At 67.4% G+C, this 115,343-nt stretch carries 91 protein-coding genes (2 of these 91 cut by a window edge); 31 read left to right on the top strand and 60 right to left on the bottom strand.

Features of this window, described 5'->3' with window-relative positions:
- The 4 genes from VER16_RS05435 to VER16_RS05450 form a co-directional block, all read right to left on the bottom strand.
- A protein-coding gene (locus VER16_RS05435; protein WP_324806058.1) for a hypothetical protein crosses the window boundary here: on the bottom strand, nt 1-890 show its 5' portion. The gene continues 64 nt to the left of window position 1, outside the view; only the first 890 of its 954 coding nucleotides appear in the window; its start codon is at nt 888-890; the stop codon falls past the left edge of the window.
- 293 nt (nt 891-1,183) lie between these two features.
- Nucleotides 1,184-2,008 carry a serine protease gene (locus tag VER16_RS05440; protein ID WP_324806060.1) on the bottom strand — a complete coding sequence of 275 codons (825 nt, stop codon included), beginning with the start codon at nt 2,006-2,008 and terminating at the stop codon, nt 1,184-1,186.
- Between the two features lie 220 nt (nt 2,009-2,228).
- Entirely contained in the window at nt 2,229-2,954 is a 726-nt protein-coding gene (gene pyrF / locus VER16_RS05445; protein WP_053511292.1) for an orotidine-5'-phosphate decarboxylase, read from the bottom strand.
- The gene (locus VER16_RS05450) at nt 2,951-3,868 is read right to left on the bottom strand and encodes a 5'-nucleotidase, lipoprotein e(P4) family (RefSeq protein WP_324806062.1); all 918 of its coding nucleotides are present in this window, start codon (nt 3,866-3,868) and stop codon (nt 2,951-2,953) included. The genes pyrF and VER16_RS05450 overlap by 4 nt, the downstream gene beginning before the upstream one ends.
- A gap of 102 nt (nt 3,869-3,970) precedes the next feature.
- On the opposite strand from VER16_RS05450, the gene VER16_RS05455 reads away from it, so the two are divergent.
- Entirely contained in the window at nt 3,971-4,624 is a 654-nt protein-coding gene (locus VER16_RS05455; RefSeq protein WP_324806064.1) for a YceH family protein, read from the top strand.
- 46 nt (nt 4,625-4,670) lie between these two features.
- On the opposite strand, the gene VER16_RS05460 is transcribed toward VER16_RS05455, so the two are convergent.
- The 3 genes from VER16_RS05460 to VER16_RS05470 form a co-directional block, all read right to left on the bottom strand.
- Nucleotides 4,671-5,678 (bottom strand): DUF4272 domain-containing protein, encoded by a 1,008-nt coding sequence (locus VER16_RS05460; protein ID WP_324806066.1) that lies wholly within the window; start codon nt 5,676-5,678, stop codon nt 4,671-4,673.
- A gap of 46 nt (nt 5,679-5,724) precedes the next feature.
- The gene (locus VER16_RS05465) at nt 5,725-6,261 is read right to left on the bottom strand and encodes a GNAT family N-acetyltransferase (RefSeq protein ID WP_324806068.1); all 537 of its coding nucleotides are present in this window, start codon (nt 6,259-6,261) and stop codon (nt 5,725-5,727) included.
- A gap of 261 nt (nt 6,262-6,522) precedes the next feature.
- The gene (locus VER16_RS05470; protein WP_324806070.1) at nt 6,523-8,499 is read right to left on the bottom strand and encodes a UvrD-helicase domain-containing protein; all 1,977 of its coding nucleotides are present in this window, start codon (nt 8,497-8,499) and stop codon (nt 6,523-6,525) included.
- A 101-nt stretch (nt 8,500-8,600) separates the two neighbouring features.
- Here VER16_RS05470 and VER16_RS05475 point away from each other — a divergent pair, with 101 nt between their 5' ends.
- Nucleotides 8,601-9,221, top strand: a complete 621-nt coding sequence (locus VER16_RS05475) for a thymidine kinase (protein WP_116864814.1) — start codon at nt 8,601-8,603, stop codon at nt 9,219-9,221.
- Nucleotides 9,222-9,924: 703 nt separating this feature from the next.
- Here the strand turns inward: VER16_RS05475 and VER16_RS05480 are convergent.
- The 7 genes from VER16_RS05480 to VER16_RS05510 form a co-directional block, all read right to left on the bottom strand.
- On the bottom strand, nt 9,925-11,529 hold the full coding sequence (locus VER16_RS05480) for a glucan biosynthesis protein D (RefSeq protein ID WP_324806073.1): 1,605 nt from the start codon (nt 11,527-11,529) through the stop codon (nt 9,925-9,927).
- Nucleotides 11,530-11,577: 48 nt separating this feature from the next.
- Nucleotides 11,578-14,043 carry a serine/threonine-protein kinase gene (locus VER16_RS05485; RefSeq protein WP_324806075.1) on the bottom strand — a complete coding sequence of 822 codons (2,466 nt, stop codon included), beginning with the start codon at nt 14,041-14,043 and terminating at the stop codon, nt 11,578-11,580.
- Nucleotides 14,044-14,059: 16 nt separating this feature from the next.
- Nucleotides 14,060-14,626 (bottom strand): ECF-type sigma factor, encoded by a 567-nt coding sequence (locus tag VER16_RS05490; protein WP_108767212.1) that lies wholly within the window; start codon nt 14,624-14,626, stop codon nt 14,060-14,062.
- A gap of 68 nt (nt 14,627-14,694) precedes the next feature.
- Complete coding sequence (gene mutM / locus VER16_RS05495; protein ID WP_324806077.1) at nt 14,695-15,507, bottom strand: bifunctional DNA-formamidopyrimidine glycosylase/DNA-(apurinic or apyrimidinic site) lyase; 813 nt, start codon at nt 15,505-15,507, stop codon at nt 14,695-14,697.
- A 40-nt stretch (nt 15,508-15,547) separates the two neighbouring features.
- Complete coding sequence (locus VER16_RS05500; RefSeq protein WP_324806078.1) at nt 15,548-16,186, bottom strand: hypothetical protein; 639 nt, start codon at nt 16,184-16,186, stop codon at nt 15,548-15,550.
- Nucleotides 16,187-16,200: 14 nt separating this feature from the next.
- Complete coding sequence (locus VER16_RS05505) at nt 16,201-16,530, bottom strand: EF-hand domain-containing protein (protein ID WP_324806080.1); 330 nt, start codon at nt 16,528-16,530, stop codon at nt 16,201-16,203.
- Nucleotides 16,527-17,729 (bottom strand): DesA family fatty acid desaturase, encoded by a 1,203-nt coding sequence (locus tag VER16_RS05510; protein ID WP_324806285.1) that lies wholly within the window; start codon nt 17,727-17,729, stop codon nt 16,527-16,529. Before VER16_RS05510 ends, VER16_RS05505 begins: the two co-directional genes overlap by 4 nt.
- A 192-nt stretch (nt 17,730-17,921) precedes the next feature.
- Here VER16_RS05510 and VER16_RS05515 point away from each other — a divergent pair, with 192 nt between their 5' ends.
- Nucleotides 17,922-18,704, top strand: coding sequence for an ABC transporter ATP-binding protein (locus tag VER16_RS05515; RefSeq protein WP_324806287.1), 783 nt, complete (start codon nt 17,922-17,924; stop codon nt 18,702-18,704).
- Nucleotides 18,705-18,779: 75 nt separating this feature from the next.
- Here VER16_RS05515 and VER16_RS05520 read toward each other — a convergent pair whose 3' ends face one another.
- On the bottom strand, nt 18,780-19,982 hold the full coding sequence (locus tag VER16_RS05520; RefSeq protein ID WP_324806082.1) for a DUF4785 domain-containing protein: 1,203 nt from the start codon (nt 19,980-19,982) through the stop codon (nt 18,780-18,782).
- Nucleotides 19,983-19,993: 11 nt separating this feature from the next.
- Nucleotides 19,994-20,872 (bottom strand): hypothetical protein, encoded by an 879-nt coding sequence (locus tag VER16_RS05525; protein WP_324806083.1) that lies wholly within the window; start codon nt 20,870-20,872, stop codon nt 19,994-19,996.
- 243 nt (nt 20,873-21,115) lie between these two features.
- Here VER16_RS05525 and VER16_RS05530 point away from each other — a divergent pair, with 243 nt between their 5' ends.
- Nucleotides 21,116-21,955, top strand: coding sequence for a phosphatase PAP2 family protein (locus tag VER16_RS05530; protein ID WP_324806085.1), 840 nt, complete (start codon nt 21,116-21,118; stop codon nt 21,953-21,955).
- 124 nt (nt 21,956-22,079) lie between these two features.
- Here the strand turns inward: VER16_RS05530 and VER16_RS05535 are convergent, their stop codons facing one another.
- A complete protein-coding gene (locus tag VER16_RS05535) occupies nt 22,080-24,347 on the bottom strand; it encodes a TonB-dependent receptor (RefSeq protein WP_324806087.1) in 2,268 nt (755 codons plus the stop codon).
- A 160-nt stretch (nt 24,348-24,507) separates the two neighbouring features.
- Between VER16_RS05535 and VER16_RS05540 the strand changes: the two genes are divergently transcribed.
- Nucleotides 24,508-25,554, top strand: coding sequence for a TIGR00266 family protein (locus VER16_RS05540; protein WP_324806089.1), 1,047 nt, complete (start codon nt 24,508-24,510; stop codon nt 25,552-25,554).
- Between the two features lie 147 nt (nt 25,555-25,701).
- Nucleotides 25,702-26,694, top strand: a complete 993-nt coding sequence (locus VER16_RS05545) for a patatin-like phospholipase family protein (RefSeq protein ID WP_324806091.1) — start codon at nt 25,702-25,704, stop codon at nt 26,692-26,694.
- 13 nt (nt 26,695-26,707) lie between these two features.
- On the opposite strand, the gene VER16_RS05550 is transcribed toward VER16_RS05545, so the two are convergent.
- Both VER16_RS05550 and VER16_RS05555 read right to left on the bottom strand, forming a co-directional pair.
- A complete protein-coding gene (locus tag VER16_RS05550) occupies nt 26,708-28,705 on the bottom strand; it encodes a hypothetical protein (RefSeq protein ID WP_324806093.1) in 1,998 nt (665 codons plus the stop codon).
- Nucleotides 28,706-28,791: 86 nt separating this feature from the next.
- Nucleotides 28,792-29,274 (bottom strand): Lrp/AsnC family transcriptional regulator, encoded by a 483-nt coding sequence (locus VER16_RS05555; RefSeq protein ID WP_004153377.1) that lies wholly within the window; start codon nt 29,272-29,274, stop codon nt 28,792-28,794.
- A gap of 125 nt (nt 29,275-29,399) precedes the next feature.
- Between VER16_RS05555 and phhA the strand changes: the two genes are divergently transcribed.
- The gene (gene phhA, locus VER16_RS05560) at nt 29,400-30,293 is read left to right on the top strand and encodes a phenylalanine 4-monooxygenase (RefSeq protein WP_324806096.1); all 894 of its coding nucleotides are present in this window, start codon (nt 29,400-29,402) and stop codon (nt 30,291-30,293) included.
- An 87-nt stretch (nt 30,294-30,380) separates the two neighbouring features.
- Here the strand turns inward: phhA and VER16_RS05565 are convergent, their stop codons facing one another.
- Nucleotides 30,381-31,583, bottom strand: a complete 1,203-nt coding sequence (locus tag VER16_RS05565; protein ID WP_324806097.1) for a Fic family protein — start codon at nt 31,581-31,583, stop codon at nt 30,381-30,383.
- 135 nt (nt 31,584-31,718) lie between these two features.
- On the opposite strand from VER16_RS05565, the gene VER16_RS05570 reads away from it, so the two are divergent.
- A complete protein-coding gene (locus VER16_RS05570) occupies nt 31,719-32,387 on the top strand; it encodes a DMP19 family protein (protein ID WP_324806099.1) in 669 nt (222 codons plus the stop codon).
- Nucleotides 32,388-32,423: 36 nt separating this feature from the next.
- On the opposite strand, the gene VER16_RS05575 is transcribed toward VER16_RS05570, so the two are convergent.
- From VER16_RS05575 to VER16_RS05620, 10 genes are all read right to left on the bottom strand, one after another.
- A complete protein-coding gene (locus VER16_RS05575) occupies nt 32,424-33,521 on the bottom strand; it encodes a GDSL-type esterase/lipase family protein (RefSeq protein ID WP_324806101.1) in 1,098 nt (365 codons plus the stop codon).
- Between the two features lie 93 nt (nt 33,522-33,614).
- On the bottom strand, nt 33,615-34,370 hold the full coding sequence (gene kduD / locus VER16_RS05580; RefSeq protein WP_324806103.1) for a 2-dehydro-3-deoxy-D-gluconate 5-dehydrogenase KduD: 756 nt from the start codon (nt 34,368-34,370) through the stop codon (nt 33,615-33,617).
- A gap of 81 nt (nt 34,371-34,451) precedes the next feature.
- Nucleotides 34,452-35,300, bottom strand: coding sequence for a 5-dehydro-4-deoxy-D-glucuronate isomerase (gene kduI / locus VER16_RS05585; protein ID WP_324806105.1), 849 nt, complete (start codon nt 35,298-35,300; stop codon nt 34,452-34,454).
- Between the two features lie 254 nt (nt 35,301-35,554).
- Nucleotides 35,555-36,613 (bottom strand): LacI family DNA-binding transcriptional regulator, encoded by a 1,059-nt coding sequence (locus tag VER16_RS05590; RefSeq protein ID WP_108767196.1) that lies wholly within the window; start codon nt 36,611-36,613, stop codon nt 35,555-35,557.
- A 38-nt stretch (nt 36,614-36,651) separates the two neighbouring features.
- Nucleotides 36,652-38,250 (bottom strand): family 43 glycosylhydrolase, encoded by a 1,599-nt coding sequence (locus VER16_RS05595; RefSeq protein WP_324806107.1) that lies wholly within the window; start codon nt 38,248-38,250, stop codon nt 36,652-36,654.
- 34 nt (nt 38,251-38,284) lie between these two features.
- Nucleotides 38,285-39,433 (bottom strand): pectate lyase, encoded by a 1,149-nt coding sequence (pelA, locus tag VER16_RS05600; RefSeq protein ID WP_324806109.1) that lies wholly within the window; start codon nt 39,431-39,433, stop codon nt 38,285-38,287.
- Nucleotides 39,430-40,713 carry a TRAP transporter large permease gene (locus VER16_RS05605; protein ID WP_324806111.1) on the bottom strand — a complete coding sequence of 428 codons (1,284 nt, stop codon included), beginning with the start codon at nt 40,711-40,713 and terminating at the stop codon, nt 39,430-39,432. Before VER16_RS05605 ends, pelA begins: the two co-directional genes overlap by 4 nt.
- 3 nt (nt 40,714-40,716) lie before the next feature.
- A complete protein-coding gene (locus VER16_RS05610) occupies nt 40,717-41,247 on the bottom strand; it encodes a TRAP transporter small permease (RefSeq protein WP_324806113.1) in 531 nt (176 codons plus the stop codon).
- 10 nt (nt 41,248-41,257) lie between these two features.
- Nucleotides 41,258-42,259, bottom strand: coding sequence for a TRAP transporter substrate-binding protein (locus VER16_RS05615; protein WP_324806115.1), 1,002 nt, complete (start codon nt 42,257-42,259; stop codon nt 41,258-41,260).
- Nucleotides 42,260-42,299: 40 nt separating this feature from the next.
- Complete coding sequence (locus VER16_RS05620; RefSeq protein WP_324806116.1) at nt 42,300-43,127, bottom strand: 2-keto-4-pentenoate hydratase; 828 nt, start codon at nt 43,125-43,127, stop codon at nt 42,300-42,302.
- A gap of 156 nt (nt 43,128-43,283) precedes the next feature.
- On the opposite strand from VER16_RS05620, the gene VER16_RS05625 reads away from it, so the two are divergent.
- The 4 genes from VER16_RS05625 (at nt 43,284) to VER16_RS05640 (ending at nt 47,509) form a co-directional block, all read left to right on the top strand.
- Nucleotides 43,284-44,321, top strand: a complete 1,038-nt coding sequence (locus VER16_RS05625) for an alpha/beta hydrolase (RefSeq protein WP_414716024.1) — start codon at nt 43,284-43,286, stop codon at nt 44,319-44,321.
- Entirely contained in the window at nt 44,318-45,943 is a 1,626-nt protein-coding gene (locus VER16_RS05630) for a carboxylesterase/lipase family protein (RefSeq protein WP_324806119.1), read from the top strand. The genes VER16_RS05625 and VER16_RS05630 overlap by 4 nt, the downstream gene beginning before the upstream one ends.
- 1 nt (nt 45,944) lies before the next feature.
- A complete protein-coding gene (locus VER16_RS05635) occupies nt 45,945-46,802 on the top strand; it encodes a rhamnogalacturonan acetylesterase (protein WP_324806120.1) in 858 nt (285 codons plus the stop codon).
- A gap of 119 nt (nt 46,803-46,921) precedes the next feature.
- Complete coding sequence (locus VER16_RS05640) at nt 46,922-47,509, top strand: cysteine dioxygenase family protein (RefSeq protein ID WP_324806123.1); 588 nt, start codon at nt 46,922-46,924, stop codon at nt 47,507-47,509.
- A 79-nt stretch (nt 47,510-47,588) separates the two neighbouring features.
- Here the strand turns inward: VER16_RS05640 and VER16_RS05645 are convergent, their stop codons facing one another.
- The 3 genes from VER16_RS05645 to VER16_RS05655 all read right to left on the bottom strand — a co-directional run bounded on the left by VER16_RS05645 (nt 47,589) and on the right by VER16_RS05655 (nt 57,653).
- Nucleotides 47,589-51,407 (bottom strand): LamG-like jellyroll fold domain-containing protein, encoded by a 3,819-nt coding sequence (locus VER16_RS05645; protein WP_324806124.1) that lies wholly within the window; start codon nt 51,405-51,407, stop codon nt 47,589-47,591.
- Nucleotides 51,408-51,482: 75 nt separating this feature from the next.
- Entirely contained in the window at nt 51,483-54,665 is a 3,183-nt protein-coding gene (locus tag VER16_RS05650) for a TonB-dependent receptor (RefSeq protein ID WP_324806126.1), read from the bottom strand.
- Between the two features lie 225 nt (nt 54,666-54,890).
- Nucleotides 54,891-57,653, bottom strand: coding sequence for a TonB-dependent receptor (locus VER16_RS05655; protein ID WP_324806128.1), 2,763 nt, complete (start codon nt 57,651-57,653; stop codon nt 54,891-54,893).
- Nucleotides 57,654-57,938: 285 nt separating this feature from the next.
- Between VER16_RS05655 and VER16_RS05660 the strand changes: the two genes are divergently transcribed.
- Together VER16_RS05660 and eda are read left to right on the top strand one after the other, a co-directional pair.
- Complete coding sequence (locus VER16_RS05660) at nt 57,939-58,958, top strand: sugar kinase (protein WP_324806129.1); 1,020 nt, start codon at nt 57,939-57,941, stop codon at nt 58,956-58,958.
- Nucleotides 58,945-59,583, top strand: a complete 639-nt coding sequence (gene eda / locus VER16_RS05665) for a bifunctional 4-hydroxy-2-oxoglutarate aldolase/2-dehydro-3-deoxy-phosphogluconate aldolase (RefSeq protein ID WP_324806131.1) — start codon at nt 58,945-58,947, stop codon at nt 59,581-59,583. The genes VER16_RS05660 and eda overlap by 14 nt, the downstream gene beginning before the upstream one ends.
- A 213-nt stretch (nt 59,584-59,796) precedes the next feature.
- Here the strand turns inward: eda and VER16_RS05670 are convergent, their stop codons facing one another.
- Nucleotides 59,797-61,683 carry a sigma-54-dependent Fis family transcriptional regulator gene (locus VER16_RS05670; RefSeq protein ID WP_324806133.1) on the bottom strand — a complete coding sequence of 629 codons (1,887 nt, stop codon included), beginning with the start codon at nt 61,681-61,683 and terminating at the stop codon, nt 59,797-59,799.
- A gap of 238 nt (nt 61,684-61,921) precedes the next feature.
- Here VER16_RS05670 and adh point away from each other — a divergent pair, with 238 nt between their 5' ends.
- From adh to VER16_RS05690, 4 genes are all read left to right on the top strand, one after another.
- Nucleotides 61,922-63,451 carry an aldehyde dehydrogenase gene (adh, locus tag VER16_RS05675; protein WP_324806134.1) on the top strand — a complete coding sequence of 510 codons (1,530 nt, stop codon included), beginning with the start codon at nt 61,922-61,924 and terminating at the stop codon, nt 63,449-63,451.
- Between the two features lie 75 nt (nt 63,452-63,526).
- A complete protein-coding gene (gene adhP, locus VER16_RS05680) occupies nt 63,527-64,555 on the top strand; it encodes an alcohol dehydrogenase AdhP (RefSeq protein ID WP_116863663.1) in 1,029 nt (342 codons plus the stop codon).
- A gap of 114 nt (nt 64,556-64,669) precedes the next feature.
- The gene (locus VER16_RS05685; protein ID WP_324806138.1) at nt 64,670-65,047 is read left to right on the top strand and encodes a DUF779 domain-containing protein; all 378 of its coding nucleotides are present in this window, start codon (nt 64,670-64,672) and stop codon (nt 65,045-65,047) included.
- A 121-nt stretch (nt 65,048-65,168) separates the two neighbouring features.
- Nucleotides 65,169-65,552 carry a hypothetical protein gene (locus VER16_RS05690; RefSeq protein WP_324806140.1) on the top strand — a complete coding sequence of 128 codons (384 nt, stop codon included), beginning with the start codon at nt 65,169-65,171 and terminating at the stop codon, nt 65,550-65,552.
- On the opposite strand, the gene VER16_RS05695 is transcribed toward VER16_RS05690, so the two are convergent.
- Complete coding sequence (locus VER16_RS05695; protein WP_324806142.1) at nt 65,549-66,325, bottom strand: hypothetical protein; 777 nt, start codon at nt 66,323-66,325, stop codon at nt 65,549-65,551. The two genes, VER16_RS05690 and VER16_RS05695, sit on opposite strands and share 4 nt — an antisense overlap.
- Before the next feature lie 220 nt (nt 66,326-66,545).
- On the opposite strand from VER16_RS05695, the gene VER16_RS05700 reads away from it, so the two are divergent.
- Nucleotides 66,546-69,347, top strand: coding sequence for a TonB-dependent receptor (locus VER16_RS05700; RefSeq protein ID WP_324806144.1), 2,802 nt, complete (start codon nt 66,546-66,548; stop codon nt 69,345-69,347).
- Between the two features lie 42 nt (nt 69,348-69,389).
- Here VER16_RS05700 and ligD read toward each other — a convergent pair whose 3' ends face one another.
- The 3 genes from ligD to VER16_RS05715 all read right to left on the bottom strand — a co-directional run bounded on the left by ligD (nt 69,390) and on the right by VER16_RS05715 (nt 73,283).
- Nucleotides 69,390-71,852, bottom strand: a complete 2,463-nt coding sequence (gene ligD, locus VER16_RS05705; protein WP_324806145.1) for a DNA ligase D — start codon at nt 71,850-71,852, stop codon at nt 69,390-69,392.
- Nucleotides 71,853-71,855: 3 nt separating this feature from the next.
- Nucleotides 71,856-72,785, bottom strand: coding sequence for a Ku protein (locus tag VER16_RS05710; protein ID WP_324806147.1), 930 nt, complete (start codon nt 72,783-72,785; stop codon nt 71,856-71,858).
- A 99-nt stretch (nt 72,786-72,884) separates the two neighbouring features.
- Nucleotides 72,885-73,283, bottom strand: a complete 399-nt coding sequence (locus VER16_RS05715; RefSeq protein WP_324806149.1) for a hypothetical protein — start codon at nt 73,281-73,283, stop codon at nt 72,885-72,887.
- Nucleotides 73,284-73,430: 147 nt separating this feature from the next.
- Here VER16_RS05715 and VER16_RS05720 point away from each other — a divergent pair, with 147 nt between their 5' ends.
- The gene (locus tag VER16_RS05720) at nt 73,431-73,754 is read left to right on the top strand and encodes a hypothetical protein (RefSeq protein ID WP_324806151.1); all 324 of its coding nucleotides are present in this window, start codon (nt 73,431-73,433) and stop codon (nt 73,752-73,754) included.
- A gap of 92 nt (nt 73,755-73,846) precedes the next feature.
- Here the strand turns inward: VER16_RS05720 and VER16_RS05725 are convergent, their stop codons facing one another.
- The 4 genes from VER16_RS05725 to VER16_RS05740 form a co-directional block, all read right to left on the bottom strand.
- Complete coding sequence (locus tag VER16_RS05725; protein ID WP_324806152.1) at nt 73,847-75,235, bottom strand: ATP-binding protein; 1,389 nt, start codon at nt 75,233-75,235, stop codon at nt 73,847-73,849.
- On the bottom strand, nt 75,228-75,965 hold the full coding sequence (locus VER16_RS05730; protein WP_324806154.1) for a response regulator transcription factor: 738 nt from the start codon (nt 75,963-75,965) through the stop codon (nt 75,228-75,230). Before VER16_RS05730 ends, VER16_RS05725 begins: the two co-directional genes overlap by 8 nt.
- 61 nt (nt 75,966-76,026) lie before the next feature.
- Complete coding sequence (locus VER16_RS05735; protein WP_324806156.1) at nt 76,027-78,327, bottom strand: TonB-dependent siderophore receptor; 2,301 nt, start codon at nt 78,325-78,327, stop codon at nt 76,027-76,029.
- Nucleotides 78,328-78,451: 124 nt separating this feature from the next.
- Nucleotides 78,452-80,572, bottom strand: a complete 2,121-nt coding sequence (locus tag VER16_RS05740) for a TonB-dependent receptor family protein (protein ID WP_324806158.1) — start codon at nt 80,570-80,572, stop codon at nt 78,452-78,454.
- Nucleotides 80,573-80,740: 168 nt separating this feature from the next.
- On the opposite strand from VER16_RS05740, the gene VER16_RS05745 reads away from it, so the two are divergent.
- From VER16_RS05745 to VER16_RS05755, 3 genes are all read left to right on the top strand, one after another.
- Complete coding sequence (locus VER16_RS05745; RefSeq protein WP_313466114.1) at nt 80,741-81,943, top strand: amino acid aminotransferase; 1,203 nt, start codon at nt 80,741-80,743, stop codon at nt 81,941-81,943.
- Between the two features lie 340 nt (nt 81,944-82,283).
- A complete protein-coding gene (locus VER16_RS05750) occupies nt 82,284-83,300 on the top strand; it encodes a class 1 fructose-bisphosphatase (RefSeq protein WP_324806162.1) in 1,017 nt (338 codons plus the stop codon).
- A 108-nt stretch (nt 83,301-83,408) separates the two neighbouring features.
- Nucleotides 83,409-84,113 carry a 2OG-Fe(II) oxygenase gene (locus VER16_RS05755; RefSeq protein ID WP_324806164.1) on the top strand — a complete coding sequence of 235 codons (705 nt, stop codon included), beginning with the start codon at nt 83,409-83,411 and terminating at the stop codon, nt 84,111-84,113.
- Between the two features lie 95 nt (nt 84,114-84,208).
- On the opposite strand, the gene VER16_RS05760 is transcribed toward VER16_RS05755, so the two are convergent.
- From VER16_RS05760 to dnaA, 15 genes are all read right to left on the bottom strand, one after another.
- Complete coding sequence (locus VER16_RS05760) at nt 84,209-85,321, bottom strand: PA0069 family radical SAM protein (protein WP_324806167.1); 1,113 nt, start codon at nt 85,319-85,321, stop codon at nt 84,209-84,211.
- Between the two features lie 247 nt (nt 85,322-85,568).
- Complete coding sequence (locus VER16_RS05765; RefSeq protein ID WP_324806170.1) at nt 85,569-86,312, bottom strand: pyridoxine 5'-phosphate synthase; 744 nt, start codon at nt 86,310-86,312, stop codon at nt 85,569-85,571.
- Nucleotides 86,313-86,321: 9 nt separating this feature from the next.
- Nucleotides 86,322-86,582 (bottom strand): hypothetical protein, encoded by a 261-nt coding sequence (locus VER16_RS05770; RefSeq protein ID WP_324806172.1) that lies wholly within the window; start codon nt 86,580-86,582, stop codon nt 86,322-86,324.
- Between the two features lie 41 nt (nt 86,583-86,623).
- Nucleotides 86,624-88,084, bottom strand: coding sequence for a cardiolipin synthase (gene cls, locus VER16_RS05775; protein ID WP_324806174.1), 1,461 nt, complete (start codon nt 88,082-88,084; stop codon nt 86,624-86,626).
- A gap of 145 nt (nt 88,085-88,229) precedes the next feature.
- Entirely contained in the window at nt 88,230-88,643 is a 414-nt protein-coding gene (locus VER16_RS05780) for a biopolymer transporter ExbD (protein WP_312706456.1), read from the bottom strand.
- 3 nt (nt 88,644-88,646) lie between these two features.
- Nucleotides 88,647-89,072 (bottom strand): ExbD/TolR family protein, encoded by a 426-nt coding sequence (locus VER16_RS05785; RefSeq protein ID WP_079224462.1) that lies wholly within the window; start codon nt 89,070-89,072, stop codon nt 88,647-88,649.
- Nucleotides 89,073-89,133: 61 nt separating this feature from the next.
- Nucleotides 89,134-89,895 carry a TonB-system energizer ExbB gene (gene exbB / locus VER16_RS05790; protein WP_108767146.1) on the bottom strand — a complete coding sequence of 254 codons (762 nt, stop codon included), beginning with the start codon at nt 89,893-89,895 and terminating at the stop codon, nt 89,134-89,136.
- 92 nt (nt 89,896-89,987) lie between these two features.
- On the bottom strand, nt 89,988-90,656 hold the full coding sequence (locus VER16_RS05795) for an energy transducer TonB (protein WP_414716026.1): 669 nt from the start codon (nt 90,654-90,656) through the stop codon (nt 89,988-89,990).
- Between the two features lie 143 nt (nt 90,657-90,799).
- Complete coding sequence (locus VER16_RS05800) at nt 90,800-91,984, bottom strand: tetratricopeptide repeat protein (RefSeq protein WP_324806179.1); 1,185 nt, start codon at nt 91,982-91,984, stop codon at nt 90,800-90,802.
- 131 nt (nt 91,985-92,115) lie between these two features.
- Nucleotides 92,116-92,922 (bottom strand): M48 family metallopeptidase, encoded by an 807-nt coding sequence (locus tag VER16_RS05805; protein WP_324806181.1) that lies wholly within the window; start codon nt 92,920-92,922, stop codon nt 92,116-92,118.
- 69 nt (nt 92,923-92,991) lie between these two features.
- Complete coding sequence (locus VER16_RS05810; RefSeq protein ID WP_324806183.1) at nt 92,992-93,837, bottom strand: CPBP family intramembrane glutamic endopeptidase; 846 nt, start codon at nt 93,835-93,837, stop codon at nt 92,992-92,994.
- A 65-nt stretch (nt 93,838-93,902) separates the two neighbouring features.
- Nucleotides 93,903-96,362, bottom strand: a complete 2,460-nt coding sequence (gene gyrB / locus VER16_RS05815; RefSeq protein WP_324806186.1) for a DNA topoisomerase (ATP-hydrolyzing) subunit B — start codon at nt 96,360-96,362, stop codon at nt 93,903-93,905.
- A 111-nt stretch (nt 96,363-96,473) separates the two neighbouring features.
- Entirely contained in the window at nt 96,474-97,568 is a 1,095-nt protein-coding gene (gene recF / locus VER16_RS05820; RefSeq protein ID WP_324806189.1) for a DNA replication/repair protein RecF, read from the bottom strand.
- 875 nt (nt 97,569-98,443) lie between these two features.
- On the bottom strand, nt 98,444-99,544 hold the full coding sequence (gene dnaN, locus VER16_RS05825) for a DNA polymerase III subunit beta (RefSeq protein ID WP_005411731.1): 1,101 nt from the start codon (nt 99,542-99,544) through the stop codon (nt 98,444-98,446).
- A gap of 274 nt (nt 99,545-99,818) precedes the next feature.
- The gene (gene dnaA, locus VER16_RS05830; protein WP_324806191.1) at nt 99,819-101,150 is read right to left on the bottom strand and encodes a chromosomal replication initiator protein DnaA; all 1,332 of its coding nucleotides are present in this window, start codon (nt 101,148-101,150) and stop codon (nt 99,819-99,821) included.
- A gap of 254 nt (nt 101,151-101,404) precedes the next feature.
- On the opposite strand from dnaA, the gene rpmH reads away from it, so the two are divergent.
- The 6 genes from rpmH to VER16_RS05860 all read left to right on the top strand — a co-directional run bounded on the left by rpmH (nt 101,405) and on the right by VER16_RS05860 (nt 109,164).
- Nucleotides 101,405-101,545 (top strand): 50S ribosomal protein L34, encoded by a 141-nt coding sequence (gene rpmH, locus VER16_RS05835; RefSeq protein ID WP_005411729.1) that lies wholly within the window; start codon nt 101,405-101,407, stop codon nt 101,543-101,545.
- A 5-nt stretch (nt 101,546-101,550) separates the two neighbouring features.
- Complete coding sequence (rnpA, locus tag VER16_RS05840) at nt 101,551-102,045, top strand: ribonuclease P protein component (protein ID WP_324806193.1); 495 nt, start codon at nt 101,551-101,553, stop codon at nt 102,043-102,045.
- Nucleotides 102,045-103,763 (top strand): membrane protein insertase YidC, encoded by a 1,719-nt coding sequence (yidC, locus tag VER16_RS05845; protein ID WP_324806195.1) that lies wholly within the window; start codon nt 102,045-102,047, stop codon nt 103,761-103,763. Before rnpA ends, yidC begins: the two co-directional genes overlap by 1 nt.
- A 94-nt stretch (nt 103,764-103,857) precedes the next feature.
- Nucleotides 103,858-106,533 (top strand): polysaccharide deacetylase family protein, encoded by a 2,676-nt coding sequence (locus VER16_RS05850; RefSeq protein ID WP_324806197.1) that lies wholly within the window; start codon nt 103,858-103,860, stop codon nt 106,531-106,533.
- A gap of 3 nt (nt 106,534-106,536) precedes the next feature.
- Nucleotides 106,537-107,886 (top strand): tRNA uridine-5-carboxymethylaminomethyl(34) synthesis GTPase MnmE, encoded by a 1,350-nt coding sequence (mnmE, locus tag VER16_RS05855; RefSeq protein WP_324806199.1) that lies wholly within the window; start codon nt 106,537-106,539, stop codon nt 107,884-107,886.
- Between the two features lie 168 nt (nt 107,887-108,054).
- A complete protein-coding gene (locus tag VER16_RS05860) occupies nt 108,055-109,164 on the top strand; it encodes a glycerophosphodiester phosphodiesterase (RefSeq protein ID WP_324806201.1) in 1,110 nt (369 codons plus the stop codon).
- 96 nt (nt 109,165-109,260) lie between these two features.
- On the opposite strand, the gene VER16_RS05865 is transcribed toward VER16_RS05860, so the two are convergent.
- Together VER16_RS05865 and VER16_RS05870 are read right to left on the bottom strand one after the other, a co-directional pair.
- Nucleotides 109,261-110,031: a rhomboid family intramembrane serine protease gene (locus VER16_RS05865; RefSeq protein WP_324806202.1), complete on the bottom strand. Its 771-nt coding sequence runs from the start codon at nt 110,029-110,031 to the stop codon at nt 109,261-109,263.
- Between the two features lie 107 nt (nt 110,032-110,138).
- Nucleotides 110,139-111,101 (bottom strand): TerC family protein, encoded by a 963-nt coding sequence (locus VER16_RS05870; protein ID WP_324806205.1) that lies wholly within the window; start codon nt 111,099-111,101, stop codon nt 110,139-110,141.
- Between the two features lie 375 nt (nt 111,102-111,476).
- On the opposite strand from VER16_RS05870, the gene VER16_RS05875 reads away from it, so the two are divergent.
- Nucleotides 111,477-112,646, top strand: coding sequence for a class I SAM-dependent rRNA methyltransferase (locus tag VER16_RS05875; RefSeq protein ID WP_324806207.1), 1,170 nt, complete (start codon nt 111,477-111,479; stop codon nt 112,644-112,646).
- Nucleotides 112,647-112,747: 101 nt separating this feature from the next.
- Nucleotides 112,748-113,989, top strand: coding sequence for a dipeptidase (locus VER16_RS05880; protein WP_324806209.1), 1,242 nt, complete (start codon nt 112,748-112,750; stop codon nt 113,987-113,989).
- A gap of 48 nt (nt 113,990-114,037) precedes the next feature.
- Here VER16_RS05880 and VER16_RS05885 read toward each other — a convergent pair whose 3' ends face one another.
- Nucleotides 114,038-115,343: the 3' portion of an amino acid permease gene (locus VER16_RS05885; RefSeq protein ID WP_164073020.1), read on the bottom strand. Its footprint extends 122 nt past the window's final position; only the last 1,306 of its 1,428 coding nucleotides appear in the window; its start codon lies off the right edge, out of view; its stop codon occupies nt 114,038-114,040.

Genomic DNA, 115,343 nt, shown 5'->3' on the forward strand with positions numbered 1-115,343 from the left:
GCGGCAGCCGCGCGGGCCGCGTCGGCCTTCCGCAGCAGGGCATCGGTGTCGGCCAGGGTGCGGGTGAGGTACCAGTGGCCTTCGCGCCGGCTCAACGGCAGCTGCAGCTGCAGGGTGCGCCCGGCCAGGTCGTACTCCATGCGGACCAGGGCGTTGTCGCCTTCCACCGAGAGCAGTTCCCCGCGCAGGCTGCGCAGGGCATCGTCCACCCCCAACCCATAGCTGGCCAGCACCGCCTTGAGCGTGTGCAGGAACGGCGCCAGCTGCTGCAGGCTGCCTTCCATGCCGGCCGCACGCAGGCCGTCCTCGTTGTCGAAGCCGACCTTGGCGGCGGCCTCGACCAGCGCGGCAATGCTGCTGCGGGCGCGGGCCCGGTCGCTGATCGGCGCACCCTGCGCCCAGCCGGCCAGGGTTTCCACCAGGGCGATGTAATGCGTCTGCTGGCTGGAGGTATAGCCCTTCTGGTGGCGGAGGTACTGCACGCCGAAGTTGCCCATCGACTGCGCCGCCTGGCGCACCGCGCTGGCCTGGCCGGCCAGTTGGCGGTCGAAGCTGCGCTGCAGCTGGGTGGCGGCCTGCGGCTCACGCAGCGCGGCCAGCATCGGCAGCATCTGGTCGCCCAGCGGCAGTTCGCCCAGCGGCCACTGGCTGTGACCGTCGGTCCAGGCCTGCTGCAGCCGTTGGTACTGGCTCGGCGGCACCGACAGGCGCGCGTAGCCGACCAGGTCATCCTCGACCAGGCGCTGGGCCATGGCCTGCACCGCCGCCACCGGTTCGGCTGCGGGCTTGGCCGGGTCGCTGCCGGATTGGCGGCACGCGGCCATTGCCAGCAGCACCATGGCTGCCAGCCCCCAACCACGCGCAGACCTTCCTCGCACTGCCACGCTCATGCCATCGGACTCCCCGTACCGGCCCGCATCTTGCGGCCTGCAAGGTGACAGCGGCAACCCTTGCCGCCAGTAAAGGGGGCAGATCCCGTGTGCCTGCGGCAGAAGGGATCTGACCCCGTGCACAAAAAAAGAGCCCGGATCACGGGGATCGCAGGCTCTTCAAACCGGCGCGAGTCCGGTGGACAGTGGTGGCACATCTCCGGCCCAAAGGCCGGTTGGCGGCGATGCTACGCGCCTGCCGAAGTTAAGGCAATACGTCATGTAACATGAGTTAAATATTTGATTTTATTGAATCAATCCCTCTGCCAGACCGCTTCAATGAAATCTACGGCATGTTTTTCGGCGATTCGGGCATAAACGCCGGGGTAGCCGGCCAGCGCACAGCCCTCGCCCCAGCTGACCACGCCGAACTGGGTCCAGCCCTCGCGCAGGCGCAGCAGCAGCGGTCCACCGGAATCGCCCTGGCAACTGTCCATGCCTTCACGCCCGGCGCAGATGACCTTGCCGCGCGACAACTCGCCGCCATAGGCCTGCTGGCACTCGGCAAACGGGACGAATGGCACCTGCACCGTCTGCAGCCGGGTGGGGTAGCGGCGGTCTTCGCTGATGTCGGTATCGCCCCAGCCGATGACGGTGAAGTCACGGCCCGGCTTGAGGTAGCTGGCATCCGGCCGCAGCCGCAGGTTGACCGGCTGCGCATCGGCCAGCGGCGCGCTCAGCTGGATCAGCGCCACGTCGTGTTCCAGCGAATTGCCGCTGTTGTAGGCCGGGTGCACGTGGATGGCCTTGATGTTGGAAGCGCGCGCCGAAGGTTCGCTGGACAACGTAGTGACGCCGCCGAGCACGGCCAGGGCCGCCGGGCGGTCGCCCTGCACGCAGTGCGAGGCGGTCAGTACCCAGGACGGCGAAATGAGCGTGGCCCCACACCAGTGGCGGCCGTGGTCACTGTCCCCCAGCGACAGGCGCTGAATGCTGACCATGAACGGGTACTGCCCGGGCTGGGCGGCCTCACCGCCGATGATGCGCGGTGTTTCGCGGGGCTCGTGGGCGGCGAACGCGGGCGCGGCGCTGAAGGCCAGCAACAGGCCGGCAAGAACTGCAGAGGTGCTGCGATACATATCCGTGTAGTCCTCTCTCGATGGTTGAACCGGCAGAACCGCGAGAGCGGCGCCGGTGCATCGATTGGGAGGGAGGAGTGTTCGGATCCAGTGCGACCGCGCGCACGGTTCTTCGCAGTGGGGGCGACTACGACAGCGCCTCACCCACAAATGCGAACGCCATCCCACACGGGGCGGGATGGCGTTCGGCATTGCGGTGTGACCGGCAGCGCCGGCAGGCTCAGCGTGCAGCCAGAGCCGACGCGATTTCCTGCTGGATCGCCCGCGCGGCGGCCTGCGGGTCGGTGGCCAGGCGGATCGGGCGGCCGACCACGATGGCATCGGCGCCATCGGCGAAGGCCTGGGCCACGCCGACGGTACGCTTCTGGTCATCGCCGACCGGGCCACCCGGACGGATGCCCGGGCAGACGATCGAGAACCCGGCGCCGGTGGCGGCGCGGATCGGGCCCGCTTCCTGGCCGGAGGCGATCACGCCATCAATGCCGGCGGCCTGGGCGGCCAGCGCGCGCTCGACCACCACGTCCACCGGCTCGCGGTCGATGCCCATCTGTGCAAGGTCCGGGCGCCCCATCGAGGTCAGCACGGTGACCGCCAGCAGGCGCATGTCGCTGCTGTTGGCGGCCGCGCAGGCCTCCATCATCGCCGGGTGCCAGCCATGGATGGTGGCGTAGCTGACCGGCCACTGCGACAGGCGCTTGATCACCGCCGCGGCGGTGGCCGGGATGTCGAAGAACTTCAGGTCGACGAACACCCGCTTGTCGCGGCGGGCCAGCTCGTCCAGCACCTGGAAATACTCGCCGGAGGCGAGCAGTTCCATGCCGATCTTGTAGAACGCCACGCTGTCGCCCAGGCGATCGACCCACTCCAGCGCCTGCACGCGGTCAGGCACGTCCAGGGCGAAGATCAGCCGTTCGTCATCGCGCAGCGGCAGCGGTGCGCGGCTCACGGTGCGTAATCCAGCGCAGCGCGCTTGGCGTCGTGGCGGGCCTGGCGCGACTGGGTGTAGTCGTTGTTGAACTGGGCCGGCTCGAAACCGCCGTAGGTCGGGTTCGGCAGCATCCACCAGCGCTCGCCGAACCAGTCGTGGTACTGCTGCAGCAGCGCGTCGCGGCCTTCGTTGGTGTTGGCGGTCACTTCCACGAAGTCACCCATCTGGTCGCCGAACTGCATCAGCACGCGGTACTGCTGGCCGGCCAGGCGGCGGCGGCAGTTTTTCTCGCTGCCGTTCTGCTCGCAGTCCTTGACCACGGTGCCCAGGCCGAGGAACACGCTGTCGTCGGCCACCGGCAGGCCCTGCTCGCGCAGGTTGGCCAGGGTCGCGTCCTTCAGGTGCACGGCGCGGTTGGAGATGTACAGCAGGGTCACGCCCTTGGCGTTGGCGGCCTTGGCGAAATCAACCACGCCGGGGATGGCCTTGGCCTTCTTCTCGGCCACCCACTGGTCCCAGGTCAGCTCGTCGTATTCCTTGCCGTCGCGCACCAGGCGCGCCTGGTAGGGCGAGTTGTCGAGCACGGTTTCATCCACGTCCAGCACCACGGCCGGCTTCAGGCCCTTGGCCGCGTTGCCGCGTTCTTCCGGCACCAGCGCATCCCAGTGGGCTTCCTTCAGCGCGGCGTCCAGATGGTCGGCGGCAGCGCGGTAGGTCTGTTCGGTGATCGCCTTGTACTCCTGCGCGCGCTGCATCCACAGCACGGCATTGAGGTTGTCGTTGGCGGTCACATCGGCGGCGCCGTCGGCCTTGGCGGCAGCGGCCGGGGCTTCGGGAGCCTGGGCCGCAGGCGCGTCCACGCGCTTGCAGGCAGACAGGCCGATCGCCGCAGTGGCGAGCAGGGTCAGGGAGAGGGAAACGGGACGACGCATCAGGATTCACCGGCAATCAGATATACCCGCCCATTTTACCGGCAAAGATGACCGTGGCGCGGCTATGCTGCGGGGTTGACACTCTGCCTTTCGGAGGCCGCCATGACCGATCCCGTCCCGACCCCCGAGGTCCCCCTGCTCGACGCCGTCCAGGCCCGCCTGCTGGGCTGCCTGGTGGAAAAGGAGGCGACCACCCCGGACACCTACCCGCTGACGGTCAACGCTGCGCAGTCGGCGGCCAACCAGAAGACCGCCCGCGAGCCGGTGATGAACGTCGACGCCGGCAGCGTGCAGCACGCGCTGCGCCAGCTGGAGACGCTGGGCCTGGCGCGCCAGCACTTCTCCTCGCGTGCCGACCGCTATGAGCACCGCCTGCAGGCCGCGCTGGACCTGACCCGGCAGCAGACCGTGCTGCTGGCGCTGTTGCTGCTGCGCGGCCCGCAGACCCTGGGCGAGCTGGTCTCGCGCAGCGAGCGCCTGTACCGGTTTGCGGATGTCGACGAAGCCCGCCACGCCATCGAGCGCCTGCAGCAGCGCGCCCTGCTGCTGGTGCTGCCGCGCGCCAGCGGCCAGCGCGAGGACCGCTACATGCACCTGCTGTGCGGTGAGGTGGACGGTGCGGCGCTGGCCGCGAAGTACGCCAGCAGCGGCGGTGGCGGCAGCGAAGCGGCCGACCCCGGCCTGGCCGAGCGCGTGGCCCAGCTGGAAGCCGCGGTGGCCGAGCTGCAGGCGCAGCTGGCGGAACTGCGCGGCTGAGGCTTCCGGTAGTGCCGGCCGCTGGCCGGCACGATGCAATGTGAACTCAGGTCGGCGTATCGACGTCGTCCCAGTCGGCCTGCTCAAAGCAGAACAACCAGTTCAGCGCGTAATGGCGCTCGTAGATCACGCCGCCCACCAGCGCACCCGGCAGCGGCGCACCCTGGCGTTGGGCCTCACGTGCGGCCCAGTGCAGGCGGTAGTGCAGATCCAGCGCATCCAGCAGCTCGGCGGTATCGCGCAGGGTCGCGGGGACGCTGCCACTGTCAGCCGCCTGCAGCAGGGCGCCGACCACATCCGGCACTGCACAGGTCGCCTGCGGCCACGGCAGCGCCTCGCACAGCCCCAGCGCCCACAGCAGCACGGCCAGACTCTCGTAGCGCCAGCCGAACGGCAGGGCAGCTTCGGCGTCGCCGTGCTCGATGAAGGCGGCCTCGGCCGGGCTCAGGGCCTCCGGCAGCGCCGGCAGACGCCCGGCAAGTTCGGCCAGGCTCAACGGTGGTTCACCGGACTGCAGCGCCTCGGCGCGCAGCGCGCAGGCCAGCAGCGCCTGTGCCCTGGCCCAGACCTGGGCAGGCTCGCGCAGCTGCGCCTCGGCCGCACCCAGCACAGGTGGCAATGACGGCGGGACACGCAGCTCGTGGGCTTGCAGCTGCTGTTGGCTGCGCGCACGGCGCTGCCCGGCATCGGCGGGATACGGCACCTGCGCCTGCGGATCGGGCGCTTCACCCAACAGCACCCTGCCGGCCGGATCGCGGACGCTGCCATCTTCCAGGAAGCACACCGCATTGGCCTGCAGCAGCCAGGGCTGCAGCGCCTCAAGATCAGCCTCGGCCAGCTCGAACAGATAGTGCTGGCGGACACGCTGCACGTGCCGCATCAGGTGATAGCGCGCGGCGGTCATCTGCCCGTCGCCATGGCCCAGCACGTAGTTGACGAAGCCGCCCAGGTGCGGAGCCAGTGCGGGGTCATCAAGACCACGGACGGAGGCACTCCCGGCCTGTGGTGGCGGTGCCAGCACCGGGCCGAGGGTGGAATACGCGTTGATCAGCATCGAAGCATCCGTGCAGGAAAACAGACCTGCACCATACCCCACCGGCTCATGCTGGCTGTTGAACCGCCGCCGCCCCCGGCGTGGCGTACAGCCGGCTTGCGCTGTCCACGCCCGGCAGCTGGATCACGCCGCGTTCGTGCATGCCCAGCCCCAGCAGGATGCGCCCGGAAGCCACATTGTCCAGGTCGGTGATGCCGTACAGATCCTCAATGCCCAGCTCCGCACGGGCATGCGCGAACACTGCCCGCGCCGCCTCGCTGGCATAGCCCTGCCCCGCGAATTCGGACAGCACCGCATAGCCGATGTCCGGCCCCGGCAGGCCATCGCGCCGCACCAGGCCGGCGTTGCCCAGCCACGCGCCATCGGCCAGGCGCTCGATCGCGTACATGCCGAACCCGTTCAAGGCATAGCTGTGCAGTACCCGCATCGCGATGTACTCCCTCGCCTGTTCCTCGCTGCGCACGTTGCGGTCACCGATGAAACGCAGAAAGCCCGGATCGTTGAGCAGCGCCAGCATCGGCACGGCATCCCGATCCGGTTCCAGGCGGCGCAGGCGCAGGCGTTCGCTTTCGATGGGATGCACGCGCAGACCTCCAGCCGAAACCCCGATTCTGCCTCAACGCCCGGCTGTTGAATTTGTTTTTCTCTGCATTGCCGTGGCAGGAGGCGCCCGGAATCCGTCAGAGGCCGGTCGGGGTGGGTTCGCGGGGGTATCCGCGCCATGGATGGCGCGGCTAAGCCCCCAGGGACGGGTTCACGGCGTCCCCCGCGAACACGCCCCGAGCGGCCCCTCCGCGCAACCCGCGCGCGCTCCACCACGGAGGGGCGGCGCCGTTGGAGCGCCTTAGTCGAACAGCGCCTCGATCGCCGCCAACCCCGCCGTCGCGCGCTCCTTCTTCCGCGCCGCATCCGCCACCGGGTCGGCGCCATCGCGCTGGATTTCCTCGGCCGGAATCTCCTCGAAGAACCGGCTCGGCTTCAACCGCACATGCTCGCCGAACTTGCGGGTCAGCTTGCTGTAGCTCATCCACAGCTGGATCTTCGCTCGGGTGATGCCCACGTACAGCAGGCGCCGCTCTTCCTGCAGGTTGCCTTCGTCCAGGCTGACCTGGTGCGGCAGCACGCCGTCCTCGCAGCCAACGATGAAGACATAGGGGAATTCCAGGCCCTTGGAGGCGTGCATGGTCATCATGCGTACCTGGTTGCCGCCCTCGTCCTTGTCGCTGCGCGAGAGCAGCGCCAGCTGGCCGGCCAGGTCGGCGGCGGTGGCACCGCGCGGGCCACCTTCGAACCACTGCGCCAGTTCCTCGATGTTGTTGGCGCGGCGCTGGTAACTGGCTTCTTCCTTGGCCTGCTGGCGCAGTTCGCTGAGCAGGCCCGATTCCTTGGCGACCTTGCGGATCATGTCACCGGAACTGATCTGCCGCGTCTGCGCACGCAGGTCGCGCAGGATGTCGGTGAAGCGCGCCAGGCTGTTGGCCGCGCGCGGCGGCAGCTGCTGCAGGGCGCCGATCGCTTCGGCGGCCTGTGCCATCGGCATGTCCTTTTCCTGCGCCAGCTCGGCCAGCTTGGCCAGTGTGCCTGCGCCGACATCGCGCTTGGGCGATTGCACCGCACGCATGAACGCGGTGTCGTCGTCCGGATTCACCAGCAGGCGCAGCCAGGCCAGCGTGTCCTTCACTTCCTGGCGTTCCAGGAACATGGTGCCGCCAGTCAGGTGGTAGGGAATGCGCAGCAGCTGCATCGCCTTTTCCAGCGGCCGCGACTGGAAGTTGCCGCGGAACAGGATGCAGAAATCACTCCACGGAACCTTGCGCGACTGCGCCACGAAGGCGATTTCAGCGGCAACCTTTTCCGCTTCGTGTTCGCTGTTGCGGCATTCCCACACGCGGATGCGCTCGCCGTCGGCCTGGTCGCTCCACAGCTTCTTCAGGTGCTCGTGCGGATTGTTGGCGATCAGCGCGTTGGCCGCGCGCAGCACGCGGTTGGAGCAGCGGTAGTTCTGTTCCAGCTTGATGATTTCCAGCGCGGGGTAATCGCGCCCCATCTGCTGCAGGTTCTCCGGGTTGGCGCCACGCCAGGCGTAGATCGACTGGTCGTCGTCACCCACGCAGGTGAAGTTGCCTTTCTCACCCGCCAACTGCTTGAGCAGCCGGTACTGCGCGTCGTTGGTGTCCTGGCATTCGTCCACCAGCAGGTAGCCGATGCGCTCGCGCCAGGCCACGGCGATGTCCGGGTTCTCTTCCAGCACCTGCACCGGCAGGCGGATCAGGTCGTCGAAGTCCACCGCATTGAACGCGGTCAGACGCAGCTGGTAGCGCTCGTAGACGCTGGCCGCTTCCTTCTCGCGGTTGCTGCGCGCGGCGGCCATCGCCTGTTCGGGTGACAGGCCGGCATTTTTCGCGCGCGACACCAGGTTCTTCATGTCCTCGATGTCGTCGGGCTTGGCGCCGGACATCAGGTCCTTGATCTGCGCAGCGGCATCGTCGGCATCGAAGATCGAGAAGCCGCGCTTCAGGCCAACGGCGGCGTGTTCGATCTGCAGGAACTTCAGGCCCAGGGCGTGGAAGGTGCAGATGGTCACCTCGTCGGCGTCCTGCTCGCGCAGGCGCTTGGCCACGCGCTCGCGCATTTCCTTGGCCGACTTGTTGGTGAAGGTGATCGCCGCGATGCGGCGCGCGGGATAGCGCCCGCAGCCGATCAGGTGGGCGATCTTTTCCACGATCACGCGCGTCTTGCCGCTGCCCGCACCGGCGAGCACCAGCAGAGGACCTTCGATGTGCAGGACGGCGGCGGCTTGGGGGGGATTGAGACCGTGCATTGGAGAGGGATTGTAGCGGGCCCGGGGGACGGCCACAGCCGTCGGCCGGTGGGGATGCTGAACGGCTTCGGTGGGCCGGGGCAGCGGCGTACAATCGACCGATGGCCAAGCTCTATTTCTACTATTCGGCGATGAATGCCGGCAAGACCACCACCCTGCTGCAGAGCGCGCACAACTACCGCGAGCGCGGCATGCGGGTGGCGATCCTGACCCCGCGCCTGGACGACCGCGCCGGTGCCGGCGTGGTCGCTTCGCGCATCGGTCTGCGCGCAGAGGGCATGGCCTTCGACCGCGACAGCGACCTGCAGCGCTGGGTGGCCCAGGACCTGGCCGACAACGGCCCGATGGGCTGCGTGCTGGTGGACGAGGCGCAGTTCCTGACCCGGGCGCAGGTCTGGCAGCTGAGCGAGGTGGTCGACCAGCTGCGCATTCCGGTGCTGTGCTACGGCCTGCGCACCGATTTCCGCGGCGAGCTGTTCGAGGGCAGCCAGTACCTGCTGGCTTGGGCCGATGAGATGCAGGAGATCAAGACGATCTGCCACAGCGGCAAGAAGGCGACGATGACCGTGCGTGTGGATGAGCATGGCCACGCGGTGCAGGACGGCCCGCAGGTCGAGATCGGCGGCAACGAGCGCTACGTGTCGGTGAGCCGGGCGGAGTTCAAGAAGATCACCCGCGGTGAAGGCCGGATCGACCCGGCGCAGGCACCCCTGCCCTTGTAAGGGGTCTTCTGCAGGGCTTGCAGCCCTGCACCTGCTGCAAGCCGGAGCCGAAGCAACAGCAACAGCAACAGCAACAGCGGCATTCCGTGGGATGGCGGGGCACTGTGGGTTTGCGGGGACGCCGTGAACCCATCCATGGGGGCTTGGTCGCCGCATCCATGCGGCTCACACCCCGCAAACCCACAGTGCCCCGCCTTCGACAGTTGGCCGGCGGCTGTTGGTGGGTGCCGACCGTTGGTCGGCACATCTGTCAGATATCGAATGAACTCATCCACACATGGCGTGGATCTACTGGCAACGCCAGCTGTTGGTAGGTGTCGACCTTGGTCGACACGATTTTTCTGTCAGACATCGATATCCGACCCCGTGCCGACCAAGGGTCGGCACCCACCAGAGCAGGATGCCGTTCCGACAGATCGCAGGAAACTGTCGAAGTCGGGGTGGGTCCGGTTGAGGGGGTGTGAGCGCCATGGATGGCGCGACCAAGCCCCCATGGGTGAGGGCGCTTTGCTTGCGAAGCACTGCTTCGCAAGCGCCCGAACGCACAGCCGCCAGCGGCTGGGCCGGACCCCGGAGGGGGGTTTACGGCGTCCCCCTCAACCGGACCCACCCCGCCAACCCACGGAATGCCCGTTTTTGACGTTGACGTTGCCGTGGCTTGAAGCAGGTGCAGGGCTGCAGCCCTGCAATCCCTACCCACTCATCAGTAAAGCGTGCGCTCCGGCGCACCCGCCGGCGGCGGGGTGTACTGGTACAGCCAGGTCTCGGTGAGCGGCTTGCCACCACTGCGCAGGTACAGGCGAATGTCGATCTGCTCGGTACTGCCCTCCGGCGGCACCAGATCGAACATCGCGCGGTAGCCCTTGATCTCGCGCAGCGGCCGCGCCGACACGATCTCCACCCGGCCGCGGCTGGCTTCCACCACCGCCTCCACCTCGCCCTTGTCGATCAGGCTGGCCAGCTCGCCGCCTTCGAAATCCACCGCGAAGCGCCAGCTGAAGTACTCGCGCTTCTTGCCCACCACGCCACCCAGGCCGGTATGGGTGGCCACGCAGTGCGCCAGTGGCGTGCGCGCCGGCGGCTCGGCGCCCCAGAACAGGCGGTAGCCGACCAGCAGTTCCTGACCGGGCTGCGGCTTTTCCTTCGGATTCCAGAACGCCACGATGTTGTCGAAGGTCTCGTCCACGGTGGGGATCTCCACCAGCTGCACCGAGCCATCGCCCCACTCGCCCTTCGGCTCCACCCACAGGCACGGACGCTTCTCGTAGAACACGCCGTCATCCTGGTAGTGGTCGAAATTGCGGTCACGCTGCAGCAGGCCGAAGCCGCGCGGGTTGTGGTCGACGAACATGTTGAAGCGCAGGTTGCGCGGATTCACCAGCGGACGCCAGATCCATTCGCCGGCACCGGTCCACAGCGACAGGCCATCGGTGTCATGGATTTCCGGGCGCCAGTCCCAGCCCATGCGGCGGTCGTTCTCGCCCACCTGGTACATGCTGGTGCACGGGGCGATGCCCAGGCGCTCGATGGCCTTGCGCGGGTACAGCGCACTGTCGATGTCCATCAGCAGCACGTCGCCGTTGGTGATGGCAAAGCGGTAGGCCCCGGCCACGCTGGGCGAATCGAGCAGGCCGTAGACCACGATCGTGTCCGAGTCGGCCGAAGGCTGCTCCAGGTAGTACGCGATGAAATCGGGGAATTCCTCCGGCTTGCCCATGCCGGTATCGATGGCCAGCGCGCGCGCGGACTGGCCGTACTGGCCCTCCTTGCCGACGGCGCGGAAGTAGCTGGCGCCGAGGAAGGCAGCAAAGTCGCGGTCGGTGTCATTGCGGGTGTTCAGGCGGAAACCGGCGAAGCCCAGGTCCGCCGGCAGCTCGCCGTTCTTCAGGCCGCTCTTGCCGTAGTTGAATGCCGCGCCGTCGTAAGCCAGTTCCTGCGCCTTGCCATCGACCACGTCGAACATCCGCACCGGCGAATGGAAGTACAGGCCCAGGTGGAAGAACTTCGCCTGGAACCTGCCAGCCTGGTCGGCCCACAGCGCGTGGTCCTGGCGATAGCTGATCGACTGGTACTGATCCCAGTCCAGCCCCTCCAGGCGTCCGGGCAACACCCGCTTGTGGCTCTGGTAGGGCGCCTGCGCCAGCGCGCGGGCCTGGCCCTTCAGGGTGGCGAAATCGAACGGCTGCGGCTGGCCGAGCCGGCGCAGGCCGAGCTGTCCACTCTTCCCGGCCGCGCAGGCCGGCAGGGTCGGCAGGCCGAAGGCGGCCAGGGCCAAGGAGGCATTGCGGAGGAAGTCGCGTCGTTGCATGCAGGCGCGGAAGCAAAGGAAAGGTCGGCCATCATAGGCAGACAAACGTTAACGGGCAGCGGAGGGCTGTACGGCTGGTTCAGCCTGCGCCAGCGCGGCCAGCCGCGCATCCAGCTCACGCAGGGCCGGGGCCTGTGCCCCGCGCTGGGCCAACAGCAGCTGGCGTGCTTCGGCCAGCGCCGCATGTGCCGCGGCCGGCTGCCCGGCCTGCTGCAGCGCGCCTGCCTGCGCCAGCAGCGCCTGCGGCAGCAGGGCCATATGGTCGGGCTGGCGCCAGATCGCCACTGCCCGCGCGTAGTGCCTGGCCGCCAGCGCAGCATCGTCGTGATCGCTGGCCCACTGCCCCAGCGCGAACTCACCCTGGCCTACTTCGCGGTGGGCCGGACCCAGCGCCGCCAGCAGCTGTGCCTGTACCTGCTGCAGCTCCTGTCCGGCGTGCTCGCCCTGCCCGCGCTGCAGGGCCAGCATCGCGCGCGCGCGGCGCACCACCAACGCCTCGGGATGGCGCGGGCCCCAGGCATCCTGTGCCGCCTGCCAGGCCAGCTCCAGTTCGGTGGCGGCCGCCTCGGTCTGGCCCTGCCGTGCCAGCACCTCGCCCAGCTGGCGGTGCAGGCCGATCACCTGCGGGCTGCGGCCATCGGCCGGCTGGTCCAGCAGCGCCAGTGCCTGCTGGTAGCCGGCCAACGCAGCAGCCAGCTGCCCGGCACCGGCATCCAGCCCGGCCAGGTCGGCCAGCGACTCGGCGCGGCCAAAGCGCTGGCCAATGCCCTGGTGGCGCAGGGCGAGCGCTTGTTCGAACGAGGCACGCGCGGCATCGGCGTTGCCCAGCTGGGCCTGGCAGCGACCCAGCTGGCTGTGGAACTCAGCCACCGTCGCCGGCAACGCATCGGCCTCATGGGCCGCCAATGGCTGCAGCGGCTGCAGGTGCGCCAGGCAATCACGGTCGCGGCCCAGCATGCGCAGCGCGCGTCCACGCTGGGTCACCGCTTCCAGCTGCAGGGCGGGCGGCACGTCGTCCACCTGCTGCAGCAGCCGGCGCTGCTGGTCCAGGGTCTGCAGGGCCAGCTGGTAGTCGCCCAGGCCGATGCGCAGGCGGCCGATGACCCCTTCCAGCTCGGCCAGCGCCAGAGGCTGGTCGGCCAGTTCGGCCTCGCCACGCTGCTGCCCGGTGGCCAGCAGCTGCGGCACGTCGAAATGGCCGTGGCGTTCACTGGCCGCCTTGTCGAACAGGCTGACGGTGAAACCCTGCATGGCCTGCGCGCGGGCCATTTCCACCTGCGCGTGGCGTGCCTGCCACAGCGCGATGGAGGTGGTGCCGAGCAGGGCCAGCACCGCCACCGAGGCCAGCGCCACGCCCCAGCGGTGGCGGCCGATGTACTTGTTCACGCGGTAGCCCACGCCGGGCGGCCGGGCCTGGATCGGCCGGCCCTGCAGGTAGCGTTGCAGGTCGCCGGCCAATGCCTCGGCCGAGGCGTAGCGCTGTGCGGGATCCTTCTGCAGGGCCTTTTCCAGCAGCACGTCGAGGTCACCGCGCAGCTGCCGGGCCTGACGCTGCAGCGCGCGCCGCGCGGCGCCGGGCTGGTCGGCCAGCCGCAGCAGCAGTGACGATGCGCGCGGCACCTGCACGTCGAGGATCGAGCGCTCCCATTCGGCATCACTGTGCCGGCGCAGGCGGTAGGGCTTGTGCCCGGTCACCACTTCAAACAGCACCACGCCCAGCGAATAGACATCGGTGAGGGTGGTGACCGCCTCGCCGCGCACCTGTTCCGGCGCGGCGTAGTGCAGGGTGAACGCGCGCACCTCGGTGGGCGGGTGGGTGGCGTCGGCATCGTCATGGTCCAGCAGCGCTGCAATACCGAAGTCGAGCAGCTTCACCGTGCCATCGGCGCGGACCAGGATGTTGGAGGGCTTCAGGTCGCGGTGCACCACCAGATTGGCGTGGGCGTGGCTGACCACCGCGCAGACCTGCAGCATCAGCTGCAGACGGGTTTCCAGCGACGGCTGCAGGCGCCGGCAGTAGTCGCTGATCGGTTCGCCTTCCACGTAGTCCAGGGCCAGGTAGGGCTGGCCATGCTGGTCCACGCCGGCATCCAGCAACTGGGCCAGGTGCGGGTGCTGCAGCCGGGCGAGGATCTGCCGTTCGCGGCCGAAGCGCTGGCGCAGCCCGGGGTCGGCCACGCCGCTGCGCAGCAGCTTCAGCGCCACCTGGCGCTGGTACAGGCCGTCGCAGCGCTCGGCCAGCCAGACTTCGCCCATGCCGCCCTCGCCCAGCGGACGCAGCAGCTGGTAAGGCCCCACCTGGGTGCCGGCACGGCCCGGTGGCGCGGCCGTCCACAGCGGCTGGGCCATGAACTCCTGGCTGTCGGCCTCCTGCAGCAGCAGGTGTTGCAGGTCGCGGCCGAGGGTCGGGTCGTGCTCGGCCAGGCGCTGCAGGCGCAGCTGCCGCGCCTCCGGGGCCAGCTCCAGCAACTGGTCCAGCCAGGACGACAGCAGCTGCCAGCGTGCGGCATCCATGGTCGGCCTGCGCGCCTCAGTCGCCGCGCATCGCCGCCAGCAGGAACAGCCGCGCCTTCTGCCAGTCGCGGCGGATGCTGCGCTCCGAGCGCTGGCTGAGTTCGGCGATCTCCTGTTCGGACAGGCCGGCGAAGTAGCGCAGCTCGACCACCCGTGCCAGATGCGCATCGACGGCCTGCAGGCGCTCCAGGGCCACGTCCAGGGCCAGCAGGTCCTCGTCCAGGCGCACGCCGCTGCTGCTGTTCTCGGGAATCTCGGCCACCCGTTTCAGGTCGCCACCGCGCTTGCGCGCCAACCGGTTGCGCGCGTAGTCGACCACCACGCTGCGCATGGCCGAGGCGGCATAGGCGAAGAAATGCGCGCGGTCCTCGAAGCGCGCCGCGCCGCGGCTGCCGAGCAGTTTCAGGTAGGACTCGTGCACCAGCGAAGTGGCGTCCAGCGTGCGTCCCTGCTGGCCAGCCAGCTGGCGCCGGGCCATGCCGTGCAGCTCCTGGTACAGCGTGGTCAGCACGCGGTCCAGCGCCGTGCGGTCACCGCCGCGCGCGGCATCCAGCCAGACGGTGATATCCGGTCCTTCGTCCATCGCAACGTCCCCCCGCAGCGGATGCTGAGCGGACTATAGCGCTGCCGGTGTGCGCTGCATGAAGAGATTCAGCGCTGGCAGCGGCTGCACCACACGCTGGCGCGCTGGCCGATCATCGCGTGCTTGAGCGGGCGACCGCACTGCGGGCACGGCAGGCCGTCGCGGCCATAGACCAGCAGCTCCTGCTCGAAGTAGCCCGGGGCGCCATCGGGGCTGATGAAATCGCGCAGGGTGGTGCCGCCGCGGGTGATGGCGTAGCCGAGCGTGTCCTTCACTTCGCGGGCCAGGCGCCGGTAGCGTTCGCGCGACACCTTGCCGGCCTCGCGCAGCGGGCTGATGCCGGCCTTGAACAGGCTTTCGGCGGCGTAGATGTTGCCCACCCCGACCACCACCGCCTGGTCCATCAGGAAAGTCTTCACCGGTGCGCTGCGGCCACGGCTGCGTTCGAACAGGTAATCGCCGTCGAAGGCCTCGTCCAGCGGCTCCGGGCCCAGCCCCTGCAGCAGCGGGTGGACCTCGCCCGCCGGCTGCCAGAGCAGGCTGCCAAAGCGGCGCGGGTCGTTGAAGCGCAGCAGGCGGCCGTTGTCCAGGCTGATGTCCACGTGGTCGTGCGTTCGCAGCGGCGTATCCCCCGGCAGCACACGCAGGCTGCCGGACATGCCGAGGTGCAGCACGGCGCTGCCCACGGCGGTATCCAGCAGCAGGTACTTGGCCCGCCGGCGCACCGCCTCGATGCGCTGCCCCGGCAGCAGATCAGCCACTTCCGGCGGAATCGGCCAGCGCAGGTCGGCGCGGCGCAGGATCACGCCGTGGACGCGGCGGCCTTGCAGATGCGGCGCCAGGCCGCGGCGGGTGGTTTCTACTTCGGGCAGTTCAGGCATGGGCTGATTCTACGCCGGGCCATGCGAAGCCCGGCACCGGCTACGAGTCCAGGTCGTTCGCTTCGACCAGGAAGGCGCCCTCGACCAGCGCGCCGCGTCCGCCCAGCCGCCAGAACGCCAGGTAGGGGGCGAAGTCGATCGCATGCGGGGCCAGGGGCTGGGTGATGTACCACCCGAGATAGAGATCGGAGGCGATGTGGTACAGCGCCTCGTCGAGCGCGGCCACCTGTGGGCTGTCCAGCGTGCGCGCCTCATGCACCGCATCGCAGATGACATCGTGCAGGTAGTCGGCCGGGCCCGATCCGCGCAACGCCGCTTCCAGGCGCTCGGCCGGAGCGGCCACCACGGGCACCTCGCGCAGCGTGGCCTGCAGGCCGGGCTCACCGGCAGCGCCGGCCACACGCGCCAGCTCGTCCAGCCAGGCGCGCGCGGCAGCCGCCCGTGCCTGTGCATCACCGGCGTTGGCCGGTTGCAGGTACAGGTGGTCGCCCCAGTGGCCGGCGGCGAGCACGTCCAGCGCGCGCGACCGCAGTTCGTCGGCATGCGGGAAAGCGGCGAACACGGTGGCCAGTGTGTCCGCGTCGGTCACGCCCTGCAGCAGGCCGGAGAAATACCAGTCTTCCTGCTCGCTGCGCCCAGCGCAGAAATCGAGCCATTCGGCGAGGAGTTCGTCGTCCATCGGGTCATCCATGATCAGCGCGGCGGCGCAGAGAGTTCACGTGCATCCAGATAGCCATCGCCGTTGGCATCCTGCTTGTGGAAGCGCTGCACGATCACCTGGCGCTGCTGTTCGCGGGTGATCGGCCTGCCCTTGCCGCCGGGCAGTTCGTCGGCGGTCAGCACGCCGTCGCCGTTGCGGTCCATGTGGTCGAAGGCATACAGCATCCACTGCACGTACTCGGCCTCACTGACCTTGCCATCGCCGTCGCTGTCCATGCGCTGCAGGTAGGTGGCGGTGTCGGTGACCTGCGCGGAGGCGGCCAGCGGCAGCAGGCACAGCAGCGGAACCAGCAGCTGTCTCATGCGCCCACCAGGGTGTAGCCCTTCAACCGCGCGGCGTAGGCCTGCAGGGCGGCGATACCGCTTTCCTCGGCCTCGTGGCACCACGCCTGCAGGTGGCGCAGGCGCTCGGCGGCATCATGGCCGCGGGCTTCCAGCAGCGCGGCCAGGCGCGCGCGGTACTCCACCAGGGTGCGGATGCGCGGGCGCTGCGCGACCCATTCGCTGAGCTGGGCGCGGCTGTCCGGCTGCAGCCAGCGGCCATCATTGACCAGGCCCCGGCGCAGGCGGCGCGGCAGCAGGCGGCGCAGCTTGGCCCCGGCCTGGGTGGCTTCTTCGCGCAGGGCCGGCATGAACACGTTGCGCTGGTAGTCGGTCATCGCCTGGAAGCGATGCGACAGCAGCGCCTTGAGGGTTTCGGCATCGGGCACGGCGATGTTCGGGCGCACGTCCATGGCCGGCGCCACCCGCAGCACCTTGGCCAGGCGCAGCGCCTGCAGCAGGCGGATCGCGCTCCAGCCGATGTCGAACTCCCAGCGGCGCATCGCAAAGCGCGCCGAACTGGGGAAAGCATGGTGGTTGTTGTGCAGTTCCTCGCCACCGATCCAGAACGCCCACGGCGTCAGGTTGGTGGAGGTGTCGGCCGACTCGTAGTTGCGGTAGCCCCACCAGTGGCCGAGGCCATTGACCACGCCCGCCGCCCAGAACGGAATCCAGGCCATCTGGATCGCCCACAGGGCCACGCCGGGCAGGCCGAACAGCACGCTGTTGATGACCAGCAGCAGCACCGGGCCGAGGGTGGCGCGCGGCGTGTAGAGGTGGCGCTCGATGGCATCGTCCGGCGTGCCGCGGCCGTACTGTTCGATGTCCGCACGCATGCCGCGCGCTCGGCGGTACAGCTCCACGCCGTGCCAGAACACCTTGCCGATGCCGCGGGTGACCGGGCTGTGCGGGTCCTCCTCGGTTTCCACCTTGGCGTGGTGCTTGCGGTGGATGGCCACCCACTCGCGGGTGATCATCGAGGTGGTCAGCCACAGCCAGAAGCGGAACAGATGCGCGAGCACCGGATGGAAATCGACCCCGCGATGGGCCTGGCTGCGGTGCAGGTAGAGGGTGACCGAGAAGATGGTGAGCTGGGTGAACACCAGCAGCACCGCCAGCATGGCCCAGCCGCCCAGGCCGAGCACGCCACCGGTCAGCAGGGAGATCAGGGCATCGGGCATGGCGGCACTCCAGATCGACGCGGGGATGGCAGACATGATGGGCGCTTGCGTTGCAAACTGCACCCTTGCGGCGGTATTCCTGCACCGTCATGAAGTGACACTGTTCACAGTTGGGGACCTGAGTTGTCGAGTCTTGATCCGCGCGCCCGCACCCTTACCCCTGCCCCGTCCAGCGGGGACCTTCCTCCGCTCATCGAACTGGACCACGCCAGCGTCATCCGTGGCCAGGTGAAGGTCCTGCACGGGCTCAGCCTGCGCATCGCGCAGGGCCAGCACACCGCGCTGCTGGGCCCGAACGGCTGCGGCAAATCGACCTTCATCAAGCTGATCACCCGCGAGCTGTACCCGCTGGCCCAGGCCGATGGCCGGGTGGCGGTGAAGGTGCTGGGGCAGAACCGCTGGCAGGTCGACCGCCTGCGTTCGCAGCTGGGCATCGTCACCGGCGACCTCAGCAGCAACCTGTCCGACATGCCCGGCCTGACCGTGGAACAGGCGGTGCTGTCCGGTTTCTTCGCCAGCTATGTGGTGCCGGCGTTCCGCGAGGTGACGGCGGACATGCGTGCGAGGGTGGGCGAAACCCTGGCCATGACTGGCGCGCTGGCGCTGCGCGAGCGTGCCTATGCCGAGCTGTCGGCCGGCGAGACCCGCCGCGTGCTGATCGCCCGCGCCCTGGTCAACCGGCCGCAGGCGCTGCTGCTGGACGAACCGTCCACCGGCCTGGACCTGGTGGCGCGGCAGCAACTGGTGGAGACCATGCGTGTGCTGGCCCAGCAGGGCATCACCCTGGTGCTGGTCACCCACCACATCGAGGAAGTGATTCCCGAGATCGAGCGGGTGGTGCTGCTGCGCGACGGCCGCGTGCTGGCCGATGGCACCCGCGATGAACTGCTGCGCGATGAACCGCTGTCGGCGGTGTTTGGCGGTGCGATCAGCGTGGTGGAACAGAATGGGGTCTTGACCGCGTACGCGGGGTAATCGGCAGGCGAGCATGGGCTCGGCTCTACATCATGCAACGCGGCGGGCCGGTGTATCCGGCCCGCCACGTTCCAGTCAGAACCGCAGCGCCAGCGCGCGCGATTCGATCGGCGCCATCCGGCTCTGGTCCTGCAGCTGCAGGTCACGCAGCTCATACGGCGCACCGAAGCCGGCCGGCAACGCAGCCTGGTCGAACGGCAACACCAGCACGCCACGGCCGGCGCCCTCGAACCAGGCCGCCGCATGCGCCTGTGCCACCGGTTTCAACTGCCCATCGGCGCCGGTGGCGTACAGCGTGCCGCGTGCTTCGTAGCGCCCTGCGGCGGCCACCTGCAGTGGCAGGCTGACCTGGCGGCTGGCGGCATCGGGCGTGGCCTGCCCGCTGAAGCGCGCCGTCGGTTGCGCCACCGCAAAGGCCACCTTGCCATCACGCAGCACGCCGTCGGCCTGGGCGAACACCTGCAGTTCCCACAGGCCCTGCACCGTGCTGGCTTCGGCCGGAATGCGCACCTGCGCGCGCAGGCTGCCATCGGTGGTGCGCAGCAGCCGTTGCGGCCAGCTGCGGCCATCCGGTGCCACCAGCAGGGCTTCACCGCCCAGGCTGCTGTGGCGCGTGGCCAGCTTCGCGGTGCTGGCGCCATCCTCCAACAGGCGTGCCTGCAGCTGCACGCTGCCGCCGGCCAGCACCTGCGCCTGGTTGGCCTGCACCTCCAGCCGCACCGGGCTGTTGGGTTCCAGCACCTGCACCACGTAGCGGCCCTGCGCCTGCGCGCTCTGCAGCCGGTAGGCACCCACCGCGCTGCTGGCACCGGTGCGCAGCATGCTGCTGCCATCGTTCACCGCCATGCCGGCGGCCTGCAGCTGGCGTGCGTCTACACTGCGCGCCACGCCGGTGCGGCCGGCGGCATCACGTACCTGCACGGCTTCGGCAGGCAGCGCGCGCGCGCCTGCAGCGGGGCTGATCTGGATCACTGCGTCCGGTGCGGTCAGCGGCAGGTCCAGGCCGCGCTGCAGTTCGGCCGCGTCAATCTGCTGCCAGTAGCTGCGGCTGACCGCCGCGTAGGCGCCCGGCGCCTGCAGCGGCTGCGTCGGGTCCAGGGCCCAGGCGAAGGCCAGCGGCACACGCTCGCTGTCATCGGCCGGCAGCGGCGCGGCCACCAGTGACGCGGGCACTTGGTCACCGGCTGCGGCGGCACTCAGCGCCTGCGCGGCATGCACCGGCGCGACGGCGAGTGCGGCCAGTACGGCTGCGGCCAGCAGGGTGGAATGGATCTTCATGGTCATCTCCCTCACTGGGTCAGGTCGTTGCGCAGGATCGTGCCGAGGCCGAAGCACTCGCGGCGGCTCTGGTTGTGGCTCAGCGGTTCGGCGCCCTGGGTGCGCGCCTTGTCGGTGAACCACAGGCTGCCCGCCGCCTTCTGGCTGCTGCATTCCAGGAAGCCGTCCGAACAGGACGACAGCCAGTTCTGGGTGAACTCCAGGCCGACGTTGGCCGCATAGCCGCCGCAGTAGCTGTTGCTGTCCCACACCGCCGATTCGACATCGCTGCCGACCACCGCGCGGAAGGGTTTGGGCAGTGCCGGGCGGCCGGCGGTGCCGTACAGGTTCTGCGCGTTGTAGGTGGCCATGTGGCCGACCTGCTGCATGCGCACGGCATCGTTCTTGTAGCCCAGCAGCCAGCCCAGCGAGGTTTCGAAGGTGTTGCCGTTGAGCACCGCATCGGCCAGCGGCGTGCCCGCCGAGGACGGCGCCAGCGCGGTGACCTTGCGCACCGTGCGGATGATCTTCGGGTAGCGGCTGTCGTAGGTGGGGTTGGACAGGATCCAGCGCACCACGTTGCCGCCATTGGAATGGGTGATGACCACCAGCTGGGTGATGCCACGGCTGTCGATGAAGCCGGTCAGCTGTTCGGCCAGGCACCCCGCCGCTTCCGGCTTCCACATGTACTGCGTGAAATCGCAGTTGATGACCACGTAGTTGCTGCTGTTCGGCAGCCCTTGGCGCACGGTGTCGATGATCGCCGGCTGCCAGTAGTCCTGGGTGGCGTTGGTCTGTGCGCCGGTGCCGTGTACGAAGGCCACGCCGTAGACATCGGCGGCCTGTGCCGGGGTGCAGGCCAGGCCCAACAGCAGGGCCAGGACGGTACTTCCTGTTGCGGTGCTGCGCATCGCATTTCTCCCTCGTCAGCGGATCCCCCCGGCCCGGCTGTGGGCCGATGCTCGCTGCCAACGCGCGTGAAAGTCCGTGCGCTGCGCCCGTTTTCAGTAGATTGGCGACGTTGAATGCTGTTGTTGCAGGATCGTGACCGGAGCAAGCCACCATGCCGGGTCTGGCCGTATGACCCATGGACGCTGCAGCCGGCAGGAGGGGCTGCGATCATGGCCGCTGTGTTTCCTGTCTCGAGCCTGCCCATGTCCCTGCCCGCCCTCCCCGCCCGCCCCCTGCTCGGCCTGGCCATCGCCCTGTCGCTGGCCGGTTGCGCGTCCACCGCCACCGCACCCACCGTAGTGGAATCCAACGTCACCACCAAGGCCGTGGGCTACCTGGACAAGGCCGTCGTGCCGGCCAGCATCGCCCTGGTGCCGGCGCCGCCGGCAGCCGGTTCGGCCGGCTTCGCGCTGGATGAGCAGGTCAGCCGCGAAGCCCGCGCCCTGCGCGGCACGCCGCGCTTCAGCCAGGCGACCCGCGATGCCGAACTCGGCTTCCCCGCGGGTGCCAACCAGTTCTCCTGCGCCGCCGACATCGACGTGGACGCGGTGAAGACCCCCGCCCTGTACCGCCTGCTGGAACGCAGCCGCATCGATGCCAGCGCGGCCACCAAGGCGGCCAAGAACCAGTACCAGCGCCCGCGCCCGTTCATGGTCAACGGCGAGCCCACCTGTACGCCCGAGGACGAAGCCGGGCTGCGAAAGAACGGCTCCTATCCGTCAGGCCACACCTCCATCGGCTGGGCCTGGGCGCTGATCCTGTCGGAGATCGCGCCGGACCGCGCCGACGCCATCCAGGCGCGTGGCCGCAACTACGGCGAGAGCCGCCTGGTGTGCAACGTGCACTGGCAGAGCGACATCCTCGAAGGGCGTTTCATGGGCGCTGCTGCGGTGGCCCGCCTGCATGACAGCGCGGCGTTCAACAAGGATCTGCTGGCGGCACGCAAGGAGATCGCCGACGCTCGCAAGGCCGGCCTGCATTCCAGCCGCGACTGCGCGGCCGAGGAAGCGGTGCTGAAGGTGCGGCCAGAAAGCGCGCTGTAACACACGCCTCCGTAGAGCCGAGCCATGCTCGGCTCACAGCAGTCGAGCATGGCTCGACGCTACAAAAAGCAGAAGGGCCGGCATTGCGCCGGCCCTTCTTCATTGCATCACGCCATCAACCGCGTCAGAACTTCGCGGTGAACTCGACGCCGAACGTGCGCGGCTCGTTGAGGAAGCCGGTCAGGTTGTTGAAGTCGATCGCGCCGACCACACGGGTCTGGTTGGTCAGGTTGCGGCCGAACACGGCCACGTCGTACTGGCCGTAATCCCAGTTGTAACCCACGCGCAGGCCACCTTCCAGCGAGCTGCGGCTGCGGAACTCCGGCGACTCGTACAGGAAGAAGTTCACCGGCCCCTTGTACGCCCAGTCGGTATAGACGTAGATCTCGCTGGCGTCGTTCACCGGGAAGCCGGCACGCAGGGTCAGGTTGTGGATCCACTTCGGCGCCTGCGGCAGCGGGTTGCCGTTGACCAGCGCGTAGGTGCCACCGTTGATGATGGTGGTCGGGTCGGTGATGGTGCAGCCACCGCCGCAGATCGCCACGGCCAGATCCTTGTCCTTGATCTCGGTGTCGTTGTAGCTGCTGCCCAGGGTCATCAGCACGTGGTCGGTCAGGTACGCCTCGAAGTCCAGCTCGAAGCCCTGGCCGATGGTCTTGTCGGCGTTGAGCAGGGTGGCGGTGTTGTTGCTGCCACCCACGGCGATCAGCTGCTGGCCATCGACGTTGTAGCGGAACACGTTGAAGCCCAAGCGCGCGCGACGGTCGAACAGGTCGGCCTTGATGCCGGCTTCATACGAGATCACCTTCTCCGAATCGGCCTGGGTGACGCCGCCGAAGGCCAGGCGGCCCTGGATCGACGGTGCACGGAAGCCCTTGGCCACGCGCGCATAGGCGTTGATGTTGTCGGTGATCTGGTAGACACCGCTCAGGTCCCAGCTGACGTCGTCGACATCGCTGTTGGCCAGGTACGGGCCGCTGACCGGCGTGCCGCCGGAGACAGCCTGCAGCACGCTGGCGGTGAAGTCCTTCTTGTCCTGGGTGTAACGCACGCCGGCACGCAGCTTGAAGCGGTCGGTCACGTCCAGGTCGCCCGAGGCGAATGCGGCCCAGGCCTTGTTGCGCTGGCTCTGCACGGCGTGGCCGGTCTGCGGGTTGCCCGGGGTCAGCGAGTCGTAGTTGAAGCTGTCGATGGTCACGTCTTCATCGAAGTAGAAGACGCCGGCCTGCCAGTCGAAGCGGCCCCACTCGTTGGATTCGACGCGGAATTCCTGCGTCCACTGGCGGTGGTGCGGCAGGCCGTCAGCCGATTCGGACGGGAACGGGATGAAACCCGGGCCGTAGTTGCCGGCGCCCAGGAACGAGGCACCGTAGCCGCCATCGACGTCGCCGTGGTTCAGCGATTCGGCGGTTTCATAGCCGGTGATCGAGTGCAGGGTGACGCGGCCCAGGTCCCACTTGATGCGTGCGCTGCCGCCCCAGGTTTCCAGGTTGGAGAAGTTCAGGCCATCGGTGGAGACCTTGTCGCGGTCGAAGTTCTCGACCAGCGCGTTGCTGCCGGGCTGGATGATGTTGGCGCGGAACAGGCGCGCGGTGCCGTTGAGCTTGCGCTTGTGCAGGTTGAACAGCGCTTCGACGTCGTCACCCTCGTACAGGAACTGCACGCGGCCTGCGGCCTCGTCATAGCCTTCGAAGCCCGAGCTGGGCGCGTTGGCGACGGTGTTGTCCACGTAGTTGTCGCGGCGCTGGTACAGCGCCGAGACGCGCGCCGACCAGCGGCTGGTCAGCGGGCCGCCGTAGGCGCCCTGCACGTTCCAGGTGTCGTAGCTGCCGTAGGAGACCTTCACGTAGCCATCGGCGTCCTGCGACGGACGGGCCGAATCGAACTTCACCACGCCGGCCGGGGTGTTGCGGCCGAACAGCGTGCCCTGGGGGCCGCGCAGCACTTCCACGCCGGCCAGGTCGAACAGCGGGAAGCCCTTCAGCAGCGGGCTTTCCTGCACCACGTCGTCATACACCAGCGATACCGGCTGCGAGGCGTTGAGGTCGAAATCGGTATTGCCCAGGCCGCGGATGTAGAAGCGCGGGAAGGCACGACCGTAGGACGATTCGATGTTCAGGCTGGGCACGCGCGCGGACAGGAAGCGGATGTCGTCGCCGGCAGAGCCGAGCACATCCAGCTTCTCGCCCTGGATCGCGGTGATCGCGACCGGCACGTCCTTGGCGTTCTCGACGCGGCGCTGCGCGGTCACCTGCAGGGCATCGAGGGCAACCGGATCCTTGGCAGCGGGTGTTTCCTGGGCGGCTGCTACCAGCGGCAGCAGGGCGGAAAGAGCGGCAACGAGGGGACGCGCGACCGGAAGTCGGCCACGGGAAGTGCGGGTCGGAGACATGGCGGTAGGCTGTGTTTGGAGGGGTGGTAAAACGGCGCTACCAGATAATTGTTGCAATACAGCACGCGCGCCGCAAATGCTGATCGTTCATGGCCCCCTGCGGCAGTGCCGCTGGCAGGACGCTAGACTCTGGTTTTCTCCTTGCAAAGGACCTGCTGCTATGACCCAGTGGTACTTCCATGCCGCCGGCCAGGCCGAGCGCATCGGCCCGCTCGATGGAGACGCTGCGCGACAGTTTGCGCGGGATAATCCGCGCGCACTGGCCTGGAGCCAGGGCATGGACGGGTGGACACCCGTGTCCGAGGTGGCCGCTCTGCAGGGTGCTGCGCCCCCCGTTGCGCCCCTGGGGCCGCCGGTCAGGTCCGCTGCCGCAGCCGCCGACCCACAGACCATCAGCAGCAGCGGCGGCCACGGCGATCCCATCGATTTCCGCATCGTCGGCCATGAAATGCAGTTCGTGGAGATCGGCCTGGACCCGGGTGAAAGCGCGATCGCCGAGGCCGGCGCGCTGATGTTCAAGGAATCCACGGTGCAGATGGACACCGTGTTCGGCGACGGCTCGCAGGCCAGCAGCGGGTTCATGGGCAAGGTGATGGCCGCCGGCCGCCGCGTGGTGACCGGCGAAAGTCTGTTCGCCACCGTCTACACCCAGACCGGCACCGGCCGCGGCAAGGTGGCCTTCGCCGCGCCCTACCCCGGCACGGTGCTGCCGATGAAGCTGGACCAGCACGGTGGTCGCCTGATCTGCCAGAAGGACAGCTTCCTGGCCGGCGCGCGCGGCGTGCGCATCGGCGTGCAGTTCCAGCGCAGGATCATGACCGGCCTGTTCGGCGGCGAAGGCTTCATCATGCAGAAGCTGGAGGGTGACGGCTGGGTGTTCATCCACGCCGGTGGCTGCGTGGTCGAGCGCGAGCTGGCCGCTGGCGAGCGCCTGGACGTCGATACCGGCTGCGTGGTGGCCTACCACCCGACGGTGGAAATGGATGTGCGCCGTGTCAGCGGCATCAAGAGCATGCTGTTCGGCGGCGAGGGCGTATTCCTGGCCACCCTGACCGGGCCGGGCAAGGTCTGGCTGCAGTCGCTGCCGTTCTCGCGCCTGGCTGGCCGCATGTGGATGGCTGCGCCGCAGGGCGGCGGGCAGAGCCGTGGCGAAGGTTCGATCCTGGGCGGCCTGGGCCGCACGCTGGGTGGCGACAACCGGTTCTGACCGGCACGTGGTAGCGCCGGGCCATGCCCGGCGAGCACAGCGGCACCTGAACCATCCGCCGGGCATAGCCCGGCGCTACCCATGGATTTTGCATCCTTCGGTATGCTGGCGCCCTTTCCTGAATCCGGCGCCCCGAGCGCATTGCCGATGAGCCTGTTCCGCCCCCGCGTGCTGCTGTCTGTCGCCCTGCTCGGCCTGCTGGCCGGTTGCGGTGGCGAAGAGGTCCGCCCCACGCCGCCGCCGCAGCCCACCCTGGTACCGCAGGCCAAGCCGGTGAAGATCGGCATCGCCCTGGGCGGCGGCGCGGCCAAGGGCTTTGCCCACATCGGCGTGATCAAGATGCTGGAAGCCAATGGCTTCGAACCGGTGGTGGTGTCGGGCACCAGCGCCGGCAGCGTGGTCGGCGCGCTGTATGCCAGCGGCATGGACGCGTTCCAGATGCAGAGCAAGGCTGTGGCGCTGGATGAAGCCAGCATCCGCGACGTGCGCCTGTTCTCCGGCGGCCTGGTGCAGGGCCAGAAGCTGCAGGACTACGTCAACGAACAGGTGGCCAACCGCCCGGCCGAAAAGCTGAAGAAGCCGTTCGCCGCGGTCGCCACCCAGCTGGAGACCGGCGAGCGCGCGATCTTCGTGCGCGGCAACGTCGGCCAGGCCGTGCGCGCGTCCAGCAGCATCCCCGGTGTGTTCGAGCCGGTGAAGATCGGTGGCCGCAACTATATCGATGGCGGCGTGGTCAGCCCGGTGCCGGTCGATGCCGCGCGCCAGCTGGGCGCCGAGTTCGTCATCGCCGTGGACATTTCCAGCAAGGCCAGCGGCAAGGCGCCGACCGGCATGCTGGGCATCGTCAACCAGTCGATCTCGATCATGGGCCAGCGCCTGGGCGAACAGGAACTGGCACGCGCCGACATCGTCATCCGGCCGAAGGTGCTGGACATCGGCGCCGCCGATTTCAGCCAGCGCGGCACCGCCATCCTCGAAGGCGAGAAGGCCGCAATGGCGGCGATGCCGCAGATCCGCGCGAAGATCCAGCAGATGCAGAAGGCACGCGCCGCTGCACTGGCACCGGCCGCACCGGTGGTGCCGAAGTGCGATGAGCCCTCGCGCCTGGGCAAGCTGATGGGGCGCAAGGACAAGTGCTGAGCTGACGCCGGCCCTAGCGCACAGGGCGGTAGCCGCTGGCCTGCTGCCGCTCGCGCCGGCGGGCCTGGCGTGCCTGTTCCTGCAGCGCGGCGGTGTGCTGCAGCTGTTCCATGCCATCGGCCGGCACGTGCAGCTGGCGGCGCGCGCGGGTCAACGCCAGGTACACCGCGCGCACCGGGTCGTGCCAGATGCGCGCGCCCTGCCCCGCACTGAAGCACCCCGGCGACAGCGAGACCACGTCGAACTGCAGGTTCTTCGCATGTTCGGCCAGGCACAGCACCACGCGCCCATCGGCGGGCGTGTCCTGGCCATCCAGTGCCTGCAGCAGTGACTGCACGCGGTCGGCCGAGGCGAACAGCGCCTGCAGTGCGCCCTGCCCTTCGCCGGGCTGTGCGGCCAGCGAGCGCTCCCATTCCTGGTTCGATCCGCCGTCGCGGCGGCGCCATGCATCCAGTGGCCCCTGCAACGCGCTGCGCAGCGCGCGCAGCGATGCCGGGTGCAGGTAGGGCCGCAACCCGTGCGCGTGCAGCTGTGCGGCATCCAGCGCGAGATCGGCGACGTTGCCGTGGATGCGCAGGCCTTCGCTCGGCACCTGCGCCCATGCGCGGTAATGCAGCACGCCGGTGGCGCGGTCAGCGGCACCGACGAACGGACCGCTGTCCTGGCCCAGGCCGTCCAGTGCCAGCGTCTGGTTGACCAGGCCATCGACTTGGTTGCCCTGGCGCACCGACTGGTGCATTTCCAGCACCTTCGATGCGGCCCAGCGCGGCACCGTCCCCGTCAGGCACTGGTGCGGGTCCCCCAGGCTGACCACGCCGGGGGCATGGCCGGCCAGCAGCTGCTTCCACGACGGGCTCAGGTCGTGCGCCTCGTCCACCAGCAGCATGCCCATGTCCTGCGGCGGGGTGACGCCGCGCAGCGCCAGCCATTTGCCGATGTGCGCCGGGCTCAGGCTCAACAGCGTGCCGCGCTGCAGTTCGGCATCGAACATGCTGCGCCAGACGTGCTCGGCCGCCGCCAGGTAGGGCGCCACATCGAGCATCGCCGCCGGCACCGAACGGTCGAAATGCTGGAACGCCATGCGCGGTGCGGACGATGCGCACCAGCGGTTGATGGCTTCGAAGGCTGTCAGCAGCACCTGTTCCGGGCTGCGCCCGCCGATGCCCTGCAGGTCGATGCGGCCGGCGATCTCGCGCGGGGTGCGGGTGCTGCGCCGGTAGCTGGCGACGAAGCCGCCGGTCTGGCCACTGCGCGCGGCGTGCTGGGCCACGCGGTTGGCGAATTCGATCTGGGTCAGCAGGCGCACCGCGGTGCTGGACGGTACGCGGGCGCGGAAGGCTTCGACCTGGCCGCGCGACGGCGCGATGTAGGTGTAGCGGCCCGGCCGCGCATCCATCAGCGCCAGCACCAGATGGCCCTTGCCGGTACCGGCGTAGCCATCGAGGTCGATCAGTTCATCCGGGTTGGCGGCGATCGCGCGCAGCACGCGGGCCTGCTCGGACGTGTACAGGCCGTGGTGTTCGACCGCGCGCGCATCGCTGGCCACGGCCTCGTCCTGGTCATCGTCTTCATCGTCGCTGGCGAACGCGGCCGGGAAGCGGATCTCGTGTTCGGCCAGGGTTTCCTGGCAGGCCTGCTGCAGGGCCAGGCCGGGGTACCCGCCGGGCGACTGCACGATGAAGTCCTGCAGGATCTCCGCCGGTGCAAGCAGCACGCCATGGGCGGCCAGCGCGGCCAGCCAGGCATCCAGTTCCGGCTGGCCACCACCGCCGGCGCCGGCAAGCTGCGCGGCCGCGCCGTCATGGCTGGCGAACAGCGCGCAGGCCTCGTGAAGCAGGCGCTCGATCTCCGCCGGGGCGTGCAGGCGCGTGCGGCACAGCTGCGCGGCCATCAACCCGGCCTGTTCCAGCGCGGTCTGCGGCGGCGTGCCATGGGCGATGTAGCGCGCCAGCGATTTGCGCTGCAGCGGCAGGAAGGTGGTGGCAAGCACCGGGTGCTGGATGTCGGACATGCCTGGAACCGGAAAGGAACGCTGCGCCGCGCGCAGGGCGGTGATGCTCGGCTACCTGCCCGGCGCCGTCAAATCGCGGCGGCTGTTCATTCCAGCTGCGACAGCGGCAGTGCCTGGAAGCCCTTTACCGTACGCAGCACGAAGCTGGAGTTGGCGTCGGCCACGCCGCCCGCATTGAGCAGCCTGTCCAGCAGGAAATGCGAGAAGTGCTCCAGATCGCGCACGTAGACGTGCAGCAGGTAATCCATGTCACCGGTCAGCGCGTGGCAGGCCACTACCTCGTCCCAGCCCTGCACGCTGTCGACGAAGTGGCCGATGGCGGCCTGGTCGTGCTTTTCCAGCTGCACGCGGACGAAGGCCTGCAGGCCCAGGCGCAGCTGGCGCGGCTCCAGGCGCGCGCCATAGCCGACGATCACCCCTTCGCTTTCCAGCCGCTGCAGGCGGCGCAGGCAGGCCGACGGCGACAGGTTCACCCGCGTCGCCAACTCCGCGTTGGTGGCGCGACCATCACGCTGGATCTCGGCCAGCAGGCGTATATCCGTGCGATCGAACTGGACTTCTCCGGCCATTGCTGCCCCGCAACACGGTGAGTACGCAACGATATTGCGCCAAGCGCCCCATTACGCGCAACTTTTGCAACCCTGTTGCGCGCCCCCTGCCCTAGCATCACCGGTATCCCTTCAAGGAGTGCCCCATGGACCTCGCCCAGCCCCGCCGCGTCGAACACCAGCAGACCGACAAGGGCTACGTGCCGGTGTACACCACCGCGCTCGTCGAGCAGCCGTGGGAGACCTATACCGGTGACGACCACGCCACCTGGAGCACGCTGTACCAGCGCCAGCGCGAACTGCTGGTCGGCCGCGCCTGCCAGGAGTTCCTGGACGCGCAGGACGAGATGGGCATGAACGCACACATGATCCCGCGCTTCGACCAGCTCAATGAAGTGCTGGGTGCGGCCACCGGTTGGACCCTGGTGGGCGTGGAAGGCCTGCTGCCGGAACTGGATTTCTTCGACCACCTGGCCAACCGCCGCTTCCCGGTGACCTGGTGGATCCGACGTCCGGACCAGATCGACTACATCGCCGAACCGGACCTGTTCCACGACCTGTTCGGCCACGTGCCGCTGCTGATGAACCCGGTGTTCGCCGACTTCATGGAGGCCTACGGCCGCGGCGGCGTCAAAGCCCATGCGATCGGTCCGGATGCGCTGCAGAACCTCACCCGCCTGTACTGGTACACGGTGGAGTTCGGCCTGATCGACACCGCCGACGGCCTGCGCATCTACGGCGCCGGCATCGTGTCATCGAAGGGCGAATCGCTGTACTCGCTGGAATCGGCCGCACCCAATCGCATCGGCTTCGACCTGCAGCGGATCATGCGTACGAAGTACCGCATCGACACGTTCCAGAAGACCTACTTCGTCATCGACAGCTTCGAGCAGCTGATGCAGGCGACGTCGCCGGACTTCACCCCGATCTACGCCGCACTGGCCGACCAGTCGCACCTGCCGGCCGGTGATGTGCAGGCCGATGATCGCGTGTTCCAGGCGGGCACCGGTGAGGGCTGGGCCGACGGCGGCGACGTCTAGTAGTGCCGAGCCATGCTCGGCTGCACAGATCAGCCACAGGGGTCAGATCCCTTTCGCACGAAAGGCTCTGACCCCGAAGACTGCGGGTCAGCGCGGTCGGTCGTGAAGCGGAGTGGGCAGTTGATTGAGCCGCTGCATCACCGCGTGCGCGTGATAGGTGCGTCCCCAACGGCGATCGTTGCCGGCGACGAGAATGCCTTCTGCCTCAAGCGCGTAGATCCCTGTCAGAGCTGAGCGATCAGAGACCCCCAGCAATGCAGCCACCTGACCTGCGGTCACCACCGGGTGGCCAATCAGCAGCGGCGGAAGCCTGCGCGCCACCGAGTCGCGGCGATAGCCTTGGAGTTCAACCTCCCACGCTGCGGTGAGCCGCGACATGTCATCGGCGATGGAAATCGCATCGTGCGCAGACTCCACCACGGCCTGGCACAGCATATCCATCCATGGCCCCCACTCACCGCGAAGCTGCACGTTGTTGAGGGCATCGTAGTAGGCCGTTTTATTGCGCAACAAGGCGCCTGACAGATAGAGCGGCGGGTGCTGTTCTGCGGCGAGGATCAACGGCAGCAGCAGCCTTCCCGTGCGCCCGTTGCCGTCCTTGTAGGGATGGATGGTTTCAAACTGTGCGTGGGTGATCGCGAGGTGCGCGATGATGTTGAGTTCGAACTGCTCTTCCTCGGCGGGCTCGTACTTCAACATCGCCTGCTCGAGTTCCCGCATTGCCGGTTCAATGCGATCCGGCGGGGAAGGCACGAAACGGGCGTCTTCCGGTCGTCCGCCCAGAGGGCCGATGATGGCCTGCTCCTGGCGGTACCGGCCCTTGGGAAAGTCGTCCGGGGCATCCTGCATCAACACCGCGTGGAGCTGATTCACCAGGGCGAGATCGAGTGCCTCGCGACCGCTTGAACGCACCGCATCAAGTCCCCGTTGCAGTGCCTGCACGTAGCGCTCGGTCACCACGACATCGGCAGGCAGACCGTCCAGGCCGAGCGTGGCCTCAAACACCAGCAGCTCGTCCAGGTTGGTCTGGATCCCCTCGATCTGGGAGCTCTGGACGGCTTCGCGTCGCGCGAGCGTCCGGGTCACCATGTCAGGGGCTGGCCATTGCCGCATCGCCTGATCCAGACGGTCCAGCGATGCATTTGCAGCGATGAGGCGCTGCCGCGAGCCCGCATGCCCTTCCGGCAGCCGACGGGGCGTCGGAGGAGGCGTCATGGCCAGCAGATTGGGCCGACCTTCCACGGGAACGAGGTAGGCCTGCAAGGGCCCTGCAATGTCTGCGCGACGCATCGGAAATCTCCGCTGGGATCACCCCTATCCTTCAAAAGCCTCCCACGCTTTTGAAGTTTATGCAGCTAAACTTCAAAAGTATTAGAGTGTTCTGAAGTTTCCGGGTACGCCGACGGCGCCGCTATCCTCCACGGCATGACTGAAGAATTTGCCGCCCTGCGCGTAACCGACGTCGCCTTCGACGACGACTTCATCCTGCTGACCCTGGCCGATGGCCGCCGCACCCGCCAGCCGCTGCGCTGGGCGCCGGCGCTGTTCGAAGCCACGCCGGAACAGCGTGCGCACTGGGTTGCCACCGCCAATGGCCTGGGCGTGAACTGGCCTGCCCTGCTGCCGCTGCGCGAGACAGGCGTCGTCGATATTCCCAACCAGGTGTGGGATGACCGCTACGAGGCCGCGCTGGCGCGCCTGAAGGCGGCCGCGTGGACGCTGGATGCGCTGTCCGACGAAGACCAGCAGCTGGTGGCGCTCTGGCGCATGGAAGCGGACATCAACAACGGCGGCTTCATGCAGTTCCTGTGCAACTGGGGCGACCCGACCTGCCAGCTGGCGCTGCGTGCGCTGCAGGCGATGGGCGCGGTACAGACCCACGCGATCCTGGCCGGCATGCGCGGGCTGCTGGACCGGCTGGAAGACGACCCGGCGATCACGCAGCTGCACGACCTGTACGGCGCCATGACCGAACAGGAACAGGACGCGCTGCATGCGCTCGACGAAGCCTATTTCGTGCGGCCGGAAGACCTGGCGCGGCTGGGGCTGAAGCATTTCGGCCCGGAGCCGGTAGAGTCGAGCAAGCTCGACTGACGTAGAAGAGCAGTCGAGCAAGCTCGACTCTACGGTTCAGCGCGGGTACGCCAGCAACACCACCAGATCTTCCTCCCCCACCTGCTGCAGCGCGTGCGTGCTGCCCGCGCGGGTCAGCAGCGCATGGCCTGCGCGCACGTCATGCTGCCTGCCATCCAGCACGTAGCTGCCCTGCCCGCTCACGATGTAATAGATCTCATCCTTGTGCTGCGGGTGCAGGCCGATGCCTGCGCCCTTGTGCAGCACGCGCCTGCGCAGCACGAACGGCAGGTCTGTCGCGTCAGCGAAGAACGGGTACGCGGTGGTTGGCCCGGCGCCACCATGGGGTCCGGGCTGCAGGCGTGCAACCGCATCTTCATGCAGCACCTGCGAGGGCCGCTGCGGATCGGTGCCCTGCCCTGCGCCCATCACATCGCAGTCGATGTCACGCACCAGCGCCGGTTGCAGCGCGGGCAGCAGCGGCACCGCTTCGCGCAGCACCAGGCAGGCGACCGCATTGGCACCGGCCACGCTGAAATGGGTGCCGTCGGCCTTGTTCTGCTCGGGCACGAAGAGAAAGTACGGCCGCGCGCCCTGCTCACCCAGTGCGCGGATCCAGCGCGTGCTGCGGTCGTTGAGGTCGATCAGCGCGACGTGCTCGCGCGCTGCCAGCTGCTGCATCGCCAGCGTGTAGCGCGCGTGCGTATCCAGCAGTGAACCGAAGTCGTACAGCAGCCGCGCCACCGGCGTGATCAGCACCGGGGTGGCGCCCCTGTCGCGCGCCACCTGTACATAACGCATCAACAGGCGCGGATAGTCGCTGTCAGGATCGGTGTAACGCGTACGGTCTTCGAACTTCGCATCGTTGTGACCGAACTGGATCAGCAGCACATCGCCGCGGCGCAGCTCGCCGGCAATCGCATCCAGGCGTCCTTCATCGATGAAGCTGCGCGTGCTGCGCCCGCCCTTGGCGTGGTTGTGTACCTGGAAGCGCGCCGGGTCCAGGTAGCTCTGCAGCGCCTGGCCCCAGCCCGCCTGCGGCGCACGCTCCGACCCGTATTCGGCCGCCGTGGAATCGCCGGCGATGAACAGCCGCACCGGCGCCGCCTGCGCAGTGGTGCACGACAGCAGCAACAACAGCAACAGCCTTCGCATCGCGGCACTCCTGTAGAGCCGAGCCATGCTCGGCTGTTTTTCGATCAGAGCGCGACAGCCGAGCATGGGCTCGGCTCTACAGACCGGTGCGCCTCAGCGCGCCAACCAGCCACCATCGACCGGCAGCACCGCGCCGTTGACGTAGTCCGACGCCGACGAAGCGAGGAATACGGCGGCACCGGCCAGATCATCCGGCGTCCCCCAGCGACCGGCCGGGATGCGATCCAGGATCGACTGGTTGCGCGCTTCGTCAGCACGCAGCTGGGCGGTGTTGTCGGTGGCCATGTAGCCCGGCGCGATGGCGTTGATGTTCACGCCCTTGCCGGCCCACTCGTTGGCCAGCAGGCGGGTGATGCCGGCGATGCCGCTCTTGCTTGCGGTGTAGGACGGCACGCGGATGCCGCCCTGGAAGGACAGCATCGAGGCGATGTTGATGATCTTGCCGTGGCCCTGTTCGATGAAGTGGCGGCCGGCCGCCTGCGAGATGAAGAACGCAGACTTGATGTTGACGTTCATCACGTCATCCCAGTCCTGCTCGCTGAAATCCACGGCATCGGCGCGGCGGATCAGCCCGGCGTTGTTGACCAGGATGTCCAGCCCGCCCAGGCCTTCGATGGTTTCGCGCACCACGCGCGCCACCGGCTCGATGCTGATCAGGTTGGCTTCGATGGCCAGGCAGCGGCGGCCCAGCGCGGTGATCTTTTCGATGGTCTCGGTGGGCGGGGCGATGCCGGCCACGGCGACATCGGCGCCAGCGGCGGCCAGTGCCACGGCGATGCCCTGGCCCAGGCCGGTATTACCACCGGTTACCAGAGCGACCTTGCCTTCCAGGCTGAAGGGATTAGCCATTGCGTATGCGTTCCTTGGTAGAGGCGAGCGGGGGATGCGGCGACGGCCGCCGGCACGCGGTGCGCGGCGGCCGGGCAGGGCTTACTTGAGCTGGCAGATGTCCAGCACGTGCATGTCGGTGTAATCCAGGTTCTCGCCACCCATCGCCCAGATGAAGGCGTAGTTGCTGGTGCCGGCACCCATGTGGATCGACCACGGCGGCGACACCACCGCTTCGTTGTTCTGCATGACGATGTGGCGCTGCGCGTCCGGTTCGCCCATGAAGTGGTAGACGCGGTCGTTGGCGCCGAGGTCGAAGTAGAAATAGACCTCGCTGCGGCGGTCGTGCAGGTGCGGCGGCATGGTGTTCCAGACGCTGCCCGGCTTGAGCACGGTCAGGCCCAGCAGCAGCTGCGAGGACTGGCAGGTGGCCGGCACGATGTACTGGTAGATGGTGCGTTCGTTGCTGGTTTCCAGCGCGCCGCGGTCCAGCGCCACCGCATCCTTGATCGACAGCTGCTTGGTTTCAAAGCGCGCATGGGCCGGGGTGGAAGCGAGGTAGAACTGCGCCGGGTTGGCCGCGTCCTGCGAGGCGAACACGACATCCTTGCTACCCATCGCCACATACAGGCCGTCCTTCGGCCCCAGCGTGTAGACAGTGCCGTCGACGGTGACCGTGCCGGTACCGCTGCCGACGTTGATCACGCCCAGCTCGCGGCGCTCCAGGAACGGATGACCGGCCGCCGAGGCCGGTTCGGTCTGCGCCGGCAGGGACAGCGGGGCATCGACCGGGGCCGCGCCGCCGAGCACGAAGCGCTCGTAGTGGGTGTACTTCAGGGTCACCTGGCCGGCATTGAACAGGCCGTCGAGCAGGTACAGCTCGCGCAGCTGGTCGTTGCTGGCGCCCTTGATGGCGTCGGGATGGGTTGCGTAGTGGGTCTTGCAGTACATGGCTTCTCCAGAGCAGGGGGCGGGCCGAAGGGTTCGGCCCCGGCGCGGTTCGTGGTCGATTCTAGCGACGTTGGTAACCGGTGTCATTTTGCGCCGCACGATAGCGGGGCTGGCCGGGCGGGGCAAAGTGGAAGGGGCGGGGTGAAGTGTCACGACCAACGGTCGTGACGTGCAGGATGTGTCACAAGCAAGCTGGCGACCTACCGGATGCGTCGCAAGCGAGCTTGCGACCTACGGGGCTGATGCCGCAGGCATCAGTCCTCTGGCGGCTGGCAGGAGTCGCGGACGATCAGGTGCGGGCGCACGCTGGCGATCTGCAGCGCAGCCTGGCTGTCGGGCTGGATCAGCATCGCCGCGGCGGTGCGGCCGGTGTCGCGGGTATGGCGGCGCACCGAGGTCAGCGACGGCCACAGGCGCGAGGCCAGTGGGCTGTCGTCGTAGCCGACGATGGACAGCTGGCGCGGGATGTTGATGCCCGCACGCAGCGCCACCTTGTAGATGCCGGCGGCCATTTCATCGTTGCCGGTGAAGATGGCGGTCGGCCGGCGCTTGCCCAGCAGCAGCTTCTCGGCGGCGGCCACGCCCGATTCAAAGGTGTAGCCCGCCTCGATGATGCGGTCCTTCGGCAGCTCGATGCCGCGCTGCGCCAGCGCGTCGATGAAGCCAGCGGTGCGCTCATGCGCGGAACGGTAGGCGCTGGGGCCGGTCACCAGGGCGATCTCGCGGTGGCCGAGCGAGAGCAGGTAATCGGCCGCTTCGGCCGCACCGTCGCGGTCGTGGGTGACCACCATCTGCGAGGTTTCATCCAGCGGCAGCGCGGCCACCCGGGTGAAGCGGCAGCCGATCTCGTCCAGCATGTCGGCCAGCGCCTGGTCTTCCGAGGCACGCGGCACCAGGATCACCCCGTGCAGCTTCTGCTGCTGCACGAAGCGGCGCACGCCGTCGATGTAGCCCGGGCTGCGGCTGTCGCAGGGGTGCACGACCAGTTCGAAGCTGGAACCGCGCAGCGCATCCAGCGCGCCGTACTGCATGTCCACGATGTACTGGGCGGTCGGGTTGTCGTAGACCATGCCGATCAGGAAGGAGCGGCGGAAGGCCAGGCCACGGGCCAGCGGATCAGGCGTGTAGCCGACCTCGCGCATCAGCGCCTCGACCTTGTCGCGCGTGTCCTTGCGCACCAGGGGCGAGTTGTTGATGATCCGTGAAACCGTTTTCTTCGATACTCCCGACAGTCGCGCGATGTCGTTGATCGTGGCGGCCTTGCCCTTCGCCAATGCCGGCGTGGCGGCATCGTTCTTGTTGCGCACTGACATGTAGTGAACCCGGTAAGTCTGGGGATTCCAGCGCGCGCTCAGTCCAGCGCGCGATAGCGGAAGCTGCGGAAGGTTACCGCACCGTCGCCGGCCGCATACAGCGCCGGTTTCAGTGCCAGGAACTTGCCAGCCACATTGTGATGGTAACCGGACACTTCCATCTGAACCGGGTACTTCTGCCAACGCTGGCCATCGGTGCTGGAGTGGATGGTCACGATGTGGCGGTTGTTGGTCACCCGCAGCCACAGCTTGCCGCCCTTTGCGCTGGCCGCCAAGCGGGTGGGGCGCTCCTCGCCGTAGCGGTGCATGATGAACGTCTCGCCGTTGCTGCCCACGCCCACGTACAGGCGGTCGCTGTAGAACAGCAGGGCGCCGCCCACCGCGCCCGGGGCGATGTCCATCTCCACCTCGAACTGGTAGGCCTTGTCGCCGGCGATGGCGGTCAGCGGCGAACTGTCGCGCGGGGTCTGGCCCTTGCCCTGCAGCACCAGCCCCTGGCCGCTGAAGCCCAGCCGCCGGTACTCATCCTGCGCCGGGTTGAAGAACGACCACTGCGGGCCGAGCGCCGTGCCGCGGAAGTCGTCGGACAAGGCCATGCCATGCGCGCCCACCGATTCACCGGACGGCTTGCGCAGCGGCTGGCCGAGGTCGCCGCCCTTGGCCACGAACCAGCCATCGGCGGTCCACTCGATCGGCTCCAGCAGGGCCTGCCGGCCCAGCGTCCAGTACCCGTTCTCGTAGCCGTGGTACATCATCCACCAGCGCCCGTCGGTGCCTTCGATCACCGTGGCATGGCCACGCGACCACCAGGGTTCGGCGGCCGACTGGGTGCGCATGATCGGGTTGTTGGGCGCGTTCTCCCACGGCCCGTGGATCGAGCGCGAGCGCGCGGTGATCACCATGTGCCCGGTGGGCGGGCCGGCAGTGCCGCCCACGGCGGTGGTCATGTAGTACCAGCCATCGCGGAAGTGGATCTTCGGGCCTTCCTGCGCATAGGCCTCCACGTCCCAGCTCTGCGGGTACTTCCAGCCGTCGTAGACGTGCTTCGGCGTGCCGACCACGCTCAGGCCGTCGTCGGCCAGCTGCACGTAGTCGCCGCCGCTGAGGAACAGGTAGCGCTTGCCGTCCTCGCCCACGGCATGGCCGGGGTCGATGTAGCCGCCCAGGCCGATGTCGATCGGCTCGCTCCACGGCCCCTTGATGCTGTCGGCCCAGACCACGAAGTTGCTGCGGCGCTCGCCGGTGCGGGCGGGGAAATAGATGTAGTAGCGACCCTCGTGCTTGACGATGTCCGGCGCCCAGATCGCGCCCACGTTCTTCGTGATCGCATGGCCCAGCGGCTGCCAGTTCACCAGGTCGCGCGAATGCCAGATCGGCAGGCCGGGGTAGGCGTCGAACGAAGACAGGGTGAGGTAATAATCCTGGCCGTCCTTCAGCACCGACGGATCGGGCCGGTCACCGGCAAACACCGGGTTGAGGAAGGTGCCGTCGCCGAGGTCGGCCTGGCGCTGGTTCTCGATGCCGCGCTTCCACGACGTGGCGGGTGCCTGCGCTTGCGCTTGCGCTTGCGCAAGGACGGGTACGGCCAGCAGCAGGGTGGCGGCAAGCAGGGACTTCAGAGCGGTGCGCGACAGCATCGGGTTCCTCCGTGGTGCGGGTGCGGGTACAGCGTCAGGGCGCGGAGCGGCCGAGGCGGGCGCGCCAGGCCGGTGCATCGCGGTCGAGCAGGGCCTGCGGCCAGGTGCCGTACCAGTGGTAGCCGGTGCGGCGCTCGCGGCCGACCTGGTCGTAGGTCTGCAGGCGTTCGCCCTGGCGGTTGGCCAGCACCACGCTGTTGTCAGCCAGGTCGTGGAAGCGGCCCCACAGCAGCGGTGCGGCCGGGTCGGCCAGCAGGCGGCGATCGACGGTGCTGCGGTGGTGGGCGAACTGTGCGGCCGGTGCGTCGAAGGTCTGCAGGCGCAGGCCGTGCAGCGCGTTGGCCCGGAACCACGCCAGCGCGCCCTCGATGGCCTGCACCGTCTGCGGCGACGGATCGGGGATGGACATCAGGTAACGCACCACGCCCACGCTTTCGTCGGTCACCAGCGCGGCCAGTTCGAATTTTCGTCCGGGTGCAGGCTGCAGCGTGGTGGCATCGTACTGGCCGGCCCAGAGCGTCGGCTGGCCGCGCTGGCGCACCTGCAGGCGCAGCAGGCAGGCGTCGCCGCGCTGCACCGCCGTGGCCACCCGCGCGCGGCGCGCGGCATCGACGAAGGCGAAGCGCGGTGCGTCCTGCACCTGGCGCAGGGTGGTCAGCACGCCGCTGGTGACGTCGTCGGCGAAGGTGATGCGGTCGTGGTAGTCGGTGCGCGCCGGCACCGAATGTGGCCAGCCGCCACACCTGCGGACCTGCTGGTCGAGGATGAAGTCCAGACCGCGCAGTGCGGCATCGCGATAGCGGCGGTCGTTGCTGCGGGCGAAGGCTTCGGCGAGGTAATCGACCTGGGTATACGTGGTGCGGTTGTCGAAGCTGCCACCGGGCTCGTCCTGCGCCTTGCGTGCGGCCTCGCGCGCGGCGGCATCCAGCACCCGCAGCGGATCCTGGTTCACCGGCCAGCCGCCGGAGCGACGTTGCAGCAACAGCAGGTTGTCGGCGATCTCCCGGTACTGCTGGGTATCCAGCCGTGCGTAACCGTCCGCATGGCCGCTGCGCCAGTGGTTCACCCCGTCGTTGAAGCTGCCCACCGGAATTGCAGGTGCTGCCGCCGGCGGCGCGGCATGGGCCGCCGTGGCGGCCATGCCCACACCCAGCAGCAGCGGCAGCGCGCGACGCCGGATCATGCGCGCAGCAGGGCCGGCAGCCACAGCGACAGCTGCGGGAAGAAGGTGACGATCAGCAGCACCGCCAGCGCGGCGAACCAGAACGGCCAGATGGTGCGCATGCTCTGGCCGACGGTGATCTTGCCGATGGAGGTGCCGATGAACAGCACCGAGCCCACCGGCGGCGTGACCAGGCCGAGGCCGCCGGTCAACACCAGCACCAGGCCGAAGTGGATCGGATCGATGCCATAGGCCTTGGCCACCGGCAGGAAGATCGGTGTGCAGATCAGGATCATCGGCGCCAGGTCCATGAAGGTGCCCAGCAGCAGCAGCATCACCACGATCATCAGCAGCACCATGAACTGGCTGTGCGCGAACGACTGCAGGAAGTCCACCGCGGCGGTCGGCACCTGCAGGTAGGCCAGCAGCCAGCCGAACACCGCGGCGGTGGCGATGACGAACAGGATGACACCGGTGCTGCGCGCGGCATGGATGACCGTGTCGAAGAACTCGCGCCAGCGCAGCTGCCGGTACAGCACGGTGGTCACCAGCAGCGCATAGACCACGGCGATGGCCGCGCTTTCCACGGCAGTGAAGATGCCGGCACGGATACCGACGAAGATCAGCGCCACCAGGCCCAGGCCGGGCAGGGCCGAGATCACGCGCAGCAGCACCGCGCGCCAGCCCGGGAACACTTCCACGCCATAGCCGCGGCGACGTGCCACGGCGTAGCCGGTCAGCATCAGGGCGACGGTCATCAGCAGCGCCGGCACGATGCCGGCAGCGAACAGATCAGCGATGGACAGGCCACCGCCGGCCGCCGCCGAGAACAGGATCAGGTTGTGCGAGGGTGGCACCAGCAGCGCCACCAGCGCGGCGGTGATGCTGACGTTGACGGCGAAATCGCGGTCATAGCCGCGCTTGACCATCTGCGGAATCATCGTGCCGCCGACTGCCGAGACATCGGCGATGGCCGAGCCGGACACGCCGCCGAAGAACAGCGACGACAGGATGGACACCTGGCCCAGGCCACCACGCATGCGGCCGACCAGCGAGGACGCCAGTGCGATCAGGCGCTCGGAGATGCCGCCGCGCATCATGATTTCGCCGGCGAAGATGAACAATGGAATGGCGATCAGCGAGGCCGAGCCGGTGCCGGCCGAAATCTGCTGCACCAGCACGATGCTGGGAATGTCCAGGTAGAGCAGGGTGGCCAGCGCGGCGGCGGCCAGTGCGTAGGCCACCGGCACACCCAGCAGCAGCAGCACGGCGAACACGGAGAACAGAATGGTGATGCCCATGGATCAACGATCTCCTTCAGCGTCGTCGCTGCCAGCGTCGCTGGCCTGCAGCGCTTTCCACGCACGGTTGAGTGCGAACAGCACCATCAGCGCACCACCCACCGCCAGCGGCAGGTAGTTGATGCTCTGCGGCAGGTGGGCGCCGGCGGTCTTGATGTCCATCCCGTCCAGCAGCAGGTCGGCCGACCAGAAGGCGATGAAGCCGCCCAGCACCGCCACCACCAGCTGGATCAGCACGTCCACCGCGCGGCGCAGGCCGGGGCCCATGTAGGCGTGCAGCAGGAAGAAGCCGAAGTGGCGGTTGGTGTGCACGCCGCAGGCCGCGCCCAGGCTCATCGCCGTGGCCAGCAGCAGCAGGGTGACCGGCTCGGTCCAGCTGGGCGAATCGTTGATGACGTAACGGGCGAACACCTGCCAGCCCTGCACCACCACCAGCCCCAGGAGGGCGGCGACGGCACAGTAGATGGCGATGTCGGCGATGCGGTCCAGCAGGCGCTGTCCAGGCCCGGCGGCGGGCGTCGTCGTCTCGGTCATGGCAGGGTCCTCAGGCAGCGCGGATGCGGTCAACCAGCGCGGCGATATCCGGCTGTTGCAGGTACGCCTTCAGCAGCGGCTGGGCCGCAGCGCGGAAGGCGGGCATGTCCACTTCGTTGGCTTTCACCCCGAAGTCGAGGACGGCGCGGCGTGCTGCGCTTTCCGAGGCGTCCCACTGCTCGCGCATCACCTTCACCGAAGCGCGCGCGGTGTGCAGCAGCAGCTGACGGTCATCAGGGCTCAGCCGTTCGAAGCTGGCACGCGACATCAGCAGCACGTCCGGCGCGTAGGAATGATCGCTCTGCGACCAGTAGTGCGCGGCCTCGAAGTGGCGGCTGGAATGGAAGCTGCGCATGTTGTTCTCGGCACCGTCGATCATGTGCGTTTCCATGCCCGAGAACGTATCGCCCAGCGACATCGGCGTGGGGTTGGCACCGAGCAGGCGCATCAGCTGGATGAAAATGTCCGAGGAGGCCACGCGCAGCTTCAGGCCATGCAGGTCCTTCGGCGAAACGATCGGATGCTTGGTGTTGTAGAAGCAGCGCGCGCCGGAATCGTAGATCGCCAGGCCGACCAGGTCGCGGCGCTCGAAACCGCGCAGCACGGCCTCGGCCACGCCGTCGTCCAGTGCGGCACGCTGGTGCGCCACCGATTTGAACACGTACGGCAGGCACAGCGCCTGGGTCAGCGGGAAGGCGTTGTTCAGCGCACCGGCGTAGACGCGGGTGATGTCGATGGCACCGAAACGGGCCATGTCGATCGCTTCCGACTCGCGGCCGAGCTGGCCCGAGTGGTACTGGCGCAGCCGCAGGCGGCCGTTGGTCTCGCGTTCCAGCGTCTGCCCGATCCACTTCACTGCGGTGACGGTGGGGTAATCGGCCACGTGCACGTCGGTGGCGGTCAGCAGGGTGCCGCCGTCCACGCTGGCGGCCGGCCCGCGGCCACAGGCCGCGAGCATCGGCGTGGCCAGGGCTGCAGCGCCACCGGCCAGGAAATTACGTCGTGTGATCATCTGCGCCCTCCCGCGCGTGTTCACCAGGGCAGGCCGGCGGTCATCCCGCTGGCACGGCCCGGCAGGCAATGTCGCCGAAGCCGGCGAAGCGCACCAGCGCGGTCTGCCCGGCGGTGATGTCATGGATGCCGGTGGCGTTGCCGGTGGCGATCAGGTCGCCCTTGCGCAGCGGCCGGCCACGCAGCGCCGAACGGGACAGGGCAAACGCATAGGCGGCGCGCAGGCCACCCGGCAGGCGCGTCGCCCCCCCGGTGCCGACCACTTCGCCGTCGATCAGCGTCTCGGCGCGCAGCGCGGTTTCATCGCGTGCGGTCCAGTCGACGATCTCCGGCCCCAGCACCAGGCCGTTGTTGTTGCCGAAATCGGACACCACCACGCGCGGGCCGAGTTCGTTGATGGTAGCGAGCGGGCTGCTGGCCACTTCCACGCCGATGTACAGGCGCGCAGGCAGGGCTTCAGCCTGTTCCGGCGACCAGTGCAGTTGTCCGGCCGGGGCGTCCTCCAACAGCTCCAGCACGTACTCCGCTTCGACTGCGGCAAAGCCGCCGACGAACACCGGAATGTCCGTTGTTCCACCGGTAGCATTTTTCAGCTGACGAGAGAAAACCGGACCCAGCAGGCGGTCGTCCGCGGAGACATCACGGCGCTCGGCGGCGATGTAGCCCACTTTCCAGCCGACCACGCGGTCATCCCAGGCGGCGATGGCCAGGTCCTGCACCTGGTAGGCAGCGACCAGCGTGTCCGGGATGGTGCCCGGGAATGCGGCCAGCGACTGCCCGGCACGGCGGGCGGTGGTGAAAGCCTGGGCGATCGCGGCCGCATCGTCCGGCGGCGGCGTCTGCCCATGTGTGCCGTGTTCGTTGCTCAAGAACGGTCTCCCTGTGTTTGTTGCACTGCCCATCGACAGCGTCTGCAGAAGGTGTATATGGTAAACCGGTGTCATCGTGCAAGCCGCAGCGCATCACGTGCTGCCGCCGGATGCACCCAGCACCCTGTCCCCGTCCTGCCGGAGCCGTTGCCTGCCATGCGTCTGCGTCCTGTCGTGCTGTTGTTGTGCGGGCTGTTGCTGGCCCTGCCGTTGACCGCCACCGCCGCGCCGCCGCGCGACAACGAACGCCCCGGCCAGGAGCTGGCCGGCGAGCGGATCGCCCTGTGGCCGGACGGCCAGGTCCCCGGCGAGCAGGGCCCGGCGCGGCCGGCGCGGGTGGTCGAGCGCAGCAGCGACCCGGCGCACCCGGACCGCTATGTCGACCAGGTCGATGCGCCCTACCTGCTGGTGCATGCACCGGCACGGCCGAACGGGCGTGCGCTGCTGGTCATCCCCGGCGGCGGCTACCAGCGCGTGGTGATCGACAAGGAAGACAGTGCGCTCGTGCCGGAGTGGGTGGACCGCGCCGGTTACACCCTGTTCGTGCTGCGCTACCGCCTGCCGCAGCCCGGGCGCGAGCGCCAGGCCGCGCTGGCCGATGCGCAACGGGCGCTGCGGGTGGTGCGCGACCAGGCGGCACGGCGCGATCTGGATGCCGGCAGCGTCTCGGTGATGGGCTTTTCCGCCGGCGGTCACGTCGCTGCGCGGCTGGCCACCGGCTTCGATGCGGCGGTGTACCCGGCCCGCGATGCCATTGATCGGCTGAGTGCACGCCCGGCGCGCGCGGTGCTGGTCTATCCGGTCATCGACATGGGTGCGCATGCGCACAGCGGCTCGCGCGGGCGCCTGCTCGGCGAGCACCCCGATGCGGCGCTGGCCGCGCAGTACTCGATGCAGCGGCAGGTGCGCGCGGACATGCCGCCGACCCTGCTGGTGCATGCCAACGACGACCGCGTGGTGGGCGTGCACAACAGCGCGCTGATGGCCGCAGCGCTGGCCAAGGCCGGGGTCGAGCACGAGCTGCATCTGTTCGCCCACGGCGGGCATGGCTTCGGCATGCGCATACCGGCAGGATCGACGCTGGCGCTGTGGCCGCAGCTGGCGGAGGCGTGGCTGGCGGCTGCTGGTGAGGCGGGGGGGGGGGCAGTGCCGCTCTCCTCTGGTGAGGGTGTCCGAGCCCGGAGCGGCCGATGAGCGGGGCACCGGACGATCTGCAGCGCCGCCGTTTCCTGAGCGACAGCGCGCGCTGGGCACTGGCCACGGCCACCGTGATGGCACTGCCGTCGGCCTTGGCCGCACCGGGCCCGCGCGATGACACCCAGATACTGGCACGGGTGCGTGGCGGCCGCGTGCGCGGCCAGCGCGAGCAGGGCGTGCTGGTGTTCCGCGGCCTGCGCTACGGCGCGGACACGGCCGCCTACCGCTTCCAGCCCCCTCGGCCCGAGACGCCGTGGCGGGGCATTGCCGATGCGTTGGACTACGGCGCGGCGGCACCGCAGGGCGGTTCGGAGGGCCCCGGCAGCGAGGACTGCCTGTTCCTCAATGTATGGACCCCGACGCTCGCTGCGCGCGCGCAGCGGCCGGTGCTGGTCTATATCCACGGCGGCGGCTTCAACAATGGTTCCGGCAGTGACCCGCTGTACGACGGCAGCGCGTTGTGCCGGCGCGGCGACGTGGTGGTGGTCACCCTCAACCATCGCCTGAACACCTTCGGCTACCTGTACCTGGGCGCGCTGGGCGACCCGCGCTACGCCGCGTCCGGCAATGCCGGCCAGCTGGATCTGGTGCAGGCGCTGCAGTGGGTGCGCGAGCATGCCGCGGTCTTCGGGGGTGATCCCGGCAACATCACCGTGTTTGGCCAGTCCGGCGGCGGCGCCAAGATCGCCACGCTGATGGCGATGCCGGCCGCGCGCGGCCTGTTCCAGCGGGCGTGGACCATGAGCGGCCAGCAGGTCACCGCCGCCGGTCCCCGCGCAGCGGCACAGCGTGCGGCGGTGGCGATGGACGCGGTGCACGCGCCGGATCTGGCCGCGCTGCTGCGCCTGCCGGCGGCCGATCTGCTGGCCGCCACCCGCGCCCGCGATCCGTCGCGGGTGGAAGACACCGCGCTGTATTTCGGCCCGGTGCTGGACGAGGTGGTGCTGCCGGTGCATCCGTTCTGGCCGCAGGCACCGGCACAGTCGGCCGCCATCCCGATGGTGATCGGCAACACCCACGATGAAACCCGCGCCTTCCTCGGCAACGACCCGGGCAACTTCGCACTGGACTGGAACACCCTGCCTGCGCAGCTGGAGAAACAGCAGTTCGTCGATCTGCTGCCGTCGGTGGTGATCGAACACTACCGCCGCCTGTATCCGCACTACACGGCATCGGAAGTGTTCTTCGCGGCCACCACCGCCGGGCGCTCCTGGCGCGGTGCGGTGGAGGAACTGGAAGCGCGTGCGCGGCAGCCGGCCACGGCGGCTCCCACCTGGGCCTATCAGCTCGATTGGCCCTCACCGGTGGAAGAGGGCCGCCTGCGGGCCTTCCACACCCTGGATATTCCGCTGGTGTTCGACAACGCCGGCCTGCCCACGGCACGCACCGGTGGTGGCGGCGATGCGCGTGCACTGGCGGGGACCATGAGCGATGCATTGATCGCCTTCGCCCGCCATGGCGACCCCAACCACGCCGGGCTGGCGGACTGGGCGCCGTACACCCTGCCGCAGCGGCGCACGATGCTGTTCGACGTGCGCAGCCGTGGCGCCGATGACCCGCGCGGTGGCGAGCGCGAGCTGTACCAGCGCGTCCCCTTCCTGCAACGAGGTACCGCCTGAGATGCGCCTGCTGCCTGTCCTGCTTGCCTTGGCCGTGGCCGGCGCGGCCCACGCCGCCGTCGACCCGTCGATCAGCGACCGCCCCGCGCCCACGCCGATCCGCGCCAGCAAGATCGTGCTGGTCGGCGATTCCACCACCGCCGTACAGGGCGGCTGGGGCCCGGCCTTCTGCGCCGAGCACGTGACATCGTTCGCCGCCTGCCTGAACCTGGCGCGCGGTGGCCGCAGCACCTACAACTATCGCGCCGAAGGCTCGTGGGCGCTGGTCGAGGCGGAGATGCGCACGCCGGGCTACGCCGCCACCTGGGTGCTGATCCAGTTCGGCCACAACGACCAGCCCGGCAAGCCGGGGCGCTCGACCGACCTGCAGCATGAGTTCCCCGACAACCTGCGCCGCTACGTGCAGCAGGTGCGCGCGGCCGGCGCCAAACCGGTACTGCTGACCCCGCTGACCCGACGCCAGTTCGCCGATGGCGTGCTGGCGGACGACCTGGCACCGTGGGCCGACAGCGTGCGGACGGTGGCGCGCGAACTGCAGGTGCCGCTGGTGGATCTGCATGGCCGCAGCCGCGCCCTGGTGCAGGCGCTGGGGCCGGTGGCGGCGATGCGGCTTGCGCAGGCACCCGCCACGCAGGCGCAGGTGGCCAGCGCCCTGGGCGGCACCACGGTCGGCGCCAGCCCCGCGCTGGCCGGCGCGCCAGCCTCGGTGCAGAACGCCGCGCTGGAACCGATGGGGCAGGCCAAGCAGGCCTTCGATTACACCCACCTGGGCGACGAGGGCGCGCGGGTGTTCGCCACCCTGGTGGCCACGGAACTGGCGCGCGAGGTGCCAGAGCTGCGCGCACTGCTGCTGCCATGATGGCGGCAATGTCGCTCAAATGCGGCCAATTGTGTCGAACGCTGGCGTAATTCGCACTATCTAGAAAAGATGAAGATCTGAAAACATTCTGTTAACCCGGCTCGCCTAGACTGGCCGACATGGGAGCGACGTTCACACCACTGCCGTTCACGGGCCGGGATCGCCTGCTGGCGGCCATCGACGGCGCGGTCTGCCTGGCAGATCCGCAGCTGATTACCCGGGCCCTGCAGAATGTGCTGCGCGAGGCCATCATCGATCCACTGATCGAGCTGCCACCGTGTGTGCGCCGCCCGGTGGACGGCCACTACGCGCGCCGCGAACTGCACCGCAGCCCGACCCTCGGCTACAGCGTGATCGCCATGTGCTGGGGCCCGGGGCAGGGCACGCCACTGCATGACCACGATGCCATGTGGTGCGTGGAAGGCGTCTGGCAGGGCGAACTGATCGTTACCCCGTATGCGCTGATGGAACGACGTGGCGAACGCCACCGCTTCGCCGCGCAGGAAGCGCTGTACGGCTACCGCGGCAGTGCCGGCAGCCTGATTCCACCGCACGAGTACCACACGCTGCGCAACGCCAGCGACACCGACGTGGCGGTGTCGGTGCATGTGTACCAGGGCGTGATGGAGCGCAGCGCGGTGTTCGATCCGCAGGGCGATGGCTGGTACCAGCGCCGGGTGAAGCTGATGGAGACCGACGCGGCGTAGCGTCTGATCTTCGCTCTTCGTAGCGTCGAGCAAGCTCGACGCTACGAGAGTCACGGCGTTGCCGCGTCCGTGCGTCCCATCAACGCGGCACGTCGGCCACGTTGTTCAACCGGGTCACTTCCTCGCCACCATCGGCCAGCGCCACGCGCACGCGCAGGCCACTGCGGTCACCCGCCGGCAGCGGCAGCGACACCACCACCGTCTTCGGCTGCAGGTCTGCCGGTGCGGCCATGGCCGGTACCTCGGTGCGGGCGACCTCGCGGCCACGCGCATCCTCCAGTACCGCCACACCCACGCCACTGCCGGCATGGCCCAGGCTGTGCACGGTCACGTGCACCTGGCGGCCATCCACGCGCACGTCGCCACGGCCGATGCCCAGGTCCGGGCGGGTCTCCACCGGTGTGCCAGCGCTGATCCGCTCGAACTCGAACACCTCGGTACGGCCTGGGCGGAACTGCATCGGTACCGACGCGCTGGTTTCCAGCTGCACGCTGCGTTCGGCGGCAGTGCCGTCGATGCGGCCATCACCATCGGCGTCCACGCCGCTGCGCACGCGCCAGGTGCCGCTGGCCACATTCCAGCCGGTCATGTCGGCAGCGATGGTGCGCGTGCCCAGGTTATGGCTGGTCACGGTGAAGCGTTCGCGCGAGGGCGCATGCACCAGCAGGGCAACCTGCTCGGCGGCGCCATCGCGGTCGAAGCGCCAGCTGACCGTGTGGCCGGGCCAGCTCTGGTTGCGCTTCAGCGCGATGCCGCCCAGGCGCGCACGCTGCAGGAACTCGCTGGGCGCTTCCACGCGGTCGGACCACCAGTGGCCCTCGGTGTTCATGTAGGCACGCTGCACCTTGGCCTGCAGGCCGTCGGCGTGCAGCGCATCGATGTACGTCGTATCGCCGCTGGCCTGCCACGCCATCAGGCTGGCGAAGCCGGTCTTGCCGGCGTCGGCCTCGGCGGTCAGCGTCGGGTACCAGTCCTGCTGCCTGCCAAGCACTTCGACGTAGTTCTCGCCGAGGTTGGCCAGCGCGCCCGGGCCGCCCCGGGCCACGCGGTAGTCCAGCGCCTGCAGGTACTTCGCATCACCCGTCCAGCGCCAGGCGGCCCAGAACGTATGCATGATGTCGCCGCTGCCCGAACCGTTGTTCAACTCGCCGCCGCGGGTGGCGCCGGTAGCCCAGTTGATTTCGTTGGGCAGGGTGAAGCGACCCTTCCCATCGGTGCCCGCATGCGCCAGGTAGCCATCGGCCAGGCCGATCACCAGTTTGCGGCCGGTCGGGTCGGCGTTGTACTGGCCGAGCAGGAACGCCGGGTGCAGCACCGGGAAGGAATAGGGCTTCTGCCACTGCCAGTTCGGCTCGCGGTAGACCTTGTTGCCACCGAACCAGTTGCTGGAGAACAGCAGATGGCCCTGCGGGTTGCGCAGGATGATGCGCTCGTCGAACGCCTTCACCGTTTCCATCAGCCGCTCCAGCGTCAGCGGATCGCCCCAGTTGAGGTAGAGCATGGCGCTGTTGGTGTTGATGCCTTCCTCGTAGGAGTGCAGCTCGTCGGTCTCGATGGTGCTCAGGCCGTTGCTGAACATGCCATTGCGGTACACCGCATCGGACAGCGCGGTCAGCGAGGCATTCAGGCGATCCGGCTGTACGCCCATCAGCGCCAGGCCCGGCCACTGCTGGGTCAGGTCGGAATCATCGGAAATGCCGCCGCCGAAATCGCCGTAGGCCACCTGCCGCTCGTCGATCCACCAGTCGACGAACTGCCGTACCTGCGCCAGGTCCTGCACCTGGTGGAACGCCCACGCCGGCACGCCCTTGGGCACCGCCGGTGCGGTGTAGGGCGGGCGGCCCTGGCTGTTGTAGCTGATGTAGTTCCAGTACAGGCGGCCGAGTTCATGGTCCGGGTCCACCCGCAGCAGATCGCTGAGGTCGGCGTACACGCGCGCGTACAGGCGCTGGCGCTTGGAGGTGGTGTGCTCTTCCACCAGGAAGCCCCAGTTGTCGCGCACCTGGTTGAAGCGGTCGGCCACGTGTTCCTTCAACGCTTCGGCGCGCGGCTTGAACACCAGGCGTATCTGCGCGCCGTCAAGCGCAGCGGCATCGAAACCCGGCGCGGCCGAGGCGATGCTCAGCCACAGGCTGTCCGGGGTGAGGATGCGGTCGCGCAGGTCCAGCCACAGCGTGCGCTTCTGCCCCGGCTGCACCGACACCGAGACATCGATCATGTCGCGCGCCGGCCAGATCGGATCCTTGATGCGGATGTTCAGCGGAATCAGGCCGTCGTGGGTGGCCGGCAGATCCAGCGCGGGAAGGTCGATGGCCACGCCATCGAGGCCGTCGTGCATGTTTTCCCAGCTGTAGGCCCAGCTGCGGATCAGCGGCTGGTTGGCCGGAGCATCACCGACGCCCGAGGGAATCAGCACGTGTACGATCGGCCGCGGCTGCGCCGGCAGGCTGTCGGCGCTACGGCGGCGCGAGCCTGCACCCTTGGGCAGGGCCATCACCGTGCTGCGCTCGGCGGCCGGGAAGCGGCCATCGATGTAGTGCCGCAGCGCATCCAGGTTGGTGTAATCGGGCAGCGCCTGGCTGTCGATCACGTAGGTCTGCTTGACCGTGCCTTCCGGCTCGGCGCCTTCGCTCACGTTGTAGGCCCAGACTTCCTGGATCGGGGTTTCCTGTTCAACGTTGCTGAAACGCAGTACGCCGCCCTGCTGTGCCGGAATGTCCTGCACGCTGCGCACCACGCCGCGCGGGCGCGTGGCCAGCACCTCGGTGGCATGTCCGGCATCGGGCCCATGCGCCAGCGTGCCGAAAGCCGCACCGCGGATCTCCATGCGGTTCACCGTCTCGCCGGCCGGCAGGGTCAGGTCCAGGTGCTGGCCGCTTTCCACGTAGGTGTTCCAGTCCGGCAGCTGGAAATAGTCATTGCGGCCGGGCAGGCGCGAGCGGTTGTAGACGCCCGGCCAGGTGGTTTCGGCGATGCCGTCGGTGGCCTTCCACATCCATGCCTTGTGGTCGCGCGTATCAGCGAACTCGATCTTGCGGATGCGCGTGCCGGCCGACGCCAGCGCCGGCGGTGCGGTACCTTCCCAGCCGAAGCGATGGCGCCACGCGCGCTCGTCGCTGGCCGGCGCCACCGCGCTGGCCGGGGCCTTGCCGCCTGCCAATGCCTGCACGGCAGGGGCGTCCAGCATGCGGTCGTACACGCGGATGTGCTGGAAATCGCTGCCACGCAGGAAGTTGTAGCGGCTCTGCACCTGGTAGGGCGCCATCACCCGCCCGGCCAGGCCCAGCTGGTCCAGCGCCGCATCGTAATCGCCGGTCGCCTGTGCGCGCGCCACCTCGCGGCCATCGACGAACAGGCGCACGCCCTGGTCCTCGTCCCAGGCGAAAGCCAGGTGCAGCCACTGCTCCGGCCGCGGCGGCGTGTCCATGCGGAACGACACGCGGGTGCGTGCGAGGTTGGCATCGGTGACGAAGGCATCGAAGCCGTGGCCGTTCCAGTCGATGCGCAGCCAGGCCATGTCCCAGCTGCTGTGGTCGGCATAGCCGACGCGGAAGATCACGAACGGCGCTTCGCCCACCGCATAGCGCGGGCGCCAGTCGAAGGCCAGGGTGCCGCGCTGGGCCAGGATGTTGCCCGGTGCATCCCAGGCCAGCACACCATCGTCTTCCCACTGGATGGCCTTGCCGCGCGCCCCGTCGTCGACCACCGCCGCCTTGTCGCGGAAGTTCGGTACCGCTTCGCCCTGCGCCGTGACGGCGGTCAGCCCCTGGTTGGCGTCGACATGGAACAGCAGCGTCGGCGCCGGTGCGGCCAGCGCGGGCAGGGCGGTGGCCAGTGAAAGCGCCGCCACCAGCAGACGACGGCGTGGGCGGGACAGGTCAGAAGCAGTACGGAGCATGGAACCTTCCTTTCAGCAGCATTCGACGGTGCAGCGGCATGGCGGCGGTGCGGTACAGCGGGGCAGGGCGTGCGCTCAGAACTTGTAGCGCAGCCCCAGGTAGTACTGGCGCCCGGTGTGGGTGTAGCGGTCGGGCAGTGACAGCGCCGAATCGACGTAGCGTTCGTCGGCACTGTCCAGCAGGTTGATTGCCTCGAAGCTGACGGTCAGCTGCTTGTTGAACTTCCAGGACATGTTGAAATCCACGTTCTTGACGCTGTACTTGCCGGTGACGTCGGCGGTGGCGTACGGGTTGCCGTCCAGGTCCCAGACGTTTTCCTGGGTCAGGATCTGGTTGATGTACGCATCGCGATAGCTGGTGGATACACGGGCACTGAAGCGGCCGTCGTCGTAGTACACCGTTGCGTTGTACGAGTTCGGCGACAGGTTCAGCAGGTCGTTCTCGGTGTAGGTGGTGACGATGGTGTCGCCACTGCCGGAGCTGAAGAGATATTTGATCTTCGAATCGACGTGGGTGTAGTTCAGCTGCACGCCGAAGTTCTTCCAGAAGCCGGGCAGGAAGCTGAAAGGCTGCTGGTAGGTCAGCTCATAGCCCTTCAACGGACCGCCCGGGGTGTTGAAGTAGCTCTGCACGTTGAACAGCGAGTTCGGGCTGAAGCCGGCCGGCAGCAGATCCAGCGAGTAGCCCATGTCGGCCCAGGTGGTCAGCAGGCGGGTGCGCTGCACATAGGTTTCGATGTCCTTGTAGAACACCGCCGCCGACAACAGCGCACCTTCCTGGAAGTACCACTCCGCGCTCAGGTCGTAGTTGGTGGAGCGGAACGGATCCAGCTTGGGGTTGCCCAGGTTGATCGAGTAGTAGCGGTCCTCGTCGAGGAAGCTGGTCGGGCCACCGCTGACGCTGGGCGACAGGTTGGACAGGGTCGGCCGTGCCATGGTCTTGGCCGCACCGAAGCGCAGCACCACGGTGTCGGTCAGGTCCCAGGCCAGGTTCAGCGAGGGCAGCCAGTCGTCGTAGCGGTGGCCGACGGTGGTGGCCACCAGCAGGCGCTCGCCGGCATCGGCTGTCGCGCTGGCCACGCCCAGGAAGGGTTCGCAGGCTGCCGACAGATCGCTGCTGCTGGCCGCCTGGCACGGCGCGTAACCGCTGGCGTCGATCTCGGTGCGCACGTAGCGCAGGCCGAGGTTGCCGCGGAACGGGCGGTCCCACAGCTCGGTGTTGAAATCCAGCTGCAGGTAGCTGGCGTAGCTCTTCTCGGTCACGTCGAAGTTGTTGTTCGATGCGCCATAGTGGCCGACGCCAGCCAGGCGGTAGTCGCCGCCCAGGGTGCCGGTGTTGCAGTTGCAGTAGATGTCCAGCAGTTCGGCGATGCGGTTGAAATCGGGAATCAGCCAGCTGCCCGGGGTGGTCCCGTCCAGCCCCTTGCCGAAGCCATCCAGGGTGGTGGACAGGTCACCCACGCCAACGCCATCGGGCAGCGCCTGCGACAGGCGGCCATAGCTGATGTTGCGGTACTCCTGCGTGCGCATGCCGTAGTCCTTGTAGGCCAGGCCGCCGCGCAGGGTGAAGGTGGGCGAGACGTTGAAGGTCAGGTCGACCTTGGCGGTGTCGAAACGGTTGTCGACGTACTGCGGGTTCAGGCGTACTTCGCTGATGTTGCCGCCACGGGCGGTGCCGTTGGCGTTCACCGGCGCGGTGCCGTAGCCCAGCCACTGCCAGGACGCTGCATCGTTCAATGCGAAGGGGAAGGTCATCGACGGCATGCTGGCGCCGTTGCGCATGTCCAGCACGAAGCCATCCAGGTTGCTGTTGTCGAAGCTGACCATGGAGAACACCGGCCGCTCGAAGCTGGACGAGGAATGGCCGACCAGCGCATCCAGGCGCAGCGCATCGTTGAAGCGATGCTCGAAGTTCAGGCTGGCCTGCTTGAACTCGGTGCTCTCTTCGATGGCGGTCGACTCGGTGCGGAAGTCCACGTTGTCGAACACGCCGTAGACCAGCCGGTTCTGCGCATCCACCTGCGCCTCGCGCACCACGATCTGGGTCTTGCCGCCGTACTGCGCGGTGCGGTGCAGGTTGGCGCCGATCGAATCCTCGCGCTGGTCCTTGTCCAGCTTCGAGTACATCAGGTCGAGGTTGAGCAGGCTGTCCGGGCTGAAGCGGAACTGCAGCGCGCCGGTGACACCCAGCCGTTCAATCTCGTGCTCGGTACGGATGTAGCGCGGGTAACGCGGGATCCACGCATTGGTGGCGGTTTCGTAGGCAGCGATGTTTTCTGCGGTTGCTTCGGGGCGGTCGATGCCGGTCCCGCAATGGGTGGCATCGATGCCGTAGCTGCCCCAGCCGTTGCTGCGCGCCTGGTTGGCGGCGCTGCCGACGCCCTGCGCGGTTTCATTGGCGGCGGGGTTGCGCGGCGTCTGCGGGTCATAGCCGGCCGGACTGCAGAAACCGTAGGTGCCGTTGTTGGCGGCGGTGGACTGGTTCGAATTGCGGTAGTTGCCATGTTCCCAGCGCACCGGGTTGTAGCCTTCCTCGAAGATCGTGCGCTTGCTCCAGGCCACCGACATCAGCGCACCAAAGCGCCCATCGGCCCAGGTATTGCTCAACAGCGCAGAGACGCGCGGGTCTTTCGAGCGCGACAGTTCGTTGTAGCCGTACTGGCCGTTGAGCGAGGCCTGGAAGCCGTCGAAATCGAATGGTCGCGACGCGCGCAGGTCGACGGTGGCACCGAGCGAACCTTCGTCCATCTGCGCCGACTGGGTCTTGTTGACCTTGACCCGGCTGAACAGTTCGGAGGCGAAGGTATTGAAGTCGAAGCCGCGGCTGCGGTTGACGCCAGTGGTGCCGCTGCCGGCGGTGGACAGTGCCTCCAGGCCGTTGATGCGCACACGGGTGAAGTCCGAACCCAGGCCGCGCACCGAGATCTGCTGGCCCTCGCCGCCTTCGCGGTCGATGGAGACACCGGCGATGCGCTGCATCGATTCGGCCAGGTTCAGATCGGGAAACTTGCCGATGTCCTCGGCGTAGATCGCATCGACCTGCTCGATGCTGTAGCGCTTTTCATCCAGCGACTGCTGCAGGCTTTCGCGGTAGGTGGCTTTGACCTCGACCTTGTCCAGGTCGACCGCATCGGCTGCGGCAGCGGCCGCTTCCGGGGTCTGTTGTGCATATGCGGCGTGGCTCAGCACCAGTCCGATCGACAGGGCAAGCACGCTGAGCGGCGCGCGGCCGCGGTGAAGCGCGAGCGACGAATCCATCTGTAATCCCCTCCCAGGGCGTCCTCAAGCGTTGCGAAGGCGTTGTAGCGTGCGTGCCTGCCTCCTCCGGCACGACGCAGGTGCAACGACTTGCTGACACCGCGGGTCACGCGTGAACGTAACAAAGCGCATGACGCGCGGCATCTTGCGCCGCAGCAGCTGCCGCGGCGTTGCTTCGTTGCACTGAAGATGCGGCGGCGTGCTGCCACGCCGCCGCGATGACGGTCAGAACTTGTAGCGCACGCCCAGCAGGAACTGGCGGCCGGTTTCGGTGTACTGCAGGGGCAGGCGACCGGTCAGCGGCGAGTACACCCACTCGTCGGATGCTTCGTTGGTCAGGTTGATGCCTTCCAGGCTCAGCTCCAGCTGTTCGCTGATCTTGTAGCGGAGGGAGGCATCGATGACCGTGGTGCCGGTCATGCCGTGGTAGCCATCCAGGTTAAAGCCGGTTTCCTGGCCCGGTGCCTGGGTCAGGTAGTCATCGCGGTTGGTGGCCGAGACGCGGCCGGCGAAGGTTTCGCCTTCGTAGAACAGCGTCGCGTTCCAGGACGACTTGGACAGCCCGGTCAGGTCGGTCTTCATCACCGGCTGGCCCGCGGCGTTCAGATACTGGATCTTCGACTCCACCCAGGTGTAGTTCAGCTGCACGCCCAGGTTCGACCACTTGCCGGGCAGGAAGCTGAAGGGCTGGGTGTAGTTGGCTTCCACGCCGTGCAGTTCGCCACCGGGCGTGTTGACCGGGCGGGTGTAGGTAAAGTCATCGCTGGCCGACGCGCCGGTACCGGCCAGCAGCGATTCGGGCAGGCCGCTGTCGCTGAAGGGACGGACTTCGCGGGTGGTCTGCACGAAGCTCTCGATGTCCTTGTAGAACAGGCCGACGCCGACCATCGCGCCTTCGGCGAAGTACCACTCGAAGCCGAGGTCGACGTTGGTGGCGCGGATCGGGTCCAGCGTCGGGTTGCCGCTGGAGATGGTACGTGCGCCGCCGGCCACGGCCACGGTCGCGCCCGGGGTCAGGCTGCCCAGTCCCGGGCGGCTCATCACCTTGGCCGCGCCGAGGCGGATCAGGAAGTCCGGGGTGACTTCAGCCACCAGGTTGAACGAGGGCAGGGTGTCGTCGTAGCTGCGGCTGACCGTGGTCTGCGCGGTGCCGCTGGACAGCGTGGACAGGCCGGTGGACGACTGCTTGGTGCGCACGTAGCGCACGCCGAAGTTGCCCGACAGCGGCAGTGAGCCCAGTTCGGTGGAGAACTCACCCATCAACCAGGCGCCGCGATCCTTCTCTTCCACGCTGCGCACGTTGTTGGCGCGCGGGGCGACGGCGAAGCTGCCGCTGTTGCTGTAGATGTCGAACTGCTCGGCAATCGCATCCAGGTCCGGCACCACCCAGTTCGACGGGCTGCCCTGGATGCCTTTCAGGCCGGCCTGGCTGGTCAGGTCCACCGGCACGATCTTCGTGCCATCGGCGAAGGTCGGCACGGCCAGTTCGCTGGCGCGGCGCAGTTCGGTGGTCTTGAAGCTGTAGTCCTTGGCCAGCACACCGCCCTTCAGGCGGAAACCGGGGCTGATGTTCCAGTTGAAGTCGAGCTGCCCGGTGTCGAAGTCGTTGTCCACGTACTGCGGACGCAGGCGGATCTCGGCCAGTTCCCAGCCGCTGGGATCGGTCGGATCGATACCGTAGTTGATGACCGGGAAGCGGCTGTTGCCACGGTAATCGTAGCTGTAGCCATCCACATCGTACTTGTCCATGATGATGGTGGTCTGCACCGGATTCTCGTGCTTGGAGCGCGAAATACCGATCTTTCCGGACAGGGTGAAGTCATCGCCGAAGCGATGCTGGCCGTTCAGGCTGAGCTGCTTGAATTCGGTGCTCCACTCGTCATGGCGGTTCTCGGTGCGGATGTCGACGTTGTCGAACTCGCCATACAGCAGCGCGTTGTCGCGGATCTCGCCGTTCTTGACGATGGTGTTCGGCTTGCCCACCAGGCGCGGCGTGGTGCTGGTACCGCGGCTGAAGGAAATGGCTTCGATGTAGTGCTCGTCGCGGGTGGCGTCGATCTTGGAGTACAGCGCATCCAGCGAGATCTCGGTGGCGTCGCTGGGCTTCCACTGCAGCGAACCGGTCACGCCCAGGCGCTTCTGCTCATGTTCCATCTGCACGTAGCGCGGGAAGCGCGGGTGGAAGACATCGGCAGCGCGCGCGGCGGTGAACGGCGAAGATGCGGAGAAGTTGCCGTTGCTCGGGCCGTTGGCCCAGCGGCCGGTGTTGGAGCCTTCCTCCAGCGCCTGGCGCTCGGAATAGGCCACCGACAGCAGTGCGCCGAAGGTGCCATCGGCGAAGGTATTGGAGATCAGCGCGGACAGGCGCGGGTCGGCCTTTTCGGCCATGCCGTTGTAGCTGGCCTGGCCACTGGCGGCGAAGGTGAAGCCGTCGTAGTCGAACGGGCGCGCGGTGCGCAGGTCGACCGTGGCGCCCAGCGAACCCTCTTCCACGTCGGCCGAGGCGGTCTTGCGCACGATCAGCTGCGAGAACAGGTCCGAGGCGAAGACATTGAAGTCGAAGCCGCGGCCACGGTTGGTGCCGCCGCTCTGGTCACCGGCGCCGACCGTGGTCAGTGCTTCCATGCCGTTGATGCGCACGCGGGTGAAATCCGGGCCAAGGCCGCGCACCGAGATGTTGCGGCCTTCGCCGGCTTCACGGGTGATGACCACGCCCGGGATGCGCTGCAGCGACTCGGCCAGGTTCAGGTCGGGGAACTTGCCGATATCCTCGGCCACGATGGCGTCGACCACGCCGGATTCGCTGCGCTTGATGTCCAGCGCCTTTTCCACGCTGGCGCGGTAGCCGGTGACGTTCACCGTATCCAGGTTGGTGGCGCTGGGCGCCTCGCTCTGCTGCTGGGCGGCAGCGCCGGCCGACAGGGCCAGGCTGACCGCCATGGCGAGCAAGGTAACCGGTGTCTTTTTTGCGTGGTTCCGAGAATGCATGCCTTTCCCCTCTCCCAAAGGTCTGGTCTCGCGAGTGTTTCAGCGGAATGACACCGCTGGTCAGAGCGGACGGTAACAGCACGCCCGGTCTGCGGCATCTTGCACCGCAACAGATCTGTAATGTCTCCAAGACGCTTGCGGGACAATGCTTCCGCCAGTTTGGTAGGCTGTGCCCAAGGCCCGTCGGTTTTACGATGACACCGATGGTCAACCGCCACGCGGCTGCGTGGCGCGATTCCACGCCGTGCAGCAGCACCTGCTGGCGGCCAGCGTAAGGGAGCGGAAATGGGTCGTGTCGTATGTTTCGGGGAACTGCTGCTGCGCCTGGGGGCGCCCGGTCATGAGCTGCTGATGCAGTCACCGCAGCTGCAGGTACATGTGGGCGGGGCGGAGGCGAACGTGGGTGTCTCGCTGTCCCGCTTTGGACACGAGGTGGCCATGGTCAGCACCGTGGCTGGTAACGCGCTGGGTGCCCACGTGCTGGGTGAACTGCGCCGGCACGGGGTCGACACGCGCAGCGTGCGGCAGGATCCGGAAGGCCGCATGGGCCTGTACTTCCTGACCACCGGCGCGGTGCAACGTGCCAGCGAAGTGGTCTATGACCGCGCTGATTCAGCGTTCGCGCGCAGCACCGCCGCCGATTACGACTGGCCATCGCTACTGCAGGGCGCGCAGTGGCTGCACCTGTCCGGGGTGAGCCCGGCGCTGGGTCCGGACGTGGCCCAGGCCACGCTTGCCGCCGCCCGTGCGGCGCGTGCGCTGGGCGTGCGCGTGTCCTTCGATGGCAACTTCCGGCCCAAGCTGTGGCAGCGCTGGGGTGGCGATGCGCAGGCGATCCTGCACGAGCTGTTCGCCCAGGCCGACATCGTCTTCGCCGATTACCGCGACATCGAAGTCATCCTCGGCCAGCGCTTCGAGCAGGCTGAGGTGGTGGCCAAGGTCGAGGCCGCAGCCGCGGCGGCGTTTGCCGCCTTCCCGCAGCTGCAGTGGATGGCCTGCACCCAGCGCCAGGCCCTCAGCGTGGACCATCACGCGCTGGGCGCGCTGCTGCTGGGCCGCGACGGCACCCGCGCGCAGGCACCGGTGCGCCAGCTGCAGGGCATCGTCGACCGCATCGGCGGCGGTGATGCGTTCGCTGCGGGCATCCTGCATGGCATCCTGTCCGGCTTCGATGCCGATGCCACCGTGCGCTTCGGCCTGGCTGCCGGTGGACTGAAGCACTCCATTCCCGGCGATTTCAACCCCGTCAGCGAAGCTGACGTACTGGCCCTGGTGGGCGAGGAGCGATTCGATGTCCGGCGCTGATCCACGCGTACGTGCGGTACTGAAACTTGCACCGGTAATTCCGGTGTTCACCCCCGATGACGTGGACGATGCGGTGCAGGTGGCACAGGCATTGTTCCGCGGCGGCCTGCCGGTGATCGAAGTGACCCTGCGCACGCCGCGTGCGCTGGAGGCGATCAAGGCGATGGTCGAGGCCGTGCCTGATGCGGTGGTGGGTGCCGGCACGGTGCTGACGCCGGCGCAGATGCAGGCTGCGAAGGCTGCCGGCGCGCGCTTCGCGGTGTCGCCCGGTGCGACGCCGACGCTGTACGCGGCCGCCCGCGACGCCGACCTGCCTTACCTGCCTGGCGTGGCCACCGGTTCGGAACTGATCCTCGGCCTGGAAGCCGGCCTGGACACGTTCAAGTTCTTCCCGGCGGTGCAGTCCGGCGGTGCGCCGTTGCTGTCGGCATGGCATGGCCCGTTTGCCGATGTGCGCTTCTGCCCGACCGGCGGCATCAGCGCGCAGACTGCGCCGCAGTTCCTGCACCTGCCCAACGTGCTGTGCGTGGGCGGTTCGTGGCTGACCACCGCCGCCCTGATGCAGTCGCGCGACTGGGCCGGCATCGAGCGCCTGGCCCGCGAAGCAGCGGTGCTGGCAGGCTGACCGGCGCGCGGGTGGCCGTCGGCCCTGCGCGACGGCCGTTGCCCTGGCTCTGGTAGATGTCGAGCTTGCTCGACAGCCGTTCGCGAAGATCAAGAACGGTCGAGCAAGCTCGACCCCTACCAAAGGCGCGGCGCGCGCGTTGCTCCGACAACCATTCGCGAAAATCAAGAACGGTCGAGCAGGCTCGACCCCTACCAGAAGCGCTGCGCGTGTTCAGCGCGCGGCGGGTTGGCCAAGGCGCCGGTACAGCGTGCTGCGGCTGATACCCAGCTGCCTGGCTGCGGCGGTGACATTGCCGTCGGCGGCCTGCAGGGCCTGGCGCATCACGTCCTCGGCGATGTCCCGCAGCGCACCCTGCGCAGGGTTCGCGGCCGCCACCGGTGCCACCGGCACCTTCAGCAGTTCCGCAGGCAGCTGCGCAGGCGTGATCTGCTCCCCCGGATCGCTCAATGCCACCAGCGTGCGCAGGCAGGCCTGCAGCTGCCGCAGGTTGCCCGGCCAGCGCTGCCGTTGCAGCACCTCCAGCACCTCGGCCTGCAGCACTCGGCCCTGTGCCATCGGCGCCCACAGCGCCTGCAGCAGCGCACCGCGCTCGTCCAGCTCGCGCAGCGCCGGCAGATGCACAACGTGGTCGGCAATGCGGTAGTACAGGTCGGCGCGGAAGCGTCCCTCGGCCACCGCCTGCTGCAGGTCGCAGTGGCTGGCACAGACCAGGGCGAAGTCCAGCTTCACCGGTCGCCCTCCGCCCAGCGGCGACAGCTCGCGTTCCTGCAGCACGCGAAGCAGGCGTGGCTGCAGGGCCAGCGGCATGTCGCCGATCTCATCCAGGAACAGCACCCCACCCTGCGCCTGCCGCAGCAGGCCGGTGCTGCCCTGCCGGCGCGCACCCGTGAAGGCGCCTTCCTCATAGCCGAACAGCTCCGCCTCGATCAGGCCTTCAGGCAACGCCGCGCAGTTCACCGCCACCAGCGGCTGGCCCGCACGTGCGCAGCGCCGATGCAGCTCGCGCGCGAACACTTCCTTGCCGGTGCCCGTCTCGCCCTGCACCAGCACCGGCAATCCCGCATCCAGCACACGCACGGCCTGGCGCAGCTGCTGCTGCACCGGTGCCGCCAACACCGTGCCGGGTGCCGCCAGCACGGCGGACGCGGGGGCGGCTGGGGCCACGCGGGGGCCGCGTGCAGGCACGGCGCTGGCGGCACGCGCGTGGCGCGTGCTGTCAGCATGGCCGTACAGCGCACGCCCCTGCCGGTCCAGCAGCACGCCGTCGTCATGCAGGCGCGACAGCGGCTGGTCGAACAGCGCCTCATAGGACGCATGGCCGATGTCGTGGCGGTCCAGCCCGAACAGCCCCAGGCCGACCCGGTTGGCGGCCACCAGGCGGCCATTGCGGAAGCCGAGCAGGGCCTCGCGCGGGCTGCCCAGCAGCAGCGGCTGCGCATGCAGGTGCAGCAGTTCGCAGTCGTCCAGCCCGTCAGCGAAATAACGATGCTCGATCTGGTCCACCGCATGGCGGCCCAGCGCCAGCGCATGCAGGTGGGCATGGCGTGCATCACCGGAAATGTCGAGCACCCCCACGCGCTGGCCGAAGGGATCGAAGATCGGCGTGGCCGAACAGGTCAGGATGCCGTGCGGGGCGAAGAAGTGTTCGCCGCCACGCACCTGCAGGGCGCGGCCTTCAACGATGGCGGTGCCGATGGCATTGGTGCCGACGGTGCCTTCATCCCAGCGCACGCCCGGCATCAGCGCGACCTGGCCGGCGCGATCGAGGAAGCTGTTGCTGCCTTCGGCATCCAGCACCCAGCCTTCCTCGTCGGTCAGCAGCACGATGCCATCGCTGCTGGCCAGTGAGCCTGCCAGTCCTTCCAGCTCGGGGCGGGCCAGCCGCCACAGGCGCTCGCGGCGCTGTCGCAGTTCACGCAGCGACAGCTCGGGCACCGGTGCCACGTCGGGCCGCGCGTCCACCGACAGGCCCTGGCGCTGGCAGCGCCGCCACGATTGCAGGATGGCATCGGGCACCGCCCCGGCCGGCGATGCGCCGCGCTCGAAGAAGGCGCGACGTGCACCACCCACGCGCTCGGAAAGAATCGGCTGGGACACCCTGACGCTCCTGTGTCGCATTCTGCGACAGTTGTTGCGGGCACTGTTCCGATTAAAAGCACATCCTGGCTTCAAGCGCGATGATGATCGCTGGTGCACTGCGGCATTCCGCGCGGGGCACGCCAGCATCCTCGCCGCCGCACTGCGTGATGCGTCGCAACACCGGCAGGGTTGGCACGCTCGTTGCGGTAGGGAAGGCAGGCCCCGGGTTGTCCGGGCCATCCAAGGAGTGCCCCCGATGAATGCCGTTGCCTCGCCCTCGACCGACCCGGCCGACCCCAGCGCCCTGTTCAAGCCCCGCTACGACAACTACATCGGCGGCCAGTGGGTGGCCCCGCGTAGTGGCCAGTACTTCGACAACACCACGCCCATCACCGGCAAGGTGCTCACCTCGGTGGCACGTTCCAATGCCGAAGACATCGAGGCCGCGCTGGATGCAGCACACGCCGCCAAGGATGACTGGGGCAAGCGCTCCACCACCGAGCGCGCCAACATCCTCAACCGCATCGCCGACCGCATCGAGCAGAACCTGGAACTGATCGCGCGCGCCGAGACCTGGGACAACGGCAAGCCGATCCGCGAAACGCTCAACGCCGACATCCCGCTGATGGTCGACCACTTCCGCTACTTCGCCGGCGCCGTGCGGGCGCAGGAAGGCAGCCTGTCGGAGATCGACAAGGACACCGTGGCCTACCACTTCCACGAGCCGCTGGGCGTGGTCGGGCAGATCATCCCGTGGAACTTCCCACTGCTGATGGCGGCGTGGAAACTGGCCCCGGCACTGGCCGCCGGCAACTGCGTGGTACTCAAGCCGGCCGAACAGACCCCGGCGTCGATCCTGGTGCTGATGGAGATCATCGGCGACCTGCTGCCGCCGGGCGTGCTCAACATCGTCAACGGCTTCGGCCTGGAAGCGGGCAAGCCGCTGGCCAGCAACCCGCGCATCGCCAAGATCGCCTTCACCGGTGAAACCACCACCGGCCGCCTCATCATGCAGTACGCCAGCCAGAACCTGATTCCGGTGACGCTGGAACTGGGCGGCAAGTCGCCCAACATCTTCTTCGCCGACGTGATGGCCGAGGACGATGATTTCCTCGACAAGGCGGTGGAAGGCTTCGTGCTGTTCGCGCTGAACCAGGGCGAAGTGTGCACCTGCCCGTCGCGTGCGCTGGTGCAGGAATCGATCTACGAGCGCTTCATGGAGCGCGTGCTCAAGCGCGTGGCGGCGATCAAGCAGGGTGACCCGCTGGACCCGGACACCATGATCGGCGCGCAGGCCTCCTCCGAACAGCTGGAAAAGATCCTGTCCTACATCGATATCGGCAAGCAGGAAGGCGCCGAAGTGCTGATCGGGGGCGAGCAGAACAGACTCGGTGGCGACCTGGCCGGCGGCTATTACGTGAAGCCCACCGTGTTCAAGGGCCACAACCGCATGCGCATCTTCCAGGAGGAAATCTTCGGGCCGGTGGTGGCGGTGACCACGTTCAAGACCGAGGAAGAAGCGCTGCAGATCGCCAACGACACGCTGTATGGCCTCGGTGCCGGTGTGTGGAGCCGCGATGCCTCGCGCCTGTACCGCATGGGCCGCGCCATCCAGGCCGGCCGGGTGTGGACCAACTGCTACCACGCCTACCCGGCGCACGCCGCGTTTGGCGGCTACAAGCAGTCGGGCATCGGCCGCGAGAACCACAAGATGATGCTCGACCACTACCAGCAGACCAAGAACCTGCTGGTCAGCTACTCGCCGAAGAAGCTGGGCTTCTTCTGATGGATTGATCGGGATCAAGGCGCGGGCATGGGGCCGGCGCCATCCTGTCTGCAAGCGCACTACGGAGAAACCCGAATGAATAGAACCATGAAGGCCGCCGTTGTCCGTGAGTTCGGCAAGCCGCTGGTGATCGAGGAAGTCGTGGTACCGCGCCCGGGGGCGGGCGAGGTACTGGTCAGAATCGAGGCCTGCGGCGTCTGCCACACCGACCTGCACGCCGCCGAGGGCGACTGGCCGGTGAAACCGAACCCGCCATTCATCCCCGGCCACGAGGGCGTGGGGCACGTCGTGGCCGTGGGTGGCGGGGTAGGGCATGTCAAGGAAGGCGACAGGGTCGGCATCCCCTGGCTGTACTCGGCGTGTGGCCATTGCGAACACTGCCTGGGTGGCTGGGAAACGCTGTGCGAAACGCAGCGCAACACCGGTTATTCGGTCAACGGTGGCTTCGCCGAGTACGCACTGGCCGATGCCAACTATGTCGGCCTGCTTCCCAAGGAAGTGGGCTTCGTGGAGATCGCGCCGGTGCTGTGCGCCGGCGTGACCGTCTACAAGGGCCTGAAGGTCACCGATACCAAGCCCGGTGACTGGGTCGCAATCTCCGGCATTGGCGGGCTGGGCCACATGGCCGTGCAGTACGCACGTGCGATGGGCCTGAACGTGGCCGCCATCGATGTGGACGACGGCAAGCTGGCCCTGGCCCGGCGGCTGGGCGCGCAGGTCACTGTCAACGCACGCACCACCGACCCGGCCGCGTTCCTGAAGAAGGAGATCGGCGGCGCGCATGGTGCGCTGGTCACTGCGGTTTCGCCCAAGGCCTTCGAACAGGCGCTGGGCATGGTCCGCCGTGGTGGGACGGTGTCGTTGAACGGCCTGCCGCCGGGCAACTTCCCGCTGGACATCTTCGGCATGGTGCTCAACGGCGTCACCGTACGCGGCTCGATCGTCGGCACGCGACTGGACCTGCAGGAATCGCTGCAGTTCGCTGCCGAAGGCAAGGTCGCGGCAACGGTCAGCACCGACCGCCTGGAAAACATCAACGAGGTGTTCGCGCGCATGCATGCCGGCACCATCGAAGGGCGCGTGGTGCTGGACTTCGCCGCCTGATCCTCCCGCGCATGGCTGCCGCGCCCGTCCCCCTCTCCCACGGGCGCGGCGGCCCTGCAAGGGGCCAGATCCCTCTGCCAGTGGCAGAGGGCTCTGACCCGCAACGAGGCCACCATGAACGCACTTCCGCACCAGGTCATCGCCACGCTCGCCGCGCTGCAGCTGATCGATAAGCTGCGTGCGCGCCACGGCCCGCTGCTGTTCCACCAGTCCGGCGGCTGCTGCGATGGCTCCTCGCCGATGTGCTTCGCACAGGGCGATTTCATCGTTGGCGACCGCGACGTCTGCCTGGGCGAGATCGGCGGCGCGCCGTTCCACATCAGTCCCTCGCAGTTCGAGTACTGGAAGCACACCCAGCTGATCATCGACGTGGTGCCCGGGCGCGGCGGCATGTTCTCGCTGGAGAACGGCGAAGGCGTGCGCTTCCTGGTGCGCTCGCGGCTGTTCAGCGACGAGGAGTTCGCCGCGCTGCAGGCCGCCGGCAAGGCCTGAGCCGGTAGAGTCGAGCTTGCTCGACTGCCCTGGCACGTAGAGTCGAGCTTGCTCGACTGGCTTCGCACAGCAGTCGAGCAAGCTCGACTCTACGCAGCCCGGAGCGCCGTACAATGCGCGCATGCCCGAGATGCTCAAGACCGTTTTCCTGTCGATCGTCGCCCTGGTCGGCGCACTGCTCGCGCTGGCCCTGGTCAGCAGTGCCGGCGGCTGGCTGCCGTCGCTGTTCGGCCTGCATCCCGGCAGCGAAGCGCAACTGGGCTGGGACCTGGCCTTCACCGTGCTCGGCGGCATCGCCGGCATCGCCTTCGCCACCTACTACGCACCGTGCTGGCCGCGTGCGCACGGCACCTCGATCTGGACGCTGCTGGTGGTTGGCAGCGGCTATGGCCTGTGGGTGATGGGCGGCGATTTTCCGCGCTGGTTCGCCATCGCCCTGATGGTATCGCTGCCGGTGCAGCTGCTCGGCGGCTGGTGGTTCGGGCGTCGTCCGTCCCGCAGCTAGCTCTGTTGGGCAGATCGCTCTGGATCAACGGACGCGCGCCCTGTGCACAATTCCTGCGCAGGCTTGGCGTTTCTGGGCACAACTACACCGATGCTTCGCAATCCTTGGATATCCATGACACTCGTCTGGCGGGTGCTGTGATCAAGGAAGGCAATCCGCGTCGCCGACTCCGCCACGACCACCCCACATCCCAACCACCGCTCACCGCTCCAAAGCTCAATACAGGGCTCAGACGCTGCCGGTGTACATACCTGATATCTCAGTTCCTGCGCGCGCAGAACGCCTGCGCGATTGCCCACCTCGGCGGGAAGGGCAATCACGAGCAAGGTTATGCTCGACACCATAATGCTGACCATGGGAAGTATGGATGCTGTCACTCCGCCCAGCACAACCGCTCTCACCTTCGGTGAGACCTGCGCCTTCTTTCTCCGTTTCATGGCCGGCCAAAGATTGCAGGTGACGATGGAGCCGGCAGCGATGGACAGAATTGTAGCCAGCAGCCACCGGTCTCCCAGTAGCGCCGGGTAGTGCGGCACCATGTCTACGAGCGCTGCCGCACCCAGTTCGAGCAAGCCCTCACGGGCAAGCGCAAAACCTCCAGCAGGTATCCCAAGTTCCGCAAGGTACGCGCTGCGCGTCGTGGAGCCGATCCAGTACATGATCACACCGCCGACCGTGACGACAAAGGTCAGTACGACGACCAGAGCAGGCCAGTCCGTCCGCTTGCGAGCGGCCTTGGCCGTGCCCTGATTTTCATTCGCAGGATCAATCACGCTTGAACTCACTTGTAGGTAGCTGAGCCTTCAGAGAACGGCAGAAGCGCGCGCAAATGAAGAGTTGAAAGCGACAAACTCCCGCAGCGCAACACAGGCTTAACAATTCCCCCCTAGGCTCGGTGCCCGCCGAACGTCGGCAACGCGGCGCAGGGGCCTGCACCCACGGAACACGGGCAGGCGCGGCGTAAGTCACCACAGGGAACCGGGAAATCATCCGATGCGTTACCAGAACCGGGAGGCCGCCGCTGCGGCCCCCCATGCGAAGCTTTTGTCCCGCGCCGTGCATGCGGTGCTGATCGGCGGCCTCGCCGTACTGCCCATCGATGCAATGGCTGAAGAAGCCGCCGATGGCGATACCCGCGAACAGCTGCAGCAGCTGGACACCGTCACCGTCTCCGGCAGCTATGCCAGGAGCCTGGAACGCGCGGTCGACCTCAAGCGCGCCAACATCGGTTTCTCCGATTCCATCGTCGCCACCGACGTCGCCGATTTCCCCGAACAGAACCTCGCCGAAGCGCTGCAGCGCATGCCGGGCGTGACCATCGAGCGCAACAAGGGCCTGGGCAGCAAGGTCAGCGTGCGCGGCCTGCCCAGCGAGTTCACCCTGGTCTCGATCAACAACCTGGCCACCGCTTCGGGCAGTGGCGGGCGCGACGTGCAGTTCGACATCTTCGCCGCCGACGTGGTGCAGACGGTCACCGTACAGAAGTCGCCGACCGCCGCGGACGAGGAAGGTGGTATCGCCGGTTCGGTCTACATCGAAACGGCCAAGCCGTTCGACTTCCCCGAACCGAAGTTCAGTGCCTCGGCCGAAGCCTCGCATAATTCGATCAACGGCAGGATCGATCCGAAGATCTCCTTCCTCGCCAGCGATATCTGGGGCGACTGGGGCGGTCTGGTCTCGTTCTCCAAGGCCAAGCGCAGCAACCGCACCGATTCCAACTCGGGCATCAACTTCCGTCCCATGGGCCGCTTCCTGGAAGCGTCCGGCACGCGTGGCTCGCAGGCAGCGGCGGTGCTGGCGCGTGATGCCGGCATCATCGTGCAGGACCGCATGGACAAGGACGAGACCAGCCGCATCATCTTCCAGGACAAGGTCGGCGACCGCGTCTACCTCAACGAGCAGGACCAGTGGGGCGCCACCGCGTCGCTGCAGTTCAAGCCCAGCGACACGTTCTCGCTCAGCTTCGATGCGATGTTCGGCGGCTATGACACGCATGAAGATGAGTACGATGCCGCTGCCTACTCGGCGTCCAGCCGCAGCACGCTGGACCGCATCTACGACTACGACAACACCACCCTGGGCGCCTACGGCATCACCGTGCTGAAGGACGTGGCCTACACCGCCACCCAGCACGAGATCCTCAGCAAGGAACGCAACGCCAACACCGACTATCGCCAGTTCAGCAGCAAGATGGACTGGAAGGTGGGCGGTTGGGACGTCGATGCGCTGGTTGGCTACTCCGGTGCGCGCAAGGATTCGGACTACGCCAACCTCAAGCACGTGGCCTACGCGCCGTCACGCACGCGCTGGACCCGCAACGGCGGCGAGACCGTGCCGAGCACCACCGGCGGTTTCGACATGTACAACGCCGCGGACAAGTATCTGTTCGAAGCGTACGAAACCGAAGTGGAACAGGTGAAGGATGACAAGTACGCCGCGCAGCTCGATCTGCGCCGGCAGATGAACCTGGCGTTCTTCCCGGCGCTGAGCGCGCTGCAGTTCGGTGCGCGTTACACCGACAAGACCAAGGAACGCGCGTTCGGCAGCGGCAAGATCCAGGGCCCGACCGCCGGCAGCGCCGCGTGGGTCAACACGCGCACGCTGGCCGACAGCAACCCGGTGTGGATCAGCCAGCTGGCACCGGGCGGCGCCTACCGCCCCAGCGACCTGGAGTGGCAGCAGGTGTCCAACGCCTATGCGCGCGCCACGTTCCGCTACCCGGGCTATGAAACCCCGATCGATCCGGGCCAGTACTACGAGGTGAAGGAAAAGACCCTGGCGCTGTATGCCATGGCCGATTTCTACTTCGACATCGGCAGCGTACCGGTGTACGCCAACCTGGGTGTGCGCTCGATCGACACCGACGTCGATTCGGCCGGCTTCCACCCGGTACAGAACGCCGATGGCAGCAGCGGCTACACGCCGACCCCGATCTCCAGCAGCGGCGATTACAGCAAGATCCTGCCCAGTTTCAACATGACCGCCGAAATCGCCGACGGTCTGGTGCTGCGCGGTGCCGCCTCGGAAACGCTGATGCGTCCGTCGCTGACCGACATCGCCTACCGCCGCACCGTCAGCTGGAGCAGCTTCCGCTTCATGGACGGCAACCCGGCGCTGAAGCCGACCACCGCCAGGCAGTGGGAAGTGGGCCTGGAGAAGTACCTGCAGAACGGTGGCCTGCTGGCCGCGTCCTACTTCTCCAAGAAGATCGACGGCGTGGTGCGGCAGTCGCTGACCGGTATCGTGCCGAACGTCGAGAAGCTCAACGCCAACGGATCGCTGGACGGCTACTACGACTTCGAGGTGTACCAGCCGGTCAACGCCGACGGTTCCTACAAGGTCACCGGCGTCGAGCTGGTCGCGCAGCTGCCGCTGTCGATGCTGCACCCGACACTGGAAGGCTGGGGCATCAATGCCAATTACACCCAGCTGGACAACTCGCTGACCGGTGCGTCCGACCTGGACATCCCGACGCCGCCGGAAGGCCTGGCCGAGAAGGCGTACAACTTCACCCTGTACTACGAGAACGACCGCTTCAGCGCGCGCGCCTCGTACAACTACAAGGACAAGTACGTCGAGTACATCCACCTGAACATGTATCCGGTCTACCGCGATGCCTATGGCCAGCTGGATGCCTCGATCGGCTTCCGCCTCAATGACACCTGGAAGCTGAACCTGGAAGCGATCAACCTGCTGGACGAGAAGACCAGCGGTTACACGATCGACAAGGCGTTCCCGACCCAGTACGAGTTCTCCGGCCGCCGCGTCACCTTCGGCATCCGCGCGGACTTCTGATCGACGCCGCATTGATCTGGTAGCGCCGGGCCGTGCCCGGCGCTACCTATTTCCGGTCGGCAACACCTGCTTCAACCGTTCCATCCCGCGCCACGGGTCTTCCTTCAGGCGCTTGGCGCGTGCCAGCGCCTTGTCCATCGGGAACGCATCGGCGGCACTCACTCTCGCCAGCTCATCCCAGCGCAGCGGCACCGCCACGCCCGCGCTCTCCCGCGCACGCAACGACCACGAACACACGCTGGTGGCGCCGCGCGTATTGCGCAGCCAGTCGATGAAGATCACACCCTCGCGCCTGGCCTTGCTCATCGTCGCCACGTAGCGGTCGGGCTGCTCCAGCGCCATCGCCTGGGCGAAGGCTTCGCAGAACGCCTTGACCTGTTCCCAGCCGGCCTTCGGCTGCAGCGGTACCACCACGTGCACGCCCTTGCCGCCGGACAGCCGCACGAAGCTCTGCAGGCCGACCTGCAGCAGGCGGTCGCGCACGTCGCGCGCACCCGCTTTCACCGTGGCCCAGCGCACGCCGTCGCCGGGGTCCAGGTCGAACACCACCCGGTCCGGATGTTCGGGATCCTCGACCGTCGCGCCCCACGGGTGAAGCTCCAGGGTGTTCATCTGCACCAGCTGCAGCAGGCCGCGCGCATCATCGATGTAGACGTAGTCCTCGCGGCCGCTCTTCTGTTTCAGCGGCACCGCATGCACGGCGTCGCCCAGACCGGGGCCATGATGCTTCTGGAAGAAACAGGCCTTGCCGACGCCATCCGGGCAGCGCAGCAGTGACAGCGGGCGGCCGGCGATCTCCGGCAGGATCCAGCGCGCCATCTGCCGGTAGTAGTCGGCCACGTCGCCCTTGCTGAGCTTGCGCTGCGGATACACCACCCGTTGCGGATGGCTGATGGCCACCGCAGCATCGTCTCCGCCCGTGGCCTGCGCCGCGCCCAGGTCCTGCGTCTGTTTATCGCTGCGCAGGCGCTTGAAGCTGGCCTGGCGCAGCAGCCCTTCCTTGCCCCAACCACGGAAAGCCACTTCGGCCACCATCACCGGTTTCACCCAGCGCACGCTGGCCGCGCGGAAGGGAACATGCGCCGGCAGCTCCAGCACCGCTTTCTTCACCACCAGCGGTGCCAGCGCGCTGCTCAGCGCCTTCAACGCCGCATCGTCGAAGCCGGTGCCGACCCGACCGACATAGCGCAGGCCGCCGGCATCGGGCGTGGCCAGCAGCAGCGAACCGAAGCCGACCCGGCTGCCCTTGGGTGCGGTGTGGCCGACGATGACGAACTCGTCGGTTTCCTCGTGCTTCACCTTCACCCAGCTGCGCGCGCGGGCGTTCACATAGGGCGCATCGACCTGCTTGCTGACGATGCCTTCGAAGCCGGCCTCGCCGCTGGCGGCGAACACCGCAGGGCCATGGTCGAGCACGTGTTCGCTGTAGGCCAGCGTGCCCGGCTCCGGTCCGATCAGGTCCTTGAGCAGCGCCTTGCGTTCCAGCAGCGGCGCGCGGCTGATGTCCACGCCGGCTACACCGGGCAGATCGAACACGATGTAGCGCAGCGGCTGTTTCGAGCTGCCGTCGATGACACGCTGCAGGGCCGCGAAGTCGCTGCGTCCCTGCGTGTCGAGCACGACCAGCTCGCCGTCCAGGCGCGCATCACGTACCGGCAGCGCGCGCACGGCCTGGGCGACTTCGGGGAAGTCGCCGGTCCAGTCCAGGCCATTGCGTGAGCGCAGTTTCAGCTCACCGTCGTGCAGGTCGGCCAGCAGGCGGTAGCCATCCCACTTGATCTCATGCAACCAGCCTGCGCCGTCGGGTGCGGTGTCGCGATGATCGGTCAGCTGCGGCTTGAAGCCGCGCGGATAGGCATGGTCACGTGCACCGGCCAGCTTCAGCGCGCGCGCATGCCAGCGTGCGTCTGCCTTGCGGGGTGCCGCGTGCGTTGCCTTCTTCGCCTTCTTTGCTGCGGCCCTGGGTGCAGGCATGGCGCTCTCCAGAAGATCATCGGCCTCGGCATCGCGCGCGTCGGCATCGTCACGCTTGATCAGCAGCCACTGCACCTGGCGCCCCTTCATCGCCGTGCGCACCAGCTTCCAGCCGCCACTCAAGCGCTGCCCGTGCAGCACGAAATCGATCTTGCCATCCGCCAACGCCTGCAACGGGTCGCCTTCGCAGGCCCAGCTGCCATGGTCGAACACCTGCACGTGGCCGGCACCGTAATGGCCTTCGGGAATATCCCCTTCGAAGCCGGCATAGGACAGCGGATGGTCCTCCACTTCCACCGCCAGGCGCTTCTCGCCCACCCGCAACGACGGGCCCTTCGGCACCGCCCAGCTCTTCAGCATGCCGTCCATTTCCAGGCGGAAATCGTAGTGCCGCGAGCTGGCGTGGTGCAGCTGGATGACGAACTGCGGGCGCCGCTTCGGATTGCCCGCGGCCGGGCCATCATCCGGCTCGGGCGTCTGCCCGCTGCCACCGCCAAGGCGGCGTTTGCGGCGGTACTGGTGCAGCGACATGGCTCAGCCTGCCTTGCGCCGCGCTGCGGCTTTCTTTGTCGCCTTGGCGGCCTTGCCGGCGGTCTTCTTCGTGGCTTTCTTCGCAGCCTTTTTCGCCGGCGCCTTGCGCGTCGCGGTCTTCTTCGCCGGCGTGCGCTTGTTGGCATCCAGGCTCTTCTGCAGCAGCGCCATGAAGTCCACCACGTTGGTGCTGGCATCCTCGTGCGCCACCGGCTCCTCTTCCACCTGGGTGGTGCCGCCCTTGGTCTTGATGCGCTTGTTCAACACCTGCTGCAGGCGCTCGCGGAATTCATCGTGGTACTGCGACGGGTCCCAGTCGGCGGCCATCGATTCGATCAGCTGCCCGGCCATTGCCGTTTCCTTGGCAGTGATGCGGTAGTCGGACAGGCTGCCGGTGGGCAGCTTGTAATCCTCCGGATCAACCAGCTCCTGCGGATAGCGCAGGATCATCAGCACCAGCGCATGGCCCTGCGGCATCACCGCGCACAGATACTCGCGGGTACGCACCACCACCCGCGCGATGCCGGCCTTGCCGGTATCGCGCAGGGTTTCGCGCAGCAGCACGTAGCCCTTCTCGGCCTTCTTTCCGGGCAGCAGCAGGTAGGGCTTCTCGTAGTAGCGCGGATCGATCTGGCTGGCGTCGACGAAGGCCTCCACCTCCACCGTTTCATGGCTCTCCGGCGCGGCCGAACGGATGTCGCCTTCTTCCAGCACGACGTAGCTGCCCTTGTCGTACTCGTACGCTTTGACGATGTCCTTCCACGGCACTTCCTCGCCGGTATCGGCGTTGACCCGCTCGAAGCGGATCGGCTTGCGGTCGCGCGAATCGAGCATGCGGAACTGCAGGTCGACCTTGCGTTCGCCGGACATCAGCGACACCGGCACGTTCAGCAGGCCGAAGGAAAGGGTACCGGTCCAGATCGGGCGGGCCATGGCGCGCACCTGCATTGCGGCGGGGCGGCCAGCTTGGGTCGCCCACCGTGAAACGGCCGTGTCGGCCCCGTGCAGGACGGGTGGCGCGCGGCGATGGGTCTACTGCAGCAATGGCCGCACCGCGGCGGTGGGAATGTGGTCCAGCGCGCGCCAGGCGTCTTCCACCACCGGCCGCGCCTGCGCCCAGCCCAGCCGCGACTGTCCGCGCATCTGTTCCCAGTGTGCAGCCAGTTCCTCGCAGGTATCGGCATCACCGCCGCGTGGCCAATCGGCCGCGTGCGTGGTCAGGGCGAAGGCATACACCGGGCACAGGTCGCGCCAGTTGCGGTGGCCGCTGATGCGTCGCCGCTCGTAGTCATTGAGCATGTACTGCAGGTAATCCTGCGCCACGGCCTGCGGATCTTCGTGGCGCCGGGTACGGCGCGGGGGCGTGCGCGGGCCCAGCGGGTCGAGCAGGGCGTTGAACACGGACGGGGCGGGGCGTTCAAGACGGGCCATGGCCGGCTCCTGCAGCAGGGCGGGTGGGCAGGAATACCGACGGTGCCGTTATCCAGCCGTGACAGATGTGTTCATGACGCCGGGTTCGCGGCGGCTTTACCTGTGCCGCGCTGTAGTGGAGCCCCCCGCCAACGCCAGGTAATCGCCATGTCTCACCGTGACCCGCTGCGCCAGACCCATGCCCCCGTGCCGGGCGAATCCCGCGCCAAGCACGACCTGGCCGATGCCGAGGACCGTGGCGCCGGCATGGACGTACCGCACGAAGACGCGCTGCCGGTGGTCCGTCACCCTGAGCAGGCCGCTCAGGACCGCAAGGACTGCGGCGACCGCCACCGTGGCGGGCAGGAAAGCCCGCTCAAGCGCCGCGAGCGCAAGCAGCACGCCAGCGACAACCAGGACCAGGCGCTGGAAGAGACCTTCCCGGCCAGCGACCCGACCTCACCGTTCGTGCCGGCCAAGGCGCCGGATTGACCGGGTAGCGTCGAGCTTGCTCGACTGCCGTTGGTAGAGTCGAGCTTGCTCGACTGCCGGTCACCCGCACGAGCAGTCGAGCAAGCTCGACTCTACGACTGCGGCAGGGTGATCCGCACGCACAGCCCACGCCCCCCGTCGCCATCCTCCAGCGTCAGCTGGCCGCCATGCGCCTGTACCACCGCCACCGCGATGCTCAGGCCGAGTCCGGTGCCTCCATGGCGGGCACTGCGTGATGCCTCCAAGCGCTGGAACGGCTGCAGCATCCGCTGCCGTTGTGCCGCAGGTATGCCCGGGCCCTGGTCGGCGATGCGGATGTGGATGGCCTCGGCATCGCTCCAGGCGTCCACCTGCGCACCGCCACCGTAGCGCCCGGCATTGTCCAGCAGGTTGGCCAGCGCGCGCTTCAGGCTGCGCGGGAATCCGGGACAGGCCACGCCCACCCGGCCCTGCAGCTGCACCGCGTGGCCGGCTTCACGCGCATCCTCGACCACCGTGCGCAGCAGCGCGTCGATATCGATCGGCTCGCGGTCGCCGCGCAGCTGGGTGGCGCTGCTGTAGTCGAGAATCGAATCGACCAGCTCCTGCATGTCGTCCAGATCGGCGCGCCAGCGGGTGCGCGCGGCCTCGTCGGCCAGCAGTTCGGTGCGCAGGCGCAGGCGGGTCAACGGCGAACGCAGGTCGTGCGAGACCGCCGCCAGCAGTTCCTCGCGGCCCTGCGCGGCCTGCTGCAGCTGCTGCTGCATCTGGTTGAAGGCCTGCGCGGCCTGGCGCACCTCGCGCGGGCCCTCCACCGGCAGCGGTGGCGCATGCAGGTTGCGGCCCAGGGCCTGCGCGGCTGCACCCAGCCGGGTCAATGGCCGGGTCAGCCATCGCACCACCAGCAGGGCCAGCAGCACGATCAGCAGAGTGCGCAGGCCATAGATGCGCAGCAGGTAGTCACCCAGCGCATGTTTCGGTTCCAGCTGCAGGCCGGCCTGGCCTTCGCGCACGTCGAACTGCAGCCACGTGCCATGGTCAGTGCGCACGCGCAGCTGGAACTGGCCGGCGACGTGGCGTGCCGACAGCACCTTGTCATCCTCGCGTCCCTGCGCGTCGTACAGGCGCAGGCGCTGCAGGTGCAGCTCGCGCGGCGTGCCCAGTTCGCCCTGCAGCGACGCGCGCAGCAGCTGCTCGACCGCGCGGTCACGTGCGCGAAGGGAAACGTGGCCAGCATCCTCGACCGCCCGCACCTGCAGGTCGGCCGTGGACAGCACGGCGGGGTCGGCACCGGCCAGCGGCGAGTCAGGGGCTTCCAGCAGGCGCAGGGTCTGCGCCACGTGCGCGGCGGTCAGCCGCGCGGGTATCTCGGCCACCCGCTCATAGCGGGCGTCGTGCCAGACGGTGCCGGTCAGCAGCTGCGCCAGCAGCATGCCCGCCACCAGCACCAGCACCAGCCGCCCGTACAGGGTGCGCGGCCAGCCCAGGCGCGCCTCAGCCATCGGACTGCACCGGGCCGGCCAGGCAGTAGCCACGATTGCGCACAGTGCGGATCAGCAGCGGCGCGCGGCTGTCATGTTCCAGCATCTGCCGCAGGCGGCTGATGCACATGTCGATGCTGCGGTCGCTGGGCAGGCGGTCGCGGCCGTAGACCTGTTCCACCAGGAAATCGCGCTCGAGCACTTCGTCAGGATGGCGCAGGAACAGCTGCAGCGCGCTGAAGTCGGTCTCGCCCAGCAGGTGGCGGCGGCCATCATCGGCCTGCAGCAGGTGGGTGCGCGCGTCCAGCGTCCAGCCGGAAAAACGCAGCCGCGCCACATCCACCGTAGCGGCCGGGGCCGCCTGCGCGGGCGCCTGCCGCCGCAGTACCGCACGCAGCCGCAGCAGCAGCTCGCGCGGGTCGAACGGCTTGGCCATGTAGTCATCGGCGCCCACTTCCAGGCCGAGGATGCGGTCGGCCGGGCGGCCACGCGCGGTCAGCATGATCACCGGCAGCGTGGTCTGCGCGCGCAGCTGCTGGCACAGGGCCAGGCCATCCTCGCCGGGCAGCATCAGGTCCAGCACCACCGCGTTGAACGTGTCCGCAGCCAACGCCGCGCGCATGCCCTCGCCATCGCCGGCGACCACGGTGTGCAGGCCGTGCTGCCCCAGGTACTGGCCCAGCAGGGCACCGAGATCCGGATCGTCGTCGACGATCAGGATGCGGGCGGGCGGTGTGGAGGACTCGGCCATGCGGGCATCTTCCCAGATGCAGCACCGGCCTGCAGGGCGCAGGCCGGTGCCACGGCGACGCTCAGAAACGCGCGCGGATGCTGAACGTGGTGGTGCGCGGTTCGCCGAAGATCAGCCCGTCGTAGAAGCCGTACTGGGTGTAGTACAGCTTGTCGGTCAGGTTGTTCACGTTGACGGCCAGCTGCACGGTGTCGGTCAGGGCGTAGCGCGCCATCAGGTTGACCAGGGTGTAGCCGCCCATCGGCAGGTTGCTGGCATCGTACTGCCCGCCGCCCAGCGGGCGCCCCGGGTTGGTCGACATCACCGTGCCGCTCTGCATCGACAGGCCGCCGCCCACGGTCAGCTTCGACAGCGCACCGGGCAGGGTCCAGGAGGTGTTCAGGCGCAGCAGGTGACGCGGATCCTGCTGGTAGGACAGGCCGTCCACCTGCAGCCAGGTGTAGCCGGCATACACGTTCCAGCCCTGCGCCAGGCGGCCGGACACTTCCAGGTCGGCCCCCTTGGACACCACGCCGTCCACCGCGCGGTAGATGGTGAAGCCGGTGTCCGGATGCACTTCACCGGTGCTCTCGGCCACGTTGTTCTGCTCGTTGCGGAACACGGCCAGCGCGGCATTCAACGCACCGTCGGCCCACTCGCCCTTGATGCCGGCTTCGTAACTCTTGCCGGTCACCGGGTCGAGCAGGCTGTCATTGGCATCACGCACGTTGCCCTGCGGGCTGAACACATCGGTGTAGCTCACATAGGCCGAGTAGTTCGCGGCGAAGTCCCATACCAGGCCCGCGTACGGGGTCACCACCTGCTGGTCGCCGCTGGCGGCACCGCGGGTACGCACGTCGGCCTGGGTGTAGGTCTGGGTGTAGGTCTTGTAGTTGCTTACGCGGGTGCCCAGCACCAGCGACAGCGGCTCGGCCAGGCTGAAGCGGCCGGCCAGGTAGCCACCCAGGTTCTGGGTGATGGTCTTGGTGCGGGCCGGGGTACGGAAGGTCTCGAACGGCGCGTAGCTGCCGTCCCAGGTGCGCCAGTCGTCGATCGGCAGGCCGACCGCGCGGTATTGGCAGCCGCTCCACGGGGCGACGCCGGCGATGGTGCAGTTGCCCAGCGCGGCGCTGAAGCTGTAATCGGTGATCTCGCTGCGGTAGCCGTTGAAGCCGGCCATCAGCTGGTGCTCGCGACCGAACAGCTGCAGCGGGCCGCTGACACTGATGTCCAGGTTGTCGCGGCGCGTTTCCGATTCGCTGTGGATGGCATTGAGGAAGGCACCACTGCCATCGGGGTTCCAGAAGCCCGCGTAGCCTTGGCCGCGGGCAGCATTGTTGACCTTGGCCACGCCGTAGTTCGTGTAGCTCTCACCGCTGTCATGGGCGAACGCCACGCGCAGCTTCCAGTCCGCGCCCAGGCCCTGTTCCACGCTGCCGAACACCGAGGTGTTGTCACGCTTGGCCACGCTCCAGTCGGCCGCCGGGTTGGTGCTGCGCGACAGGTTGGTGCGGGTGCCGTCGGCCCACCAGATCGGCACGTTGCTGCCCCAAGAGCCGCCACCGTTGCGGGTGCGTTCGTACTGCACGCCCAGGTTCACCACGGTGGCATCACCCAGGTCAGCCTCGAAGCTGGCCAGGCCGCCCAGGCGCTGCACGTCCTCACGCTGGCGGAAGGTATCCGAATCCTCGGCACTGACCACGAAGCGGCTGCGCACGCGGCCATCGGCGGTCAGCGGCACGTTGACGTCGCCCATCAGGCGGCGCTTGTCATGGCTGCCCAGGGTCAGCGAGGCGGCACCACCGAACTCACGGGTCGGGCGCTTGCGCTCCAGGTACACCGTGGCCGACGGGTCACCGGTGCCACCGAGCAGGCCGTTGGCGCCGCGCACCACCTGCACGTGGTCGTACAGGTCCATGTTCAGGCCGGCACCGCCGCCGCTGAAGCTGCTGGCACCGTTGATCAGCATGCCATCGACCTTGAAGTTGCCGATGTCGAAACCGCGCGCACGGAAGGTGGTGCGGCCGGCGTTGTCCAGCGAATAGGTGGTGATGCCGGTGGTGCTGGTCAGTACGTCATCGATGGATTCGATCTGCAGGTCATCCATCTGCTGGCGGGTGACCGTGGTCACCGACTGCGGGGTCTGCCGCAGGCTCAGATCCAGGCCGATGGCGGCCTTGCTGATCGGCAGGGTGTAGCTGTCGGCCTGCGACTGGCGGCGCGCGGTGACTTCCAGACCATCCAGGGTGGTCGGGTTGGCATCGGCGGGGGCTTCGGCATGGGCGGCCAGCGGCAGCGCCAGAGCGATGGCGAGCGCGATGGCGCGCGGGCACGGCAAGGCAGCGCGCGGCAGGCGCGCGCGGGTGAGGGCATCGGCAGTCACAGGGGAGTCCTTATCGGAGATTCAAATGGGATCGATTCCCATTTGCGTCATGATAGCGACGCTGTCGTGTATTCCCGCGTGTGCAAATGTAAGCGTGTGTAACCAGGCAGACAGCGCGGCCGGGTCAGCGCCACGACCACTGCAGGCCCACGCTGGCGCGCCGGTCGGGGCCCGGTTCGTAGAAGCGGCCGTTGCCATCGTTGACGATCACCGAGCCGATGTAGGCCTGGTCCAGCAGGTTGTCCAGGCGCGCGAAGGCGCGCAGATCACCGCCGGGCAGGGTCCAGCGGCGGCCGGCTTCCAGGTTCAGCACGGTGTAGCCGGGCGCGCGCTCGGTGGCCAGGTCGTTCACCACCGTGTCGCTGCTGGCGTTGGCCTCCAGCGCCCACTGCCAGTCGCCGGGCGACCACTGCAGGCGGGCGAAGGCCTGCTGCCGCGGCACGCCGGGCAGGCGGCTGCCGGCCGCCACCACCGTGTCGGGCACGCGGCAACCACTGCCACCGCAGGTCAGGTACGGCGAACGCACCTGTGCCTGCAGCCAGGTCCAGGCCAGCTGCAGTTCCCACTGCTCGGCCAGCGGCTGCTGGTACTGCAGTTCCACGCCCTGGCGGCGGGTGCGGCCGATGTTGCGGTAGGTGCTGCGGCCATTGGTGTTGCTGGCAACGGCCAGCTCATCGTCGGTAACGGCGCGGAACACGCTGACATCGAGCTGGGTGCCGCTCTGCGCATGCCACTTGCTGCCGACTTCGATGTTGCGGCTGCGCGCCGCCGACAGGTCCAGCGCCAGGCCGGCCTGGCCGTCGCTGCGGTAGCCCAGCTCGTTGAAGGTGGGGGTCTCGAAGCCGCGTCCGACCGCCGCGTGCAGGCGCCACTGCGGGGTCGCCTCGAAGCTGACCCCGGCCACCGGCGTGGTCGCCTGATAGCGGCGGCGGCCACTGTCGTCGGGGTTGCTGCCGGTGATGTAACGGTCATCCGACTCGAAACGCACGACGCTGTGGCGCACGCCGGCCAGCACCGACCAGCGCGGGCTCCACTGCCACCAGGCCTGGGCGAACTGGTCGACGTTCTGCACGGTGTCGATCTGGTCGCGGCGCAGGCGGCCGCGTACGCCCAGGGTGCTGCCGACGAAGTTCTCGTAGCCGGTGCGGTGCTGGCGCTGGCGGTCGGCACTGATGCCCGCCACCACGTCCAGCGGACGCCCGGCCAGGTCACCCTTCCAGCCCCAGCGCGCATCCACGCCGCCGTAGCCGCCGTCCAGGTCGATCACCCCGCCGGCATGCAACGGGTTGGCCTGCGCGGCAGGCGGAATGGGCAGGAACTGGGTCACCGCGCGCTGCCCGGCATAGCCCATCAGCTGCCAGCGCTGGGCGCCGCTTTCGCGGGTCCAACGCAGGCCGGCCTGCTGCTGCCGCACCGATTTGCGGGTGTTGTACTGCTCGGCCACGGCCGTGGCCTGGCGCGGGTTGGCCGCCACCTGGGCGCGGGTCAGGCCCAGCGGGTCCTGCGCGTCCGGGGCATCCAGCGCGTTGAGCAGCAGTTCCAGGCGGCCGCCGCCCAGCTCGGCACCCAGCCGTGCGTTGAGCGATTCACGCCGCGCCGCGCTGTGGTCGCGCCAGCCATCGGTACGGAAATGGTTGGCGGCGATGTTGTAGTCGACCACCGGTCCGGCACCGCGCAGCTGCGCGCCGACGCTGAGCGTGTTGCCGGCACCGGCATTGACCCGCAGGCGCCACGGGTCACCGGCCTGGCCCTGCGCGCTCCAGACCTGCAGCACGCCGCCGGAGGAATTGCCGTACAGCGCCGAGAACGGGCCGCGCAGCACCTCGATGCGCTCGGCGCCGAGCAGGCTGGCGTGCGACAGCTGGCCCTGGCCATCGGGCATGGTGGCCGGCACGCCATCGATCAGCACATGCACACCGCGCACGCCGAAGGTAGAGCGCGCGCCGAAGCCGCGGATCGACAGCTGGGTATCCTGCGCGTAATTCTGGCGGTCGCGGGCCAGCACCCCCGGCACCCCGGCCAGCGCCTCGGAGACCTGCACGCCGGGTCCGCTGCGGTCATCGCCCACCCACACCGTGTCCTGGCTGGCCGGCAGCGCGAACGGGTCGATGCCCTGGACGCGCGCAGCCTCAACTTCCACCGTCGGCAGCTGCTGTGGAGCAGAGTCGGCGCTCTGGGCCAGCACCGGCAGCGGCAGCAGAGCGATCAGCAGGGGCAGGCTGTGGGGCGCCAAGGGCTCGTTCATCGTTCAGCTACACGCACGGCGGGGAAACAACACGGCATGGTACGGGCTGCAGCGTGACGATGGCCGCCGCGCCGGTGGCACGCTTTGTTACGATGGGCCGGTTGCGGCCGCCGGCCGCAGCTTCGCGACCCGCGCTTCTTCTCCCCCTCAAATAGAACGAGTACCGCCGTGTCCTTCTTTGCAAACGTGGAACTGGTCCCGGGCGACCCGATCCTGGGCCTGACCGAGGCGTACAACGCCGACAGCCGCCCGACCAAGGTCAACCTGGGTGTGGGCATCTACTACGACGAGAGCGGCCGCATTCCGCTGCTTCGCGCCGTCAAGCAGATCGAGCAGCAGCTCGCCACCGAAGCCAAACCGCGTGGCTACCTGCCGATCGACGGCCTGCCTGCCTACACGCAGGCGACCCGTGAACTGGTGTTCGGCAAGGACTCGCCGCTGCTGGCCGCCGGCCGCGTCACCACCGCACAGACCGTCGGCGGCAGCGGTGCGCTGCGCGTCGGCGCCGACGTGCTGAAGAAGCTGCTGCCGCACGCCACCATCGCCATCAGCAACCCGAGCTGGGAAAACCACCGCGCGGTGTTCGGCGCCGCCGGCTTCGACGTGGTCGAGTACACCTACTTCGATGCCGCCACCCATGGCGTGGATTTCGACGGCATGCTGGCCGACCTGCAGAAGCTGCAGGCCGGCACCGTGGTGCTGCTGCACGCCTGCTGCCACAACCCCACCGGCGCCGACCTCACCGTCAGCCAGTGGAAGCAGGTGGCCGAAGTCCTGAAGGACAAGCAGCTGTTCCCCTTCATCGACATGGCCTACCAGGGCTTCGACAAGGGCATCGAGCAGGATGGCGCCGCCGTGCGCATCATCGCCGAAGCCGGCATCGACAGCTTCATCGTCGCCAACTCGTACTCCAAGTCGTTCTCGCTGTATGGCGAACGCGTGGGTGCGCTGTCGATGGTCGCCCCGACCGCCGCTGATGCGAAGGCCGTGCAGTCGCAGGTCAAGCGCGTGATCCGCACGATCTACTCCAGCCCGTCCACCCACGGTGCCGCGCTGGTGGCCGGCGTGCTGACCAACCCGGACCTGCGCGCGATGTGGGAGCAGGAGCTGACCGAGATGCGCGAGCGCATCCACGCCCTGCGCCAGGGCCTGGTCGAAAAGCTCGCCGCCGCCGGTGCGCCGCAGTTCGGCTTCATCAACGAACAGGCCGGCATGTTCTCCTACTCCGGCCTGAGCCGTGAGCAGGTGGAACGCCTGCGCGACGAGTTCGGCATCTACGCCGTCGGCACCGGCCGCATCTGCGTGGCCGCGCTGAACCAGAACAACCTGGAATACGTCGCCAAGGCCGTTGCCACCGTCGCCAAGGGCTGAAGCAACGCTCCAGTGGTTTGAAGACGAAGGCGCCGAAAGGCGCCTTTGTTTTTGCTCCTGCTCCTGCCTTTGCCACACCCTCCGCGCTCGCGGCGAACCCTGAAGCGCAGGGCGAGGCACACCGTGGCCAGGACCGTGAGGCGCATGGATGCGCCGACCGAGCCCCCATGGATGGGTTTACGGCGTGTCCTGGCCACGGTGTGCCTCGCCCTGCGCCTCCATGAAGGAAGGCGCCACCAGCGCAACGCCCCTGTAAACGATTTCGCCTCAAACCAATCACGCACGCGCCGCGCACAGCAGCGACAATAGGCGTTTTCCCGCTGCCGAGACCTGCCCGCCCATGTCCCGTACTTCGTTGACCCGCTTCCTGATCCAGGAACAGCACGCCGGCCGCATCAACGCCGACCTGCGCCAGCTGATCGCCGTGGTCGCCCGCGCCTGCACCAGCATCTCCATCGCCGTCAGCAAGGGCGCCCTCGGCGGCGTACTGGGCGAAGCCGGCACCGGCAACGTACAGGGCGAAGCGCAGAAGAAGCTGGACGTCATCAGCAACGAGATCCTGCTGGAAGCCAACGCTTGGGGCGGCCACCTCGCCGCCTGCGCATCGGAGGAGATGGACCACAGCCAGCCGGTGCCGGACATCTACCCGCGCGGCGATTTCCTGCTGCTGTTCGATCCCCTCGACGGCAGCTCCAACATCGACGTCAACGTCTCCGTCGGCACCATCTTCTCGGTGCTGCGCTGCCCGACCAACGTCGAGCTGCCCGGCGATGAAGCCTTCCTGCAGCCGGGCAGCAGGCAGATTGCCGCCGGCTACTGCATCTACGGGCCCAGCACCCAGCTGGTGCTCAGCGTCGGCCACGGCACGCATGCCTTCACCCTGGACCGCGAGACCGGCGAGTTCGTGCTGACCACCGAGAACATGCAGATTCCGGCGGCCACCCAGGAATTCGCCATCAACATGTCCAACCAGCGCCACTGGGAAGCACCGATGCAGGGCTACGTGCAGGACCTGCTGGCCGGCAAGGAAGGCGCGCGCGGCAAGAACTTCAACATGCGCTGGATCGCCAGCATGGTCGCCGACGTGCATCGCATCCTCACCCGCGGCGGCATCTTCATCTACCCGTGGGACAAGAAGGAACCGGACAAGGCCGGCAAGCTGCGCCTGATGTACGAAGCCAACCCGATGGGCCTGCTGGTTGAACAGGCCGGCGGCGCCGCATCGACCGGTCGCGAACGCATCCTCGACATGCAGCCCAACCACCTGCACCAGCGCGTGCCGGTGTTCCTCGGCTCGCGCGAGGAAGTGGCCGAGGCAGTGCGTTATCACCAGCAACATGACGCGCAGAACGCGTGAGTGAGGCAATTCCTACAGCGGTCATGGCAAAGCGATGACATGACCGCAGGGTGACAGCAGCGGCGGCAAACGGCACCATCAAGCCCTTGCCGCCGAAGGATTGCATGCATGCACGAGCCGGGCCCGGTCGATTTCATTGAAGTCATCCACAACGCCGTCCCCAGTGACGTGTGCGCCGCCATCGTGGCCCGCATGCGCAGCAGCCAGGGCCTGAAGCCCGGCGCGGTAGGCAGCGGCGTCTTCCCCGAACTCAAGCACAGCAAGGATCTGCGCATCAGTGGGCTGGATGCGTGGCGCGAGGTGGACAACGCCCTGCAGCAGGCGGTTTTTGCCGGCCTGCAGACTTATCTACGCCGTTATCCACAGGCGTTGATTGCACCGCTGATGTTGCAGATCGAAGACAGCAACGGGCCACGCCGACTGTCAGCCGAGGATTTCCCCGACATGGCGCCGGAACAGCTGGCCGATCTCGCGCGCACCTGCCTGCGCCCGGGTGCGATCAACCTGCAGTGGTACGCGGCGGGCGAGGGCGGTTACCCTTACTGGCACTGCGAGCTGTACCCGAAGGATGCGCAGGCCGAAACGCTGCACCGCCACCTGCTGTGGACGCTGTACCTCAACGACGGCTTCGAGGAAGGCGAAACCGAGTTCCTGTTCCAGGGCCGCAAGATCGCACCGCGCACCGGCAGCCTGCTGATCGCGCCCACCGCGTTCACCCACACCCATCGCGGCAACCGGCCGCAGGGCGGCGACAAGTTCATCGCCACCAGCTGGATCCTGTTCCAGAGCGCACAGAAGCTGTTTGGTGGGTAGAGTCGAGCTTGCTCGACTGCTTTCCGCTCTCTGTAGAGTCGAGCCATGCTCGACTGCTTCTCCGCTCTCAGTCGAGCAAGCTCGACTCTACGCAATCAGAACAACGAACCCTGCGGTGATTCCTTCCGCGGCGGCAACGGCTTCAAGAACCTGCTGCAATCCAGCTTGGGCCAGTGGCTGTTCTGCGCGTTGAAGCCCAACCGCTTTCGCGCCAGCTTGAATCGGTTGTTCAACAGGTCTGCATACACGCCCTGGCCACGCATGCGCGTGCCGAACTGGCTGTCGTAGTCCTTGCCACCACGCAGCTGCTGGATGGTGCTCATGACGTGCGCGGCGCGGTCTGGATGATGCGTGTCCAACCAGTCGCGGAACAGCGGCGCGACTTCCAAGGGCAGGCGCAGCAGCACGTAGCCCGCAGTGGCGGCTCCGGCGTCGTGCGCCGCTTCCAGCACGGCTTCCAGTTCGCTGTCGTTGATCCAGGGAATCACCGGCGCCACCATCACGCCCACCGGAATGCCCGCCTCATGCAGGCGCTTCATCGCACGCAGTCGCGCGTGTGGTGCCGATGCGCGCGGCTCGAGTTTCGCCGACAGATGCGGATCCAGCGACGTCACCGAGAAGTGCACGCTCACCAGGTTCTCCGCCGCCAGCGGTGCCAGCAGATCGATATCCCGTTCGACCAGGGCGTTCTTGGTAATCAGGGAGAACGGATGCTTCGTTTCCAGCATCACTTCAATCAGCTGGCGGGTCAGTTTGAACTTGCGTTCGATCGGCTGGTACGCATCGGTGTTGATGCCCAGCGCGATGGGCTGCGGCACGTAGCCCGGCTTCGACAGTTCCTTGCGCAGCAGCTGCGGCGCATTGGTCTTGGCGAACAGCTTGGTTTCGAAGTCCAGGCCTGGCGACAGGTTCAGATAGGCGTGCGAGGGGCGGGCGAAACAGTACGAGCAGCCGTGCTCGCAGCCGCGATACGGATTCACCGACTGGCTGAAACCCACGTCCGGGGAGTTGTTGCGGCTGATGATGCTGCGCGCGGTCTCGGCACGCACCTCGGTGCGCAGGCGCGGGGCGAGGAATTCTTCGCTTTCGTCGATGGCCCAGCCGTCATCGACGGCTTCGCTCACCGTGCTTTCGAAGCGGCCAGCCAGGTGGGAGGTGGAACCCCGGCCCTTGATGGCGGCCTGGGTGTTGCGAGGGTGGGGTTGCATGGCGCCCTCCGGCCAAACAAGAGCTATTAGTATTATTGCTAACCACAGGCGGCGCAAGCGGCCAGGATTCACGTGGCTGTAAGCGTTGGGGCGGATCCGGAGGTACGTTGACCCCAGTGTTATCCACAGGTTTCAGGTGTTCGCGCACGCACCATCGCCGCAGCAGGCAGGAAGCATGGGCCACGGATGTCTCAGCAGCTGCGATGGGCGCCAGCCGATAGCACCGGGCCATGCCCGGCGTCGGCAATTACAACAGGGCCAGATAGCCCCGCACGGTGGTGTCCAGCCCGTCGTACAGCGCCTCGCCGATCAGCGCATGGCCGATCGACACCTCCAGCACCTCCGGTACCGCGGCCAGGAAGTCACGCAGGTTGTCCTGCGAAAGGTCATGGCCGGCATTCACGCCGAGGCCGACGGCCTGCGCGCGGCGCGCGGCGGTGGCGAACAGGTCCAGCATCGCGGCGGCATCGCCGGCCGCGTGCGCTTCGGCGTACGGGCCGGTGTACAGCTCGATGCGGTCGGCGCCAACCGCCGCTGCCTGCTCCAGCAGCGGATTGCCGGCATCCACGAACAGGCTGACGCGGCAGCCCATGGCCTTCAGTTCGGCCACCAGGGGACGCAGCCGCTCGGCGTCGCGTTCGAAATCGAAGCCATGGTCCGAGGTGATCTGGCCATCGCCATCCGGCACCAGGGTGGCCTGTGCCGGGCGCGTCTGCGCGCACAGCGGCAGCAGGCCCGGATAGCCCTCGCGCGGCGGCGCGAACGGGTTGCCTTCGATGTTGAACTCGACACCCCGGGCGCGGGTCAGGGTGGACAGCGCCAGCACGTCCTCGGCGGTGATATGGCGACGGTCCGGCCGCGGGTGCACGGTGATGCCGTGGGCGCCGGCGTCCAGGCAGGCCTGGGCGGCGCGCACGACATCGGGTTCGGTACCGCCACGCGAGTTGCGCAGGACGGCGATCTTGTTGACGTTGACGCTGAGCTGGGTCATGGAACGGGACTACGGGGCAGAAGAGGGTGGGGGAGTGCCGTCAGCGGTCTGCGCGCGGGCCTGTTCCCGCAGGCGCCGCAGTTCCTCGGCATCGACCAGGGTGGACGGGTCGCGCTGCAGGTCACCGAAGCGCGCCACGTAGCGGCCGCGCACCCACGCCAGCAGGAAGCCGAGGGCAGCCAGCAGGGCCAGCGACATCAGGCCCATGTTCGGGGTTTTCAGCGCGAAGGCGAAGCAGCCGAGCGCCAGCAGCAGGTACAGCCAGTACATATCCAGTCCTCCCCGGTCATCGGCCGCAGTGTAGCGCCGCCTTACAGCAGCGGCGAGGCCAGCCGGGCGAAGGCTTCCGGCAGGCGGTGCAGCCACAGCGAACGGCCGGCCTCATCGTGCACGCGGCTGGCGCTGTCGAACTCGGCCTGCAGCAGCGTGGCCAGTTCCGCCACGCGGTCGCGGTCGCTGATCATCATCGACAGCTCGAAATTGAGCCGGAAGCTGCGGTGGTCGAAGTTGGCGCTGCCGACAATGCAGACATCGTCATCGGCGATGAACGCCTTGGTGTGCAGCATGCGCGGCCCGTACTCGTAGATCTTCACCCCGGCGTGCAGCAGTTCGTCAAAGTAGGAGCGCGCGGCCTGGGTGACGAACCAGGAATCACTCATCTTCGGCACCAGCAGGCGCACGTCCAGGCCACCCAGTGCCGCCGAGGTCAGGGCCATGCGCGCGGCCTCGCCGGGCACGAAGTAGGGCGTTACCAGCCAGACCCGCTCATTGGCTTCCTGGATGGCCGCCACATGCAGGCGATGGATGGTTTCCCAGCCCGAATCCGGTCCGGACACCAGCACCTGGGCGTCAATGCTGCCGTCGCCGCGCAATGGCATGTCCGCCGGCCACATCCGGGCAACATTGAACTGCGACGGCTCCTGGCCGCTGGCGTACAGCCAGTCCTCGGCGAACACCAGCTGCAGGCTGCGCACCACGTGGCCGCGGATGCGCATGTGCAGGTCGCGGTACGCGTTGGCGTTGCGGCTTTCGTCTTCCTCGTCGGTGATGTTGATGCCGCCGGTGAAGGCCAGGCGACCGTCGATGATGACCAGCTTGCGGTGCGTGCGCAGGTTCAACCACGGCCGCTTGAAGGGTTTCAGCAGCTGCCGCGGGTGGAACCACACCGCTTCACCGCCGGCATCCAGCAGCGGCTGCAGGAAGCGTTTCGGTAAAGATGATGAGCCCACCGCGTCGAGCAGCAGGCGCACCTCCACGCCCGCACGCGCGCGCTCGACCAGGGCATCGCGCAGGGCGGTGCCGGCGTGGTCGGGGTTGAAGATGTAGTACTCCAGATGGATGTGGTCGCGCGCCTCGGCCACCGCCTCCAGCAGCGCAGCGTAGGTCGCCGCGCCATCCACCAACCAGGTCACTTCGGTGGCGCTGCTGGGCGCCAGGCCGGTGGTGGCCTGCGCCACCTTGGCCAGTTCGGTGCACCCGGCATCGGGCGGGCAGACATCGCTGTAGTGCTCCATGCCCGAACGTGCGCGGCCGCGGCGCAGGCGCTGCCGCTTCACCTTCTGCGGGCCCAGCAGGTAGTAGATGAAAAGCCCGAGATAGGGCAGCAGCGCCAGCGACAGGATCCAGCTGAGCGTGGCTACCGGCTCGCGCTTCTGCAGCATGATCCAGCCGGTCAGGGCGAGCAGGTACAGCAGGTAGGCGACGGCGAGGATCGTTCCCAGGTGGGCGATGCCATCGAGCCAGAGGCGCAGCGAATCGAAGAGGGCGAGCATGCGCCGATCATAGCGGGCACGAGCGTGGTGATGGGGTCAGGGCGCTTTCCTGCGGAAAGGGATACGACCCCGTACAAAAAAAGACGCCCCTGTCTCCAGGGGCGTCTGCAGTCGCGTCATGACTGTTGTGCTGCGGTATTACGTATTACTGCTGCACGAAGCCGATCTTCTTCATCTGGGCGTTCTTCGCGGCGGCCAGAACCTTGGCCATCACGTCGTACTCCGAATCCGGGCTCGCATCGATGCGCAGTTCGGGCTGGTTGGTCGGGTCACGCTGGACCTCCTGCTCCATCCGCTGCTGCAGATCATGCGTGCTGATCGGGCTGTTGTTCCACGAGACCTGGTTGCTGGCGTCGATCTTGAGTTCGATCGGCGGCGGCGGTTCGACCAGCTGCGGCGGTGGGTTGAGCACGCGCTGCGGCAGGTCCACGGCGATCGGGTACGTCATGATCGGCGCGGTCACGATGAAGATGATCAGCAGAACCAGCATCACGTCCACGAGGGGCGTGACGTTGATGTCGGCCATGGGGCCCTTGCCACCACCACTACTGAATGCCATGGCTTATTGCCCCTTCTCTTTGGTCGCGACGAAGCCGACGTCCAGCATGCCCTGCTCCTGCGCGACCTTGGTCAGGTCGTTGATGACGCGCATCTTGGTGGTGCGGTCACCACGCAGGTTCAGCGGCGGCTGCGGGGTCTGCTGGGCGGCGGTCGCCAAGCGCGACTCGAGAGTCTGCTTGTTGATTTCCTCGTCGTTCCAGTAGATCGAGCCGTCTTCCTTGACTGCCAGGGTGATAGGACCCTTGCGGTCGTTGGTGTCATCCGGCTTCTGGACCAGATTGGCCTCCGGCAGATCCACCTTGACCTTGTGGGACATCAGGGGCGCCGTGATGATGAAGATGATCAGCAGCACCAGCATCACGTCCACGAGGGGCGTCACGTTGATGTCGGCCATGGGGCCGCCGCTGTTACCACTACTGAAAGCCATAACGGGCTCCGTCTAGATCTTGGTGACTACTTGGTTCGTCGCAGGGTGACGCGCGCCGCAATCAGCGGACGCGCGAACCGGTGGCGAAGAAGTCGTGCAGGTCGTGCGCGAAGGTATCGAACTTGCTGATGGTCGCGCTGTTGATCTTGCTGAAGAAGTTGAAGGCGAACACGGCCGGGATCGCGACGAACAGACCGATGGCGGTCATGATCAGCGCTTCACCCACCGGGCCGGCAACGGCGTCGATCGAAGCGGAGCCGGTGGCACCGATCTTGATCAGCGCGCCGTAGATGCCCCACACGGTACCCAGCAGACCGACGAACGGAGCGGTTGCACCGACGGTGGCCAGCAGGGTCATGCCCGACTGCAGCTTGTTGCTTTCGCGGGTCACGGCCTGACGCAGGGCGCGGTCGACGAACTCCGAACGGCTCAGGTTCTCACCCAGACCGCCGGTGGCGCCGCCTTCAGCGCGCTGGTGGTGGGCAGCCGCCTGGGCAGCGTCCAGGGCGATCTTCGAGAACGGCTCGGAAGCCGGCTGTTCTTCCATCGCACGGATGGCGTCCTGCGCGTTCGGGGTATCCCAGAACAGGCTGACGACGCGGTCGGCGGCGCTCTTCAGGCGGACCGAACGGAAGATGTTGATGACGGTCCAGTACCAGGACATGGCCGACATGACGATCAGGGTCAGCAGCACCACCCAGGAAACAGCGAAGTCACCCGGCTGGGTGGTCATTTCGTGGATCAGGTGCTCGAAGCCCATCTGCGACAGGGCGTTGGACGGATTGCCCCCGGCAGCAGCGGCGATGAAAAGTTCCTGCAGCATGACGCTTACCTTTGTTGTGTGTGGTGATAAAGGGTGTAGCTAAGCTAAACAATCGAACCGGAGGAGGGGTGGCCGGCGGCCACCCGCTCGCATCAGTTCAGTGCAAAGTTGACCGGGACGCGGACGCGGCCAGCAGCCTTCTTACCGCCAGATTCAGCGGCGTTGAAACGCCACTTGCGGGCAGCTTCCATCGCAGCACGGTCCAGGTCGCGGTTACGGCTGGACTTTTCCACCGTGACATTGGTGACGTTGCCTTGGGCATCGACATCAATGATCAGGATCACTTCGCCCTGGATACCAGCGCGGAAAGCGGCCGGCGGGTAGCGCGGCGGATTCATGGCCTTCGACGAGATGTCCACGCTGGCCTCGATCGAGGCAGGCGGCGACGGCGGCGAGGGCGGCGACGGCGGGGTGACGATGTCGTTCGGGCGCGGTTCCGGCACGTCGACGACCGGCGCCTGCGGCGGCGGCGGGACGGGCGACGGCTTCGGCGGCGACAGATTCTTCACCGGCGGCGGCGGGGTGTCCTGCGGCGGCGGCGGCGGCGGCGGCGGCGGTGGCGGCGGCGGCGCGTCGACGATGGTCACCATGACGTTGCGCTCCTTCTCGGCCACGGCCTTGGGGGCCACAGCGGGGATCAGGAGCATCATGAAGGCGGCCAGATGCAGGGCGATTACAAACGCGATGCCGACGATGCGAGGCCAGCTCAGCCCCTTGTCATCGGGTTGTTCGTACCGGTGAACGACTAGTTGTTCCGTCATGCGCCAAGAGCTCAATAGTGGGGCCGGAATCCCGGGGGCGGGATCCCTGATCAGCGGTGCATGACACCGCAGGAACCTCCAAGCTTATACCAATCCTGAGCGCCTGCGCATCAACCGTGCAGGCGTTCAGGCGTTATTCCTACTTACTTCAGGTTGATGATTTTTTTGGCATCAGCCTGGTTCTTCACGCCCTTCGCCAGAGCTTCCTGGGCGGCCTTCTTGGCCTCGGGAACGCGACCTTCGGCATGCAGGACGCGTGCCAGGTTCAGGTAGGTCTCACCGTCCTTGGACAGCGGGGCAGCCTTCTGCCACGCCTCGATCGCCTGCGGCACCTGGTCGGAGTAGTAGTAGGACTGGGCCAGCGCCAGGTAAACCTGGTAGTCCGGCTTCAGGATGCCCTTCTGCAACCCTTCGTTGATGACCGCGATGACGTCCTTTTCCTTGTTCTCGGTGTTGGCATAGATCGAGTACAGCTGCTTGTACTCGCGCTCTTCGGTGAGCTGGCCGCTGCTGCGCAGCTTGCCCATCACCTCGGCTGCCTTGGGCATCTGATCGGCCTGCATGTACATGTTGGCCAGATTCAGCTGCGCCTTCTTGTCGTTCGGGTTCTTGGCCGCCAGTGCTTCGGCGGTCTTGACCGCTTCACCGGTCTGGCCGGCTTCGGACAGGGCAGCCATCAGCAGCTGGTTCCAGTTGTCCTTCGGCTCCGGCGAGGCGGCAATGGCCTGCTGCAGGACCGGAATCGCTTCCTGGTAGCGCTGCAGCTGGTACAGGGCCTGGCCCTTGGCGATCAGTTCTTCCGGCTTGTTCGACTTGCTCTCGGCAAAGTACTTGTCCAGCGTGGCCAGGCCTTCAGCGGTCTGGTCTTCCTGCAGCTGCAGCTGGCCCAGCATCACCATCGACTGGTAGTGGCCGTTGTTGTCCAGACCGTTGAGTTCGATGGCCTGCTTCAGATAGCCGATGGCCCCCGGCGTGTCGTCGGTCTGGTAAGCGGCCTGCGACGCCAGCTGCGCGGCCAGCGACTTGTCGTAGTTGTTCGAGGCGCTGTTGCCCAGGATTTCGCGGGCGACTTCCAGGGTCTCCGGGAACTTCTGCTCGTTGTAGTTGTCAATCAGCTTCTGCAGCTGCTTGCCCATCTTCGCGGATGCCTTTTCCTTCGGCTCCTCACGGGTGGCATTCGGGTACAGGACTTCTGCCTTGGCCTGCTTGCCACCGCGGTTGCCACGCTCGGACGAGCGCGACTGGGCGAAGGCATCGGTGACCACGGCGCCGGTCAGGGCGGTCGCGATGAGGACGGAAAGCACAGCTTTGTGGTTGCGGAAAATCATCGTTCACCTCGATCGAACCGCCGTCAGCGGCAAAGTCGGACTGTCAGAAAAATCTGAGCCGCCAAACGTATCAGAAACAGATGGCGTGAGAAATCGTTTTATGTGCTGCAGTACAGCATGAATCTGCGCACTCACCCACACTTTGGCTTGCGACCGGCCGCCTGGGCCTGCTGATACGCGGGTGTCAGAGAGGGGGCGTCGCGCTGCAGCTTGCGGATCCGGTTGGCCGGATCGGGGTGGGTGGACAGCCATTGCGGGCTGCGTCCGCCACTGGCGGCCATCATGTTCTGCCACAGATCCACGGCCTGGGCCGGATTGAAACCGGCCTCGGCCATCAACCGCTGGCCGATGACGTCGGCCTCTGATTCCTGGGTGCGCGAGCCCGGCAGCAGGAAGGCCGTCTGCGCGGCTGTGCCACCCAGCTGGTTGACCGTGCCGGCTGCGCCATCACCATAGGCGGCCCCTGCGAGCGCGCCGAGCACGGCCAGTCCGGTCTGCGCTCCCATCTGCCGGGTAATGCGCTCTTCGTGGTGGCGGGCGATGACGTGGCCGATTTCATGGCCGATCACGGCCGCCAACTGGTCCTGGTTCTTGGCGACAGTGAAGATGCCGGTATTCACCCCGACCTTGCCGCCGGGCAGTGCGAAGGCATTGGGTTCCTTGTCGACGAACACCGCCGTCTCCCACCGTACGCCACGGTACTGTGCGGGCAGCTGCGCCACCAGCGCGTTGACCACGCACTGCACGTACGCGTTCTGGCGGCCATCGGTGCTGATCTTTTCCTTCTGCTTGGTCTCGGCAAAGGCCTGAGCCCCCAGCTGGTCAAGCTGGGCCTGCGACACCCCACCCACCATCTGCCGGCGACCGGTGGGTGAGGTGGTGGTCGCGCACGCCCCTACCAGGGCGGTGATGAGCAGGGCGAGCAGCAGTGATTTCATGGAATCCCCCGTGTTCATGCAGGCAGTGTGGACCGGGCCCGCTTAATTTTTCGTCAAGCGGCCACGGCCTTACATTGACCCGAAGAACACCAGCGCGGCCAGCGCTACGGCGTTGTTCAGGCCATGCGCGATGATGGCGGCCCACAGCGTACCGGTGCGCCGGTACAGCCAGCAGAAGCCAGCACCCATGCCGCCGTAGACCAGCCAGAGCTGGGCGATCTCGGCCGGGCCATTGGCGCTGGTGCCGGGAATCTCGTGGATGAGGGCAAACGCCAGGCTGCTGAGCAGCAGGCCCAGCCAGGGCCGGCCGGCCTGCCACAGGCGTCCGAACAGCACCCGGCGGAACAGCAGTTCCTCATAGGCAGGGGCAAGCACCACCGCGAACAGCATCAGGAACAGCGGGAAACGCTCGATGGCGTGCTGCATCAGGGCCAGGTTGGTCGGCACCGGTTCAATGCCGAGCTGCTTGGCCAGGAAGGCAATGCCATTGCTGCCGATCACGATCAGTGTGGCCACCAGCAGTGTCCACCCCCAGGTGGACGGGCGCCGCAGCGCCTGCGCCGAGGCCTGGCGTTCGGCCGCGCTGGCGGGCCGTCGCCAGAAGTACAGCAGCAGTGCGGCGCCACCGGTGGCGACCAGGGCCATCAGCACCTGCGCAAGGGCCCCGGGGGTGCCGAATGCCTCGGTCACGCTGGCAGCATCAGGGGCGCCACCGCCAGCCTTGGCACTGGCGTAGCCGATCTGGATGCCGCGATACAGCCCCCACGCCATGCCGCTGATCAGGCTGAGGATGAACAGCGTGGCCGCGCCGATGCCCAGATCGATGAAGAAAGCCGCCACGGGCGACCGGCGGCGCGGCGCAGCGGAGGCTGGCGGAACGGGCGGCGGAGCGGAGACCGGGACAGAAGCGGACATCGATTACCTGCAATCAAAGGGCGAAGGCCGGCGCGTTCCCACGCACCGGCCACGGACAGCGTGGATCAGATATCCAGGTTGGCGACCTTCAGCGCGTTGTCTTCGATGAAGTCACGGCGCGGCTCGACGACATCGCCCATCAGGGTGCTGAAGATCTGGTCGGCGGCGACCGCATCCTCGATGCGCACCTGCAGCAGGCGACGCGTATCGGGATTGACCGTGGTATCCCACAGCTGTTCCGGATTCATTTCACCCAGGCCCTTGAAGCGCTGGATCTGGCGGCCGCGCTTTGCTTCTTCCAGCAGCCAGTTCTGCGCCTTGGCGAAGCTGTCCACCTCGACCGACTTGGCACCGCGGCCGATGGTGGCGCCTTCGCGGACCAGGCCGTGCAGCAGGCTGGCGGCCTGGTAGATGGCGCGCAGTTCGCCGCCCTCGAAGGCGGCCAGCGGCAGCACCTGGACGTGTTCCTCGCCCATGTGGCGACGGGTCACCAGCACGGCGGCCGGACGCTCGTCAGTCGGCTCCTGCAGTTCCAGGCTGAAACGTGCACTACCCAGGCTGCCCTGGTTGAGGCGTTTGGCCAGTGCATCCAGGCCCTGGCCTTCGCCGGCATCGCGCAGGTGGGCCAGGTCCATCGGCACGAAGTCGACCAGCGCTTCGAGCAGGTTGCGGTCGTAGCGGTGTGCATTGCGTTCGATCGCATCGCGCGCGCCGGCAAAGGTCAGCAGCAGCTTTTCAAGCGCGGCACCTTCGATGCCCGGCTCACCCGCGGCCGGCACCAGCACGGCGTTTTCCACCGCATTGCTGGCCAGGTAGCTGTCCAGCGCCGGGTCATCCTTCAGGTACAGCTCCTGCTTGCCCTGCTTGATCTTGTACAGCGGGGGCAGGCCGATGTAGACGTAACCGCGCTCGATCAGCTCCGGCATCTGGCGGTAGAAGAACGTCAGCAGCAGGGTGCGGATGTGGGCGCCGTCGACGTCGGCGTCGGTCATGATGATGATCTTGTGGTAACGCAGCTTGTCCGGGTTGTATTCGTCGCGGCCGATGCCGGTACCCAGCGCGGTGATCAGCGTACCGACCTGGTCCGAAGCGAGCATGCGGTCGAAGCGGGCACGTTCCACGTTGAGGATCTTGCCGCGCAGCGGCAGCACCGCCTGGTTCTTGCGGTTGCGGCCCTGCTTGGCCGAGCCACCTGCCGAGTCACCCTCGACGATGAACAGTTCGGACAGCGCCGGATCCTTTTCCTGGCAGTCGGCCAGCTTGCCCGGCAGGCCAGCGATATCCAGCGCGCCCTTGCGGCGGGTCAGGTCGCGGGCCTTGCGCGCCGCTTCACGTGCACGTGCCGCATCGACGATCTTGCCGGCGATGGCCTTGGCTTCGTTCGGGTTTTCCTGCAGGAACTCTTCCAGGCGCGCGCCGAAGGCGTTTTCCACCGCCGGGCGCACGTCGGAGCTGACCAGCTTTTCCTTGGTCTGGCTGGAGAAGCTCGGGTCCGGCACCTTCACCGACAGCACCGCGATCATGCCTTCGCGCATGTCGTCGCCGGTCAGGTTGATCTTGGCCTGCTTGGCGATGCCGTTCTGCTCGATGTAGTTGTTGAGCACGCGGGTCAGGGCGCCGCGGAAACCGGCCAGGTGGGTACCGCCATCCTTCTGCGGGATGTTGTTGGTGAAGCAGTACATCGTCTCCTGGTAGGAGTCGGTCCACTGCAGCGCCACATCCACCACGATGTTGTTGTGTTCGCCGGTGACGGCGATGACGTTCGGGTGCAGCGGGGTCTTCAGCTGGGCCAGATGCTCCACGAAGCTGCGGATGCCGCCTTCGTAGTGGAAGTCATCGCGACGGCCGTCGCCGCGCTCATCGGCCAGCACGATCTTGACGCCGGAGTTCAGGAACGACAGTTCGCGCAGGCGACGGGCCAGGATGTCGTAGTGGAATTCCACGTTGTCGTGGAACGCCACGGTCGACGGCCAGAAGCGCACGGTTGTACCGCGCTTGGTGGTGTCTTCCAGCTTTGCCAGTGCGGTGACCGCAGCACCGTTGCTGAATTCCTGCTGGTAGTGGGAGCCGTTCTGGAACACGTCCACCAGCAGCTTCTGCGACAGCGCGTTGACCACGCTGACGCCCACGCCGTGCAGGCCGCCGGACACCTTGTAGCTGTTGTCGTCGAACTTGCCGCCTGCGTGCAGCACGGTCATCACGACTTCGGCCGCCGAAACCTCGCGGCCCAGCTTGGCGCTCATCTGCTCGTGCTTGCCGGTCGGGATGCCGCGGCCGTTGTCGGACACCGAGACCGAACCGTCAGCGTGAATCGTCACCGCGACATGGTCGGCGTGGCCGGCGAGGGCTTCGTCGATCGAGTTGTCGACGACCTCGAACACCATGTGGTGCAGACCGGTGCCGTCATGGACGTCACCGATGTACATGCCAGGACGCTTGCGGACAGCCTCGAGCCCTTCCAGGGCGGTGATGCTGTTGGCGTCGTAGTTGCCGTTGTTTACCGGGGTGTTCTGTTCGTCGGTCATTGCGCTTGCCGTAGGCTCCGCAGATCGGTCACCGCACGAGGCGATGGGCCGGGTAAGAAGGGGTGCAACCTGAATTATACCAGCCGGGCCTTGTGGGCCCTGATGTAGCCACTATGGCACAGCCACGATCTGTGCATGTTCCACGTGGAACCGGGTGATATCGGTGAGATCCACCAGGGCCGCCGGGGTCTCGGTGGCCGTTACGAAGATCTGCGCCGGACCGGCCAGCAGACGCTCGAGGACACGGGCCTGATGTGTGCGGTCCAGTTCCGATGCCAGATCGTCCAGCGCGATGACCGGCCACTGGCCGCGCTGTTCGGCATAGTCCTCGGCCTGGGCCAGCAGGCAGGCGAGGGCGGTGAGTTTGGCCTGGCCACGTGAGAGAGCGTCCCGGCCGGGAATACTGTGGAAATCGACGCTCCAGTCGGCCCGGTGCGGACCCACCGAGGTATAACCGGCCTGGCGGTCCCGATCGCGGGCCAGCAGCAGCGCATCGGCCAGTGGCAATTCGTGCCGGCGCCAGCCCGGGCTGAGATCCAGACCCTGGATGCCCAACTGCGGTGCCAGGTCCGCTGCCAGGGCGATGGCCCGTTCCTGCAGCCGTTCGAGGTAATGCTGACGGCGGCTGGTCAGCGGTTCGCCGGCCTCGGCCAGCTCATGGTCCCAGGTATCCAGCATCCGCGTGGGCCCGCCCTGTTTCAATAACGCATTGCGTTGCTTGAGGGCGCGGGAATACCGTCGCCACAGAGAAAGAAAGTCTGGTTCCACGTGGAACAGGCCCCAATCGAGGAAACGACGGCGTGGCTCGCCCCCACCGCTGACCAGGGCATGGCTGCCTGGTTCAAAGGTCACAACCGCCAGTGCCGCACAGAGATTGCCGAGCTGGGCAACGTCTTCGCCATCCAGACGCCCCTTCCAGTCCTGCCCGCTATGGCGGAGACCTGCCTTGCGACGGTGCGGCGGGTGATCGGCGCGCTGTTCGTCCCATTCCACGAAGATTTCCAACGCTTCCTGGCCCTGCCGAACCAGGCCATCGCGCACCCGGCCACGGAAACTACGGCCATACGCCATCAGGTGCAGAGCCTCGAGCACGCTGGTCTTGCCCGCACCGTTGTCACCGGTCAGCAGGTTCAAGCCCGGCTGGGGTGACAGTTCCACGGCACTGAAGCGGCGCAGTTGGTTCAAGGCGAGGCGGCGGATCAGCATGGGACGCGGGGGACCATCCGCTCGGGGCGGTAGCAGGGCAGGGAATCCATCAGCTTACTGCATCGGTCAAGACCGCCGGTGCGGGCATGGCTTTGCTGGTGGAGTTCACCGGTCTCGGCAGTCGAGGCGGTTCCACGTGGAAATCGATGCGACCAATCCATGGGACAGGGACGCTGGCAAGGCCTGGATTTCTTGAAATCTGCAGCAACCAGCAGGGTGCTCGCCCTCAGAATCCAGCGAATTTCACCCCTGCGTGGAACCGTATCCGCGCGTTGCAGCCAAGGCAGCGGACGACGTTACCGTGGATTCCTTGAAATCTGCAGGGCAGGGCTACGAAGCGTTCCACAGATTTCAAAGAATTCAGGGAACTCGTTCCACGCTGTCCACAGCGGGCCTGTATGACTTATACACAAGGTCTGGGCAATCTGTGGATAAAAAAGCGCATTTCAGCCGTCTGGAAAACTATCCACAGCTTCCCCCCCAGCCCCAAGTGCCCATATACAGGGGGTTTCAGGCACACAAATCCTTTTTAAATCAATTAGATAACTATGTTTTCCACGAAATCTGGCCCTACCATCACCACCATGCTTTAGATTTATACCCAGATTTAAAAGCTAGGGCAGCGCCTTTCGAGCAGAAGTCCAGGCTGTGGACAGTGGCGTCAGCAGAGGGCAGATCGGTTTGCTGAGAACTTCCCGGAATCCGACGACTGCCGTTTATCCATCGAGCCAGGAATCCATCGCGATCCAGGAAGCAGTGATCAAAGCGGCAACGCAGAATTCCCGTTCTCCCAATTCCCATCAATGCTCCACGTGGAACAAAAAAACGCCCGGATCTACCGGGCGTCTTCTGTTTCACGTGGAACAGCGCAAACGTCAGAGACGCAGCGGCATCACCACATGGCGCGACTTCTCGCTGCTGGATTCACGCACCAGCGCCGAGGAGTTGGAATCGCGCAGCTGGATGATGACTTCCTCGTCGCGCAGGGCGGACAGGGCATCCAGCAGGTAGTTCACGTTGAAGCCGATGGCCAGATCGCTGACCGTGGTGTCGGCCTCGATCTCTTCCTGGGCTTCTTCCTGCTCCGGGTTGTGCGCGCTGATCTTCAGGTTGCCCGGCGAGACTTCCACGCGAATACCGCGGTACTTCTCATTGGACAGAATCGCGGCGCGCTGCAGCGAAGCACGCAGGGCTTCACGGTCCACCTTCACTTCGCGGTCGGCGCCGATCGGGATCACCGCCTCGTAGTCAGGGAAACGACCGTCGATCAGCTTCGAGGTGAAGGTGACATCGTCGCGCTTGACGCGGACGTGGCTGCGGCCGACTTCCAGCTCGATCTCGCGATCGCCGCTTTCCAGCAGTCGCTGCAGTTCGGTCACGCCCTTGCGCGGCACGATGATCTGGCGCTTGGAACCGCTGGGCTTGGCCAGGTCGGTTTCACACAGCGCCAGGCGGTGGCCGTCAGTTGCAACAGTACGCAGGGCATCACCGCGCAGGTCGAACAGCAGACCGTTGAGGTAGTAGCGCACGTCCTGCTGGGCCATCGCGAACGCAGTGCGCTCGATCAGCTCCTTCAGGGTCGCTTCGCCGATGGCCACGCGCTCGGTGGCTTCCACTTCATCCACCGACGGGAAGTCGTTGGACGGCAGGGTTGCCAGAGTGAAGCGGCTGCGACCGGCCTGCACGGTGATCTTGTCACCGGTCTGCGAGACGGTGATCCGGCTGCCGTCGGGCAGGGCGCGGATGATCTCGAACAGCTTGCGGGCGGGGATGGTGGTTTCGCCGTCCTGGGCATCTTCAACCGCGATCCGCGACACCATTTCCACTTCCAGGTCGGTACCGGTCAGCGACAGCTGGCCGTTCTGCACCTGGACCAGGAAATTGGCCAGAACCGGAAGGGTCTGGCGGCGTTCGACCACGTTGACGACCTGTGCCAACGGCTTGAGAAAGGCTTCGCGCTGCAGTGTGAAACGCATGTGGTTCCGTGCCCCTATGCTTTAAAAAATGTGGAATAAATCAAAAGCTTGGTGGTGCTGGTAGAGACAGAATCGCTGGAAAACAATGCTAAGTCTTTGTAATAAAAAGGATTTCCAGCCTCGAAACCCTCTGCATTACCGTCCCCCAGGGGGGGGGAAAGCTGTGGATAAATTTGACGCGTTTTCCGACGCCTTTTTTATCCACAGCTCATCCCGCGCTTGCTACCGGATTCTGCACCGTTTTGTGCGATGACGCCTCATCAGCGTCCGTGCATCATTCGCTCAGCTTCCGGATCAGCTTGTCCCAGTCCTCGCGGAGCTTGCCGTCGGTTTCCATCAGGGTCCGGATCTGGCGGCAGGCATGCAGCACCGTGGTGTGATCGCGACCGGCAAAGGCATCGCCGATCTCGGGCAGGCTGTGCTCGGTCAGCTCCTTGGTCAGGGCCATGGCGACCTGGCGCGGGCGGGCCAGCGAACGGGTCCGGCGCTTGGACAGCAGATCCTTGATCTGCAGGCCGTAGTAGTCGGCAACGGTTTTCTGGATGTTGGGAATGCTGATCGCCTGCTGCTGGGCGCGCAGCAGGTCGCGCAGGGTTTCCTGGGCGAATTCGGTGGTGATCGCGCGGCCGGTGAAATTGGCGCGGGCGGTCAGGGTATTGAGCGCACCTTCCAGGTCGCGCACGTTGGAGCGCATCTTCTTGGCGATCAGGAACGCAACATCATCGGGAATCTCGGCACCACGCTCACGCGCCTTGGCCAGGACGATCGCGGCACGGGTCTCGAAGTCCGGCGGTTCGATCGCGACCGACAGGCCCCACGCAAGCCGCGACTTTAGGCGCGCTTCCAGGCCCTCGACTTCGCGCGGGTACCGGTCGCAGGTCAGGATGATCTGCTGCTTGCCGTCGAACAGCGCGTTGAAGGTGTGGAAGAACTCTTCCTGGGTGCGGTCCTTGCCGGCGAAGAACTGGATGTCGTCGATCAGCAGCGCGTCCACCTGCTGGAACTGGCGCTTGAACTGATCCATGGTCTTTTCCTGCAGGGCCCGGATCATCGCGCTGAAGAACTGTTCCGAACGCAGGTACAGCACCTTCGCACCCGGGTTGGCCTGGCGCATGGCGTTGCCGGCGGCGAACATCAGGTGGGTCTTGCCCAGGCCGGTGCCTCCGTACAGCAGCAGCGGATTGTGCGCGCGGTCGCCCGGCTTCTGCGCCGCCTGGAAGGCCGCAGCCAGGCCCAGCTGGTTGCTGCGGCCTTCGACGAAGTTGGCGAAGGTGTAGTGGTTGTCCAGGTTGCCGGCGAACGGCACCTGCGGCTCGGCCACCACTGCCGTCGATGCACTCGAAACCGGCGCGTTCTGCGCCTCAGAGGGCCGCGGGCGCGAGCCGATTTCAAGGAAAACGTCGCCGAAACCTGCGAAGTGCGTCAGCAGCTCGCGGATCCGGGCCAGGTACAGCTCGCGCACCTGGTCGACGATGAAGGCGTTCGGGGCATACAGCACCAGGCTGTCCGCGCGCAGATCGGCCTGCAGCGGCTTCAACCAGGTGTGAACATCTTCCGGCGGAAACTCCGCTTCAAGGCGTTCGAGACTTCGGGACCAGGCATCCATCGGCAATAATCGTCCGGTGGCCTGTGGATAGGCGCGACAATGCGCCCAAACACAGGCCTGAAAGGGGGAAATGGATGGCTCAGACTACCACCGAGCGCCCGGCTTCGGAATGCTTGTCCCCTACTTATTCACAAAAACATCCACAGCTATTGCACAGGCCGATGAATTCGCGTAGTCACCAGGGGTTGACGCGAGGGGGGAGACCTCTCTAGAATTTCCGGTTCTTTCCCGTCCCATTCATACGAGAGGCCCACATGGCCACCAAGCGCACCTACCAGCCCAGCAACCTCAAGCGTAAGCGCGACCACGGCTTCCGTGCCCGTATGAAGACCGCTGACGGCCGCAAGATCCTGTCGCGTCGCCGCGCCAAGGGCCGCAAAGTCCTGAGCGCCTGATTGCCATGCCGCACATCGCGGCAGACGCAATCCCTTCGACAGTGAATACTGCAGACCCGCGCAAGCGATTTCCTCGCTCTGCGCGGGTTCGCACGCGTGCCGAATATTCAACGGTCTTCAACGGCGCCCGCCGTGTGTCCGATCCGCTGATGACCCTGCACTGGCTGCCGGCTGACCGGCCGGCCAGGCTGGGTCTGGCGGTTTCCCGCAAGGTTGATCCGAACGCCGTCGGGCGTAACCGGATCAAGCGCGTCCTGCGCGATATCCTGCGTCAGACACGAACCGATATCCAGCCAGGCGACTTCGTCGTCGTGGCCCGTAGTGCTGCGCGTTCTGCCAGCAACGACGAGATCCGCCAGACCTTCCTGCGCCTGCTGCGGCGCCTGCGCGCATTGCCCGCGCCGGGCGCGGACGGCACAATGCCGCCGCCAGATGGCACTGCATCTCCCTCTTTGACCGAGCCGGCATCGCGTCCCGGCACCGCCGAGCCTGCCCGCTGATGAACCAGACCCGCGTATTCCTTATTTTTGCCTGGCTGATGGTGGCCGTGCTCCTGTGGATGGAGTGGGGCCGTGAAAAGGCTGTCCCGACTCCCGTTCCGACCACGCCCTCGGCCCAGGCGGCCGCACAGAGTGTTCCAGGCGCGACCCCGGGCAGCATCCCCAGCGCGCAGGTCCCCGGTGCCCCGGGCCAGGCCGCGGCGCAGCAGGCCCAGGCCAGCGCCACCCCGGCCGCGCAGCGCGTGACCATCACCACCGACGTGCTGCGCCTGGTGGTGGACGGCGGCCGCGTGCTCGACGCCGAGCTGCTGCAGTTCCCGCAGTCCAAGGACGAAGGCAGTGCGCCGGTGCGCCTGCTGACCGAAGACCCCGCGCATCCGTACAGCGCGATCAGCGGCTGGGCCAGCGAGGACAGGAACACCCCGGTGCCGGGCGCCGATGGCTTCAAGCTGGTCGGTGACGTCCGCGACTTCGTCCTGGCCGACGGCCAGAACGAACTGCAGATCCCGTTCGTGTGGACCGCCGACAACGGCGTGACCATCAAGCGCACCCTGACCGTCTCGCGCAACGAGTACGCCGTGCGCTTCAAGGACGAAGTCAGCAACACCGGCGCCGCCCCGTGGAACGGCTACGTCTACCGCACCCTGGACCGTACCCCGACCATCCTGTCGCGGAACATGACCAACCCGGATTCGTTCAGCTTCAACGGTGCCACCTGGTACGACAACGACAAGAAGTACCAGCGTCGTGCGTTCAAGGATTATCTGGACGACGGCGCGCTGAACCAGAACATCACCGGCGGCTGGCTGGCGATGCTGCAGCACCACTTCTTCACTGCCTGGATCCCGCAGAAGGACCAGACCGCGCACTACGTGCTGTCGCAGGTGGCCGGTCGTGACCTGATCGAAGCGCGTGGCCCGGCCTTCACCGTGGCCCCGGGCCAGTCCACCAGCACCGAAGCGCGCCTGTGGGTCGGCCCGAAGCTGGTCAACCAGATCGCCAAGGAAGACGTGCCGGGCCTGGACCGCGTGGTCGACTACAGCCGCTTCTCGATGATGGCGGTGATCGGCCAGGGCCTGTTCTGGGTGCTGAACCAAGTGCACAAGCTGGTTGGCAACTGGGGCTGGGCGATTGTCGGCCTGGTGGTGCTGCTGAAGCTGGTGCTCTACCCGCTGTCGGCCGTGCAGTACAAGAGCGGTGCGAAGATGCGCCGCTTCCAGCCGCGCATCGCGCAGCTGAAGGAACGCTATGGCGATGACCGCCAGAAGTTCCAGACCGCGATGATGGAGCTGTACAAGAAGGAAAAGATCAATCCGATGGGCGGCTGCCTGCCGATCCTCATCCAGATGCCGATCTTCTTCGCCCTGTACTGGGTGCTGGTCGAGTCGGTCGAACTGCGCCAGGCGCCGTGGCTGGGCTGGATCCAGGACCTGACCGCACGCGACCCGTACTTCATCCTGCCGATCATCAACATGGCGGTGATGTGGGCTACGCAGAAGCTGACCCCGGCACCGGGCATGGACCCGATGCAGCAGAAGATGATGCAGTTCATGCCGCTGGTCTTCGGCGTCATGATGGCCTTCATGCCGTCCGGCCTGGTCCTGTACTGGGTGGTCAACGGCGGTCTGGGCCTGCTGCAGCAGTGGTGGATGACCAAGCGCCACGGCGGCGAGCCGCTGCCGGCGACCACCGCCCCGGCCCCGGTCAAGAAGAAATAAGCCGACCGACCCGCAAAAGCCCGCCGCAAGGCGGGCTTTTCGCATGCAGGGTTAGAATCGCCCGCACACCGCGTCCCCAGTCTCCGAGTCCGCCATGCCGCGTGCGCCGTCGTTCCGCCTGTTCCTGCCCTCGCTGCTGTTGACCCTGGCCGTTGCCGGCTGCGGCGACAAGGAGGGCAAGGAGCCCGCCACCGCTACTGTCAGCCAGCCCAGCGCACAGGCCGCCGCCGCCGCCGATCCGGCCGCCGCACCGCTGCTGGCCGCGTTGCAGAACCAGCTCGATGGCTACCGCCGCATCGTGGTCCTGCTGGCCGATGAAGAAACGCAGAACGATGCGGACAGGCAGACGTCCGCCCGCATCGGCCAGCAGCTGTTCCACGATGGTCTGGAACAGCGCACGGCCATCGCCGCGCAGTTCGACAGCCTGCTGCGCGGTGGCAGCCCGCAGCGCTTCGCCACGCTGGGCACCGTGCTGGACTACATCGAATCGGCCCCGGAACTGTTCGATGCCGATCGCCTGGCCTTCCGCGAAGTGCTGCGTGACCTGCACGACCGCGTCGGTGCCGATTCCTCGCTGCCGGCGGTCAAGCTGCACCAGCGCATCGGCGAGGACCTGGACGCGCTGGACGAGATCGAGCGCAACTACAACCAGGAACTGACCCGCATCTTCAGCCGCTTCGAGCGCACCCGCGCCATCGACCTGAAGCGCGAGAAGTGGGAGGACTACATCGCCCACCTGCACAAGGACTACAGCCGCGAGGCGATCCTGCGCGACTACGGGGTGATCGAGCCGTACCCGATGTCGATGAAGGACAGCGACCGCGAGATCTTCGGCCGCGACCTGCCGGCCAAGACCGTGGTGCTGACCTTCGACGACGGCCCGCACAAGGCCTACACCGATGAAGTGGTGGCCATCCTCAAGCGCTACGACGTACCGGGCGTGTTCTTCGAAGTGGGCCGCAACCTGGGCAAGGTCGAAGCCGACGGCAAGGTCAGCCTGGGCCCGATGGCCAGGATCAGCCGCAACCTGATGGAAGAGGGCTACGCGGTGGGCAACCACAGCCTGACCCACGCCCAGCTGTCGCGCACCACGGGCGAGGCACTGCGCCAGCAGGTGCTGGACACCGACACCCTGCTGAAGGATGTCGACAGCAAGCGTGCGCCGCTGTTCCGCTTCCCCTATGGCGCACGCAACGCTGAAGGCCTGCAGCTGCTCAACGAAGCCGGCCTGAAGTCGATCATGTGGAACATCGACTCGATGGACTGGGCCGACCCGGTGCCGGAATCGATCGTGCAGCGCGTGCTGGGCCAGGTGAACAAGGAACAGCGCGGCATCATCCTGTTCCATGACATCCACGACCGCGCGGTGAAGGCGCTGCCGCAGATCCTGGATCGGCTGATTGCCGATGGCTACCAGTTCGCCGGCTGGAACGGCCGCGAGTTCACCGTCGCCCGTGCACGCAAGGGTGCCAGCAGCGATGCCACCGTCACCACCGGCTACGAGAAGTCGTGGGCGATCGTGGTCGGCATCGACAACTACGCCAAATGGCCGAAGCTGGAATACGCCAGCCATGATGCACAGGCAGTGGCCGACACCCTGACCGGCCAGTTCGGTTTCCCGTCCTCGCAGGTGATCGTGCTGAAGAACGAGCAGGCCACCCGCAACAACATCCTGGCCGCCTTCCACGACCGCCTGGCCGACGACCGCACCGGCAGGAACGACCGGGTGTTCGTGTTCTTCGCCGGCCACGGTGCGACCCGCCAGCTCGCCTCCGGGCGCGACCTGGGCTACATCATTCCGGTGGATTCGGACCCGAAGGAATTCGCCACCGACGCCATCGCGATGACCGACATCCAGAACATCGCCGAGAGCATGCAGGCCAAGCACGTGATGTTCGTGATGGACGCCTGCTACAGCGGCCTGGGCCTGACCCGCGGTGGCCCGTCGTCATCGTCGTTCCTGCGCGAGAACGCACGCCGCAGCGCGCGGCAGATGCTGACCGCCGGCGGCGCGGACCAGCAGGTGGCCGACGCCGGCCCGAACGGCCACTCGGTGTTCACCTGGGTGCTGCTGCAGGCCCTGGCAGGCAAGGGCGACCTCAATGGCGACGGCCTGATCACCGGCACCGAACTGGCCGCCTATGTGGCGCCGGCGGTGTCGGCCGTCTCGCAGCAGACCCCGGCCTTCGGCAGCCTGCCCGGTTCGCAGGGCGGCGAGTTCGTGTTCCAGGTGCCGGACAGCCAGGAATATCTCAACGCCGATACGCGCCAGCTGACGGCCGATGCCATCGCACTGAACAACAAGGTCGATGCCGCGCAGGATGCCAAGGGCGCGCAGGCGCCGGTGACCGTGGCCGACCTGCAGGGCGGCAAGGCCAGGCTGGTGGTGCCTACCGCCGGCCCGGCCTCGGACCGCCAGCGCGCGCAGCAGGCCAACGACCGTGGCCTGCAGCTCTACCGCGAGAAGCAGTACGACGAAGCCGTCGCGCAGTTCACCGAAGCGTTGAAGCTGCGCCCGGACTTTGCCCAGGCGGCCAACAACCTCGGCTTCGTCTACTACCGCCAGCAGCGCTACGCCGAAGCGGCGCGCTGGCTGGAAAACACCCTGAAGATCGACCCGTCGCGCGCGGTGGCCCACCTCAACCTGGGCGACGCCTACTTCAACGCCGGCGACAAGGCCAAGGCGAAGCAGGCCTACAGCACCTACCTCGCCCTGCAGCCGCAGGGCAGCGGGGCCGCGCAGGCGCGCGCGCAGCTGGAGAAGCTTTGAGCCATGAACGATGTGACCCGCACCGACACCATCGTCGCCATCGCCAGTGCCCCCGGCGCGGGCGGTGTCGGCCTGCTGCGCCTGTCCGGCCCACGTGCCGCCGCCATTGCCACCGCGCTGGGCGCGCCCACGCTGCGCCCGCGCCACGCGCACTACGCGCGGCTGCGCGATGCCGACGGTGATGTGATCGACGATGGCATCGTGCTGTGGTTCCCGGCGCCGAACAGCTTCACCGGCGAAGAGGTGGTGGAACTGCAGGGCCACGGCAGCCCCGTGCTGCTGCAGCAGCTGGTCGCGCGCTGCATCGCGCTCGGCGCGCGCCAGGCGCGGCCCGGTGAATTCAGCGAACGCGCCTTCCTGAACGGCAAGCTCGACCTGGCCCAGGCCGAGGCCATCGCCGATCTGATCGCCGCCGGTGACAACCGTGCCGCGCGTGCGGCACGTCGCTCGCTGGACGGCGTGTTCTCGCGCCGCATCGAGGCGGTGGTCGAACAGCTGGTACTGCTGCGCATCCACGTGGAAGCGGCCATCGACTTCGCCGATGAACCGCTGGATACCCTGGGCGGCGCACAGGTGCGGCATGGGCTGGAACAGGCGCGCGCTGATCTTGCCCTGCTGCGCCGTGATGCCGAGCGTGGCCGTCGCCTGCGCGATGGCCTGCATGCGGTGCTGATCGGCCCGCCGAATGCCGGCAAGAGTTCCCTGCTCAATGCCCTGGCCGGCAGCGAGCGCGCCATCGTCACCGACATCGCCGGAACCACCCGCGACACCCTGCGCGAGACCATCCGCCTGGACGGCCTGGAGCTGACCCTGGTCGACACGGCCGGCCTGCGCGACGGCGGCGATGCCATCGAACGCGAAGGCATGCGCCGCGCCCATGTGGAAATCGAGCGCACCGATCTGGCGCTGATCGTGCTGGACGCGCGCGACCCGTCCGCCGGCGAAGCCGCGCTGGGCGAAGCTGTGGCCGCCGTGCCACACAAGGTCTACATCCACAACAAGTCGGACCTGCTGGGCACGTTGCCGGTGCTGGACGACCCGGACCGCGTGTTCGTTTCGGCCGCCACCGGTGCCGGCCTGGAAGACCTGCACACGCGCCTGCGTTCGATTGCCTCGGCCGGGGCAGGGGAGCAGGTGGATGGCGAATTCTCCGCACGCACCCGCCATGTGGATGCGATTGAACGCGCGCAGGAACATGCGCAGCGTGCCGATGGCGAGCTGGTGCACGAGCACCTGGAGCTGGCCGCCGAGGAACTGCGGCTGGCGCACGATGCGCTGGGCGAGATCACTGGGCAGATGAGTGCCGATGATCTGCTGGGCAGGATCTTCTCCAGCTTCTGCATCGGCAAATAACGCAGGGGTCAGGCTCTGCTAGATGCCAACCTTGGTTGGCATACGGCCCCGGCAGAGGCAAACGGAGGTTGGGGTCAGAGCCCCTGCGGGGATCCGACCCCGGGTCCCCCACCTGTCATATTCCCGCCGCATACTGATCCCCATCACATACCGCTTGGGGAAGTCGCAGTGAAGTCGTGGGGTTGTGCGTTGCTGTTGTCGCTGGCCGTGGCACCATCGGTGGCCATGAGTGCTGAATCTTCCACCACCAGCACCGGTGCCAAGGCATCGGTCTACGGCCATCGCGGCGCCAGCGCGCTGCTGCCCGAGCACACGCTGGCCGCCTACGCCCAGGCCATCACCGATGGTGCCGACTACATCGAACCGGACCTGGTGATGACCAGGGACGGCGTGCTGGTAGCCCGCCACGAGAACGAGATCGGTGGCACCACCGACGTGGCCGAGCACAAGGAATTCGCCAAGCGGAAGACCACCAAGGTCATCGACGGCGAGAGCGTGACCGGCTGGTTCACCGAAGACTTCACCCTGGCCGAGCTGAAGACCCTCTATACCCGCGAGCGCCTGCCGGAGCTGCGCAGCACCGCGTTCGACGGCCAGTTCCGCATCGCCACCCTGGACGAGATCCTGGCCTTCCTGATGCAGCAGGCCGGCCGCGCCAACCGTGGCATCGGCCTGGTGCCGGAGATCAAGCACCCGACGTACTTCCAGTCCATCGGCCTGCCGATGGAAGACAAGGTGCTGGCCGCGCTGCGCGGCAACGCCTACACCGCCGTCGCGCCGGTGACGATCCAGTCGTTCGAGACCGCCAACCTGCGCTACCTGCGTGGGAAAATCGGCCGTGGCAGCAACATCCGCCTGCTGCAGCTGCTGTGGAAGGGCGATGCCCGTCCGGCCGATGTCGCCAAGGCCGGTGGCACGCTCACCTATGCGCAGATGATGACCCCGGCCGGGCTGAAGGACATCGCCAGCTACGCCGATGGCATCGGCCCGGAGCTGCGTTCGATCATCCCGCTGGAGGCCAACGGTGCGCTGGGCACGCCGACAGCGCTGGTGCGTGACGCGCATGCGGCCGGCCTGATGGTGATCCCGTATACCTTCCGCCCGGAAAACCACTTCCAGGCCAGCAACCTGCGCAAGGGCGCCGACAGCGCGCGCAACCCGGAAGGCTCGATTGCCGAGATGCGCGCCTACCTGGCCACCGGCATCGATGCGTTCTTCACCGATGACCCGGCGCTGGGCCGGCAGGCGGTGGATGGCGTGGGCGCGGCTGCGAACTGAGCGGCTTGGGGCGTGCCCTGGTAGGTGCCAACCTTGGTTGGCACACAACAATCGCGCCGACCAAGGCCGGCCACCACCGGGCAATGACGCGACGCTTCAACCGCGCGGGTCTTCCGGCCGGCGGAACGGAATCACCACGTAATCCTGCCCCTCGCGCGGCTGCCACAGCACCGGCACGCGGCGCGGCGAGGGCGGCTCCAGCTCGTCGTCGGCCAGCGGCTCGACTTCGTCTTCCTCGTCCTCCCAGCTGTAGTGCGGGCGCGGCGTCATCGGGTCGGCGTTGCGGAACAGCAGCGCGGCGATGATGCCGGCGAAGGCGCCGCCCATGTGCGATTGCCAGGACACGCCGTCGGCATGCGGCAGGATGGTCATCAGCATGCCGCCGTAGAACAGCATGCCGATCAGGCCGGTGGCGATCGCCGCGCGGTCACGGCGCAGCAGGCCCAGGCTGGCCAGCAGGAACATCAGGCCGTGGGTCACGCCGCTGGCACCCAGGTGCACACTGCCGGGGTTGCCCAGCATCCACGCGCCGATGCCCGAACCCAGCCACAGCAGGGGCAGGGCACGCACGGTGGCCTTCGGGTATACGCTGCCGGCCAGGGTGCCGAGGATCAGGATCGCAAAGCCATTGGCGGCGATGTGTTCGACCGAGGCATGCAGCATCGGACCGCCGATCAGCCCCAGCAGGCCCTTGGCCTCCAGCGGCGCGACCGCCCACGGCCGCCAGTCGAAGCTGCCCTGCAGGGCGAACACGGCCAGCAGCACCAGCACGGCGCCGAGGCTGACATTGAACGCCCGCAGGATGCGCATGCGGTCGTTGCGGGGGGCCGGCACGTCACCGGCGGGCAGGGGCGTGTTGTTGTCCATACCTCAGCAATGGCGGTGGCCGGCGCGAAACCAAGGCCACCGCTACGGGAAAGTGGAGGCGGCCGACGGGACAATCCCACCGGCCGCGCGCTGCATACCGGTCAGGCTCAGGCCTGGCCGGCGTCTTCCTTCGGCGGGTACTTCAGGCTGAGCACCACGGTGGCGGCGATGATGACCGCGACCACGCCCAGCGACACCGGGGTCGGGATCTTGAACAGGTCGATGATCATCATCTTGATGCCGATGAAGCCCAGCACCAGCGCCAGGCCATACGGCAGCAGGTGGAAGCGGTCGGCCATGCCGGCCAGCAGGAAGAACATCGCACGCAGGCCCAGCACCGCGAACACGTTGGAGGTGAGCACGATGAACGGGTCGGTGGTGATGGCGAAGATGGCCGGGATGCTGTCCACGGCGAAGATCACGTCGGTCACCGCGATCAGGATCAGCACCGCGAACAGCGGGGTGAACCAGCGCTTGCCGTCGCGCATCACGCTCATCGCGTTGCCGGCGTAGTCCGGCAGCAGGCGCAGGTGCCTGCGCATCCAGCGCAGGGCCGGGTTGGTCTCCAGGTCCGGCTCCTGGCCGGCGGCGAACCACATCTTCCAGCCGGTGAAGAGCAGGAAGGCACCGAACACGTAGAGCAGCCAATGGAACTGGCTGATCAGCACGCTGCCGGCGAAGATCATGATCGTACGCAGCACGATCGCGCCAAGGATGCCGATGATAAGCACCTTCTGGCGCTGTTCCTCCGGCACCGCGAAGTAGCTCATGATCATCAGGAAGACAAAGATGTTGTCCACCGCCAGGGCCTTCTCGACCAGGTAGCCGGTCAGGAATTCCAGGCCGACCTTGTTGGCCACCACCTGGCCGGCGGTCTCGCTGAGGTAGTACCAGAGGCCCGCGTTGAACAGCAGGGCCAGCACGACCCAGCCGATGGACCACCACAGGGCCTCCTTGAAGGTGACCTTGTGCGGTCCGCCATGTCGCATCAACACCAGGTCGACGAGCAGGGCGATGATGACCACCGCCACGAAGCCGCCCCACATCCACACATTACCGATCGTCTGCATTGGGAATATCCGTTGGAAAGATGAATGCCAGGCCGGACGGCGAGGATCTGCAACGGAGGATCGGGAGGGGGATCCAGGGACAGAGCTTCGCCAGTACGGCGAAGGTCTCGCTCGCAACCCCACGCGGGTGGGATTGCCGTTGCACCGGAGCCTGCGGGCTCGAATTGACGGCGACAACGTCTGGGAGCTACTCCCCTTCTGGGGCCGATTCTGCGGCCTGGCCGGGCCGCCGTCAAATGGGGCGGCGGGGTCGGATCCCCAACGCGGCTCCGACCCCATTCCTCGCCCCGGTAGGTGCCAACCTTGGTTGGCACGCTGGTCGCGGTCAGAGCCCCGTTGGGGATCCGACCCCGGCGGCCGGTTTACAATAGCCCGATGAATACCCCCCTTCCCGTTGTCCGCCTCAAGAACGCGTGGCGCTCCAGCCACCCGTGGATCTTCCAGAAACTGGTCGAGAAGCCGACCGTCCGGCCCAAGCCCGGTTCCATCGTCGACGTCGTCGGCATCGATGGCGAGTTCATCGGCCGTGGCTTCTACAACGGGCACTCGCGCATCGCCGTGCGCATCCTCGAAACCGACCCGAACGTGCCGGTCGATGCCGGCTGGTTCTCGCGCAAAATCGCCCAGGCGGTCGAGCTGCGCCGCGGCGTGCTGAAGCTCGATGCGGTGTCCGACGCCTGGCGCGTGGTGCACAGCGAAGGCGATGGCCTGTCCGGCCTGGTGGTCGACCGTTACGGCGACCTGGTGGTGGTCGAATTCTTCGCCGCCGGCATGTTCCGCCATCGGGAATGGATCTACGACGCCCTGCGCGAACAGTTCCCGGGCTGCCGCTTCCACAGCTTCGCCGACGAACATGTGCAGAAGCAGGAAAGCTTCGACTTCCACGGCAACACCACCACCGAAGCGTCGGTGATCACCGAGTACGGCATCAAGTTCCGCGCCGACCCGGCCGGTGCGCACAAGACCGGCTTCTTCGCCGACCAGCGCGAGAACCGTGAGTGGCTGAGCCAGCAGGTGGAAGGCAAGACCGTGCTCGACCTGTGCTGCAACACCGGCGGCTTCGCCGTGTACGCGGCGGCGCGTGGCGCTTCGGAAGTGGTCGGCATCGACATCGATGAAGATGTCATCCAGATCGCCAAGGGCAATTCGCGCCTGAACAACGTGCGCCCGAAGTTCGTCCAGTCCGACATCTTCCCGTGGCTGCGCGATGCCGCCAACCGCGGCGAGCAGTACGACGTGGTGATCCTGGACCCGGCGAAGATGACCCGCGACCGCGACCAGGTCATCACTGCGCTGAAGAAGTACCTGGACATGAACAAGCTGGCGCTGGGCGTGGTCAAGCCGGGCGGCCTGTTCGCCACGTTCTCCTGCACCGGCCTGGTGGCCGAGGACCAGTTCCTGGACATGCTGCGCCGCGCGGCCTATTTCTCCGGCCGCACGATCCAGATCCTGAAGGTGGCCGGCGCCGGTCCGGACCATCCGTTCATGGCCCACGTGCAGGAATCGCGTTACCTGAAGGCCGTGTTCTGCCGCGTGGTGGACTGATTCCAACGTGTAGAGCCGAGCCCACGCTCGGCTCGCGGTGCTCTACAAATCTGCTGGCCACGGCGCTATGGTCGGGCTCTTCTCCTAACCGGTGAGAGCCCATGCCGTCGCTGCGTCGCCTGTCCCTGCTGCTTGCCCTGGCGCTGAGTGCGCCGCTGTCTGCCCATGCCATCGAGTTCAGCGCGCAGGAGCTGGCCCGCGCCAAGGCCCTGCAGCAGCGCCTGCTGACCCTGGACAGCCACCTCGACACGCCGGCCAACTTCGGCCGCGTCGGCTTCGACATCGAACAGCGGCACGACCACAACGCGCTTTCGCAGGTGGATTACCCGCGCATGGTCGAGGGCGCGCTGGACGGTGGCTTCTGGGCGATCTACACCGACCAGGGCGACCGCAGCGCCGCCGCCCACCTGGCCGAGCGCGACCATGGCCTGCAGCGGCTGCTGGAGATCCGGCAAATGCTGGCGGCCAACCCCGAGCGCTTCGAACTGGCGCTGACCGCCGATGATGCGGCGCGGATCAAGGCTGCCGGCAAGCGCGTGGTCTACATCAGCATGGAAAACGCCAGCCCGCTGGTGGAAGATCCCAGCCTGCTCTCGTTCTACCACCGCGCCGGCCTACGCCTGCTGAGCACGGTGCACTTCGCCAACAACGAGTTCGCCGATTCGGCCACCGACCCCAAGGGCGCGGAGTGGAAGGGCCTGAGCCCGGCCGGCAAGGACCTGGTGCGCGCCGCGGTGAAGCTGGGCATCGTCATCGACCAGTCGCATGCGTCCGATGCAGTGTTCGATGACCTGCTGGCGATGATGCCGGTGCCGTTCGTGCTCTCGCACAGCTCGGCCAAGGCGGTCTACAACCACCCGCGCAACCTCGACGATGCGCGCCTGCGCCAGCTGGCCAAGGCCGGTGGCGTGATCCAGGTGAATGCCTATGGCGGTTACCTGATCGATACCGCCAAGACGCCCGAACGCAAGCAGGCCGAAGAAACGCTGAGCAGGCAGCTGGGTGGCTGGGAAGGCATGACCATCGCCCAGGGCGTTGCCCTGCAGCAGGCCGAGCAGGCGCTGGACCATGAACACCCGATGCGCCACGCAAGCCTGGACGACTTCTTTGCCCACTTCGAGCACATCCTCAAGGTGGTCGGCCCCGAGCATGTGGGCATCGGCCTGGACTGGGATGGCGGCGGCGGCCTGAGCGATCTGCCCGATGTCAGCCAGCTGCCGAAGATCACTGCGTGGCTGCTGCGCGAGGGCTACAGTGAGCAGCAGATTGCCGGCATCTGGGGCGGCAACCTGCTGCGGGTGATGCGCCAGGCGCAGGATTACGCGGCAAAGCAGGGCGGCTGACCGCCCTGAGGAAATGCCGGCCAGCGGCCGGCACTACCGGTGATGCGTTTATTTCGCGATCAACGCATTGCGACGGCTGTACAGGAAGTACAGCACCAGGCCGACCACGTTCCACACCAGGAAGTACAGCTGGGTGGTGTGCGGCAGGCTGATGAACAGGTAGATGCAGCCCAGCGCGGCCAGCGGACCGACCACGAAGGCCAGCGGCGTGCGGAAGGTACGTGCACGGTCCGGTTCGCGCAGGCGCAGCACCACCAGGCAGATGCCCACCGCGGTGAACGCGGCCAGGGTACCGGCGTTGGCCAGTGCGGCGATTTCGTCCAGGCGCGCCACGCCGGCCAGCGCCGATACAACCACCGCGGTGAACAGCGTGGTGGCCACCGGCGTGCCGGTGCGTGCGTTGACCTTGGACAGACCACGCGGCAGCAGGCCATCGCGGCTCATCACGAAGAAGATGCGGCTCTGCCCGTACAGGAAGGCCAGCAGCACGGTCGGCAGGGCGATGATCGCGATCACGCCGATCACCATGGCGGCGGTCGGATGGCCCAGCTGGCGCATGATCAGGGCGAGCGGTTCAGCGCTGTGGCCGAACACCGCGTAGCTCATCGCACCCACCGCAGCCAGCGCCACCAGCACGTAGACGATGGTGCAGCCGATCATCGAACCGATGATGCCGATGGACAGGTCACGGCCCGGGTTCTTGGTTTCTTCTGCCGCAGTGGAGATCGCATCGAAGCCGTAGAAGGCAAAGAAGATGATCGCCGCCGCCGCCATCACGCCGTGTTCGACGCCATCGGGACCCATCGACTTGGCAAAGCCGTACGGCATGAACGGCTGCAGGTTGGCGCTGTCGAACGCGGGCAGGGCCACGGCCACGAAGATCGCCAGCGCAATCAGCTTGAACACCACCAGGATGGCGTTGAGCGTGGCGCTTTCCTTGGTGCCGGCCATCAGCATCAGCGCGACCAGCCAGGTGATGACGATCGCCGGCAGGTTGATGAAGCCACCGGCGACATGCGGGCCCGCAGCGAGTGCGGCCGGCAGGGTGATGTTCCAGCCGAACTGCGTATGCGCCCATTCGAGGAAGCCGACGAAGTAGCCGGACCAGCCGACCGCCACCGTACTGACCACCAGCGAGTATTCGAGGATCAGGCTCCAGCCCACCACCCAGGCGAACACCTCGCCCAGCGCGCTGTAGCTGTAGGTGTAGGCGCTGCCGGCCGCCGGCATCATCGTCGACAGCTCGGCATAGGACAGCGCCGCGCAGGCGCAGACCGCACCGGCGATGGCGAAGGAGATCAGCACCGCAGGACCGGCCAGGTTGGCGCCGACGCCGATGAGCGTGTAGATGCCG

Source organism: Stenotrophomonas sp. (assembly GCF_035634915.1).
Taxonomy (GTDB): Bacteria; Pseudomonadota; Gammaproteobacteria; order Xanthomonadales; family Xanthomonadaceae; genus Stenotrophomonas.

Bases quoted from the DNA above. Each gene is read 5' to 3' on its own strand.
- VER16_RS05440 (WP_324806060.1), bottom strand. From the start codon at position 2,008: ATGTATCGCAGCACCTCTGCAGTTCTTGCCGGCCTGTTGCTGGCCTTC.
- VER16_RS05450 (WP_324806062.1), bottom strand. From the start codon at position 3,868: ATGCGTCGTCCCGTTTCCCTCTCCCTGACCCTGCTCGCCACTGCGGCG.
- VER16_RS05455 (WP_324806064.1), top strand. From the start codon at position 3,971: ATGACCGATCCCGTCCCGACCCCCGAGGTCCCCCTGCTCGACGCCGTC.
- VER16_RS05460 (WP_324806066.1), bottom strand. From the start codon at position 5,678: ATGCTGATCAACGCGTATTCCACCCTCGGCCCGGTGCTGGCACCGCCA.
- VER16_RS05470 (WP_324806070.1), bottom strand. From the start codon at position 8,499: ATGCACGGTCTCAATCCCCCCCAAGCCGCCGCCGTCCTGCACATCGAA.
- VER16_RS05475 (WP_116864814.1), top strand. From the start codon at position 8,601: ATGGCCAAGCTCTATTTCTACTATTCGGCGATGAATGCCGGCAAGACC.
- VER16_RS05480 (WP_324806073.1), bottom strand. From the start codon at position 11,529: ATGCAACGACGCGACTTCCTCCGCAATGCCTCCTTGGCCCTGGCCGCC.
- VER16_RS05485 (WP_324806075.1), bottom strand. From the start codon at position 14,043: ATGGATGCCGCACGCTGGCAGCTGCTGTCGTCCTGGCTGGACCAGTTG.
- VER16_RS05490 (WP_108767212.1), bottom strand. From the start codon at position 14,626: ATGGACGAAGGACCGGATATCACCGTCTGGCTGGATGCCGCGCGCGGC.
- mutM (WP_324806077.1), bottom strand. From the start codon at position 15,507: ATGCCTGAACTGCCCGAAGTAGAAACCACCCGCCGCGGCCTGGCGCCG.
- VER16_RS05500 (WP_324806078.1), bottom strand. From the start codon at position 16,186: ATGGACGACGAACTCCTCGCCGAATGGCTCGATTTCTGCGCTGGGCGC.
- VER16_RS05505 (WP_324806080.1), bottom strand. From the start codon at position 16,530: ATGAGACAGCTGCTGGTTCCGCTGCTGTGCCTGCTGCCGCTGGCCGCC.
- VER16_RS05510 (WP_324806285.1), bottom strand. From the start codon at position 17,729: ATGCCCGATGCCCTGATCTCCCTGCTGACCGGTGGCGTGCTCGGCCTG.
- VER16_RS05520 (WP_324806082.1), bottom strand. From the start codon at position 19,982: ATGAAGATCCATTCCACCCTGCTGGCCGCAGCCGTACTGGCCGCACTC.
- VER16_RS05525 (WP_324806083.1), bottom strand. From the start codon at position 20,872: ATGCGCAGCACCGCAACAGGAAGTACCGTCCTGGCCCTGCTGTTGGGC.
- VER16_RS05530 (WP_324806085.1), top strand. From the start codon at position 21,116: ATGTCCCTGCCCGCCCTCCCCGCCCGCCCCCTGCTCGGCCTGGCCATC.
- VER16_RS05535 (WP_324806087.1), bottom strand. From the start codon at position 24,347: ATGTCTCCGACCCGCACTTCCCGTGGCCGACTTCCGGTCGCGCGTCCC.
- VER16_RS05540 (WP_324806089.1), top strand. From the start codon at position 24,508: ATGACCCAGTGGTACTTCCATGCCGCCGGCCAGGCCGAGCGCATCGGC.
- VER16_RS05545 (WP_324806091.1), top strand. From the start codon at position 25,702: ATGAGCCTGTTCCGCCCCCGCGTGCTGCTGTCTGTCGCCCTGCTCGGC.
- VER16_RS05550 (WP_324806093.1), bottom strand. From the start codon at position 28,705: ATGTCCGACATCCAGCACCCGGTGCTTGCCACCACCTTCCTGCCGCTG.
- VER16_RS05555 (WP_004153377.1), bottom strand. From the start codon at position 29,274: ATGGCCGGAGAAGTCCAGTTCGATCGCACGGATATACGCCTGCTGGCC.
- phhA (WP_324806096.1), top strand. From the start codon at position 29,400: ATGGACCTCGCCCAGCCCCGCCGCGTCGAACACCAGCAGACCGACAAG.
- VER16_RS05565 (WP_324806097.1), bottom strand. From the start codon at position 31,583: ATGCGTCGCGCAGACATTGCAGGGCCCTTGCAGGCCTACCTCGTTCCC.
- VER16_RS05570 (WP_324806099.1), top strand. From the start codon at position 31,719: ATGACTGAAGAATTTGCCGCCCTGCGCGTAACCGACGTCGCCTTCGAC.
- VER16_RS05575 (WP_324806101.1), bottom strand. From the start codon at position 33,521: ATGCGAAGGCTGTTGCTGTTGTTGCTGCTGTCGTGCACCACTGCGCAG.
- kduD (WP_324806103.1), bottom strand. From the start codon at position 34,370: ATGGCTAATCCCTTCAGCCTGGAAGGCAAGGTCGCTCTGGTAACCGGT.
- kduI (WP_324806105.1), bottom strand. From the start codon at position 35,300: ATGTACTGCAAGACCCACTACGCAACCCATCCCGACGCCATCAAGGGC.
- VER16_RS05590 (WP_108767196.1), bottom strand. From the start codon at position 36,613: ATGTCAGTGCGCAACAAGAACGATGCCGCCACGCCGGCATTGGCGAAG.
- VER16_RS05595 (WP_324806107.1), bottom strand. From the start codon at position 38,250: ATGCTGTCGCGCACCGCTCTGAAGTCCCTGCTTGCCGCCACCCTGCTG.
- pelA (WP_324806109.1), bottom strand. From the start codon at position 39,433: ATGATCCGGCGTCGCGCGCTGCCGCTGCTGCTGGGTGTGGGCATGGCC.
- VER16_RS05605 (WP_324806111.1), bottom strand. From the start codon at position 40,713: ATGGGCATCACCATTCTGTTCTCCGTGTTCGCCGTGCTGCTGCTGCTG.
- VER16_RS05610 (WP_324806113.1), bottom strand. From the start codon at position 41,247: ATGACCGAGACGACGACGCCCGCCGCCGGGCCTGGACAGCGCCTGCTG.
- VER16_RS05615 (WP_324806115.1), bottom strand. From the start codon at position 42,259: ATGATCACACGACGTAATTTCCTGGCCGGTGGCGCTGCAGCCCTGGCC.
- VER16_RS05625 (WP_414716024.1), top strand. From the start codon at position 43,284: ATGCGTCTGCGTCCTGTCGTGCTGTTGTTGTGCGGGCTGTTGCTGGCC.
- VER16_RS05630 (WP_324806119.1), top strand. From the start codon at position 44,318: ATGAGCGGGGCACCGGACGATCTGCAGCGCCGCCGTTTCCTGAGCGAC.
- VER16_RS05635 (WP_324806120.1), top strand. From the start codon at position 45,945: ATGCGCCTGCTGCCTGTCCTGCTTGCCTTGGCCGTGGCCGGCGCGGCC.
- VER16_RS05640 (WP_324806123.1), top strand. From the start codon at position 46,922: ATGGGAGCGACGTTCACACCACTGCCGTTCACGGGCCGGGATCGCCTG.
- VER16_RS05645 (WP_324806124.1), bottom strand. From the start codon at position 51,407: ATGCTCCGTACTGCTTCTGACCTGTCCCGCCCACGCCGTCGTCTGCTG.
- VER16_RS05650 (WP_324806126.1), bottom strand. From the start codon at position 54,665: ATGGATTCGTCGCTCGCGCTTCACCGCGGCCGCGCGCCGCTCAGCGTG.
- VER16_RS05655 (WP_324806128.1), bottom strand. From the start codon at position 57,653: ATGCATTCTCGGAACCACGCAAAAAAGACACCGGTTACCTTGCTCGCC.
- VER16_RS05660 (WP_324806129.1), top strand. From the start codon at position 57,939: ATGGGTCGTGTCGTATGTTTCGGGGAACTGCTGCTGCGCCTGGGGGCG.
- eda (WP_324806131.1), top strand. From the start codon at position 58,945: ATGTCCGGCGCTGATCCACGCGTACGTGCGGTACTGAAACTTGCACCG.
- adh (WP_324806134.1), top strand. From the start codon at position 61,922: ATGAATGCCGTTGCCTCGCCCTCGACCGACCCGGCCGACCCCAGCGCC.
- adhP (WP_116863663.1), top strand. From the start codon at position 63,527: ATGAATAGAACCATGAAGGCCGCCGTTGTCCGTGAGTTCGGCAAGCCG.
- VER16_RS05685 (WP_324806138.1), top strand. From the start codon at position 64,670: ATGAACGCACTTCCGCACCAGGTCATCGCCACGCTCGCCGCGCTGCAG.
- VER16_RS05690 (WP_324806140.1), top strand. From the start codon at position 65,169: ATGCCCGAGATGCTCAAGACCGTTTTCCTGTCGATCGTCGCCCTGGTC.
- VER16_RS05700 (WP_324806144.1), top strand. From the start codon at position 66,546: ATGCGTTACCAGAACCGGGAGGCCGCCGCTGCGGCCCCCCATGCGAAG.
- ligD (WP_324806145.1), bottom strand. From the start codon at position 71,852: ATGTCGCTGCACCAGTACCGCCGCAAACGCCGCCTTGGCGGTGGCAGC.
- VER16_RS05710 (WP_324806147.1), bottom strand. From the start codon at position 72,785: ATGGCCCGCCCGATCTGGACCGGTACCCTTTCCTTCGGCCTGCTGAAC.
- VER16_RS05715 (WP_324806149.1), bottom strand. From the start codon at position 73,283: ATGGCCCGTCTTGAACGCCCCGCCCCGTCCGTGTTCAACGCCCTGCTC.
- VER16_RS05720 (WP_324806151.1), top strand. From the start codon at position 73,431: ATGTCTCACCGTGACCCGCTGCGCCAGACCCATGCCCCCGTGCCGGGC.
- VER16_RS05725 (WP_324806152.1), bottom strand. From the start codon at position 75,235: ATGGCTGAGGCGCGCCTGGGCTGGCCGCGCACCCTGTACGGGCGGCTG.
- VER16_RS05730 (WP_324806154.1), bottom strand. From the start codon at position 75,965: ATGGCCGAGTCCTCCACACCGCCCGCCCGCATCCTGATCGTCGACGAC.
- VER16_RS05740 (WP_324806158.1), bottom strand. From the start codon at position 80,572: ATGAACGAGCCCTTGGCGCCCCACAGCCTGCCCCTGCTGATCGCTCTG.
- VER16_RS05750 (WP_324806162.1), top strand. From the start codon at position 82,284: ATGTCCCGTACTTCGTTGACCCGCTTCCTGATCCAGGAACAGCACGCC.
- VER16_RS05755 (WP_324806164.1), top strand. From the start codon at position 83,409: ATGCACGAGCCGGGCCCGGTCGATTTCATTGAAGTCATCCACAACGCC.
- VER16_RS05760 (WP_324806167.1), bottom strand. From the start codon at position 85,321: ATGCAACCCCACCCTCGCAACACCCAGGCCGCCATCAAGGGCCGGGGT.
- VER16_RS05765 (WP_324806170.1), bottom strand. From the start codon at position 86,312: ATGACCCAGCTCAGCGTCAACGTCAACAAGATCGCCGTCCTGCGCAAC.
- VER16_RS05770 (WP_324806172.1), bottom strand. From the start codon at position 86,582: ATGTACTGGCTGTACCTGCTGCTGGCGCTCGGCTGCTTCGCCTTCGCG.
- cls (WP_324806174.1), bottom strand. From the start codon at position 88,084: ATGCTCGCCCTCTTCGATTCGCTGCGCCTCTGGCTCGATGGCATCGCC.
- VER16_RS05780 (WP_312706456.1), bottom strand. From the start codon at position 88,643: ATGGCATTCAGTAGTGGTGGTGGCAAGGGCCCCATGGCCGACATCAAC.
- VER16_RS05785 (WP_079224462.1), bottom strand. From the start codon at position 89,072: ATGGCTTTCAGTAGTGGTAACAGCGGCGGCCCCATGGCCGACATCAAC.
- exbB (WP_108767146.1), bottom strand. From the start codon at position 89,895: ATGCTGCAGGAACTTTTCATCGCCGCTGCTGCCGGGGGCAATCCGTCC.
- VER16_RS05795 (WP_414716026.1), bottom strand. From the start codon at position 90,656: ATGACGGAACAACTAGTCGTTCACCGGTACGAACAACCCGATGACAAG.
- VER16_RS05800 (WP_324806179.1), bottom strand. From the start codon at position 91,984: ATGATTTTCCGCAACCACAAAGCTGTGCTTTCCGTCCTCATCGCGACC.
- VER16_RS05805 (WP_324806181.1), bottom strand. From the start codon at position 92,922: ATGAAATCACTGCTGCTCGCCCTGCTCATCACCGCCCTGGTAGGGGCG.
- VER16_RS05810 (WP_324806183.1), bottom strand. From the start codon at position 93,837: ATGTCCGCTTCTGTCCCGGTCTCCGCTCCGCCGCCCGTTCCGCCAGCC.
- gyrB (WP_324806186.1), bottom strand. From the start codon at position 96,362: ATGACCGACGAACAGAACACCCCGGTAAACAACGGCAACTACGACGCC.
- recF (WP_324806189.1), bottom strand. From the start codon at position 97,568: ATGCTGATCCGCCGCCTCGCCTTGAACCAACTGCGCCGCTTCAGTGCC.
- dnaN (WP_005411731.1), bottom strand. From the start codon at position 99,544: ATGCGTTTCACACTGCAGCGCGAAGCCTTTCTCAAGCCGTTGGCACAG.
- dnaA (WP_324806191.1), bottom strand. From the start codon at position 101,150: ATGGATGCCTGGTCCCGAAGTCTCGAACGCCTTGAAGCGGAGTTTCCG.
- rpmH (WP_005411729.1), top strand. From the start codon at position 101,405: ATGGCCACCAAGCGCACCTACCAGCCCAGCAACCTCAAGCGTAAGCGC.
- rnpA (WP_324806193.1), top strand. From the start codon at position 101,551: ATGCCGCACATCGCGGCAGACGCAATCCCTTCGACAGTGAATACTGCA.
- yidC (WP_324806195.1), top strand. From the start codon at position 102,045: ATGAACCAGACCCGCGTATTCCTTATTTTTGCCTGGCTGATGGTGGCC.
- VER16_RS05850 (WP_324806197.1), top strand. From the start codon at position 103,858: ATGCCGCGTGCGCCGTCGTTCCGCCTGTTCCTGCCCTCGCTGCTGTTG.
- mnmE (WP_324806199.1), top strand. From the start codon at position 106,537: ATGAACGATGTGACCCGCACCGACACCATCGTCGCCATCGCCAGTGCC.
- VER16_RS05865 (WP_324806202.1), bottom strand. From the start codon at position 110,031: ATGGACAACAACACGCCCCTGCCCGCCGGTGACGTGCCGGCCCCCCGC.
- VER16_RS05870 (WP_324806205.1), bottom strand. From the start codon at position 111,101: ATGCAGACGATCGGTAATGTGTGGATGTGGGGCGGCTTCGTGGCGGTG.
- VER16_RS05875 (WP_324806207.1), top strand. From the start codon at position 111,477: ATGAATACCCCCCTTCCCGTTGTCCGCCTCAAGAACGCGTGGCGCTCC.
- VER16_RS05880 (WP_324806209.1), top strand. From the start codon at position 112,748: ATGCCGTCGCTGCGTCGCCTGTCCCTGCTGCTTGCCCTGGCGCTGAGT.